The 115,343-nt window shown below is 39.5% G+C and carries 119 protein-coding genes, 1 tRNA gene and 1 riboswitch (1 of these 121 running past the window's edge); of the genes, 52 read left to right on the plus strand and 68 right to left on the minus strand.

Annotated features, from left to right (window positions below; genetic code table 11):
- Window positions 1-29: 29 nt before the first annotated feature.
- The 8 genes from benE to F4W09_RS09090 form a co-directional block, all read right to left on the minus strand.
- Complete coding sequence (benE, locus tag F4W09_RS09055) at window positions 30-1,250, minus strand: benzoate/H(+) symporter BenE (protein ID WP_016167748.1); 1,221 nt, start codon at window positions 1,248-1,250, stop codon at window positions 30-32.
- A 53-nt stretch (window positions 1,251-1,303) separates the two neighbouring features.
- Entirely contained in the window at window positions 1,304-2,089 is a 786-nt protein-coding gene (gene benD / locus F4W09_RS09060) for a benzoate diol dehydrogenase BenD (RefSeq protein WP_016167749.1), read from the minus strand.
- A gap of 291 nt (window positions 2,090-2,380) precedes the next feature.
- Window positions 2,381-3,397 carry a benzoate 1,2-dioxygenase electron transfer component BenC gene (gene benC, locus F4W09_RS09065; protein ID WP_016167750.1) on the minus strand — a complete coding sequence of 339 codons (1,017 nt, stop codon included), beginning with the start codon at window positions 3,395-3,397 and terminating at the stop codon, window positions 2,381-2,383.
- Between the two features lie 76 nt (window positions 3,398-3,473).
- Window positions 3,474-3,983 (minus strand): benzoate 1,2-dioxygenase small subunit, encoded by a 510-nt coding sequence (gene benB, locus F4W09_RS09070; protein WP_044738435.1) that lies wholly within the window; start codon window positions 3,981-3,983, stop codon window positions 3,474-3,476.
- Window positions 3,980-5,365 (minus strand): benzoate 1,2-dioxygenase large subunit, encoded by a 1,386-nt coding sequence (benA, locus tag F4W09_RS09075; RefSeq protein WP_044738436.1) that lies wholly within the window; start codon window positions 5,363-5,365, stop codon window positions 3,980-3,982. The genes benB and benA overlap by 4 nt, the downstream gene beginning before the upstream one ends.
- A gap of 83 nt (window positions 5,366-5,448) precedes the next feature.
- Window positions 5,449-6,369 carry a catechol 1,2-dioxygenase gene (catA, locus tag F4W09_RS09080; RefSeq protein WP_016167753.1) on the minus strand — a complete coding sequence of 307 codons (921 nt, stop codon included), beginning with the start codon at window positions 6,367-6,369 and terminating at the stop codon, window positions 5,449-5,451.
- A gap of 132 nt (window positions 6,370-6,501) precedes the next feature.
- Window positions 6,502-6,792 carry a muconolactone Delta-isomerase gene (gene catC / locus F4W09_RS09085; RefSeq protein ID WP_044738437.1) on the minus strand — a complete coding sequence of 97 codons (291 nt, stop codon included), beginning with the start codon at window positions 6,790-6,792 and terminating at the stop codon, window positions 6,502-6,504.
- Window positions 6,793-6,807: 15 nt separating this feature from the next.
- Window positions 6,808-7,917 carry a muconate/chloromuconate family cycloisomerase gene (locus F4W09_RS09090; protein WP_016167755.1) on the minus strand — a complete coding sequence of 370 codons (1,110 nt, stop codon included), beginning with the start codon at window positions 7,915-7,917 and terminating at the stop codon, window positions 6,808-6,810.
- 115 nt (window positions 7,918-8,032) lie between these two features.
- Between F4W09_RS09090 and F4W09_RS09095 the strand changes: the two genes are divergently transcribed.
- Window positions 8,033-8,947, plus strand: a complete 915-nt coding sequence (locus F4W09_RS09095) for a LysR family transcriptional regulator (RefSeq protein WP_016167756.1) — start codon at window positions 8,033-8,035, stop codon at window positions 8,945-8,947.
- A 16-nt stretch (window positions 8,948-8,963) separates the two neighbouring features.
- Here the strand turns inward: F4W09_RS09095 and F4W09_RS09100 are convergent, their stop codons facing one another.
- Both F4W09_RS09100 and F4W09_RS09105 read right to left on the minus strand, forming a co-directional pair.
- The gene (locus F4W09_RS09100; RefSeq protein ID WP_044738438.1) at window positions 8,964-9,875 is read right to left on the minus strand and encodes an alpha/beta fold hydrolase; all 912 of its coding nucleotides are present in this window, start codon (window positions 9,873-9,875) and stop codon (window positions 8,964-8,966) included.
- Between the two features lie 17 nt (window positions 9,876-9,892).
- Window positions 9,893-10,435 carry a PadR family transcriptional regulator gene (locus F4W09_RS09105; RefSeq protein ID WP_016167758.1) on the minus strand — a complete coding sequence of 181 codons (543 nt, stop codon included), beginning with the start codon at window positions 10,433-10,435 and terminating at the stop codon, window positions 9,893-9,895.
- 134 nt (window positions 10,436-10,569) lie between these two features.
- On the opposite strand from F4W09_RS09105, the gene F4W09_RS09110 reads away from it, so the two are divergent.
- The 4 genes from F4W09_RS09110 to F4W09_RS09125 are packed head-to-tail and all read left to right on the plus strand — an operon-like array spanning window position 10,570 to window position 14,923.
- Entirely contained in the window at window positions 10,570-12,600 is a 2,031-nt protein-coding gene (locus F4W09_RS09110; RefSeq protein WP_151504578.1) for an NADPH-dependent 2,4-dienoyl-CoA reductase, read from the plus strand.
- A 49-nt stretch (window positions 12,601-12,649) separates the two neighbouring features.
- Complete coding sequence (locus F4W09_RS09115; protein ID WP_151504579.1) at window positions 12,650-13,057, plus strand: nuclear transport factor 2 family protein; 408 nt, start codon at window positions 12,650-12,652, stop codon at window positions 13,055-13,057.
- 36 nt (window positions 13,058-13,093) lie between these two features.
- Complete coding sequence (locus tag F4W09_RS09120) at window positions 13,094-13,816, plus strand: SGNH/GDSL hydrolase family protein (RefSeq protein ID WP_151504580.1); 723 nt, start codon at window positions 13,094-13,096, stop codon at window positions 13,814-13,816.
- A 12-nt stretch (window positions 13,817-13,828) separates the two neighbouring features.
- Complete coding sequence (locus F4W09_RS09125) at window positions 13,829-14,923, plus strand: YheT family hydrolase (RefSeq protein WP_151504581.1); 1,095 nt, start codon at window positions 13,829-13,831, stop codon at window positions 14,921-14,923.
- A 76-nt stretch (window positions 14,924-14,999) separates the two neighbouring features.
- On the opposite strand, the gene F4W09_RS09130 is transcribed toward F4W09_RS09125, so the two are convergent.
- Window positions 15,000-15,407 (minus strand): PspC-like choline-binding domain-containing protein, encoded by a 408-nt coding sequence (locus F4W09_RS09130; RefSeq protein ID WP_151504582.1) that lies wholly within the window; start codon window positions 15,405-15,407, stop codon window positions 15,000-15,002.
- A gap of 227 nt (window positions 15,408-15,634) precedes the next feature.
- Between F4W09_RS09130 and F4W09_RS09135 the strand changes: the two genes are divergently transcribed.
- The 7 genes from F4W09_RS09135 to F4W09_RS09165 all read left to right on the plus strand — a co-directional run bounded on the left by F4W09_RS09135 (window position 15,635) and on the right by F4W09_RS09165 (window position 23,548).
- A complete protein-coding gene (locus tag F4W09_RS09135; RefSeq protein WP_151504583.1) occupies window positions 15,635-17,272 on the plus strand; it encodes a CTP synthase in 1,638 nt (545 codons plus the stop codon).
- Between the two features lie 38 nt (window positions 17,273-17,310).
- Window positions 17,311-18,168: a 3-deoxy-8-phosphooctulonate synthase gene (gene kdsA / locus F4W09_RS09140; RefSeq protein ID WP_044738444.1), complete on the plus strand. Its 858-nt coding sequence runs from the start codon at window positions 17,311-17,313 to the stop codon at window positions 18,166-18,168.
- A gap of 44 nt (window positions 18,169-18,212) precedes the next feature.
- Complete coding sequence (gene eno, locus F4W09_RS09145; protein ID WP_044738445.1) at window positions 18,213-19,502, plus strand: phosphopyruvate hydratase; 1,290 nt, start codon at window positions 18,213-18,215, stop codon at window positions 19,500-19,502.
- A 17-nt stretch (window positions 19,503-19,519) separates the two neighbouring features.
- Complete coding sequence (gene ftsB, locus F4W09_RS09150) at window positions 19,520-19,921, plus strand: cell division protein FtsB (RefSeq protein WP_151504584.1); 402 nt, start codon at window positions 19,520-19,522, stop codon at window positions 19,919-19,921.
- Window positions 19,887-20,603: a 2-C-methyl-D-erythritol 4-phosphate cytidylyltransferase gene (gene ispD, locus F4W09_RS09155; protein ID WP_151504585.1), complete on the plus strand. Its 717-nt coding sequence runs from the start codon at window positions 19,887-19,889 to the stop codon at window positions 20,601-20,603. Before ftsB ends, ispD begins: the two co-directional genes overlap by 35 nt.
- Before the next feature lie 126 nt (window positions 20,604-20,729).
- A complete protein-coding gene (gene rodA / locus F4W09_RS09160; RefSeq protein ID WP_151504586.1) occupies window positions 20,730-21,866 on the plus strand; it encodes a rod shape-determining protein RodA in 1,137 nt (378 codons plus the stop codon).
- Between the two features lie 206 nt (window positions 21,867-22,072).
- Window positions 22,073-22,161, plus strand: a riboswitch (glycine riboswitch).
- A 142-nt stretch (window positions 22,162-22,303) separates the two neighbouring features.
- Window positions 22,304-23,548, plus strand: a complete 1,245-nt coding sequence (locus F4W09_RS09165; protein ID WP_151504587.1) for a D-amino acid dehydrogenase — start codon at window positions 22,304-22,306, stop codon at window positions 23,546-23,548.
- A 61-nt stretch (window positions 23,549-23,609) separates the two neighbouring features.
- On the opposite strand, the gene F4W09_RS09170 is transcribed toward F4W09_RS09165, so the two are convergent.
- Window positions 23,610-24,260 (minus strand): A1S_1983 family putative colistin resistance protein, encoded by a 651-nt coding sequence (locus F4W09_RS09170; RefSeq protein ID WP_151504588.1) that lies wholly within the window; start codon window positions 24,258-24,260, stop codon window positions 23,610-23,612.
- Between the two features lie 101 nt (window positions 24,261-24,361).
- Between F4W09_RS09170 and ispF the strand changes: the two genes are divergently transcribed.
- On the plus strand, window positions 24,362-24,853 hold the full coding sequence (ispF, locus tag F4W09_RS09175) for a 2-C-methyl-D-erythritol 2,4-cyclodiphosphate synthase (protein WP_016167772.1): 492 nt from the start codon (window positions 24,362-24,364) through the stop codon (window positions 24,851-24,853).
- On the opposite strand, the gene F4W09_RS09180 is transcribed toward ispF, so the two are convergent.
- The 7 genes from F4W09_RS09180 to F4W09_RS09210 all read right to left on the minus strand — a co-directional run bounded on the left by F4W09_RS09180 (window position 24,841) and on the right by F4W09_RS09210 (window position 32,046).
- A complete protein-coding gene (locus F4W09_RS09180) occupies window positions 24,841-25,365 on the minus strand; it encodes a protein tyrosine phosphatase family protein (RefSeq protein WP_044738452.1) in 525 nt (174 codons plus the stop codon). The two genes, ispF and F4W09_RS09180, sit on opposite strands and share 13 nt — an antisense overlap.
- A gap of 60 nt (window positions 25,366-25,425) precedes the next feature.
- Window positions 25,426-26,517, minus strand: a complete 1,092-nt coding sequence (locus F4W09_RS09185) for a 3-deoxy-7-phosphoheptulonate synthase (protein WP_042069147.1) — start codon at window positions 26,515-26,517, stop codon at window positions 25,426-25,428.
- Between the two features lie 125 nt (window positions 26,518-26,642).
- On the minus strand, window positions 26,643-27,533 hold the full coding sequence (locus F4W09_RS09190) for a sulfite exporter TauE/SafE family protein (RefSeq protein WP_151504589.1): 891 nt from the start codon (window positions 27,531-27,533) through the stop codon (window positions 26,643-26,645).
- Between the two features lie 132 nt (window positions 27,534-27,665).
- Window positions 27,666-27,962 carry a DUF1634 domain-containing protein gene (locus tag F4W09_RS09195; RefSeq protein ID WP_243793181.1) on the minus strand — a complete coding sequence of 99 codons (297 nt, stop codon included), beginning with the start codon at window positions 27,960-27,962 and terminating at the stop codon, window positions 27,666-27,668.
- Window positions 27,959-29,515, minus strand: coding sequence for a PepSY-associated TM helix domain-containing protein (locus F4W09_RS09200; protein WP_151504590.1), 1,557 nt, complete (start codon window positions 29,513-29,515; stop codon window positions 27,959-27,961). The genes F4W09_RS09195 and F4W09_RS09200 overlap by 4 nt, the downstream gene beginning before the upstream one ends.
- Before the next feature lie 3 nt (window positions 29,516-29,518).
- Complete coding sequence (locus F4W09_RS09205; protein WP_151504591.1) at window positions 29,519-29,812, minus strand: hypothetical protein; 294 nt, start codon at window positions 29,810-29,812, stop codon at window positions 29,519-29,521.
- Between the two features lie 62 nt (window positions 29,813-29,874).
- Complete coding sequence (locus F4W09_RS09210) at window positions 29,875-32,046, minus strand: TonB-dependent siderophore receptor (RefSeq protein ID WP_151504592.1); 2,172 nt, start codon at window positions 32,044-32,046, stop codon at window positions 29,875-29,877.
- A gap of 221 nt (window positions 32,047-32,267) precedes the next feature.
- Between F4W09_RS09210 and lpxB the strand changes: the two genes are divergently transcribed.
- Window positions 32,268-33,437, plus strand: coding sequence for a lipid-A-disaccharide synthase (gene lpxB / locus F4W09_RS09215; protein WP_151504593.1), 1,170 nt, complete (start codon window positions 32,268-32,270; stop codon window positions 33,435-33,437).
- A gap of 17 nt (window positions 33,438-33,454) precedes the next feature.
- Here lpxB and F4W09_RS09220 read toward each other — a convergent pair whose 3' ends face one another.
- Window positions 33,455-34,378: an AraC family transcriptional regulator gene (locus tag F4W09_RS09220; protein ID WP_151504594.1), complete on the minus strand. Its 924-nt coding sequence runs from the start codon at window positions 34,376-34,378 to the stop codon at window positions 33,455-33,457.
- 187 nt (window positions 34,379-34,565) lie between these two features.
- Here F4W09_RS09220 and F4W09_RS09225 point away from each other — a divergent pair, with 187 nt between their 5' ends.
- Window positions 34,566-35,783 (plus strand): alkane 1-monooxygenase, encoded by a 1,218-nt coding sequence (locus tag F4W09_RS09225; protein WP_151504595.1) that lies wholly within the window; start codon window positions 34,566-34,568, stop codon window positions 35,781-35,783.
- Between the two features lie 75 nt (window positions 35,784-35,858).
- Here the strand turns inward: F4W09_RS09225 and F4W09_RS09230 are convergent, their stop codons facing one another.
- The 5 genes from F4W09_RS09230 to F4W09_RS09250 all read right to left on the minus strand — a co-directional run bounded on the left by F4W09_RS09230 (window position 35,859) and on the right by F4W09_RS09250 (window position 40,993).
- A complete protein-coding gene (locus tag F4W09_RS09230; RefSeq protein ID WP_151504596.1) occupies window positions 35,859-36,344 on the minus strand; it encodes a GNAT family N-acetyltransferase in 486 nt (161 codons plus the stop codon).
- Between the two features lie 81 nt (window positions 36,345-36,425).
- Window positions 36,426-37,625 carry an acyl-CoA dehydrogenase family protein gene (locus F4W09_RS09235; protein ID WP_044738459.1) on the minus strand — a complete coding sequence of 400 codons (1,200 nt, stop codon included), beginning with the start codon at window positions 37,623-37,625 and terminating at the stop codon, window positions 36,426-36,428.
- Between the two features lie 24 nt (window positions 37,626-37,649).
- The gene (locus F4W09_RS09240) at window positions 37,650-38,936 is read right to left on the minus strand and encodes an acyl-CoA dehydrogenase family protein (protein ID WP_171492420.1); all 1,287 of its coding nucleotides are present in this window, start codon (window positions 38,934-38,936) and stop codon (window positions 37,650-37,652) included.
- A 233-nt stretch (window positions 38,937-39,169) separates the two neighbouring features.
- Window positions 39,170-40,543 (minus strand): ABC1 kinase family protein, encoded by a 1,374-nt coding sequence (locus tag F4W09_RS09245; protein WP_151504597.1) that lies wholly within the window; start codon window positions 40,541-40,543, stop codon window positions 39,170-39,172.
- A gap of 147 nt (window positions 40,544-40,690) precedes the next feature.
- Window positions 40,691-40,993, minus strand: coding sequence for a hypothetical protein (locus F4W09_RS09250; protein ID WP_151504598.1), 303 nt, complete (start codon window positions 40,991-40,993; stop codon window positions 40,691-40,693).
- 281 nt (window positions 40,994-41,274) lie between these two features.
- Between F4W09_RS09250 and prmB the strand changes: the two genes are divergently transcribed.
- The 3 genes from prmB (at window position 41,275) to F4W09_RS09265 (ending at window position 44,081) form a co-directional block, all read left to right on the plus strand.
- The gene (gene prmB, locus F4W09_RS09255; RefSeq protein ID WP_151504599.1) at window positions 41,275-42,285 is read left to right on the plus strand and encodes a 50S ribosomal protein L3 N(5)-glutamine methyltransferase; all 1,011 of its coding nucleotides are present in this window, start codon (window positions 41,275-41,277) and stop codon (window positions 42,283-42,285) included.
- Window positions 42,286-42,297: 12 nt separating this feature from the next.
- Window positions 42,298-43,392 carry a chorismate synthase gene (gene aroC, locus F4W09_RS09260; protein ID WP_044738464.1) on the plus strand — a complete coding sequence of 365 codons (1,095 nt, stop codon included), beginning with the start codon at window positions 42,298-42,300 and terminating at the stop codon, window positions 43,390-43,392.
- A gap of 152 nt (window positions 43,393-43,544) precedes the next feature.
- On the plus strand, window positions 43,545-44,081 hold the full coding sequence (locus tag F4W09_RS09265) for a GNAT family N-acetyltransferase (protein WP_151504600.1): 537 nt from the start codon (window positions 43,545-43,547) through the stop codon (window positions 44,079-44,081).
- Between the two features lie 46 nt (window positions 44,082-44,127).
- On the opposite strand, the gene F4W09_RS09270 is transcribed toward F4W09_RS09265, so the two are convergent.
- The 5 genes from F4W09_RS09270 to cydP are packed head-to-tail and all read right to left on the minus strand — an operon-like array spanning window position 44,128 to window position 47,469.
- Entirely contained in the window at window positions 44,128-44,427 is a 300-nt protein-coding gene (locus F4W09_RS09270) for a cyd operon YbgE family protein (protein WP_016167791.1), read from the minus strand.
- Between the two features lie 3 nt (window positions 44,428-44,430).
- A complete protein-coding gene (gene cydX / locus F4W09_RS09275) occupies window positions 44,431-44,532 on the minus strand; it encodes a cytochrome bd-I oxidase subunit CydX (RefSeq protein ID WP_002120988.1) in 102 nt (33 codons plus the stop codon).
- Between the two features lie 23 nt (window positions 44,533-44,555).
- On the minus strand, window positions 44,556-45,701 hold the full coding sequence (gene cydB / locus F4W09_RS09280) for a cytochrome d ubiquinol oxidase subunit II (protein WP_016167792.1): 1,146 nt from the start codon (window positions 45,699-45,701) through the stop codon (window positions 44,556-44,558).
- Window positions 45,698-47,278 (minus strand): cytochrome ubiquinol oxidase subunit I, encoded by a 1,581-nt coding sequence (locus F4W09_RS09285; RefSeq protein ID WP_016167793.1) that lies wholly within the window; start codon window positions 47,276-47,278, stop codon window positions 45,698-45,700. The genes cydB and F4W09_RS09285 overlap by 4 nt, the downstream gene beginning before the upstream one ends.
- On the minus strand, window positions 47,278-47,469 hold the full coding sequence (cydP, locus tag F4W09_RS09290; RefSeq protein ID WP_016167794.1) for a cytochrome oxidase putative small subunit CydP: 192 nt from the start codon (window positions 47,467-47,469) through the stop codon (window positions 47,278-47,280). Before cydP ends, F4W09_RS09285 begins: the two co-directional genes overlap by 1 nt.
- A 442-nt stretch (window positions 47,470-47,911) precedes the next feature.
- Here cydP and F4W09_RS17120 point away from each other — a divergent pair, with 442 nt between their 5' ends.
- The gene (locus F4W09_RS17120) at window positions 47,912-48,064 is read left to right on the plus strand and encodes a hypothetical protein (RefSeq protein ID WP_171492415.1); all 153 of its coding nucleotides are present in this window, start codon (window positions 47,912-47,914) and stop codon (window positions 48,062-48,064) included.
- Window positions 48,065-48,090: 26 nt separating this feature from the next.
- Here F4W09_RS17120 and F4W09_RS09295 read toward each other — a convergent pair whose 3' ends face one another.
- From F4W09_RS09295 to F4W09_RS09305, 3 genes are read right to left on the minus strand one after another with little or no spacing between them, the layout of a single operon-like run.
- Window positions 48,091-48,708, minus strand: coding sequence for an OB-fold-containig protein (locus F4W09_RS09295; protein WP_151504601.1), 618 nt, complete (start codon window positions 48,706-48,708; stop codon window positions 48,091-48,093).
- A gap of 15 nt (window positions 48,709-48,723) precedes the next feature.
- A complete protein-coding gene (locus F4W09_RS09300; protein ID WP_165492958.1) occupies window positions 48,724-49,032 on the minus strand; it encodes a Rieske (2Fe-2S) protein in 309 nt (102 codons plus the stop codon).
- Window positions 49,033-49,046: 14 nt separating this feature from the next.
- Complete coding sequence (locus F4W09_RS09305; RefSeq protein WP_151504602.1) at window positions 49,047-50,054, minus strand: adenosine kinase; 1,008 nt, start codon at window positions 50,052-50,054, stop codon at window positions 49,047-49,049.
- 147 nt (window positions 50,055-50,201) lie between these two features.
- Between F4W09_RS09305 and F4W09_RS09310 the strand changes: the two genes are divergently transcribed.
- The 3 genes from F4W09_RS09310 (at window position 50,202) to F4W09_RS09320 (ending at window position 54,908) form a co-directional block, all read left to right on the plus strand.
- The gene (locus F4W09_RS09310) at window positions 50,202-50,651 is read left to right on the plus strand and encodes a GNAT family N-acetyltransferase (protein WP_104442176.1); all 450 of its coding nucleotides are present in this window, start codon (window positions 50,202-50,204) and stop codon (window positions 50,649-50,651) included.
- Between the two features lie 153 nt (window positions 50,652-50,804).
- The gene (locus F4W09_RS09315) at window positions 50,805-53,744 is read left to right on the plus strand and encodes an insulinase family protein (RefSeq protein ID WP_151504603.1); all 2,940 of its coding nucleotides are present in this window, start codon (window positions 50,805-50,807) and stop codon (window positions 53,742-53,744) included.
- 24 nt (window positions 53,745-53,768) lie between these two features.
- On the plus strand, window positions 53,769-54,908 hold the full coding sequence (locus F4W09_RS09320; RefSeq protein ID WP_044738469.1) for a phospholipase A: 1,140 nt from the start codon (window positions 53,769-53,771) through the stop codon (window positions 54,906-54,908).
- Window positions 54,909-55,180: 272 nt separating this feature from the next.
- Here F4W09_RS09320 and F4W09_RS09325 read toward each other — a convergent pair whose 3' ends face one another.
- A complete protein-coding gene (locus F4W09_RS09325; protein WP_104442175.1) occupies window positions 55,181-56,521 on the minus strand; it encodes a TrkH family potassium uptake protein in 1,341 nt (446 codons plus the stop codon).
- 1 nt (window position 56,522) lies between these two features.
- Window positions 56,523-57,173 carry a potassium channel family protein gene (locus F4W09_RS09330; RefSeq protein ID WP_151504604.1) on the minus strand — a complete coding sequence of 217 codons (651 nt, stop codon included), beginning with the start codon at window positions 57,171-57,173 and terminating at the stop codon, window positions 56,523-56,525.
- A 153-nt stretch (window positions 57,174-57,326) separates the two neighbouring features.
- Between F4W09_RS09330 and F4W09_RS09335 the strand changes: the two genes are divergently transcribed.
- The gene (locus F4W09_RS09335; protein WP_151504605.1) at window positions 57,327-57,869 is read left to right on the plus strand and encodes a hypothetical protein; all 543 of its coding nucleotides are present in this window, start codon (window positions 57,327-57,329) and stop codon (window positions 57,867-57,869) included.
- Window positions 57,870-57,915: 46 nt separating this feature from the next.
- Here the strand turns inward: F4W09_RS09335 and ilvA are convergent, their stop codons facing one another.
- Window positions 57,916-59,454 (minus strand): threonine ammonia-lyase, biosynthetic, encoded by a 1,539-nt coding sequence (gene ilvA, locus F4W09_RS09340; protein ID WP_016167804.1) that lies wholly within the window; start codon window positions 59,452-59,454, stop codon window positions 57,916-57,918.
- A 105-nt stretch (window positions 59,455-59,559) separates the two neighbouring features.
- On the opposite strand from ilvA, the gene rpiA reads away from it, so the two are divergent.
- The 8 genes from rpiA to F4W09_RS09380 all read left to right on the plus strand — a co-directional run bounded on the left by rpiA (window position 59,560) and on the right by F4W09_RS09380 (window position 67,475).
- A complete protein-coding gene (rpiA, locus tag F4W09_RS09345) occupies window positions 59,560-60,231 on the plus strand; it encodes a ribose-5-phosphate isomerase RpiA (RefSeq protein WP_100240716.1) in 672 nt (223 codons plus the stop codon).
- A 126-nt stretch (window positions 60,232-60,357) separates the two neighbouring features.
- Window positions 60,358-61,038 (plus strand): M48 family metallopeptidase, encoded by a 681-nt coding sequence (locus F4W09_RS09350; protein ID WP_151504606.1) that lies wholly within the window; start codon window positions 60,358-60,360, stop codon window positions 61,036-61,038.
- Window positions 61,039-61,201: 163 nt separating this feature from the next.
- Window positions 61,202-62,314 (plus strand): GGDEF domain-containing protein, encoded by a 1,113-nt coding sequence (locus F4W09_RS09355; RefSeq protein WP_151504728.1) that lies wholly within the window; start codon window positions 61,202-61,204, stop codon window positions 62,312-62,314.
- A gap of 113 nt (window positions 62,315-62,427) precedes the next feature.
- On the plus strand, window positions 62,428-63,477 hold the full coding sequence (argC, locus tag F4W09_RS09360; protein ID WP_151504607.1) for an N-acetyl-gamma-glutamyl-phosphate reductase: 1,050 nt from the start codon (window positions 62,428-62,430) through the stop codon (window positions 63,475-63,477).
- Between the two features lie 78 nt (window positions 63,478-63,555).
- A complete protein-coding gene (locus F4W09_RS09365; protein WP_016167809.1) occupies window positions 63,556-64,308 on the plus strand; it encodes a DUF6776 family protein in 753 nt (250 codons plus the stop codon).
- Between the two features lie 14 nt (window positions 64,309-64,322).
- Entirely contained in the window at window positions 64,323-64,736 is a 414-nt protein-coding gene (gene clpS / locus F4W09_RS09370) for an ATP-dependent Clp protease adapter ClpS (protein ID WP_151504608.1), read from the plus strand.
- 9 nt (window positions 64,737-64,745) lie between these two features.
- The gene (clpA, locus tag F4W09_RS09375; RefSeq protein WP_016167811.1) at window positions 64,746-67,022 is read left to right on the plus strand and encodes an ATP-dependent Clp protease ATP-binding subunit ClpA; all 2,277 of its coding nucleotides are present in this window, start codon (window positions 64,746-64,748) and stop codon (window positions 67,020-67,022) included.
- A gap of 99 nt (window positions 67,023-67,121) precedes the next feature.
- The gene (locus F4W09_RS09380; protein WP_151504609.1) at window positions 67,122-67,475 is read left to right on the plus strand and encodes a YnfA family protein; all 354 of its coding nucleotides are present in this window, start codon (window positions 67,122-67,124) and stop codon (window positions 67,473-67,475) included.
- 6 nt (window positions 67,476-67,481) lie between these two features.
- Here F4W09_RS09380 and F4W09_RS09385 read toward each other — a convergent pair whose 3' ends face one another.
- The 4 genes from F4W09_RS09385 to F4W09_RS09400 all read right to left on the minus strand — a co-directional run bounded on the left by F4W09_RS09385 (window position 67,482) and on the right by F4W09_RS09400 (window position 70,176).
- On the minus strand, window positions 67,482-67,955 hold the full coding sequence (locus F4W09_RS09385; protein ID WP_244948559.1) for a hypothetical protein: 474 nt from the start codon (window positions 67,953-67,955) through the stop codon (window positions 67,482-67,484).
- 90 nt (window positions 67,956-68,045) lie between these two features.
- Window positions 68,046-68,966, minus strand: coding sequence for an ornithine carbamoyltransferase (argF, locus tag F4W09_RS09390; RefSeq protein ID WP_016167814.1), 921 nt, complete (start codon window positions 68,964-68,966; stop codon window positions 68,046-68,048).
- 106 nt (window positions 68,967-69,072) lie between these two features.
- Entirely contained in the window at window positions 69,073-69,723 is a 651-nt protein-coding gene (locus tag F4W09_RS09395; protein WP_151504611.1) for a TetR/AcrR family transcriptional regulator, read from the minus strand.
- 222 nt (window positions 69,724-69,945) lie between these two features.
- Complete coding sequence (locus F4W09_RS09400; protein WP_044738480.1) at window positions 69,946-70,176, minus strand: hypothetical protein; 231 nt, start codon at window positions 70,174-70,176, stop codon at window positions 69,946-69,948.
- 140 nt (window positions 70,177-70,316) lie between these two features.
- Between F4W09_RS09400 and F4W09_RS09405 the strand changes: the two genes are divergently transcribed.
- On the plus strand, window positions 70,317-70,793 hold the full coding sequence (locus F4W09_RS09405) for a CinA family protein (protein WP_035302324.1): 477 nt from the start codon (window positions 70,317-70,319) through the stop codon (window positions 70,791-70,793).
- Between the two features lie 333 nt (window positions 70,794-71,126).
- Here the strand turns inward: F4W09_RS09405 and F4W09_RS09410 are convergent, their stop codons facing one another.
- The 6 genes from F4W09_RS09410 to F4W09_RS09435 are packed head-to-tail and all read right to left on the minus strand — an operon-like array spanning window position 71,127 to window position 76,995.
- The gene (locus F4W09_RS09410) at window positions 71,127-72,071 is read right to left on the minus strand and encodes a phosphatidate cytidylyltransferase (protein WP_044738482.1); all 945 of its coding nucleotides are present in this window, start codon (window positions 72,069-72,071) and stop codon (window positions 71,127-71,129) included.
- Window positions 72,068-72,754, minus strand: a complete 687-nt coding sequence (locus F4W09_RS09415; protein WP_044738483.1) for a lysophospholipid acyltransferase family protein — start codon at window positions 72,752-72,754, stop codon at window positions 72,068-72,070. The genes F4W09_RS09410 and F4W09_RS09415 overlap by 4 nt, the downstream gene beginning before the upstream one ends.
- A 14-nt stretch (window positions 72,755-72,768) precedes the next feature.
- Complete coding sequence (locus F4W09_RS09420) at window positions 72,769-73,212, minus strand: hypothetical protein (protein ID WP_151504612.1); 444 nt, start codon at window positions 73,210-73,212, stop codon at window positions 72,769-72,771.
- Window positions 73,209-74,561 carry a phosphatase PAP2/dual specificity phosphatase family protein gene (locus tag F4W09_RS09425; protein ID WP_151504613.1) on the minus strand — a complete coding sequence of 451 codons (1,353 nt, stop codon included), beginning with the start codon at window positions 74,559-74,561 and terminating at the stop codon, window positions 73,209-73,211. The genes F4W09_RS09420 and F4W09_RS09425 overlap by 4 nt, the downstream gene beginning before the upstream one ends.
- Window positions 74,562-74,567: 6 nt before the next feature.
- Window positions 74,568-76,322, minus strand: a complete 1,755-nt coding sequence (locus F4W09_RS09430) for a bifunctional alpha/beta hydrolase/class I SAM-dependent methyltransferase (protein ID WP_151504614.1) — start codon at window positions 76,320-76,322, stop codon at window positions 74,568-74,570.
- Window positions 76,323-76,344: 22 nt separating this feature from the next.
- Window positions 76,345-76,995 carry a CDP-alcohol phosphatidyltransferase family protein gene (locus F4W09_RS09435; RefSeq protein WP_151504615.1) on the minus strand — a complete coding sequence of 217 codons (651 nt, stop codon included), beginning with the start codon at window positions 76,993-76,995 and terminating at the stop codon, window positions 76,345-76,347.
- Between the two features lie 156 nt (window positions 76,996-77,151).
- On the opposite strand from F4W09_RS09435, the gene ybaK reads away from it, so the two are divergent.
- The 12 genes from ybaK to F4W09_RS09495 all read left to right on the plus strand — a co-directional run bounded on the left by ybaK (window position 77,152) and on the right by F4W09_RS09495 (window position 86,255).
- On the plus strand, window positions 77,152-77,619 hold the full coding sequence (ybaK, locus tag F4W09_RS09440; RefSeq protein ID WP_044738488.1) for a Cys-tRNA(Pro) deacylase: 468 nt from the start codon (window positions 77,152-77,154) through the stop codon (window positions 77,617-77,619).
- A 110-nt stretch (window positions 77,620-77,729) separates the two neighbouring features.
- Window positions 77,730-78,497, plus strand: coding sequence for a hypothetical protein (locus F4W09_RS09445; protein WP_104442167.1), 768 nt, complete (start codon window positions 77,730-77,732; stop codon window positions 78,495-78,497).
- Window positions 78,498-78,746: 249 nt separating this feature from the next.
- The gene (locus tag F4W09_RS17315; protein WP_104442166.1) at window positions 78,747-78,968 is read left to right on the plus strand and encodes a transposase; all 222 of its coding nucleotides are present in this window, start codon (window positions 78,747-78,749) and stop codon (window positions 78,966-78,968) included.
- Between the two features lie 170 nt (window positions 78,969-79,138).
- Window positions 79,139-79,348, plus strand: a complete 210-nt coding sequence (locus tag F4W09_RS09455) for a cold-shock protein (protein WP_016167826.1) — start codon at window positions 79,139-79,141, stop codon at window positions 79,346-79,348.
- Between the two features lie 180 nt (window positions 79,349-79,528).
- A tRNA-Met gene (locus tag F4W09_RS09460) sits at window positions 79,529-79,605 on the plus strand.
- 336 nt (window positions 79,606-79,941) lie between these two features.
- Window positions 79,942-80,178, plus strand: a complete 237-nt coding sequence (locus F4W09_RS09465; protein ID WP_016167907.1) for a hypothetical protein — start codon at window positions 79,942-79,944, stop codon at window positions 80,176-80,178.
- Between the two features lie 261 nt (window positions 80,179-80,439).
- Window positions 80,440-82,581 carry a bifunctional mannitol-1-phosphate dehydrogenase/phosphatase gene (gene mtlD / locus F4W09_RS09470; protein ID WP_151504616.1) on the plus strand — a complete coding sequence of 714 codons (2,142 nt, stop codon included), beginning with the start codon at window positions 80,440-80,442 and terminating at the stop codon, window positions 82,579-82,581.
- A 106-nt stretch (window positions 82,582-82,687) separates the two neighbouring features.
- Entirely contained in the window at window positions 82,688-83,332 is a 645-nt protein-coding gene (locus tag F4W09_RS09475; RefSeq protein ID WP_244948560.1) for a 2'-5' RNA ligase family protein, read from the plus strand.
- Window positions 83,314-83,835 (plus strand): bifunctional adenosylcobinamide kinase/adenosylcobinamide-phosphate guanylyltransferase, encoded by a 522-nt coding sequence (cobU, locus tag F4W09_RS09480; protein WP_044740639.1) that lies wholly within the window; start codon window positions 83,314-83,316, stop codon window positions 83,833-83,835. The genes F4W09_RS09475 and cobU overlap by 19 nt, the downstream gene beginning before the upstream one ends.
- On the plus strand, window positions 83,832-84,884 hold the full coding sequence (cobT, locus tag F4W09_RS09485) for a nicotinate-nucleotide--dimethylbenzimidazole phosphoribosyltransferase (RefSeq protein ID WP_151504617.1): 1,053 nt from the start codon (window positions 83,832-83,834) through the stop codon (window positions 84,882-84,884). Before cobU ends, cobT begins: the two co-directional genes overlap by 4 nt.
- Before the next feature lie 10 nt (window positions 84,885-84,894).
- Window positions 84,895-85,500 (plus strand): histidine phosphatase family protein, encoded by a 606-nt coding sequence (locus F4W09_RS09490; RefSeq protein WP_151504618.1) that lies wholly within the window; start codon window positions 84,895-84,897, stop codon window positions 85,498-85,500.
- Window positions 85,497-86,255 carry an adenosylcobinamide-GDP ribazoletransferase gene (locus F4W09_RS09495; RefSeq protein ID WP_151504619.1) on the plus strand — a complete coding sequence of 253 codons (759 nt, stop codon included), beginning with the start codon at window positions 85,497-85,499 and terminating at the stop codon, window positions 86,253-86,255. Before F4W09_RS09490 ends, F4W09_RS09495 begins: the two co-directional genes overlap by 4 nt.
- A gap of 18 nt (window positions 86,256-86,273) precedes the next feature.
- Here the strand turns inward: F4W09_RS09495 and F4W09_RS09500 are convergent, their stop codons facing one another.
- Window positions 86,274-86,969, minus strand: coding sequence for an LrgB family protein (locus F4W09_RS09500; protein ID WP_151504620.1), 696 nt, complete (start codon window positions 86,967-86,969; stop codon window positions 86,274-86,276).
- Window positions 86,966-87,400 (minus strand): CidA/LrgA family protein, encoded by a 435-nt coding sequence (locus F4W09_RS09505; RefSeq protein WP_035302025.1) that lies wholly within the window; start codon window positions 87,398-87,400, stop codon window positions 86,966-86,968. The genes F4W09_RS09500 and F4W09_RS09505 overlap by 4 nt, the downstream gene beginning before the upstream one ends.
- A gap of 101 nt (window positions 87,401-87,501) precedes the next feature.
- On the opposite strand from F4W09_RS09505, the gene F4W09_RS09510 reads away from it, so the two are divergent.
- From F4W09_RS09510 to F4W09_RS09530, 5 genes are all read left to right on the plus strand, one after another.
- Window positions 87,502-88,401 carry a LysR family transcriptional regulator gene (locus F4W09_RS09510; RefSeq protein WP_151504621.1) on the plus strand — a complete coding sequence of 300 codons (900 nt, stop codon included), beginning with the start codon at window positions 87,502-87,504 and terminating at the stop codon, window positions 88,399-88,401.
- Window positions 88,402-88,616: 215 nt separating this feature from the next.
- Window positions 88,617-89,030, plus strand: coding sequence for a YeeE/YedE family protein (locus F4W09_RS09515; RefSeq protein WP_151504622.1), 414 nt, complete (start codon window positions 88,617-88,619; stop codon window positions 89,028-89,030).
- Between the two features lie 2 nt (window positions 89,031-89,032).
- The gene (locus F4W09_RS09520) at window positions 89,033-89,458 is read left to right on the plus strand and encodes a YeeE/YedE family protein (RefSeq protein ID WP_151504623.1); all 426 of its coding nucleotides are present in this window, start codon (window positions 89,033-89,035) and stop codon (window positions 89,456-89,458) included.
- A complete protein-coding gene (locus F4W09_RS09525) occupies window positions 89,452-90,333 on the plus strand; it encodes an MBL fold metallo-hydrolase (RefSeq protein WP_418655087.1) in 882 nt (293 codons plus the stop codon). The genes F4W09_RS09520 and F4W09_RS09525 overlap by 7 nt, the downstream gene beginning before the upstream one ends.
- Window positions 90,334-90,476: 143 nt before the next feature.
- Window positions 90,477-91,238, plus strand: a complete 762-nt coding sequence (locus F4W09_RS09530; RefSeq protein ID WP_151504624.1) for an alpha/beta fold hydrolase — start codon at window positions 90,477-90,479, stop codon at window positions 91,236-91,238.
- Window positions 91,239-91,547: 309 nt separating this feature from the next.
- Here F4W09_RS09530 and acuI read toward each other — a convergent pair whose 3' ends face one another.
- Window positions 91,548-92,525, minus strand: a complete 978-nt coding sequence (acuI, locus tag F4W09_RS09535; protein ID WP_151504625.1) for an acrylyl-CoA reductase (NADPH) — start codon at window positions 92,523-92,525, stop codon at window positions 91,548-91,550.
- A gap of 81 nt (window positions 92,526-92,606) precedes the next feature.
- Window positions 92,607-93,251, minus strand: a complete 645-nt coding sequence (acuR, locus tag F4W09_RS09540; RefSeq protein WP_151504626.1) for an acrylate utilization transcriptional regulator AcuR — start codon at window positions 93,249-93,251, stop codon at window positions 92,607-92,609.
- A gap of 255 nt (window positions 93,252-93,506) precedes the next feature.
- On the opposite strand from acuR, the gene F4W09_RS09545 reads away from it, so the two are divergent.
- Window positions 93,507-93,743, plus strand: a complete 237-nt coding sequence (locus tag F4W09_RS09545) for a VF530 family protein (RefSeq protein ID WP_004961824.1) — start codon at window positions 93,507-93,509, stop codon at window positions 93,741-93,743.
- 449 nt (window positions 93,744-94,192) lie between these two features.
- Here F4W09_RS09545 and F4W09_RS09550 read toward each other — a convergent pair whose 3' ends face one another.
- The 9 genes from F4W09_RS09550 to F4W09_RS09595 form a co-directional block, all read right to left on the minus strand.
- A complete protein-coding gene (locus tag F4W09_RS09550; RefSeq protein ID WP_151504627.1) occupies window positions 94,193-94,486 on the minus strand; it encodes a hypothetical protein in 294 nt (97 codons plus the stop codon).
- A 132-nt stretch (window positions 94,487-94,618) separates the two neighbouring features.
- Window positions 94,619-95,173: a TetR/AcrR family transcriptional regulator gene (locus F4W09_RS09555; RefSeq protein WP_215899323.1), complete on the minus strand. Its 555-nt coding sequence runs from the start codon at window positions 95,171-95,173 to the stop codon at window positions 94,619-94,621.
- A 661-nt stretch (window positions 95,174-95,834) separates the two neighbouring features.
- On the minus strand, window positions 95,835-97,007 hold the full coding sequence (locus F4W09_RS09565; protein WP_151504629.1) for a Fic family protein: 1,173 nt from the start codon (window positions 97,005-97,007) through the stop codon (window positions 95,835-95,837).
- A 432-nt stretch (window positions 97,008-97,439) separates the two neighbouring features.
- The gene (locus F4W09_RS09570; protein ID WP_116763636.1) at window positions 97,440-98,498 is read right to left on the minus strand and encodes a 2,3-butanediol dehydrogenase; all 1,059 of its coding nucleotides are present in this window, start codon (window positions 98,496-98,498) and stop codon (window positions 97,440-97,442) included.
- A gap of 21 nt (window positions 98,499-98,519) precedes the next feature.
- On the minus strand, window positions 98,520-99,305 hold the full coding sequence (locus F4W09_RS09575; RefSeq protein WP_151504630.1) for an acetoin reductase: 786 nt from the start codon (window positions 99,303-99,305) through the stop codon (window positions 98,520-98,522).
- Window positions 99,306-99,316: 11 nt separating this feature from the next.
- Window positions 99,317-100,717 carry a dihydrolipoyl dehydrogenase gene (gene lpdA / locus F4W09_RS09580; RefSeq protein WP_151504631.1) on the minus strand — a complete coding sequence of 467 codons (1,401 nt, stop codon included), beginning with the start codon at window positions 100,715-100,717 and terminating at the stop codon, window positions 99,317-99,319.
- An 11-nt stretch (window positions 100,718-100,728) separates the two neighbouring features.
- Window positions 100,729-102,264, minus strand: coding sequence for a dihydrolipoamide acetyltransferase family protein (locus tag F4W09_RS09585; RefSeq protein ID WP_151504632.1), 1,536 nt, complete (start codon window positions 102,262-102,264; stop codon window positions 100,729-100,731).
- A gap of 1 nt (window position 102,265) precedes the next feature.
- Window positions 102,266-103,285: an alpha-ketoacid dehydrogenase subunit beta gene (locus F4W09_RS09590; RefSeq protein ID WP_004979604.1), complete on the minus strand. Its 1,020-nt coding sequence runs from the start codon at window positions 103,283-103,285 to the stop codon at window positions 102,266-102,268.
- A 15-nt stretch (window positions 103,286-103,300) separates the two neighbouring features.
- Window positions 103,301-104,263: a thiamine pyrophosphate-dependent dehydrogenase E1 component subunit alpha gene (locus tag F4W09_RS09595; protein WP_044740668.1), complete on the minus strand. Its 963-nt coding sequence runs from the start codon at window positions 104,261-104,263 to the stop codon at window positions 103,301-103,303.
- A 342-nt stretch (window positions 104,264-104,605) separates the two neighbouring features.
- On the opposite strand from F4W09_RS09595, the gene lipA reads away from it, so the two are divergent.
- Window positions 104,606-105,580 carry a lipoyl synthase gene (gene lipA / locus F4W09_RS09600; protein WP_104442145.1) on the plus strand — a complete coding sequence of 325 codons (975 nt, stop codon included), beginning with the start codon at window positions 104,606-104,608 and terminating at the stop codon, window positions 105,578-105,580.
- Between the two features lie 233 nt (window positions 105,581-105,813).
- Window positions 105,814-106,905, plus strand: coding sequence for a sigma-54-dependent transcriptional regulator family protein (locus F4W09_RS09605; protein WP_151504633.1), 1,092 nt, complete (start codon window positions 105,814-105,816; stop codon window positions 106,903-106,905).
- A 294-nt stretch (window positions 106,906-107,199) separates the two neighbouring features.
- Here F4W09_RS09605 and F4W09_RS09610 read toward each other — a convergent pair whose 3' ends face one another.
- The 9 genes from F4W09_RS09610 to F4W09_RS09650 all read right to left on the minus strand — a co-directional run.
- Window positions 107,200-108,372, minus strand: coding sequence for a cysteine desulfurase family protein (locus F4W09_RS09610; RefSeq protein WP_151504634.1), 1,173 nt, complete (start codon window positions 108,370-108,372; stop codon window positions 107,200-107,202).
- 183 nt (window positions 108,373-108,555) lie between these two features.
- Entirely contained in the window at window positions 108,556-109,344 is a 789-nt protein-coding gene (locus F4W09_RS09615) for an amino acid ABC transporter ATP-binding protein (protein ID WP_151504635.1), read from the minus strand.
- A complete protein-coding gene (locus F4W09_RS09620; protein WP_151504636.1) occupies window positions 109,334-110,251 on the minus strand; it encodes an amino acid ABC transporter permease in 918 nt (305 codons plus the stop codon). The genes F4W09_RS09615 and F4W09_RS09620 overlap by 11 nt, the downstream gene beginning before the upstream one ends.
- Entirely contained in the window at window positions 110,248-110,796 is a 549-nt protein-coding gene (locus tag F4W09_RS09625) for a GNAT family N-acetyltransferase (RefSeq protein ID WP_151504637.1), read from the minus strand. Before F4W09_RS09625 ends, F4W09_RS09620 begins: the two co-directional genes overlap by 4 nt.
- Before the next feature lie 9 nt (window positions 110,797-110,805).
- On the minus strand, window positions 110,806-111,774 hold the full coding sequence (locus tag F4W09_RS09630; RefSeq protein WP_151504638.1) for an ABC transporter substrate-binding protein: 969 nt from the start codon (window positions 111,772-111,774) through the stop codon (window positions 110,806-110,808).
- Between the two features lies 1 nt (window position 111,775).
- Window positions 111,776-112,777, minus strand: a complete 1,002-nt coding sequence (locus tag F4W09_RS09635; RefSeq protein WP_151504639.1) for an ABC transporter substrate-binding protein — start codon at window positions 112,775-112,777, stop codon at window positions 111,776-111,778.
- A complete protein-coding gene (locus F4W09_RS09640; protein ID WP_151504640.1) occupies window positions 112,764-114,107 on the minus strand; it encodes an LLM class flavin-dependent oxidoreductase in 1,344 nt (447 codons plus the stop codon). The genes F4W09_RS09635 and F4W09_RS09640 overlap by 14 nt, the downstream gene beginning before the upstream one ends.
- A gap of 1 nt (window position 114,108) precedes the next feature.
- Window positions 114,109-115,260 carry an amidohydrolase gene (locus F4W09_RS09645; protein ID WP_151504641.1) on the minus strand — a complete coding sequence of 384 codons (1,152 nt, stop codon included), beginning with the start codon at window positions 115,258-115,260 and terminating at the stop codon, window positions 114,109-114,111.
- 13 nt (window positions 115,261-115,273) lie between these two features.
- On the minus strand, window positions 115,274-115,343 hold the end of the coding sequence (locus F4W09_RS09650; RefSeq protein WP_151504642.1) for an MsnO8 family LLM class oxidoreductase. Its footprint extends 935 nt past the window's final position; the window shows 70 of its 1,005 coding nt (coding positions 936-1,005); the start codon falls outside the window, past its right edge; it ends in the stop codon at window positions 115,274-115,276.

Here is a 115,343-nt window from a genome sequence, read left to right on the forward strand (position 1 = left end):
AATATTTCCTAGACCCTATATAGGTCGGACTAACTTTTACTCGATTGAGTGGATGAAATAGTGGTAGGTTCAGTAGGGCGTTTGGTTAAAATGACATGTGCGAATAAACCAATCACAATGCCCCAAAAAACGGAACTTAGGCCTAAAAAATGCATTCCTGAAGCCGTAGCTAAAAAGGTAATGAGTGCGGAATCCCGTTGAGGCTCATCCCTCATAGCAACAGCGATATTGGTTGAAATGGCGCCCAATAAGGCCAATCCAGCCAGTGCTGCAACAAGCTCTTTTGGCAGTAAGCTGAAGAGCAGAACGATACTGCCTGCAAACAGCCCACCTAAAATATAAAAAATGCCGTTGGCAACCCCTGCGATGTAGCGTTTTTCCTTTAACTCATGCGCATCTTTACCCATACAAAGCGCAGCGGTAATCGATGCCAAAACGATGGTAATGCCACCTACACAAGCGACAGCCAATGACGCAATACTGGTGGTCGTGATAATTGGCTTGGCAGGTATGTCATAACCACTGAGTTTCATGATGGCCATGCCCGGTAAAAACTGTCCCGTCAGACTGACTAAAATCAAAGGCAGGGCAAGGTTTAAGGTGGAATGCCAAGTCCATTCTGGAGTGATCAACTGAGGAATAGCAAGTTGGAAATCTAAACTCACCGCATTCATTTCACCAAGCCCAAAGCTCAATGAAACACCAGAAAGAAGTACCCAAAGCATGCTATAACGTGGGGAAATTCGTTTTGCGACTAAAAATACAAACAACATGCTAAATACAATAATTGGCATGCTATTAGTTGCGCTAAATAACCCTAAACCAAACTGAAATAAGATTCCTGCCATCATGCCTGCGGCAACGGATTGAGGAATCCATTTCAACAATTTATCGAAATAACCACTTATACCAATAAGGAAAATTACCACAGCCGAGGTGATGTAGGCAGCAACTGCTTCATTCAGGCTAATATTCGGGAACAGGGTGACCAATAAAGCCGTACCCGGTGCAGACCATGCCGTAATCACAGGGACTTTAAATTTAATGGAAAGGAAGATCCCTGCCACAGCTGCCCCAATCGAAATACCCCAAATCCATGAAATCATCATGGTTGGGGAAACCTGAGCTTGTTGCGCAGCCTGAAAGAAGATAATAAGTGGGCCTGAATAGGAAATCAGCACTGCCAAAAATCCTGCGACAGTGGCTGAAATAGACCAATCTTCTTTCAAGGTTTTAAACAGGGTAGCCATTTATTTGCCTCCATGCAGACACGATCCTGTATATAAAGTTGTTTAGTGATCAATTAGCCTTGATCACCACCGCCGACGGGAACAACTGTACCTGTCATATATGACGAATCATCTGAAGCAAGGAATACAATTGCATTTACTTGTTCCTGAATCGTGCCATAACGGTTCATAAAACTACGATCAATGGTCTGATCGACCACTTGTTGCATCCACGCTTTTTCATTTTCGGAAAGAGGGTTTGCATTGCGTGGTACTTTACGTGGCGGTGCTTCTGTTCCACCTGTAGCAATTGCATTTACTCGGATCCCATCTTTGGCATGTTCAAATGCCAGTGATGCGGTGAGGGCATTGACACCGCCTTTGGATGCTGAATAGGGCACGCGGTTAATTCCGCGAGTTGCTATAGAGGATACATTTACAATCGTACCTTTCTGATTTTTAATCATTTCAGGTAAAACAGCGCGACAACACCATAGCGTTGGAAATAATGAACGATTGACTTCTTTAATGATTTCTTCTTCAGAAAATTCTTCAAAGGGTTTCATCCAAATTGCACCACCGACATTATTGATGAGTACATCAACACGGCCATAGATTTCAAGTGCTTTTGCTACAATGGCTTGTGCGCCTGCGAAAGTTTCAAGATTGGCTTTGACTGTTATAGCATCACCTTGATGTGCTTCAATCTCTGCTAATGTTTCATCTACATAGTCAGATAAATCAGCTAAGACAACTTGTGCACCTTCTTCAGCCACTTGGAGTGCAACCCCACGACCAATGCCTTGAGCGGCACCAGTCACAATCACGACTTTGTTTAAGAATCTTTGATTTGACGCCATTTTTTGAACTCACTTATCATCCAATATAAAGATGAATTTTTAAATTTATACAATTTGGCACGCCTACATCCTAATAGCTGGACATCAGTTACTGGATTAACCTTTGGTTAGATTTACTTTTCTTTTGGGAAAAGTAAGCAGAACCATTGTCATTTGTAGAACTCGTCGAAACCTATGACTTGATATCCTCCTCGCCAAAAAAGCATTTTTACCAAGTAGTCTGGCCTCAAACAATTGCAAATGACATTTTCGCGTACCATCTTTTCTATAACTTAAATATTGGGTGATGTATTAGTTTGCGGAGAATTTTTCAAATAGGAAGTTTGCAGGTTTTACACCTTCACTATCTAACCAACTGCGAACAGCATCGACCATAGGAACAGGGCCACATAGGTAGACATCGACATCACCGCCATTGAGCCATTCATTTTCAATGTGTCCAGTCACATAGCCTTTGCGCTCATGTGCTGAGTCTGGGCTTGCAACCACGGTACGATATTCAAACCATGGAAGTTTGGCTTGAAGTGCATCAAGTTGTTCTAAAGCAACTAAATCAAAATCATTGGTTACACCAAACACTAAACGTACAGGGTGCTCTGAGCCTTTTTCTTCTAACACTTGAAGCATGGACATAAATGGCGCAATTCCCGTTCCGCCAGCAAGCATGACGACAGGGCGAACTACATTACGTAAGTAGAAACTGCCAAATGGACCTGTAAAGGTCATTTTATCGCCTGCTTTGGCGCTATTACTTAAAAAGCTACTCATTTTTCCATTAGGTACGTTGCGCACCACAAAACCTGTTAAACGGTTGCCTGGTTTAGAACTAAATGAATATGAACGTGTTTCTGTGGTATCTGGAATGCCAACATTGACATATTGACCAGCAAGGAAGTGAATATCAGGTTGACCTTCATCAAGTTGAATATCAAAAGTGATGGTTGAGTCTGATAAGTTTTCCACAGCAACTAAAGTGCCTTGGTATTGGTGAATCTCGGTTTTACATACTTCAGATGATGCTTGAATTTGGAATACAGCATCGGATGTTGGGCGGCATTGGCAAGCTAGAATATAGCCTTGCTCAGCTTCTTCAGGGGTGAGTGCATCTTCAATGTAGGTTTCTTCAGGCATGTCATAACTTCCCGATTCACAGAAAGCTCGGCATGTTCCACAGGCACCATCGCGACAATCTAAAGGAATATTAATTTTTTGACGGTAAGCCGCATCAGACAAAGTTTCGCCCTGAGCGACGCTAATAAAACGGGTAACACCATCTTCAAATTGAAGTGCAATATTGTGGTTTGACATGGCTAGAATCCTACTAAAAACTTTGAAACTTGACCTTCAGTCAACATTCCATTTGACTGAAGGGATGACGCTTAAATCAGAGGTGGTAAATATCAATGACTTGATTGATATAGTCATTTTTTAGTACCACGTATTTGCTTAAAATCTGTGGTTGCGCGCCTGAAAAATCGATTTCATAACGTGACATGCCAAAATAGCTGTAGTTGGTTTTGTAACGGAAACTTAAGGTGTTCCAGTTAAAACGAACTGTCACTTTGTCGCCATCACGTGCCATCACTTCAATATTGCTAATATTGTGGCTGGTGCGGGTATCTGGCATGGTTGCAGAAGAGCGTTCGGTTTTAATACGGAACACACGGTCTTCAAGACCTTGACGGTCTGGGTAATAAATTAGTGAAATTTCAGACTGAGGGTCTTCAGTTAAACGGTCATCATCATCCCAAGCAGGCATCCAGAAAGAAGCAGATGGGGCATAACAATTTAACCAGTCATCCCATTGCTCATCATCTAGAAAGCGTGCTTCTTGATAAAGAAACTGCGCAATCTGTTCGAGAGAGCTGCGTTCTAAAGTGGCAGTGGCATTCATGCGATCTCTCCTTGTTCATTCACGAGTGCTTTTTCTGAGGCAATGGCATGTTTCATCGTTTCTAGCCAATATTGATGTTGAGCGAGGTACAGACCTTCATCTTCGGTTTTAATGCCGCTGAGTTTTGGTTTTAACCCAATTTCATTGGCAGCATCATCAGGGCCTTGAATCCAGTGTTTCGAGCCACGACACATGTCGTTCCATTCCAGTTCAATCCCTGCATAACCTGCTTGGCAAGCACGGAATTCTTCAAGATCATCGGGTGTTGCCATGCCTGAAGCATTAAAGAAATCTTCATATTGACGAATACGGCGAGTACGTGCTTCTGGTGCTTCACCTTTCGGGGCGATACAGTAAATGGTCACTTCAGTTTTGTTGACTGCCAGTGGGCGTAAGACACGAATTTGTGAACCAAACTGATCCATCAAATATACATTTGGATATAAGCAAAGATTACGTGAGCGCTCGATCATCCATTTCGACATTGGTGCACCGAATTTCTCGGTATATTCCTCTGCTTTAGGGAAGTTCGGACGGTCTTCTGGGTTTGCCCATTGTGTCCAGAGCAACATGTGACCATTGTCAAAACCGTAAGAGCCACCGCCTTGTTTACCCCATGAACCTGCGCTCATGGCACGGATGTTGTCACCGGCTTCTTTCTCTTTACGCTGTTGTGTGGTCGCTGCATAGTTCCAATGTACGGCAGACACGTGATAACCATCGGCACCATTTTCAGCAGTCAGTTTCCAGTTGCCTTCGTAAGTGTAGGTTGATGAACCACGTAAAACTTCCAAACCTTGCTCAGACTGATCGACAATCATGTCAATGATTTTGGTAGTTTCACCTAAAAATTCTTCCAGTGAAGGTACGTCAGGATTTAAGCTACCAAACAAGAAGCCTTTGTAGTTTTCAAAACGTGCTACTTTTTTCAGATCATGTGAACCTTCTTGATTAAAGCAATCTGAATAACCAGCTTCACTTGGATCTTTTACTTTCAGGAGTTTACCTGAGTTATTAAACGTCCAACCGTGGAATGGGCAGGTGTAAGTTGCCTTGTTGCCACGTTTATGACGGCAAAGTTGTGCACCACGATGTGAACAGGCATTGATCATGGCATTGAGTTCACCATTACGGTTACGCGCAATAATGATTGGCTGGCGTCCCATATACGTGGTGTAGAAGTCATTATTATTTGGAATTTGGCTTTCATGTGCCAAGTACACCCAGTTGCCTTCAAAAATGTATTTCATTTCAAGGTCAAATAAGGCTTGATCAGTAAATACTGAGCGATGCAGTTTAAATTCGCCAGTTTCAAAATCGTCAACAAGCAATTCATCAATACGATCGAGGTGACTGGTGTTAATTACAGGAATACGAGGCATGTCCGTTCTCCGAGGTTCCAAATGTGGGGAACACTCCGAAATGACAGTTGATTTAGATGTCATTTCGGTTCCTAAAATATGGGTTAAGCGCTAGCGCGACGACGATCTACTTCAGTTGAAGGAGCGCCTTGCTGTTCTTTTACTAACTCAATATTGAATGTGATGTGCTTGAACGGTTGATTTAAACCGCGACGAGCAATTTCAGCTTCATCGGTCACATCTACAGCAGTGGCAACTAAACCATCACGGGTTGCAAAGGCAAAGTCATCCCAAAGGTATTGATCACCTTCAATGTTGAACTGAGTAGTGAGCTTGCGATAACCAGGAGCAGAGACAAAGTAATGTACGTGTGAAGGGCGGTTACCATGACGACCTAGCTTATTTAACACCGCTTGAGTCGTGCCATCAGGTGGGCAACCGTAGCCTACAGGCATGGTGGTCTGTGCCACATATTTGCCATCAGCATCCGTTAAAATACTACGACGTAAGTTAAAGTCAGATTGTGATTTATCGAAGAATGAGTAGTTGCCTAAGCTGTTGGCATGCCAAACTTCAACTTTGGCACCTTCAATAATGTTGCCATCAGTATCAGTTACTGTACCTTCAATAAACAAAGTTGGAATTTTGTCAGTTTCAGAACCATCATCCATGCGGGCAAAACCTGTCGATTCAGGTGCACCTGCAACATAGAGTGGACCTTCAATGGTACGTGGCGTACCACCTGTAATGCCTGCTTTGGCATCGGCTTCATCGGCACGAAGATCTAAATAATGTTCTAAGCCTAACCCCGCTGCGAGTAAACCTAATTCATTGGCTTGACCTGCATCGGTAAAATATTCCAGACCTTTCCAAAGTTCAGTTTGACTGATGTCGAGGTCTTCAATGGCTTGGAATAGATCGCCTACTAAACGTACAACAATTTGTTGTACACGTGCATCGACAGGACCAGTTGCAGTGTCGACGTTCATTTCTTTTACGAGGGCATCAATTTGTTGGCGGTTCATACTGTCGCTCCTTAAGTATGTTTGAGTGGCTGGCGCATGTTTGATCTCATCAAAACACTTAGCGGGCCACATTCCTTGTGAATACAGATTTTTTTTACACGTTGGGAAGCTGTCTTCCCATTATTCCTTTGCTTAACGATCATCTTCACGAATAGAAGAGGGATGTCGATTCAGTGGCATCACTTCAATATTCATGTAGGGATAAAGCGGTAAACCCTGCAACAGGTTATGCAACTCTTCATTGCTCTCGACATCAAAAATACTGATGTTGGAGTATTGACCTGTAATACGCCAAATGTGGCGCCATTTGCCTTGCTGTTGCAGTTCTTGTGAATATGCCTTTTCAACCGCTTTAATTTCATTTGCCTGTTCTGCTGGCATATCCTGCGGTAGGTTTACATCCATTCTTACGTGGTAAAGCATGTAGAATTCCTTTAATTACTGACGACGCATACGGTCAATTTTGTCTTCATCAATTTCAATACCCAGTCCAGCTGTGGTCGGTAACATCAGCTCGAAGTTTTGATATTGCAGCGGAGTTTTTAAAATTTCTTCAGTCAGTAACAGTGGACCAAACAGTTCAGTACCGTATGCTAAATTATGAAAGGTGGAAAAGACTTGTGCCGATGCCATGGTGCCAATTGGACCTTCAAGCATTGTGCCACCATAAAGGTCAATTCCTGCCAGTTTGGCAATTTTTCCAACTTCACTGGCCTCAACCAAACCGCCTGATTGCGCGATTTTGACTGCAAAGACTGAAGCTCCATTACGTTTTGCTAAGCGATAGGCACTGTCTGGACCCATTAGCGATTCATCAGCCATGATGGCAATATCAAAGCGACGGGTAAGACGTTGCATAGCATCAATGTTGTCGATAGCACAGGGTTGTTCAATTAAATCAACACCACCATCTTGTAACTGTTGAATGCCTTTAACTGCTTCAAGTTCTGACCAAGCACGATTTACATCTACGCGAATAGAAACATCCGAGCCTAGAGCTTGCTTGATGGCTAAAACATGCTCTACATCTTCTTCCACACGACGCGAACCAATTTTTAACTTGAAGGTATTGTGGCGTTTGCTGGCAATCATCTGCTGTGCTTCAGCAATATCTTTTTCTGTATTGCCAGAAGCCAATACCCAAAGTACTGGGACACTATGTCTTAAACGACCACCAAGTACTTCACTGATGGGTAGACCTAAGCGTTGTGCTTGAATGTCAAATAGAGCGGTTTGAATGGCATTTTTAGCAAAACGGTTGCCATTGATATTGCGTTTGATTGTTTGTATGGTTTGTGCCACATTCAAACCAGATAATGACTTGAGTAATGGCGCAAAATAAGTTTCGATATTGGTTTTGACGCTTTCTGGACTTTCTTCGCCATAGCCTAAGCCACCAATTGTGGTTGCTTCGCCCCAGCCAATAAAGCCATCTTCTGTGGTGACTTTAACCAGAACCAAGGTCTGAGTTTGCATTGTTGCAACCGCCATTTTATGTGGGCGGATCGTCGGTATTTCTACAAGCAACGTTTCAATCGATTTATACATCTTTCGGCTTCGCTATCTTGATTTGTCTAATTCATGTGATATACCTTAAAAGAATGAACCAAACCTGTCGAAGATCATTTTTGCATTTTTTTATATTTAAAAGGTATGAAGTCTTATGGAACTTAGACACCTACGCTATTTTGTAGCGGTTGTAGAAGAACAAAGTTTTACCAAAGCAGCAGAAAAACTGTTTATAGCCCAGCCTCCGCTGAGTCGGCAGATTCAAAACCTTGAAGCTGAGTTGGGAATTCAGTTGTTTGAGCGTGGTAGTCGGCCTTTACAGACCACGCCAGCAGGTCAATTCTTCTATCAGCATGCGGTTAAACTTTTGTCTAATGCTGAAGAAGTGAAGTCGATGACTAAGCGTGTAGGTATGGTCGAACGTACCGTAACTATGGGATTTGTTGGGTCATTGCTCTATGGTTTGTTGCCAAGAATTGTGTATTTATTCCGTCAGCAGCAACCACAGCTTAAAATTGAATTGATCGAAATGAGCACTAAAGACCAAATTCAGGCGCTTAAAGAAGGGCGAATTGATGTTGGTTTTGGACGGTTAAGAATTTCTGATCCTGCAATTCGTCGTGTGTTATTGCGTGAAGAACCTTTAATGGTTGCTGCACATAGCAGTCATCCTTTAGCATCGCAAAAACAAGGGGTATATCTTGCAGATTTAGTTGAAGAAAGTTTGTTCTTATATCCAAGTCATCCTAAACCTAATTTCTCGACCCAAGTCCGTAGCCTATTTTCAGAGTACGGTTTAGAGCCACGTAGTTTGCGAGAAGTCCGCGAAATTCAATTGGCACTGGGCTTAGTGGCAGCAGGGGAAGGAATTTGTATTGTGCCTGAAAGTGCTTGTAGTATTCAGTTTCCTCACTTGAACTACATCCCTTTGCTGGATGATGCTGCCGTTAGTCCAATCTTCCTCGCTATTCGTAGTATGGATGAAAGTGAAGATATCCGCTCGCTATTTGATTGCATTTATCAAGTTTATGATCTTGAAGCAATTAAATATGATCGAGCGGTGCTTTAATTAAACTAAAGTTTTGTTATTCGGACTGATTCAAAAGAAAGCGGGAAATTTCTCGCTGAAATTTGAAAGGTTCATTAATCAAAATAGCGTGGCCTGAGCGTTCAAAAATAACTTGCTTGGCATTTTTAACACTATTCGCGATAATTTTTTGCCCTTGAGATGGATAAAGTATCGAATTTTCCCCAATGAAAAAAGTTGTGGGACAGCTCAATTCTGTTAAAGATTCTCGATAATCTTCATTGTGATATAGATAGTTATTGATATACCACGCTAAATAGTCGAGACGGTGTAAGGGCAAGAGATGTTTTTGTAATTTATCGTATTTTAAGGCGGTGTTCCATAAGATGGGGCTTAAACGATGACCGTTTTGTAATGATATGAATTTGCTCCATATTTTAATAAATTCTTGACGTGAAGCTGGGTCAAGATCTTCTAGACTTTTAATAGGAGGTAAGGCCGAGAAAAACAGTGAAATTTCAGCTAAGAGTTTTTTAAAATTTGAGTGTTGCTGACTGAGCAAACCATACGGCCAATGGCTATCTACTGTAATTTTGGGTGCTTGATCAATATGTAAATAACAATTGATCGATTGTTTAAAATTTCCATATTTCATGCCATGCATAGCTATTGTTGCACCCATTGAGAACGCAATAACTGTGAAGTCTGGATACTTTAATTGTTGGATTAATGCCTCTAAATCACGCCAATGACTAGAAATAGCATCTATTTCAGGTATACGGCAGTGTTTTGAACGACCAAACCCGCGCCAATCTGGAATAATGAATTTAAATTGGTTACTGTTTTGAATTAAAAAAGGTAGCCATTGCCAACTTTGCATGCCTAAACCTGAGAGGACTAAAACAGGTTTGCCCTGACCAAATTCACGAACGTACAATTGTTCTTGATCGGGCATTTGATAGTAAGGCATGGTAATTTCTCTATTTCTTAAGATTGCTCAAATTTTTTCAGGCCTGTAATCATGGTTTCAAGCCATTCAATCCAGCCCACTTCTAAGTTAATGCCTAACTGTAAAATCATTTTATGAATATATAAAGTGCGATTTTCATTTTCTGTAGATGAGAAGTCTTTAGCAAAAATTTGTTGATAAATTTTCAATTTTTCTTGATGCAACATCAAGTGTCTTTCTAACTCAGGTAATACTGTTGCCTGACCAACTTGTGCTTCTGCTCTTAAACGTACCATCAGTTCTTCACGCAGTTGAGCGGGCGGGCTTTGCTTGACCATCCAGTCAGCCAATTCAGTTCGACCCATTTGCTCCACTTGATAGGTTTTTTTTCGGCTATTGGAACTTTCATCTTCAATGGTTGAAATCCAGCCTTTTTGCTGCATGGCACTGAGTTCACGATAAATTTGTTGATGTGTCGCATTCCAAAAGAAACCCATAGAACGGTCAAAACGCCGTGCCAGTTCAATCCCTGTACTTGGTTTTTCCATCAGACTGGTCAACAGAACATGTGCTAAAGACATAAGTTAGCATCAAAAAAATAAGGTACAGATATTATGCAACATGTTGCATAGATTTCAAAATTGGATTATAAATTAGTGCAACAAGTTGCATAAAAGCAAAATTTAGCCAGCACATTGCAAGCCATGGAGGTCTCATGTCCAATTATCCACATTTACTCGCCCCATTAGATTTAGGATTTACTACACTTAAAAACCGTGTACTTATGGGTTCTATGCACGTTGGTCTTGAAGAAGCGCCAGGTGGTTATGACCGTATGGCAGCATTTTATGCAGAGCGGGCAAAAGGCGGTGTTGGACTGATTGTGACGGGCGGTATTTCACCCAATGATCATGGTTTGACTTTTAAAGGGGGTTCTAAGCTCGATACCCGTGAAGAAGCAGAGCACCATAAAGTCATTACGCAGGCAGTCCATGATGCGGGCGGTAAAATTGCACTGCAAATTCTGCACACTGGTCGTTATTCATATCAAAAAGATATTGTTGCACCATCTGCAATTCAAGCACCGATAAACCCAAGTCGTCCTAAGGAATTAAGTTCTGCTGAAGTTCAGCAAACGATTGATGATTTCGTAAACTGTGCCAAGCTTTCGCAATACGCTGGTTATGATGGTGTAGAAATCATGGGTTCAGAAGGTTATTTAATCAATGAGTTTATTGCTGCCAGAACGAACCATCGTGATGATGAATGGGGCGGTAGTTATGAAAAACGTATTCGTTTCCCAATTGAAATTGTAAAGCGTACCCGCGAAGCAGTCGGTGAAAACTTCATTATTATTTACCGTTTATCTATGTTGGATTTGGTTGAAGGCGGTTCAAGCTTAGATGAAGTTATTCACTTAGCCAAAGAAATTGAAAAAGCGGGTGCAACCATTATCAATACAGGTATTGGTTGGCATGAAGCGCGTATTCCGACTATTGCGACTAAAGTGCCTCGTGCGGCATTTACTTGGGTGACTAAAAAATTAAAAGGTAGCGTAATAAACATACCTTTGGTTACTTCTAACCGTATTAACACACCTGAAATGGCAGAGCATGTTTTGGCATCTGGTGATGCTGACATCGTATCGATGGCTCGACCAATGCTGGCGGACCCTGAGTTTGTACTTAAAGCTGAACAAGGGCGTAGTGATGAAATTAATACTTGTATTGGTTGTAACCAAGCCTGTTTAGACCATATTTTCTCGATGAAAATTGCAACTTGTTTAGTGAACCCACGTGCATGTTATGAAACAGAATTAATTTTCAAAGAAGCAGGTCAAGCGAAAAATATCGCTGTGATTGGTGCGGGTCCCGCGGGATTAAGTTTTGCAACTTATGCAGCAGAGCGTGGTCATAACGTCACCATTTTTGAAGCTGCAAACCAAATTGGTGGTCAGTTCAATATTGCGAAAACTGTACCAGGTAAAGAAGAGTTTTATGAAACCTTACGCTACTTCAAGCGTAAAATTGAATTGTTACAACCGAAGATTAAGCTGCAATTGAACCATAAAGCGACTTATGAAGAACTCAGCCAAGCCAACTTTGATGACATTGTGGTCGCTACAGGTGTAACACCACGCGAGTTGAGCTTTGAAGGGATCGATCATCCAAAAGTACTGAGCTACATCGAAGTATTAAGAGAGCGTAAGCCCGTGGGTAAACGCGTCGCGGTGATTGGTGCGGGTGGTATTGGTTTTGATACGGCTGAATACTTGAGCCACGAAGGTGAAAGTGGCAGTTTAAATCCACAGAAATTTTATGATGAATGGGGTATTGATACGCATTACAACGATGTGGGCGGTCTAAAACAACCACAAGTAGAAGCTTCTGAGCGTGAAATTTTCTTGTTGCAACGTAAACCTACATCTGTGGGTGCAGGTTTAGGGAAAACCACAGGCTGGATTCACCGTGCTGGTTTGAAAAACCGTGATGTACAGATGATTGCGGGCGCAAGCTATGAAAAAGTTGATGACCAAGGTCTGCACATCATTGTGAATGATAAATCAATGATTCTAGATGTAGACAATGTGGTGATTTGTGCAGGGCAAGAACCTTTCACTGCAATGTTTGATCAATTAAAAGCTGATGGTAAAGCCGTACACTTAATTGGTGGCGCAAAAGAAGCAGGTGAATTGGATGCGAAACGTGCAATTCGTCAAGGTGCTGAGCTTGCAGCAGTCATTTAAAACCGGGGACCTACGGGTCCTCTTTTCATCAATTAAGGAGAACACAACAATGCAATTAAAACAAACCCAAGATGCATTACATAAATGGCACCACATGGTTGCAACACGTGACATGGAATATTTAAATGAATTGTTAGCAGACAATGTGGTCTTCAGATCTCCTGTTGCTTTTCATCCTTATGAAGGTAAAGCCGTGGTGCAGTTTATTCTGAGCAATGTTATTCAGGTATTCGAAAACTTCACCTATCATCGTGAATTTTTGACGGAAAATGCTCAATCTGTTGTTTTGGAGTTTTCGGCAAATGTCGGGGACAAAAAGTTGAAGGGGATCGATATGATTCAATTCAATGAACAAGGTCAAATTGTTGATTTTGAAGTGATGATCCGACCAAAAAGTGGTTTGGAGGCATTGGCTGCTGAAATGGGACAGCGTATTAAGCAGTTTCAGCCTGCTTAATTTATATTTCTTCATACAATTACTGAGATGAAACAGATGTGGTTAAAACTTTCGACTTTAGCTTTATTGCCTGTGTTGGTGTTCCAAGGAGTAAAAGTTCGCAAGAATACACCACGTCTTTTAGAAGCCAGTGGTGATCGTGAGGGAATAATTGGTCAAGGGCAGCAATTATCCTTATTAATTTTAGGAGACTCGGCTGCAGCAGGAGTTGGAGTAGAATCACAAAGTGAGGCTTTGTCTGGCGCGATTCTTCAAGCATTACAAGATGAATATCAGATTCTCTGGAAACTACATGCAAAGACTGGCGATACGACGGAGCAAGTCATTCGGGCAACGCAGCATTTAGCACCCCAGCAGTATGATGTGGTGGTGACATCGGTCGGTGTGAATGATGTCACCAAATTGATTTCAGTCAAATCTTGGTTGAAGCAACAACAGCTTTTATTTGAGGAAATACAGAATCGGTTTCAGCCGAAATTGATTATTGTTACAGGTGTCCCACCGATGCAGCATTTTCCTGCATTGCCGAATCCATTGGCATGGTTACTGGGTCAATATGCAACTGCAATGAATCACCAATTACAGCAATATTTAGCGCAGAACAGTCGGTTTAAGTTTCTACATTTTGATATGCATGCTTTTCAAACAATGAATTTGCCGATGGCAAGCGATGGTTTTCATCCAAGTAAAGAAATTTATGCCATTTGGGGTCAGCAGATCGCCACATTAGTACAGCAATCTTTTACTCATCATCAATAATGGTAAATCGATATGAGAATATCTACTTTAAATAAAATTAAAGTTCTAGGTTCGGAATGGATTGATTCGGTTATCGGTGCTGAACAACCAAAACTGTACTATAGCCCACAAGGGCAAAGTAAAAAGGTGCTAGAAAAGTTACCTCAGCTTCAACAGAAATATCGTCCAACCCCGTGGTTATCAAACTCACATGCACATTTATTATATTTTGATGTGATTAAGAAGCGAACCATTCAACTTGAGTATGATCGAATTGATCAGTTGACCATGCAAGATGGTGGTGTGACTGCGGTGGCGTGGTATGGTCTAGCTTTACCTCCAGAAACCCCGACGATCATCATTTTGCATACGATTACGGGTAATCTGGCCAGTATGAGAGAGTTGGTTCGAGATCTGCATCAATATACGGGCTGGCGTATTGCTTTGTGTTTGCGCCGTGGGCATGCAGATTTACCTTTACTTGTACCGAAAATGAGTTTGTTTGGTTTTACTTCTGATTTACGGGAGCAAGTCACCTATATTCAGCAACAATTTCCAGATTCACCTTTATATGCCGTAGGTTCATCTGCGGGTACAGGCTTATTGGTTCGTTATTTAGGTGAACAAGGACTTGATACTCCTTTTAAAGCCGCTTTCGCATTATGTCCTGGCTATAACACTGAACTTGGCTTTGTAAACATTCATCCTTTTTATAGTAAGGTCATGACTAAAAAGTTATTCAAGACTTTTATCCAGCCTTATTTAACAACTTGGGAACCTGTGACTTCATTGTCGAAGGTATTAGCGGTAAAAACACTGGCCGAATTTGAGAAAAGTTATTTTGAATTGGCAGGTTATCCCGACTATGCCAGTTATACCCAAGCCATTAATCCCATTCATGTATTTGAAAATATTAAAATACCTTTGATGGTTTTAAATTCTGAGGATGACCCCGTTTGCCATATCAAAAACTTTTATCCTTATAAATCAGTGATTGAAAGAATGGAAAATGTTATTGTTGTGACGACCAAAAAGGGCAGTCACTGTGGTTTTTATGAAGGGATTACGCAAACCCGATCATGGGCTGCAAAATTAATGGCAGATTATTTAAAATTGCATGTAGATTAAAGTTTTGATGGCTTTTTATCGAGCATTAAAAAAACCAGTTCATTTGAACTGGTTTTTTTTTTAAATAAACTTTAAATTATTTATTGTCTAATGCAGGAGTTGCAGCGGCAATTGCAGCAGCGACAGCATCATCTTCAGACTGAGCAGCAGTATTTGGTTTTGGCTGTTGTACAGCTTGAGCTGGTTTCTCTTCAGCTTTAGGTGCTTCAGTTACTTGAGAAGTAGCTGGTTTAGGTGCTTCTTCACGACGAATTTCAATCGTAGTATTTGGAGTTTGCTCACGCACAACTTCAACTTGAGTCGGGATTACAACTTCAGCTTCAGGTTTAGATGCTTCTAAAGGTTGGAACTGCGCTTGTTCAGTTGGTTCAGATGCAGCTTGAGCTGTTTCAGTTTGCTCATCCTTAGGCTCTTCTTTTTTCACACATGCCGTAAGTAATAAACCCATTGCAAGGGCGCCACAAATTAAAAATTTCTTATTCATAATTGCACAAAATAAAGCATAAATAGAGTGCGCGTAGTATAGCAGCAAAATTACAGATGAAAAATCCTGAGATTCCCCACTAAATTTTTATCGGAAATGCTGATAGAATAGCCAATTGTTTATTGATCTATGAATTGCTGCTAATTGACTTTGCTTTCTAGGTGCAGAGTAAAGTAAAATCGCACAACATTGTAGGCCGATTTAGGCTCCATTGTACGAGAAACTTAATGACCCATTTTATTTTCGTTACTGGTGGTGTAGTTTCATCACTAGGTAAAGGTATTTCAGCTGCTTCAGTTGCTGCACTTTTAGAAGCCCGTGGTTTAAAAGTCACCATGGTCAAAATGGATCCATACATTAATGTCGATCCAGGGACGATGAGCCCATTCCAGCATGGTGAAGTTTTTGTCACAGAGGATGGTGCTGAGACTGACTTGGATTTGGGTTATTACGAACGTTTCTTACGTCGTGCGAAAATGACCAAACTCAATAACTTTACTTCTGGTCGTGTTTATCAAGACGTACTCAATAAAGAGCGTCGTGGTGATTACTTAGGTGGTACTGTTCAAGTAATTCCACACATTACAGACAATATTAAAGAACGTGTTCTTCGTGCTGGCGAAGGTTATGACGTTGCCATCGTAGAAATCGGTGGAACTGTAGGTGACATTGAATCTCTCCCATTCATGGAATCTGTACGTCAGTTAATGGTTGAATTAGGCCACAAACGCACAATGCTGATGCATTTAACGTTGTTGCCATATATCAAATCTGCGGCTGAGTTAAAAACCAAACCAACTCAACACTCTGTAAAAGAGCTGTTATCTATTGGTATTCAACCAGATATCTTAATCTGCCGTACTGAATACGATGTAGATGCGGATACGACACGCAAAATCGCATTATTCACCAACGTTGAAGCGCGTGCGGTTGTGGTGTGTAAAGATGCGAAAACGATTTATCAAATTCCTCGCACATTCTATGAGCAAGACGTTGATGATTTAATTTGTGAACGTTTTGGTTTTAATAATTTACCAGAAGCCGATCTTTCAGATTGGGACAATGTAGTAGAAGCATTGTTAAACCCTGAATACACAGTCCGTGTTGCAATGGTGGGTAAATATGTTGAACTTCCAGATGCGTATAAATCTGTAAACGAAGCTCTATTACACGCTGGTATTCAAAATCGCGTTAAAATTCAAATCGATTACGTGAATGCTGAAGACCTTGAAAGCCAAGATGTAGCAACTGCATTGAAAGATGCTGATGCGATTCTTGTGCCGGGTGGTTTTGGTGAACGTGGTACTGAAGGCAAAATGAAAGCAATTCAGTATGCACGTGAAAACAATGTGCCATTCCTTGGTATTTGTTTAGGTATGCAGTTGGCTGTAATTGAGTTTGCTCGTAATGTTGCAGGTATTGCAGATGCGACTTCTACAGAGTTCAACCGTTCAACTAAATCACCATTGATTGGTTTGATTACTGAATGGTTAGATGAGCGTGGTGAAGTACAACAGCGTAGCCTAGAATCTGATCTTGGCGGCACAATGCGTTTAGGTGCACAAAAATCTGAATTGGTTGAAGGTACAAAAACACGTGAAGTGTATGGCAAAGCTGAAATTGTAGAGCGTCACCGTCACCGTTATGAAATGAACAATCGTTTCATTCCAGTACTTGAAGAAGCAGGGATGAAAATTTCGGGCTATTCACCTGTACAGCACTTAGTTGAAACAGTTGAAATTCCTCAACATCCTTGGTTTATTGCTGTACAATTCCACCCGGAATTTACAAGTTCTCCACGTGATGGTCATCCATTATTTGCAGGTTTTATTGGTGCAGCGAAAGCAAAACATCAAAAAGCTTAAGAATAAGGTAGATCTAGGACTAAACTAGGAAAGTTTAAATGTCACAATTAAAACCACAAGAAATTGTACGTTTAGGCGATATACAAATGGCAAACCACTTGCCATTTGTACTATTCGGCGGCATGAACGTATTAGAGTCAAAAGATTTAGCTTTTGAAATTGCAGAAACTTATGTTGATATTTGCAAGCGCTTAGACATTCCCTATGTGTTTAAGGCAAGTTTCGATAAAGCGAATCGTTCGAGCCTAAATTCATTCCGTGGTCCTGGTTTGGAAAAAGGAATTGAATGGTTGGCGGACATTAAAAAGCACTTTAATGTGCCAATCATCACCGATGTACATGAGCCGTACCAAGCTGCGCCAGTGGCTGAAGTTGCAGATATCATTCAGTTGCCTGCTTTCTTAAGTCGTCAAACTGACTTGGTTGAAGCAATGGCAAAAACCGATGCCATTATTAACATCAAGAAAGCACAATTCCTTGCGCCGCACGAAATGCGTCATATTTTGCATAAGTGTTTAGAAGCTGGAAATGACAAGCTTATTCTATGTGAACGCGGTTCTGCATTTGGCTATAACAACCTTGTTGTAGACATGTTGGGCTTCGACATCATGAAAGAAATGAATGTGCCTGTATTCTTTGATGTGACGCATGCATTGCAAACGCCTGGTGGTCGTGCAGATTCAGCGGGCGGTCGCCGTGCGCAAATCACGACATTGGCGCGTGCAGGTATGGCAACAGGTTTGGCTGGTCTGTTCTTGGAAGCACATCCAGATCCTGAAAAAGCCAAATGTGATGGTCCATGTGCACTACGTATGTCGCAGCTTGAGCCGTTCTTAGCACAGCTAAAAGAATTAGATACCTTGGTAAAAGGTTTCGCAAAATTAGATACTCATTGATGCTTTCTAAAGCATCTCGTTATTAATCAACTGAGGAATTATTCATGAGCCAAATCGTTGACATTCGTGCACGTGAAATTTTGGACTCTCGTGGTAACCCAACCATCGAAGCAGACGTTATCCTAGAATCTGGTGTTGTAGGTCGTGCATGTGCACCTTCTGGTGCTTCAACTGGTTCTCGTGAAGCTTTAGAACTTCGTGATGGCGACAAAGCACGCTATTTGGGTAAAGGTGTTAAAAATGCGGTTAACAACGTAAACACTTTAATCCGTGACGCTTTAGTGGGTAAATCAGTATTTGAGCAAAAAGACATCGATAACACGATGATTACGCTTGATGGTACTGAAAACAAAGAAAAACTAGGTGCTAACGCAACTCTAGCTGTTTCTTTGGCTGCTGCACGTGCTGCTGCTACTGAAAAGAAAATTCCTCTTTTCCAATACATCGCAGACTTACGTGGTCAAACGACTTTGAGCATGCCTGTACCAATGATGAACATCATCAATGGTGGTTCACATGCTGACAACAACGTTGATATTCAAGAGTTCATGATTGAGCCAGTTGGCTTTACTTCATTCGCTGAAGCATTACGTGCGGGCGCTGAAATCTTCCATTCTCTAAAATCAGTTTTAAACAAAAAAGGTTTAAACACTGCTGTTGGTGATGAAGGTGGTTTTGCACCGAACTTGCGTTCAAACGAAGAAGCAATTACCGTTATTCTTGAAGCTATTGGTCAAACTGGTTACAAAGCTGGTTCTGATATTATGCTTGCGCTTGACTGTGCATCTTCAGAATTCTACAAAAATGGTCAATATATCCTTGCGGGTGAAGGCAATAAAGCATTCACAAGCAACCAGTTCTCTGACTATTTAGCAGGTCTTGTAAACCAATATCCAATTATCTCAATTGAAGATGGTTTGGACGAGTCTGACTGGGAAGGTTGGTCTTACTTAACGTCTATCCTTGGTGACAAAATCCAATTGGTTGGTGACGATTTATTCGTAACGAATCCTAAGATTTTACAACGTGGTATTGACCAGAAAGTAGGTAATTCTATTCTGATCAAGTACAACCAAATCGGTACATTGACTGAAACTCTTGATGCAATTTACCTTGCGAAAGCAAATGGCTACTCAACTGTAATCTCTCACCGTTCTGGTGAAACTGAAGATTCTACAATTGCGGATCTTGCAGTAGGTACAGCGGCTGGTCAAATCAAGACAGGTTCACTTTGCCGTTCTGACCGTGTTGCAAAATATAACCAATTGCTTCGTATTGAAGAGTTGACTAATGCAATCTATCGCGGTAAAGCTGAGTTCAAAGGTTTGAACTAAGCGATTGAATGCTATTTATGTTAAATGTATTTGACTCCGTTGCGAGTAAATTACTATTGGGCCTTGCGATCGTACTGATCGCAGGGTTTCAGTACTTATTTTGGTTTGGTGAAGGTGGTTACCATGATCATCAACAACTGACCCAAAAAATCCAACAACAAACAGAAATTAATGATGAGCTTAAAGAGCGTAATCGCGTTCTTGCAGCTGAAGTTTATGATTTAAAAAATGGTGTTGAAGCCATAGAAGAACATGCTCGTTTAGATTTAGGTTTGGTTAAACCGCGTGAAACGTTTGTTCAAATGAGTACCATCAGTACACAATATAAACCTATTTATATTGATCCTAATGTTAAAGCAGATTTGCGCACCAATGAAGATGACAATGCCATCCCACCAGAGCCAGTTAATGAGCAATAAGCTTTGGGTGGTGATTCCTGCCGCAGGTTCTGGACGTCGTTTTTCTCAGTCTGAATTAAAACAATATCAATTGCTTGGTCACAAAACTGTATTAGAGCATACAGTGGAGAGATTAAACGGTTTAGCACTAGCAGGCTATGTACTTGCTGTCGCACAAGATGACAATATAATTTCAACCTTGGCTTTAGCTGCTCCTGAGAAATCACATTTTTGTATTGGTGGTAACGAGCGAGTTGACTCTGTATTAAATGCCTTAACTTATCTCACGCAAATTGCGGATAAAGATGATTGGGTATTGGTGCATGATGCAGCGCGTCCTTGTGTCACTTTGCCTGTGTTAAATACATTGGTTCATAAAGCGATTGAAACAGATCAAGCTGCTATTCTTGCTATTCCAGTCCGCGATACTTTAAAGCGGGTTGAAACTGAAGCGATCATCAGCCGGACAGTGAGTCGTGATTTATTATGGCAAGCTCAAACTCCGCAAATGGCTAAACTGGGTGTATTAAAACAAGCAATTGAACGGGCTTTACAAGATCAGCAAGTGATTACAGATGAAGCCAGTGCGCTTGAATATGCAGGACATCCTGTGCAAGTGGTTCATGGGCGTTCGGATAACATCAAAATTACCTATCCAGATGATTTGCAGTTGGCGCGTTTGATTATCCAATCGCAAAGTTAATTTAAAAAACTTCTGCGCTTGCAGTGAATGTTTACGAAATAATTTTCCTGAACGTGGAATTAAGCATTCACTCTATCGCAGTTTAAATTTATACTCTGCTCACTTTTAGCTGTATTGCCTCATCAGATGATACCTTCTCAACAGTATCGTTTCTTACGACAATCCTTACGTGATGGTCGAAGTATTAAAGACGATTCCTCCAAATGGCACCGTTTACATCTTGATCCTTGGTTGCTGGGATTGTTGGTTGTAAATTCTATTATTGGTTTAATGGCGGTTTATAGTGCCACTGCTGAAGATATGGGAATGGTACTGCGTCAGGCCACCAGTTTTGGTGTGGGTTTTATTCTGTTATTTCTTTGTGCACAAATTCCACCGAAGGTTTATCAGGCGACCAGTCCATATTTCTATCTGATTTCAATTGTGTTGTTGGTTTTGGTACTTGTGATAGGTGATACTCGTTTAGGTGCTAAGCGTTGGTTGACTGTACCAGGTATCGGTAGTATGCAACCCAGTGAGTTTATGAAGTTTGCCATGCCGTTAATGATGGCATGGTATTTTGCGAGAAAGCCATTTCCACCCAAATTGATTCATATTTTGGGGGCGCTGGTCATTATGTTTGTACCATTTGTATTGGTGGCTTTGCAGCCCGATTTATCCATTGGTTTGATTATTCCAGGGATTTTTGTACTGTTTTTAAGTGGTATGTCTTGGAGACTCATTCTAGGGGCTTTGACCGCGTTGGCTGTTGCTGCACCCGTGTTATGGATGTATGTCTTACAGGCTTACCAAAAGAAGCGAGTATTAACGTTATTTGATCCAGAATCTGATGCGCTAGGTGCGGGCTGGAATATTATTCAGTCGAAAATTGCGATTGGTTCTGGTGGGTTAATGGGTAAGGGGTATTTGGAAGGTACTCAATCTCATTTGGGTTATTTGCCTGAACATCATACCGACTTTATTTTATCGACCTATTCAGAAGAGTTCGGATTTTTAGGTGTGATATTCCTATTTGCGCTTTATGCAGCCATTATTTTCCGCTGTATGATGATTGGTCTAAACTGCTTCCATAACTATGGTCGTTTGTTGGCGAGTGCAATTGGTCTGACCTTCTTCTTCTTTGTTTTTTTAAATTCTGGCATGATCAGTGGTATTTTACCTGTAACAGGGGATCCCTTGCCTCTAATGAGTTATGGCGGTACAGCGGTAATTGCACTACTAGCTGGCATGGGAATAGTTATGTCAGTGCATACGCACCGTTAAAAAGCATTAGCCCCAATCGGGGCTTTTTTTATACTTTGAAACATTATTTTTTCATTTATTACATTAAAAATCTAAAAAATAATAATCTTATAAATATATGAATTTAAAGATAAATAACTTGGATTATGCTGATTTGGTATAATACAGCATTTAATTTGTGTATTTTGCACTCGTAAATGGTATATATATTGCTCATATTATAATAAGCAATTATTGCAGGAGAGAAGCACAGTATGTGCTCGCCGAAGGAGCAACGACCCCGGAAACTCTCAGGCAGAAGGACTGTAATAATTTCAAAATCTGGAGAGAAGTGCATAAACATAACAAAGGCACTCACCGAAGGGGATGGTTATATGTTTAATATGACCGAAGCTCTCAGGTACCAATGACAGATGGGGCACAACACAAGGAATGCATGCATTTCCAAGGAGTGCTTTATGCCACATATTATTGTTATTGGCTCTGGAATTACTGGGGTAACTTCAGCCTACGAATTGTCACAACTGGGCTACGACGTAACCGTCATCGATAAACATCTTTATCCTGCAATGGAAACTTCATTTGCCAATGGTGGTCAGCTTTCGGCATGCAATGCAGAAGTTTGGAATCAAAAATCGACTGTATTGAAGGGCATTAAATGGATGTCTCGCAAAGATGCTCCGTTGTTGTTAAACCCATCTTTTGATGTGCATAAATATGCATGGTTAGTCGAATTTTTGGGCAATATTAAATACTATAAAGAAAATACCCGTGATACGGTGAAATTAGCACTGATCGCACGGAAACGTTTATTTGATATTGCTGAACAGGAGCAAATTCAGTTTGATTTGGAAAAACGAGGCATATTACATTTTTATCATAATCAGGCTGATTATGAAGTGGCAACACGAGTAAATGAATTACTTTGTACAGGTGGTTTAGAGCGCCATGCGGTCACACCTGAAGAAATTAAACAGATTGAGCCAAGTTTGACGGGTGACTACTATGCTGGTTTTTATTGTCCTGATGATGCAACGGGAGATATCCATAAATTTACCAATGGACTAGCCAAAGCGACAGAAAAATATGGAGTAAAATATCGTTTTGGCTTAGAAGTGACAGATGTACAGCACCATGAAAAAGGGGTAACAGTGGTCTGTAAAGCCAGTACTGAAAATATGCATTCAGTAGAACAGACATCAGAATATTTTGACGCCGATGCTGTGGTGGTTTGTGGTGGTGTAGGTAGCTATCAATTGGCACATTTACTGGGTGATAAAGTGAATGTTTATCCTGTAAAAGGCTATTCAATAACCATTAACCTAAATGATGAGCAAAGTGTACAACATGCGCCATGGGTGAGCTTGCTCGATGAAAGTGCTAAGATTGTTACATCACGTTTAGGAGCTAGCCGCTTAAGAATTGCAGGTACCGCAGAGTTTAATGGGTATAACCGTGATATTCGTTCCGATCGAATTCAGCCTTTGGTGGATTGGGCGAATAAAAACTTCGATATCTCCACGCAGAGTGTCGTACCTTGGGCGGGTTTACGCCCCATGATGCCGAATATGATGCCAATTGTGCGTCGCGGTCGACGTGAGCGAGTATTTTATAATACAGGACATGGGCATTTAGGTTGGACTTTGTCTGCCGCAACAGCAGTGATGATCAGTCAGGAGATTGCTTCAACTTATCCAGCTTAATATCAGCAAAAAAAGGCACAGAATTTTCTGTGCCTTTTTTTATTCCGTGAAGTTGTATAGATTAATCATATAGGCGATAAACACCAGTAAATCGCTCACAACCTTTTTGTTGGGTTTTGACAGTTAAAATTGCTTTGTAATAATCAAATTGATATTTACAGTCATGTTCATTGTCGACAATATTTTGTTTTTTCTCTGGGGTCGTATAAGCCAAGAAAGGAATCGTTTGAGTTTCTTTCTTGTTGTTTGGGTTGCGGTAGGCAATTCCTTCAATTTTAATACTGTCTTTACTAAGCTGATGAACTTGTAGATGAATTGGTTGTTGTGCAAGCTTACCATTTTCAAATTTTAAATAATGTTGGGTCAAGCTCTGATTCAAGGAGGTATAAAAATTTAAATCATCGGTACGAAGCTCAAATTGCTGTTTAAAACAAGATTCAGATTTACATTGTTGTGTGCGTTTAAGCCATACACTATGGGTATCATCTAATAATCGTAATGGTGCATCACTGATTAAAAATGCAGTCAGATATTGATTTTTGAGTTTTTGTCGTTGCTGTTCGAAACTGCTAGAACACATTGTTTTAATTGCAGCGGTGTCAGTTTTACTACAATCAATTTCTTGAGCGTAACTCAGGTTGGTGTACATGCAACCGATACCAATGAAAAATGCTATAGTTTTAAGGAATTTAATGTCTGTATTCAACAACATGATGGCTTATACTTTCACAACACTGTGCTAGTGTAACTATAGCGAAGTCGAAACACTGAATACAAGATTTCAAGCATTTATTTCTGAGGGAGCGTAACTTAATGGTCGCACATATTCGAATTGGTCAGGGAATGGATGTACACGCTTTTGAGGAAGGCGAATTTGTTACTTTGGCTGGCGTTAAAATTCCGCATACACACGGTTTAAAAGCTCATTCCGATGGTGATGTAGTACTACATGCGTTATGTGATGCATTATTGGGCGCACTTGCACTGGGCGATATTGGTCAGCATTTTCCAGATACAGATCCTGAATTTAAAGGCGCAGACAGTCGAGTGCTATTAAAACATGTGTACCAATTAATTTTAGATCGTGGTTATGTATTGAATAATGCTGATATGACAGTAGCCTGTGAGCGTCCAAAATTAGCAAAGTATAATTTAGAGATGCGACAATCAATTGCGGATGTGCTGAATGTGGATGTTACTCAAATTAGTATTAAAGCAACAACCACAGAAAAACTAGGTTTTACGGGTCGTCAGGAAGGTATTTTGGCAACCGCTACAGTTTTGATTAGCCATCAAGCAAAATGATTTACACTCATCAGTGACTGTTGTAACTCTTTGGTAGCTTTACGACCTTGAAGTTGTAAGGCTACAGCATGAATTAGTCCTGTCCACGTCTCATTTGGTTCCCAAACGGCATGTAGCAAATCTTGAGCGCTGGCGATATCTATGTCCATATAATACTGGCGATAAAGATAGATTAGGCTACTGACACGAAGGTTATGAGCACAATGAACCCAAACCATCTGCTCTTGAACCAAATGATGCAACATGTCTAAAACTAAGAGACATTGTTCATCTGAAGGTGTGTCCCAAAGAATAGGAATATGAACATAATTCAACCCTAGTTCTAAGCAAATACGGTCTTCATTCTGAAGATGGTTTTCAGCATCGTTTAGTGCCAGATTGATTACAGTTGTTACACCATATTCTTTGATGTGTTTTAACTGTTCAATTGTCGGTTGCCCAGAACTGAATAAATGTTCATGCACGAACTGGAAATGGTCAATGTGGCTTAAGGCGTTTTCAAGTTGATTCATAACGGTAACTTTTCATTGGCATTAAACAAAACGCCATCCTAGGGGATGGCGCTTGGATGCTTAGCGATTTGGTAATACATCTTTCAAAGCGTTGTGCATTTCTAGCAATACTTTCTCTGTTGTATCCCAGTCAATACAGCCATCTGTAACTGACTTACCATATTCTAAATCACATAGGTTGTCAGGAATATCTTGACGACCGCCTTTTAAATGGCTTTCAACCATAATACCGACAATCGATTTGTTTCCATCTAAAATTTGTTCAGTAATATTTTTTAGAACAAGAGGTTGCAAGAATGGGTCTTTGTTAGAGTTGGCATGACTGGTATCAATCATGATTTTGGTACTGACTTTGGCTTTTGCTAATGCATTTTCAGCTTCTGCCACTGAGCCTGCATCATAGTTAGGTTTACCATTACCACCACGTAAAACCACATGTGCATATGGGTTGCCGCTGGTGCGAATCACAGAAACTTGACCAAGTTCATTCAAACCTAAGAAACTATGCCCGTGTTTAACTGATTGCATCGCATTAGTTGCAACAGTTAAGCCGCCATCTGTGCCATTTTTGAAACCAACAGGAGAAGATAAACCTGAAGACATTTCACGGTGAGTTTGGCTTTCAGTTGTACGTGCGCCAATCGCAGACCAAGAAATTAAATCTTGATAATATTGTGGTGAGTTCGGGTCAAGCGCTTCAGTGGCACAAGGTAAACCTTTTTCATTCAATTCCAACAGCAATTGACGACCGATACGTAGACCTTTTTCAATATTGAACGAGTCGTTCATATCTGGGTCGTTAATTAAACCTTTCCAACCTACTGTAGTACGCGGTTTTTCGAAATACACACGCATTACGATATAAAGTGTATCTTTAACTTTTTCGCTGAGTACTTTTAGGCGATCTGCATAATCATGAGCAGCAACTGTATCGTGAATAGAACAAGGACCAATTACGACAAAAAGACGCTTATCTTTACCATCTAAAATATTGCGAATCGTTTCACGACCTTTAAGTACGGTTTGATATGCATTTCCAGTTAATGGCAATTCTTTTTTTAGTTCTGCTGGAGTTACTAAAGGCTGAATGCTTTTCACATTTAAGTCGTCAATGTCTGATTGAGTAATAGGGGTTGGCTGTTGTGTATTCATTGCTGTCACTAGATCGATCATACAAGAGTTTTTTAGTTGATTGAATATAGCACGATTTAATTAGCCTTTTGCTATACAAAAGACTAATAAAACCGTGAAAAAAACAGATTATCCCAATAGATAGTTTAAACGCTGTGTGATTTTTCTACAGTATAAACCATTGCAGTGGTCGGTTTTTGAACAGGTTTCGCTTTTACAGGATGAATCATAAAATTCACACCTAGGGCAAAAAGTGTGATCCCCAAGATTTTACGAATAATTTTTTCGGGTAATCGAGAACTAATCAATGTCCCGATAATGATGGCAGGAATTGAGCCGACCAATAACCAACCTAAAAGTTGGAAATCGACATTACCTGAGCTCATGTGACCAAGACCAGCTACGAGCGTGAGTAGCACAGCATGTACTACATCAGAACCAATGATGCGAATCATAGGTAAATTAGGGAACATGATGACCAATGCCATGATACCAAACGCGCCTGCACCTACAGAGGATAAAGTCACAAATACACCAAGCACCACACCCATGATAATGATATAAGCGCGTTTATTTTTGGCTCGGAAGTTTACTTTTTCCAAGTCTTCGGTCATATCTAATTGTTCATCTTTACGGAATTTATTGAAAAAGCGTTCAATATGCCCACGGAAAATAATAGATACACCAGTTAAGGTCAGCATAAAGCCTAAGACCATTGTCAGAACAGCTTTATAGTGTGTGGACTGGCTTAAATAATTATCTAGTACCCAATGTGTGGCAAAAGAGGCTGGAATACTGCCTACAGCGAGCCAAATGACGATGGGCCAGACAATATTCATTTTTTTGGCATGGACCATCGAACCGCAAAACTTAGAAATCGATGCATACAATAGATCGGTTCCAATTGCGATGTGAGGCTCAATTTTAAACAGGCTAATCAGAATAGGGGTCATGAGAGAACCACCGCCTACACCCGTAATACCCACACAAAACCCAACCAAAACGCCTGCAAGAATATATTCAAGAGAACCAAACATGTATAGAAGCCAAATATGATAAACCATGCATATGTTATGACTTTTTGAGATAAGTGTTTGTCTTGATAAATGATTTGCTTATGCAAAAAAACGCTAAAGCAATCTTTAGCGTTATATGAAATGATGTAAATTTTAGCTTCTTTTCTTTACCGAACTCTTTTTTAAGTCATTGATACACATAATTAAAAGAAGGGATACTGGGCTGGCAAAAATCCACCAACTGACAAATCCAATTGAGATTCCATAATGATCAATTAAAATGGCAGCAGCACTAAAGAATAGAAGATAAGCTAAACAGCGACTAATGAATGGATATTGCGTCAAAACATGTAGCGAGGATTGCTTGGTTTTCATAATCTGCTTGCTACTAAGCAAGTGCAAAACCCACAAACCTAGAAAGATAAAAGCAAAGCTAAACATAATCATCATGACGTTTTTACCTCTGGTGTTGAAGTGAGTTTCTTGATGATTTTTTGTTTAGCTGTTGTTTGAATCGGATGAATATTCTTAAAAATAAAATAGCTTAAAATAGCGAGTAAAATAAAAAATAGATCTACACGGAAAAAAGCCCAGTAGCTCCTAAGACTATCAATATACTGGTGCTGAATTAAGTAAAATAAATCAAAAACAGGTAGACATGCAGCCAAGATAATTAAGCAGATCAATTGAGACCGCCACAGCCATTGTTTTGGCGTGAAAAATGCTGCGACCAAACTTAAGCCCCAGAATATAAAGAAATTGTAAATTTCATAATTGGGCATATCAGCGGTGATAAAGACCAAACGATTGGTATAGAAATAACCCATCATTGCGAGGGGTAAACCCACAAAAGTCGCTACATTCAGTCGGTCGACAAGATAATGACCCCAGTGAAACTGCTGTGTTTTATTTTGGAGTTGTCGTTTTAGACTCCATAACAATAGTCCCGATGCAATCATGCAACAACCTAACAGCCCTGAAAAAAATAAGGCCAGACGTAACAAGGGTTGAGCAAAGGTCGCCATATGTAAGCCATACACGCCAAAGCTTAAGGTGGCAACACTACTATTATTCCGTGTTGCGGCAGTCATCAATGCATCGTGCCCACGTAAAGTAATTTGAGGTTGATTGCCCGTAATACTATGATCTTGTAGCTGTGTAAACGTGTATAAAGCTTGATTTGTATTTGGATTTTGTACCGAAATGGAACGCAAATCTTGCTTGCCCCAATGCTGTTCCACTTTTTGTAGTAATTCGGACATTGGCAAATTAGCCTGAGGTGTTATTAAGGTGTTTTGCGTCACGACATTGGTTCGGATTTCAGTAAAATACTGATATGGATTTTCAGGATAAAGCGCTTTCATACCCCAAGGAAGATACAGATAAAAGAAAATTGCCAAACCCGTAAAGGTAATCATCAAGAAAAAAGGCAGTGCAATCACGGAGGATACATTATGAAAATCAAGCCAAGAACGCTGCGATTTAAAGGTTCGAAGAGTAAAGAAATCGATGAAAATCTTTTTATGGGTAATAATGCCTGAAATTAGGGCAATCAGCATAATAAAAGCAGCGATAGAAACGGCAACTCGTCCGATATCAACGGGTAAACCAAAAAGTTGATAATGGAAGTGATAAAAAAAGTCACCACCTTCAGTAGCTGAAAGGCTCAATTCTTTTCCTGTAGTTGCATCTAGAGTTTTACTTTCATAGCCGCCATCAGCTTTTTGCCAATAAATATTATTGACAGGTGATTCGGCTGAGGCAATATCTATAAACCATGATTTTGCGTCGGGTGCATGATTTTGCAAATAGTTTGTCGCCGATAGAATGGCGGTTTGTTGTTGAATCTCATATTTAGCCAGTTGGGGTTGCATCCATAAGTTAATTTCGTGGCGATAATACGATGCTGTTCCCATTAGGAATATTGCAAATATGACCCATCCGAGCAGTAGCCCTGTCCAAGAATGTAACCATGCCATCGATTGACGAATAATTTTATGCATGAATTAGCCCATTCCAAGAAATAAGACAAAAAGAACAGCACAAGATGCCGTGCTCATGAGAGTGAGCTTAGTCAGTGATTGAATGCTGAAACTGGTAATTACAAAGAAAACATAAAAAATAAGACTGATGAACGCCGCTAAAAAGATTGATTCTGCTTTGGGTAAACTCAGATGAAACAGATGTGTTAAGGCTAAACTGAGTAAAGCGGTACAAATAAAACCAAGTATGAAGGCTATAACAAAACGATATAGCACTTGAATACGGTAGGTCAGAGAAAGAGGTAATGCTTTACTCATAAAATGAATCACTATGGAAATGCAAAAAAAACAAGCCTGATGGTTCAGGCTTGGCGGGTTCATTAATACTTAAATTTTACAGACATCGTATAGTTTGCTGGCTCGCCATAAAATGCTTGACCATTAGGGAAGCTATTTAAATACTTCTTATCGGTAATATTATTACCGTTAACCTGTAGGCTGACATGTTTGTTGACGTCATAGCTTGCCATTAAGTTGATTAGGGCATAATCATCCTGAGTGATGGTGCTGTTTAAATTTGGGTCATAGAGTTTAATATTATCTTGCCATTGAAAACCAGCACCAACTTTTAATTTAGGTAAAGCAGGCACTGTATATGTCGCTAATAGGTTAATTGTCTGATTTGGATTGTAAGTTCTGGCGGCACCACCATTTTTCAGATCTTTCAGGCTGAATTGTGTATATCCAAATGCCAGATTTATGTTATCGGTTAATTGACCAGATAGACCAAGCTCAACACCTTGAGAGCGTAGGTCACTGCTTTGTACCTTACGATTTAATGGATTGCCATCAGAGTTGCGCAGAGGATAGTTATTTTGCTCTGTTCTAAATACAGCAAGTGAGCCAGTTAATTTATCGTCTAACCATGAGCTTTTAAAACCAGCTTCATAGCTTTCACCTTCGACTGGTTTGAGTGCTTGCCCCGTGGTTTCTTCTATACCCGTTTGTGGTCTGAAAATAGATGTATAGCTCATGTAACCTGTATATTCTGGTGTGAAATTATAAGTTAATCCTGTATATGGGGAGAACTTACTTTCATCATAGTTCATGGCAGAGCCATAACTTATGCCTTTACTCGAGGCCTCAACATAATTGCCACCTAAAATGAATTTTAAATTATCGGTTAAATGTAGACGTGTGGCTGCATAGAAAGAGTTGATATCTTGTTTATAGTCGGCTGCATCAGAAAATGCAGACCATGTGACTGATTTGGGTGTCCAGCTTGCCCAATTGGTTGTGTATTGTGTTGTATATGAAACACCATTATAAACACTAGTTACATTATTGATATTACTGTCATTAATAAAGCCGCTAGATTGCTGATCATTCTGTTCAGATTGAATGCGGCTGTATCCGAAAGTGGCTTCGTGTTCTCGATTAAATAAGTCGTAACTTCCTTCAAAATTTAGGTCGGCAAGATGTTGACGTAGATGTTCTTTACCACCCCATGCTGTGAGGGAAACCCCTGAACCATCGGCTTGTGGATTGCCGTAATAATAGAGTAAACGGCTATTATGTTCTAAATCATTGTAGTTATAGGTAAGTTTAGCAGCCCATTTATCTCCAAGTTTTTGTTTTAACTCTACAAAAGCATTTTGAGCAGTATTGTCCCAATGTGCCCAGTCTGGGTTTGGATTGTATTTTTGGTCATAAGACAGTTGTTGACCATTTGCTCCAAGTAAAGGTAAAGCTCCCCAGTTGTTTGCATTAGGTTTATTCTGATTTTGGCTATAACCAACAGTTAACAAGGTCGTATCTGTCAGATCCGCTTCAATAACTCCTGCAAAACCATTTTTTTCAGAAGAATATCGATCTAAATAAGAATCCCCCGTTTGTTCATAGCCCATTAATCGGCCACGAACGCGTCCATCTTGAGTAAGAGACCCTGAAATATCTGCTTCATAACGTTCCGTATTCCATGAACCATAACTCATTCCTGCATTGGCTTGAAACTCTTTGGTTGGGCGTTTGCGAATATTGTTAATTGTCGCGCTAGGGTCACCAAAGGCATTGGAAAGGGCATCGGCGCCTTTAATCACTTCAACTCGATCATAGAAGAAAGTATCAGGATTGGTATTGTTATAGTTCCAGTTAGAAAGAGGAAAGCCAACACTGTCAGTCAGAATATTAGAGATTTCAAACCCACGTGCCATATAAGTAGTTCGTTCAGTTTCCTGATTAAGAACCGTCACCCCTGGCGTATTTTTTAATACTTCGCGTGTTGAATTTAAGCCGAAATCATCAATTTGCTGACGTGTCACCACATTTACAGTTTGTGGTGTTTCTTGTGTATCAATATTCAGTTTGGTGGCGCTATTACTTTTTTTAACCTTGTACGCCTTGGTTTCCTCGGAGCTTTGATTGGTTGTTACATCGGCTCGTAGCTGAATAGTAGACAGCGTTGTAACATCATCTTGGGCAAAACTAAGATTGATATGTGCAATGGTAAGAGCAAGTAAGGAATACTTAAATAACGCGGGGGACTTTAACATGATGATTGAAAATGTAAATGATTAGCATTAAGTTTATTTTTAAATTTAAGAATGTTCAATTGTGTAACTATTGTAAATCTAGATGAGTTAAAAAGACTTCATGGTCAAATTAGATTTAGAAAGTGGTGTAGTTTTACGCTTTAACCATTTTCCTAAATTTTTCAAATGCATTGCCTATGCTAGAATATTGAGACGTTTAACTTTGAACAGAGCATAAAGTCTTGAACAACAAAAAATTAAAAATAGGCATCGTCGTCGGTGAAGTTTCTGGTGATACTTTAGGTGCCAAATTAATTCGCAGTTTTCGTGAACAAGGAATTGATGCTGAGTTTGAAGGAATTGGTGGTCCTCAAATGATTGCGGAAGGCTTTCAAAGTGACTATCCGATGGATATTTTATCGGTTATGGGGATTGTTGAGGTCTTAAAAGACATTAAAAAATTATTTGCAGTACGTGATGGTCTGGTTGAAAAATGGACGAAACAACCCGTAGATATCTTTATCGGTATAGATGCACCTGATTTTAATTTGCGTTTATCTAAAAGTTTGAAACAAAAACAATTACCGATTAAAACTGTGCAATATGTCAGCCCTTCGGTTTGGGCATGGCGACAAGGACGTGTGCATGGAATTAAGGCAAGTATTGACTTGGTGCTGTGTTTATTTCCATTCGAAAAAGCTTTCTATAAACGGTTTGATGTACCAGCAGCTTTTGTTGGTCATCCATTAGCAAGTCAACTGCCTTTAAAAAATGATTTAGTCGAAGCCAAGCAAGAACTTGGTTTAGCAACAGACCAAAAGCATATTGCGTTATTGCCAGGCAGTCGTCGTGGTGAAGTCGAACGCTTAGGTCCATTGGTACTCAAAGCAGGGGAAATTCTGAGCCAAAAATATCCAGACTACGAATTTCTGATCCCAGCGATTAACGATGCCCGTAAACAGCAAATTGGACATTTACTGCAACATTATTCTGATGCTTTCCGCGCTAAAGTGCATTTATTAGAAAATACAGACACGGAGTCTAAAATTGGTCGTCAGGTGATGAATGCAGCTAATATTGTGGCTTTGGCTTCAGGCACAGCAACTTTAGAAGCGATGCTGTTACACCGTCCGATGGTGACTTTTTATAAGCTCAATTCTTTGACTTATTTTATTGCAAAATTGCTGATCAAGATTCCTTATTATTCTTTGCCAAATATTATTGCAGGCAAAAAAGTGATTCAGGAGTTGATTCAGAATGATGCAACACCAGAAAATTTGGCACATGAAATCGAAAAACTGATGAATATTGAAGTGGCGCAAATTCAGGTTATGCAGCACATTACCATGCATAAACAGCTACTTTCGGGCAATAGTGAAGATCCCGTACAAGCCATTTTAAGTTTGCTCTAACGTACGCAGTATTTGGGCTATTTCATAAATTGTTGGCGATATTGAGTAGGTGTGAGATCAAATTGCTTTTTAAAGGTTTGACTGAACGCCGTTTCAGACGCATAGCCAACCAAATGGGCAATTTGTTGAATCGTGTATTGTCCTTGTCTTAGGTATTGTGATGCAATGCGTAGCCGATGTTGCTGCAAATAGGCGAGAGGCGTTTCACCCACAATTTGACTAAATAATTGAGCAAATTTGGAACGAGACATACAGCATTGTTCTGCCAGAGTTTCTACCGTCCAAGCGCGTTGCGGTTGCTCGTGAATGGCTGCTAAGGCATTGGATAATTCTGGGTGAGAGAGTGCCGCTAACCAGTTGTTGCTATCACTCAGCTGTAAAATGTAATCGCGAACGCATTCAATAAAAAATATACTCACTAAATGATCTAAAATTTTGTCACGACCTGGCTGGACTTGTAGCGTTTCTACCGCTAAAAACTGTAAGCCAATTTGTAGCCATTCAGGAATCGTTTGTCCATTCATTTGATGCAGATGAATAGAGTGGGGTAAGGCATTGAGCAATGGTCGTGCCATGATACTGTCCATATGGCAGCGGATTGCTAAGATGACAGTCTGTTTTTCTTCACCCGTGCCAAATTCAATACTTTTTTCACCAGTTTCATCGAAACGATAGGTAATATTTAATGTATCAACCAAAGGGTTTGGCGTATTAAAGGCGGTATGGCTTTGACCTGAAGGGATTAAAATTAAATCGCCCGCACGTGCTTGAACTTGTGTACTTGCATCTAATTGAATGATGGCATGGCCTGTGACCATAGCATAAGCCACCATCACACTCTGGTCTTGATATTGAAAACACCAGTCTCCTTGCGCTTTCAAATAAAGGTATTCCGATTTGTTCAGATGAATATCATCAAAAATTTTACTTAGTGCATCCATGTCTTTTCATTCTTTCTTATCTGCTGAAATATACAACGATCAGCAGTTTGTCATATGTGTTTGTAGGTCATTGTTTATCAAATTAAGCCAAGGACGATTACATAGTTTTTATGGACGGTTACTACTGTAGCTTGAGGACGAATTAAGAAAATATATACATAACAAGAAAAGAAGGAAAGGTTTGCAAATGAATGCAACAGTCAAAGTAACAGAACAGGATTCGATTTTGCTTCCAGTTAAAGCGGGGATGGCTTTAGATAAAAAACGTTATTTATGGGCAATCAGTCCCGCTTTACCTGTGATTGGTATGGGAATTTTAGCAGGCTATCAGTTTGCACCACGTCCATTAAAAAAGGCATTTGCTTTAGGTGGCCCCTTATTGCTTCATGTCATTATCCCGACAATTGATGCATTCATTGGTAAAGATCAAAATAACCCGACTGCTGAAGATGTGAAATTATTAGAACAAGATCCTTATTATGCGCGGTTGGTAAAAACTTTTATTCCACTTCAATATGCAGCCAATGTTTATGCATGTTATTTGGTGGGACGTAAAGAGACATCTTTATTGGATAAAATTTTACTCGGCGTTTCTATGGGGGCAATTAACGGCGTTGCGGTCAATACAGCCCATGAATTAAGCCATAAGTCGGATCGCTTAGATCATATTCTGTCACATTTGGCCTTGGTCCCGACAGGCTATAACCATTTTCGTATTGAGCATCCGTATGGGCATCATAAGCGTGCGGCGACACCAGAAGACCCTGCATCCTCGCGTATGGGGGAAACTTTTTATGAGTTTTTACCTAGAACCGTGATTGGCTCGTTTAAATCTGCAATTGAAATTGAAAGTAATCGTTTGAAGCGTAAAGGCAAGACGTTTTGGTCTAAGGATAATGAGTTGTTACAAGGCTGGGGAATGAGTGCCACATTTCATGCCAGCATGATTAAAATATTTGGTGCAGGTATTACGCCATATTTACTCACACAATCTTTATATGGCATTAGTTTGTTTGAAATTATTAACTATATTGAGCACTATGGTTTGTTGCGCCAGAAAGATGAAAATGGCAAATATGAGCGAACCATGCCTGAGCATAGTTGGAATAACAATAACATTGTGACCAATTTGTTCTTATATCAATTGCAACGCCATTCAGATCATCATGCTTATCCAACTCGACCATTCCAAGCTTTGCGACATTTCGATGAAGCACCAGAGCTGCCAAGTGGCTATGCGAGTATGCTTTTACCTGCCATGATCCCTCCTTTATGGTTCAAAATGATGGATAAGCGTGTATTTAAACATTATGGCGGTGACTTAAATAAAGCCAATATTCATCCTAAGCGTAGAGCGAAGATTTTTAAGAAATTTGGTGTGATAGACAAATTACTGAACTTATAATGATTTATACACCATTTAAAATTGAGCAAGAAATGACATCAATTCAGTGGGATTGATGTCATTTTCGTGTGTATTTTAAAGTGTTTTTTCCATCCAGATTTCACAGGCATGGCTATGACCCGTATGACCTTTGGGTACGGATAAGTGTTGAAAGCCTAATTTTTCATAAAGCTTGACCGCTTGCCATAAAGATTCGGTTGTTTCCAAATAACAGGAACGATAGCCTCGCGCTGAAGCGAATTCGAAACATTGTTCTAAGATTTGCTTGGCAAAGCCTAAGCCTCTAATTTCAGGTAAAAAATACATCTTTTGAATTTCAAGCGTTGCATGATCGCCACTAAGCGGCGAAAGTCCACCACCACCTAAAATTTGACCTTGTGCATTTTCAATTACCCAATACTGTGCATTTGGCTGACTATAGACTTGATATAAATTGTCTAAAATAGGGTCTGCAACAGCAAAGCCAGATTCAGGCGCAAGGCCAAATTCTTTGGACACCTCACGAATAATTTGGGCAATTGCAGGATTATCTTGTTCTTGGAGTGTACGAATTTGAAACATTGGATAAGTAAAGTATTTAAATGATGGATTGTTATAACAAATAATCCATCATTTGTAAGGGTGTTTTTAAGCGGATAGGGCTTACTTTAACTCACTTGAGCCTTTACCCAGTTCGCGCCGTGCAATAATGAGCTGTTGGATTTGCTGCGTACCTTCAAAAATGTCCAAGATTTTAGAATCACGTGCCCATTTCTCTAAAAGCTCTGTTTCGTTATAACCAACAGAAGCGGCAAGTTCCACACACTTTAATGTAATGTCATTGCCAACACGACCTGCTTTGGCTTTTGCGATAGAAGCCTCTTTAGAGTTTGGTTTTTTATTGTCTGCCATCCACGTAGCTTTTAACATGAGCAGACGTGCGGCTTCCCATTCTGCTTCCATTTTATAAATCTGAGCTGCTAGGTTGGAACATTGCAAATAAGGGGTGGCATAGTTTGAATCAAGTTGATCCTGAAAAATTTCTTTGATGCGTTCTAAAGAGGCTTTGGCACATCCAATAGCCATTGCAGCGACCAAAGGACGCGTGTTATCAAAAGTTTCCATCACCCCAGCAAAGCCTTTTGCGACATCAATTTCGGCATTGCCGAGTAAGTTTTCCGCAGGGACACGACATTGGTCAAAACGAATCACGGCAGTATCAGATGCTTTAATTCCGAGTTTGTGTTCCAGTCGTTCAACTGTCATACCTGCTGTACCTTTTGGTACTACAAAAGATTTGATGGCAGCACGACCAAGTTTTTTATCCAGTGTCGCCCAGACCACAACAGAATCGGCACGTTCGCCAGAAGTCACAAATATTTTTTCACCATTTAAGATGTAGTCGTCACCATCTTTAGTGGCTGTGGTGCGAATAGCAGCAGAGTCAGAACCACAATTGGGTTCGGTGATTGCCATTGCAGCCCATGTGCCTTTGAAGCGCTCCAATTGTTCATCGTTCGCAACGGCAGCAATCGCTGAATTGCCAAGTCCCTGACGTGGCATAGACAGTAACAGCCCTGTATCGCCATAACACATTTCGATAATACCCAATGCTGTAGACATATTGACGCCATTTTTATTGCTGTCATCTTGTGAACCGCGTTTTCCTACCGCAGCTCCAGCGTTAATGCCTTCACCGCCATCATTCATGCCATCGAGTAAGGATGCAAGCATATCCAGTTCTTTCGGGTAGGCATGTTCGGCCTTATCGTATTTGCGGGAAATTGGGCGCAACACATTTAACGCGACTTCATGGGCTTGGTCGAGTAAGATTTTAAATTTTTTAGGGTTTTGTAAGTTCATGAGCGATACCTTTATTTTATTCTTTTAAGCGTGTAAACCTGAATGTAAGATCGCCGTAGCACGTAAATCACGGTACCAACGTTCTACGGGATGTTCTTTGGTGAAACCATGTCCACCTAAAATTTGCACGCCGTCTGTTCCAATTTTCATGGATTTTTCAGCGCAGAGTAGACGAGCAAGATATGCTTCACGATGATAAGGTTTACCTGCTTCTGCCAAACTTGCAGCATTCAACACCAACATACGCATGGCATCAATTTCAATCGCCATATCTGCAATCATAAAAGCCACGCTTTGACGATGAGAAATCGGTTCACCAAAAGCTGTTCGTTCATTGGCATAGCGAATACAGTATTGTTTAACTGCTTCACAAGTGCCTACGGCCATGGCACACCACATAAGATTTCCTAGATCTATAAAAGCTGTGTAATCAAAGTCATCATCTCCTAAGCGTTCAGCTGGAGTTTGATTAAACTGTAAAGTCATGGTTTCCGTGGCTTTTAAACCCATTGCAGGATTTTTCTGAGCACGAATAGAAGTATCACGTTTCACGACAAATACATCTGGTCGACCTTGAAATTCAGCAGTTACAAGAAATACATCGGCGGTTTCACCCAGCATTACCAATGTTTTTTCACCACTTAAATAAATTTGACCATCATTGTTGAGGGCTTTGGTTTTAAGCTGCATTGGATTGAATGCAGGTGTATTTTCTTGGACAGCAAAGCTGGCTCTGACTTCACTATCTTCAGCAAATGCAGATAAATAACGTTCTTGTATCTGTTTGGAACCCCATTGTGTTATGGCATTAATTACACTAAACGTTGAGAGCATTCCTGCTGTTAGGCTGAAATCGCCTTTGGCCAAGTGTTCTGCAATTAAGATATGACTGATGATGTCTTTTTCAGTGGCAACACCCCCAAAAGATTCAGGTAATGCATAATAATTTAAGCCTAATTCATCAACGTGTGCCCAGAGTTGCTGAGGGAATTGTTCTTGATGGTCGGCTTGATGGGCAAGTGGGTAGAGAACTTCTGTCGCAAACTGACTCATGGCATCGCAGGTCATCTGCTGTTCTGCGGTTAAGCTGAGGTCGAACAGAGATTTTTGCTGACTAGGTAGGCGTTGTTTAGTATGAGGCTCCGCACCATTAAAAACCTTTTGTGTTTTGCTTAGGGCTTTAAAACTGGTTTTAGAGCCTTGATATAATGATTTTTCTAAGAATTTTCTAAGCTTAAGTTGATCCAGAACGTCGCTTCCAGCAATTTTTGTAATCAGCGATAAACCTAATCCTTGTGCCTTATTGACCATATTTGTCATTATTTTTCGTTCCATATGAGCATAATTGCTATTTTTATGCTGACATGACGTTATATAAAAAACTATGTCATTGTTGACATACTCAATTGTCAAAGATAAACGGTAATCTAGTAGTTGGATTTGGTTTAATATACTGATTTATATTATGAAGATTTATAGTTGAATTTTCGAAATGGGGTGTGTATTGACTAGAATGACAAAGTTGCCATTCTAGTCTGAGTAAATTAAATAAAAGATTTGATCATGTCACGGACATTGGTTTTGGCATCAATCACGGTCATAAAGGTATATGCCCCGATAAATTTGCGACTAATAAACATAAATTCTTTTGGTGGAACACTGAAATAACGGGAAGCCATTGATTTAGATGCTTGTTGCATCACTCGGCTATGTAACAAACTTTTTTTCCAGTCGTAGCGGTAATGCTCATCCATCACACCAGCAGGCAAATCTTTGTTATTGGCAGGACAGCTAAATGCTTCGGTTGCTAATAAGAAAACTTTTGCCATATCAGGTTTAATACTTTGCGGAATTGAGTCAAAAAACTCATATCCAGTCATGGCATTCACCATTGCTTGTGGATCATGCAGATAACCTGCATGAATAAGATTACGGGCCACACTGAGTAAGTGTTGATCGAATTGACGAATGGCACCAAAGTCGAGTAAAACAATTTGGTCAGGTTGTTGCTCTCCATCTCCTAAGCGAACTAAATAGTTGCCAAAATTAGGATCGGTTTGCATTTCACCCCATTCAAAAATCTCACGTACCGCAATTTCTAAAGAAGCTTCACCTAAAAGATTACGACGATTTTGTGGTAAGGAAAGCATCACGGGGCTGTTAATCGGCACACCACGTTCAAATGTCATGCATAGAATTTGGTCAGTACAAAATTCATCAATAATTTCAGGCACGATGTAACGCGGATCATCTTTCAGTCGTTCAGCAAAACGTCTAGTGGTTGCCGCTTCAATGTCGTAACTTACTTCACGATGCATCATTTCACGTACTTCATCAAACCACTGATCAAATTCTCGGGTTTGTGGCACCATGCGCGTCAATTTGAGCATGTTTTTAAACAAGCTCATATCGGAATCAATTGCATCAGCAACCCCTGGATATTGAATTTTCAATACCAGTTCTAATCCGTCCGATTTACGTGTTGCACGATGGACTTGTGCCAATGAAGCTGTACCCAGTGGCTCATGATCAATGGTCAGTTCATGGATTTTTTCACCCAGTTGTTGCTCTAAATGCTGCTTAATTGCAGGCCAAGCCAGTGCAACGGTTTGGTTGTTCAGGGTGTTTAGAGCTTGAGTAATTTCTTCTGGCAAAAAATGTTCGCCATATAGCGCCATCATTTGTCCAATCTTTACAATCGAACCTTTGAGTTTGCCAATTTCAGCAACTAAATAGTTCGCTTGCTCTTTCATGGCTTGTTTACGTTTTTTTTCTTTTTCAGCTTCACTAGAGAACATTGATGTCGCATTGGATGCCGCCCAACGAGTTCCCGCCAGTAAGGATGCTTTTGCAATAGATAAGCGACGATCCATAGAGGAGGTTTTAAGTTGTTTGAGCTTATCATTCTGATCTGACATTCAATGCAATCCTTAATCAGCAATTCACAGAAAAGTTAATTGTAACGGATATTAACGTGTCTTCACGTATTAAAAAAGTTCAACTTGCTGAATGACGCGGTTTTTTTAGAACTGTATCTAAATTTATGCAGAATCAGAGCATTCTGTTTACATATGAAATTTTATTTTCAGTGCTTCTTTGTTCGAGAGTTGTACCTTATGGTTTTGGATATAGGTTGTAATCATGTTTTGCACGCTAATGTGAGTAAAACCATGTGCATAACCTTTAACAATCACAATACTGGGTAGGCTGAAAAATAAATATTTAGCGTCATCTAGAGTAGGGCTATTAAAAACCTGATGTTCTGAGAGTTGTTGCATTAAAAATAATTTTTCAGAAAGAATATCGGGCGATTCATTGCTCCAATAGTTTTGGCGCATCGCCATAAGATTGTTGTGTTTATAGCTCATATCAAGAAAAGGAGTAAATAATGAGCTATTTATAAGTCTCTAAAGTTTCTAATTCAAGTTACTTTTGGCGAGAACGATTAAAGTTTTGTATCTGTTTATTAAGGGGCAAGTTTGGATATTAAATCTATCCAGTAGTCTTATATAGATTGAATTTTAATGAAATTGCAGGTGATTGAAAAATGGAATGAAATAGAGAAGAAACACAGTTAAGCATTATAAAATCAGGCAAAACAAGGTATCATAAGCCGTTTTTTATGATTTTGACCTTGGAGACGCCTTAAGTGGATCGACCGACTATTAGCCCTGAACATTTACAGGAAGCCGCTGAAACCCTCACTACTATTCGTGATTTTATCCGTTTTGGGGTAACAGCATTACGTCAATACGATGCACACTTAGGTCAAGGTACAGAAGACTTTTTTGCTGAAAGCTCAGCATTAGTATTACAGACGTTATCTTTAGACTGGAACGCAGATTCTGAAATTTTAGATGCAAAATTATTAGCAAGTGAAAAAGCAGAATTCCTACAATTGCTTGAACGCCGTATTAATGAAAAAGTACCCACCTCATACCTATTGAACTTGGCGTATTTCTTTAATAAGCCATTTTATGTGGATGAGCGTGTACTTATTCCGCGTTCGCCAATTGCTGAACTCATTGAAAACCGTTTTGCACCTTACTGTTTAGATGAAAACGGTGAAATGCGTGCAGCGGACAATAATCTTCCTGTCAATACTCAGCCTAAAACACCGCAACGCATTTTAGATATGTGTACTGGTTCAGGTTGTATCGCCATTGCTTTGGCTTATGCATTCCCAGATTCGGAAGTGGATGCAACCGATATTTCAAAAGAAGCATTAGAAGTTGCTTCAATTAATGCCGAACATCATGACAAACAATATCAAGTTGCGTTATTAGAATCAGATTTGTTCGCTAAAATTCCAGCTGAAAATCAGTATGACTTAATTGTATCGAACCCACCGTATGTGGATGCGGAAGACATGGCAGATTTACCAGATGAATTCCGCCATGAACCAGAGTTGGCTTTGGCTGCTGGACAAGATGGTCTTGATTTAGTGCGTAAAATGTTGGCACAAGCCGCAGACTACTTAACAGAAGATGGTTTAATTGTTATCGAAGTTGGTAATTCTGAATGGGCGATGAAACAAAACTTCAATACCATCGATTTCCATTGGTTGAAATTCCAAAAGGGTGGTTCAGGCATCTTTGCTTTAACAGCTGCACAATGTCGCCAATTCCGTGATTTATTCATTCAATCTGTTCAAGCATAAGGAGTTGTGAACATGGCAGGTAATAGTATTGGACAACTCTTCCGTGTAACGACCTGTGGTGAATCTCATGGTGTAGGCTTGATGGCAATTGTGGATGGCGTTCCACCAGGGCTTGAGCTTTCTGCTGAAGATTTGCAAAAAGATTTAGATCGTCGTAAACCAGGAACCTCGAAATTTGCCACGCAACGTAAAGAACCTGATGAAGTTGAAATTATTTCAGGGGTTTTTGAAGGTAAAACTACAGGTACACCGATTGGTTTATTAATCCGCAATACAGATCAAAAATCTAAGGATTATGGCAATATCGCGCAGACTTTCCGTCCAGGACATGCGGACTACACTTACACACAAAAGTACGGTTTCCGTGACTATCGTGGTGGTGGTCGTTCTAGTGCGCGTGAAACAGCGATGCGTGTTGCTGCGGGAGCTATTGCGAAGAAATACCTTGCTGAAAAATTCGGAATTTTAATCCGCGGTCATGTTACCCAAATTGGTACTGAAAAAGCAGAAAAGTTAGATTGGAATGAAGTTCCAAATAATCCATTTTTTTGTGGCGATGTCGATGCAGTGTCACGTTTTGAAGCCTTAGTGACTTCTTTACGCGAGCAAGGTACAAGCTGTGGTGCAAAATTAGAAATTTTGGCTGAAAATGTTCCAGTGGGTTGGGGGGAGCCAGTATTTGATCGTTTAGATGCGGATATTGCCCATGCCATGATGTCAATTAACGCCGTGAAAGGGGTTGAAATTGGCGATGGTTTTGCAGTTGCTGAACAGTTTGGGCATGAAACACGTGACGAATTAACCACAGATGGTTTCTTGGCAAATCATGCAGGTGGTATTCTTGGCGGTATTTCCAGCGGTCAAACCATTCGAGTTGCGATTGCGCTTAAACCTACTGCAAGTATTACCACACCTGGTAAAACCATTAATATTGATCGTGAAAACACAGATGTTTTGACTAAAGGTCGTCACGATCCATGTGTGGGTGTGCGTGCGACACCAATTGCAGAAGCCATGTTTGCGATTGTGCTGATGGATCATTTCATGCGTCACCGTGCACAGAATGCCGATGTAATCGCACCATTTGCACCGATTGAACCAAAATAATTTGCATCAAAAAAACCAGTTCACATGAACTGGTTTTTTATTTAATTTTAAATAGCCTAAGCATAGAAAGTAATTATAAATTCCAGAAATAGATCGCTTGCTATAAAACAATTTCTCACACCAAAATCTTGAAAATATTTAAGGCTGGATTCATGCAATCATTAAAGTTTCGTAAAGCGGAATTGACCGATTTAGACCGTCTATTACATTTAATTAATTTAGCTTATCGCGAAAATCCTATCCAGAGTTGGACCAATGAAGCAGATTATGTGTCGGGGCAAAGAATTAATAAACAGCAATTACAACAGGTTTTGATGGATAATAATTATCATCTATATGTTGCTGAAGTTGAAGATGTTACCTCTACAACATCCTTAATAGGATGTATTGGCTTGGCGTTTAATGAGGAAGAAGTGGAAATAGGGACTTTTTGTGTAGATCCTGTCTTTCAAAATACGGGTGTGGGCAAGATGATTTTATCATTCGCTGAAACGCAGGCTTTGCTAATACAACCTAATCTCAGATTGTATATGATGTATGTGCTTGATATTCGTTCTGAGCTTATCGCTTATTATCAGCGTCGGGGCTATAGTTTAACTCAGGTACAGAAGCCATATCCGATTGATGCTAACGTCGGAACGCCATTATTAAATATTGAATTACAACAATTAATTAAGCATGTCAGTTAATGTTTTAGTTCATAAAAAAGCCCTCATCATAATGAGGGCTTTTTTATTAGGCAAGGAACCAAGTGTAATATCCCCATAACATCAGGGGCCAAGCAATGAAAGGGCTAAATAACCACTTCCAGAGCCAAAAGCGAGGGATAAATCCTACGCCGTAAATGAAACCACCTGAAATACCAATCATGATAAACATCATGGCGCGGTGACTATATTCACCATTGGCATCTAACATTGCACTTGGGTGGATCAACAAGACCGCTGCGAGAGGCAATGCCAACAAAAAGGACACTGCCATTACAAACTTATTTGGTTTTTTTGGCTGTTCTGTTGTCATTGCTACGTCAGTCATGCTTTATTCCTCATCTAAATCTTGATGATGCTCGATATATAGGGCACTGAGAACACCAGCAAAGCATGCCATCAAAATACCGAGAATCCATGCAAAATACCACATAATTTATTCTCCTTAGCATCGCCTTAGTACAGGCTATGTGAATTCTCTTGAATATGTTTTTTGGTAATAACGCCCCACATTTTGTAGTAGCACCAAGTGGTGTAGCACAAAATAAGTGGTACAAAAATACATGCAGCAATCGTCATCACAGTAAGCGTAGTTTGACTTGAAACAGCGTCCCACATGGTCAAGCTTGCAATAGGATTGATACTTGACGGCATGAGGAATGGGAACAAAGCAAAACCTGCTGTTAAAATTGCACCTACAACCGCTAAACTTGAACCTAAGAAGCTAAAACCCGCTTTGTTTTTGCCTGCTGCAAGTACCACAATCAAACCACCTAAGATCCCTGTAATTGGGGCAATCATGGTGATTGGATAAGTTGAGTAGTTGTTCATCCAACCATGATTGGCATTGGTAATGACTTCTTTTGCTAATGGGTTTGCTGCACCATTGGTGTCAAATGGAGTGACTAAGGTATAACCTTCGATTCCGCCAAAATACAACCAAGCACCAGCACCCAAGAAACAGATAAGGTAAACAATGCCCATCAATTGTGTCGCTTTAGCAGAGCGCTTTCTTAAATCACCATCTGTACGTAGCATAAGCCATGCACCACCATGTGCGCAAAGCATAGATAAACTTACAATACCGCAAACCAAAGCAAATGGATTGAGTAGCGCAAAGAAGCTGCCTGTGTAGGTCGAACGTACAGTCTCATCAAGGGTAAAGGGTACACCCAAGAACATATTGCCAAAGGCCACACCGAAGACTAGAGCAGGTACGGCACCACCGATACATAATCCCCAATCCCACGATGTACGCCATTTGGTATTTTCGAGTTTAGATCGATAGTCAAAACCTACTGGCCGTAGAAATAAGGCAAATAGAACCAGCAATAATGCCCAGTACATGCCAGAGAAGGCTGTCGCATACACCATAGGCCAAGCAGCAAATAAAGCACCGCCCGCTGTAATAAACCAAACTTGGTTGCCGTCCCAGTGCGGAGCAATCGTATTGATTGCTGCGCGTCGCTCTTCATCTGTTTTACCTACAAATGGCATGATTGCCATAGAGCCCATATCGAAGCCATCGGTGAGGGCAAAACCAATCAGCAAGACACCGACTAAAACCCACCAGATAATTTTGAGTAATTCATATTCGATCATGCTTGAGTCTCCTCATTGCGAGCTGCTTCAAGTTTTTCAAAATGGTATTTACCTGTGTGAAGCGAACTTGGACCAAGACGGGAGAATTTGATCATTAAATACATTTCAATAATCAAAAGTACAGTATAGAACGCAGCTAAAGCAGCGATAGAACCCCATACATCACCAGTGCTTAAGCTAGATGCTGACAAGTGTGTAGGTAGTACTTCACCAATCGTCCATGGTTGACGACCAACTTCAGCAACGTACCAACCTGTTTGTGCAGCAACCCACGGAAGTGGTAAAGCTAAAAGAGCAAACTTGAGTAACCATGGTTTGTTTTCGGCATTGCGTTTTGCTACCGCAAAAGTGGCTAAAACAAATAGTAATAACATTAAGAAACCAGATGCTACCATTGCACGGAATGCCCAGAACAAACTTGGTACATGTGGAATAGTATCTAACGCGGCAGATTTGATTTGATCCTCAGACGCATCTACAACATTCGGTGTATATTTTTTCAAAAGTAGACCGTAGCCTAAATCTTTTTGAGATTGCTCAAAAGCAGCTTTAAGTTCAGGAGATGTGTCACCTGCACGAAGCTTTTCAAGTTGAGAATATGCAACCATACCATTGCGAATACGATTCTCGTGTTGAACTAAGAGGTCTTTAATGCCTGTTACCTCTTTAGTTGTCGAGCGTGTTGCAATAATACCCATGACATACGGAACTTTAATTGCATAGTCTGTGGTCATGGTTTCTTTATTTGGAATACCAAACAGCGTAAATGGTGCAGGTGCAGGGTGTGTATCCCATTCTGCTTCAATTGCGGCAAGTTTGGTTTTTTGAACATCACCTAACTCATAACCAGACTCATCTCCGAGTAAAATTACAGAAAGTGTTGATGCTAAGCCAAAAATTGCTGCAATCGCAAATGAACGACGTGCAAATGGAATATCACGTTTTTTAAGCAGGTAATAACTTGAAATTGCCAAAACAAAGATAGCGCCAGTTACATAACCTGCTGAAACGGTGTGTACAAACTTAACCTGTGCAACTGGGTTGAAAATGAGTGCGCCAAAATCGACCAATTCCATACGCATGGTTTCGTAGTTGAACTTAGAACCAACAGGGTTTTGCATCCAGCCGTTAGCAACAAGAATCCATAAGGCTGACATATTAGAACCAAGAGCAACCAACCATGTCACACCTAAATGCTGAACTTTGGAAAGTCGATCCCAACCAAAGAAGAATAAGCCAATAAAGGTGGATTCTAGGAAGAAAGCCATGAGACCTTCAATTGCCAGTGGTGCACCAAAGATATCGCCTACATAGTGTGAGTAGTACGCCCAGTTTGTACCAAACTGGAATTCCATCGTTAACCCTGTTGTTACCCCGAGTGCAAAGTTAATACCGAAGAGTTTCCCCCAGAATTTGGTCATATCTTTATAGATTTCTTTACCAGAAATGACGTAAGTCGTTTCCATAATGGCAAGAATAAAAGCTAAACCAAGAGTTAGTGGAACAAAAATAAAGTGATACATCGCGGTCATTGCAAATTGAAACCGCGAAAGATCGACCACGCTTTCAGAAATCATCAACGTGTCTCCTTGATTTGGGATGGACTGCCAGCAATACGCTCAGCAACTTGATTGTCAAAGTTTTTGGGAATAGTCGGTGCATCAAACCAGATGTGTTTAATCGTGAGTAGGATAACGACCTTAATTATTAATATGATCGTTATTTCACGGACTAGGCGTTGATTAAAATCTTTTGGAACTAAGCTCATGGGAATAAGCCTGTTTTGAAACATGATTAATATTATTAAACAATTTCATACAAAAAATAAATAGGAAATACAATTAAAATAGAAATATATTATTAATTTAATATAAATCAGTATTTTATGAATCACAGTGTATTATTTTTATTCTAATTTACATGGTTTATTTCAGACTAAAACAGTTGTAATTTAATTAAATTAAATCTGACTAAAATGCTTATATTTCAAAAATATTAAAACAAAGTATTTTGGTCTATTTAAAAATGGATTAATTATTAAACTGTACTAAATAAGTTGGATTAAATTTTAGATTTATTAACTAATTCTCGTTGATATTGGTAATTGAACAATAAATATACACTCAATTGGGTGGGATGAGGAAGGTTTATTTATTTTTCTGAAAAAATGAAAATATAGGTGTATCTATGTCGTAGAGTGTTGGATTGGATTGGATTGGATTGGATTGGATTGGATTGGATTGGATTGGATTGGATTGGATTGGATTGGATTGGATTGGATTGTGACCAAAACTACATTGTATGAAATCAGAGATGAATTTATCAATAAAGATGATTTGACGGCTCAATATCATTTAGATTGACTGGAGATGGATCGAGGTTCTGAAATTTATTTCTGCATCTCATTTGAGAAAAGCTCATTTGATTTTGAAATTTTTTTGGCGATGTAATGCGAGTGTTTAATGCGAATTAAAATAATTTGAGATTGAAATTCCAACTCGCCAAATTCTGGTTCTACTTGTATGTAGTGTAATTGACCATATTCATCTCTAACGCGAGCTTGGGCGGAAAAACCTGGTCGAGCATTACCACTTGAAATTGTTGCGAGTCTACCTAACAAATTAGACTGGAGCTGCATTTGCGTAGGTTTAATCACCTGATCCAGACAGTGAATCATAAATACAGTAAAGAATATCGCAATAATTAATGCAGGGAGAATGACATAATATGCGGGTAAAAAATGCTCTTGCTGTGCGAAATAGCTAAACTGAAGGAAATAGCCTGAAAAGCTAAAATTCATTAACAGGAAGACTAAAATTAAGATTTTAGAAAACTTTACGTTGAGTAAGGGGGCTTCTGCGAGTTTTTGTGGGATAACACGCTTAAAAAATTGGCTTGGTCGGATATGTAGAAAATAACCAATGGTTTCTACCAAGCTGAGTAATACAAGGGCCAATAAACTTAAATGAAACGGCATTAAATTTATATCGTGTATTAACTCAAGCATGGCAAATTCCATAGGTTATTCAGGCAAGTAGATTCCGCCATCAGAATGCACAGTTATCTCGACCTTTTCAAGTGACTGACCTAAACAAGGACCAGAGATACATTCGCCCGTTTCTACGGTAAAGAGTGCACCATGAGTCGAGCATTCAATATATTCTTGGTCACGGTCAAGGAACTGATTTTCTAGAAATTCAAGTTCTACTTGTAAGTGCGGGCAAACATTTTGATAGGCAAAAAAAGCGCCATCTCGCTGTGTAATAAAAATCGTATCACCATTTGGCGTTTCAAAAGCACGTGCTTCACGCTCTGGAATGTCTTCGGTCACACAAAGTTTATGCATTAGGCGCATTCCTTCTTTTGAAAGTTTGTTAGCAATTGTGCATAGTCTTGATTGGCTAGACGTGGACCAAACTGTGAAACCACTTCACTGGAAATCAAGATCGCAAGTTCAGCCGCAGTCTGTAAATTTTCACCTGTGTTAAATGCATATAGGAATGAACCTGCGAATGCATCGCCAGCACCATTGGCATCAACCGCAGTCACTGCACGACCAGGCACACGAATGGTTTCTTGTTCAGATGAAATAATCGCACCTTCTGCACTTAATGTAATTACAACGTATTTACTATGTAGCTTTAATTTAGCCAATGCATCTTCAACTGTAGTGGTTTCGGTATACATCATGGCTTCTTGTTGATTACAGAAGAGTAAATCTACGCCATCATCTAACAATTCATTTAAACCTTCACGCGCATATTGCACCATGGCTGGATCAGACAGCGTTAATGCAATTTTAACTTGGTGCGCACGTGCAATTTCACGGGCTTGTTTGACTGCTGCACGTGCTGTAGCGCTAGTAGATAAATAACCTTCGATATAGAGCCACTGTGCAGTTTTTAATGGTTCGAAATCAATTTGTTCTTCAGAAAGTTCCGCGGTAATACCTAAGTAGGTTTGCATAGTACGTTCTGAGTCAGGACTGACCAAGACCATGCAAGTTCCAGTCACACCTTCACTGACTGATTTAACCGTTGTTTGAATACCAGCTTCATTTAAGCCGTCTAAATAAATTTTACCTAATTCATCATGACCTACGCGGCAACCATAAAATGCTGTGCCGCCAAGTGCGCTAAATGCAACGGTTGTATTGGCAGCAGAACCACCTGAAGCCTGACCTTTATATACTTCGGACTGTTTAAGTTGAGTATATAAATTTGCTTGTTGATCACCATCGGTGAGTTGCATGGTTCCTTTTTGCAGGTTGTGTTGCGTAAGAAATTCATCAGAAACTTTAAATTCTTGGTCAATCAGCGCATTACCAATTGCAAAAAGATCAACAGAGGTCATGTCGTTCAATCACATCTAAAATAAAACACTAAGTTTACACCAATGCTCAGGATTGCAGAAGTTTTGTGAATAAAATTCAAGATTGTACCTAATTGATTGTGTTTTATTGTTTAATAGGCAAAACCAGTGTTAGGTAATAGATAGAAAATGGAACTCATCATTAAAGAAGCTGAACAATTACCTGCTCAAATTGAGACTTTACTCAAGTTGGCAAATAAGGAAGGAGTGAATGTTGTTCAGCGTCTCATTGACGAATATGCAAGTGGCCAAAATCAGTTTAAAGACGAAGGTGAGTTTTTATTAATTGCATACGATGGTGATAAGTTAATTGGTTGTGGTGGTTTAAACCAGCAACGCGAAGAAGAAGGACAAAGAAGTCGAATTGGACGAGTGCGACGTTTTTACGTACATCCCAAATATAGACGTCATGGAGTAGGAAAAGACTTGTTGGCATATTTGGAAAATAAAGCCAAGCCTAATTTTTCAGCGCTCTGCTTACAAACAGATACACGTTTGGCAGCAGATTTCTATCAAAAACAGAACTATGTTTGGGTCGAAAATAATCCAAGCTATAATTATTTTAAATATTTAATTTAGTTTTCAGTTATTTACTTGATTAGATACGATGCGCAGTGTGTTACTGTGTATAGTTCTAGACCTGAATAAAATACTCGGGTTTATACGTGAATTATGGCTCGAACTAAAGCTATAATCATTTCAGTTTTATTTAAAAGATTATTAGGAGCGCACATGACTGTAGATGTGACTGAAACTATTTCTCAAACTGTACATCCAGCGTTTCAGTTGATTCGTCAACACCATGTTGAAGCCTTAGATATTTTAGTGACTGAATACCAGCATAAAGTGACTGGTGCGGTACATTATCATCTTGCGACTAATCATGATGAAAATGTGTTCTTGGTGGCTTTTCGTACTCAGCCCATGGATTCAAAAGGTGAAGCACATATTTTAGAACACACAGCATTGTGTGGTTCAGAAAAATTCCCAGTGCGTGATCCATTCTTTTTAATGATTCGTCGTTCATTAAATACTTTTATGAATGCCTTTACTGCTGCGGATTGGACAGCATATCCATTTGCCACACAGAATAAAAAAGATTTCCAGAATTTGCTTGAAGTGTATTTAGATGCTGCTTTTGCTGCTAATTTGAATCCATTAGATTTTGCGCAAGAAGGTATTCGTATTGAGCTTGAAAATGGTGAGCCAGTATATAAAGGTGTGGTTTTTAATGAAATGAAAGGGGCTATGAGCTCACCCTCAGATCAGTTATATCATCAGTTAGCACATCACTTATTCCCTGAAACCACCTATCACTATAATTCAGGTGGCGACCCTAAAGATATTCCAGATTTAACTTACGATGAGTTAGTGAGTTTCTACAAGTCACACTACCATCCAAGTAATGCCGTTTTCATGACCTTTGGTAATGAATCTGCTTATAACTTACAAGAACAATTTGAAACTCTGGCATTGGCGAAGTTTTCAAAAGGTGAAACGCTCTTTTCTAAAGAAGAGCGTCGTTTGACTGCACCACTTGAAGTGACTGAAACTTATGCAGTGGACGCAGAAGATTTAAAAGACAAGACTTACCATATTATTTCGTGGTTATTGCCTAAAGCCAGTGAGATCAAACTGCGCTTAGGAATGCGCCTTGTAGAAGGTGTATTGTTGGAAGATTCAGCTTCTCCGCTACGCCATTATTTAGAGACTTGCGGTTATGCGCAGTCTACAGGCCCAATTATGGGTGTAGATGACTCTAACTATGAAATGACCTTCTACTGTGGCGTACAAGGTTCAAATCCAGAACATGCAGCAGAGTTTAAAGCAGGTGTATTTAAAGTTTTAGAAGATGTGGCTTCGAAACCTGTCGATCAAAACATGGTCGATGCGATTTTACATCAAATTGAATTACATCAACGTGAAATCAATGGTGATGGCATGCCGTATGGTCTAAGCCTCATTTTAAATGGTTTAGGTAGTGTTATTCACCACAGTGATCCAATCACGGTGTGGGATGTAGACTCAGCGATTGCTGCAGTGAAAGAAGAATTGAAAGATCCAATGTGGTTATCAAATTTAATCAAAACACATTTGATTGATAACCCGCATCGTGTGCAAATGACTTTAGTGCCTGACGCAAACAAATCTGCGGTAGAAGCGGCGGCAGAAAAAGCACGTTTAGCAGCCATAGGCGCCCAACTGACAGATGCTGAAAAAGCAGAAATTCAGGCGCAAACTGAAGCATTGAAAGTTCGTCAAGATACACCAGACGATCTTAACCTTCTGCCAAAAGTAGGTTTAGAAGATGTACCTGCGGAACTACAAATTGTACAAGGGCAATTGCGTGAGATTATCTCAAACCGTATTGACTATCCGTTAAATCTTTATCATGCGGGTACGAATGGTATTTACTACAATCAGGTGCTGATTGAAATTCCGCAAGATGTAGTGCAATCACCATACTTTAACTTGTTATCTATTTTGATGGGTGAAGTTGGTGCGGGTCAGTATGACTATCTTCAACTACAACAATTGCAAACTGCGGTGAGTGGTGGTTTGGGGATGGGGGCATCTTTACGCTCTAAAGTCGATGATAAACACAAGATTAGTGCATGGTTAACTTTAACAACTAAATCGTTGGTCAGTAATTTTGACAGTATTGCTTTGTTAAAGTTGGCGTTTGAACAACTCCGCTTTGATGAAAAAGATCGAATCATTGAGTTATTACAGCAACGTAAAACGCGTTGGGCATCGCGTCTTTCGGGTTCAGGGCATAGTTATGCTATGCAAATTGCGGGACGTAACCACAGCGCTTTAGCGCAACGTGACTATCATAATACAGGGTTAGGTGCATTAAACTGGTTAGGCGATTTGGTCAGTCGAATTGAAAAAGATGCAGCAGCTTATGATGATTTGATCAATGAACTAAAAGTGATTCATTTGAAACTTTTACAAGCACCGAAACAGTTCTTACTGGTGTGTGAAGAACATCAGTCAGACCGTTTGGTTGAAGAAGTGCAAAATGTTTGGGACAAGTTAGATGTTCCTCAGCATAGCGTTGCGCTTAAAGCTGTTGAACAGGTCAATAACCATGCAAATGAAGCATGGTTAATTCAAGCCAATGTACAGTTCTGTGCATCTGCATACCCAGCTGTAGAAGTTGCTCATGCCGATGCAGCGCCACTCATGGTATTGGCAGCATATTTACGTAATGGTTTCTTACATAGCGCAATCCGTGAAAAAGGTGGAGCTTACGGTGGGGGTGCAAGTTATGACGGTAACGCTTGTTCTTTCCGTTTCTATAGCTACCGTGACCCACGCTTAGCAGAAACATTTAATGATTTTGAATCCAGTGTGGCTTGGTTGTTGAATACTGAGCAACAACCGCATCAGTTGGAAGAGGCTATTTTAGGTCTGATTGCTTCAATGGATAAACCTGGCTCACCAGCGGGCGAAGCTATTACGGCTTGTTATTCATTATTACATGCACGTACACCTGCATTCCGTAAGCAATTACGTGAACGTTTATTGACTGTGACATTAGATGACTTGAAGCGTGTAGCGGAACAGTATTTGCTTAATCAAGAAGCCAATAAAGCTGTTGTGGCTCCGATGGCGAAAAAAGATGAATTGTTAGCATTAGGCTTCCAAATTCATCAAGTGAATTAATACAATAAGAAAAGGGGTGTGTTTATGGCGTTCAAATCATTTGAACGTGGTGTGCTATCGCTGAGTGTTATTATGCTCAGCTCAGCATATACTGCTGCCTATGCGCAAGATCCAGTAGAAAAAATTTCACCTGCGAGCCCAGAAGCTTGTGTAGGTTTGGAGTCTAACGCAGATCGATTAGCTTGTTATGATGCTGTATTTAAGGTGCCTGCAACTGAAGTAAAACCAAAGGTTGCGGAGCCTGTTTTAGTCAAGCAAGCTGCAGCGAAACAGGAACCACAAAGCTCGGAAAAACAAGGCGGCAGTTTTAGCAATTTATTTGCACTGGAAGGGCCTAAAATCGACCCAAATCAATCTTTGCTAGATAAACGCTGGGAACTATCTCCGGACAGTAAATTAGGTACATGGAATATTCGTGCTTACAAGCCTGTATATTTGCTGCCTGTGTTTTGGTCAAGCAAGAAAAATGAATTTCCAGATAGTCCAAACCCGCGTAATACCGTGGATGAAGACCAAAACTTAAAATCGACTGAGGCGAAATTTCAAATTTCACTCAAGACCAAAGCTGTAGAAAATTTATTTGGTGATAATGGTGACCTTTGGGTGGGATACACGCAGTCTTCACGTTGGCAAGTTTATAACGAAGATGAGTCGCGCCCATTTCGTGAAACCAATTATGAGCCTGAAGCGAGTTTAATGTTTCGCACCAATTATGAAATTTTGGGTTTAAATGCACGGTTATTGGGAATTACCTTAAACCACCAGTCTAATGGTCGTTCAGATCCTCTATCGCGTAGTTGGAACAGAGCAATTTTGAATTTAGGCTTTGAGCGCGACAACTTTGCTTTGATGATTCGTCCTTGGTACCGTTTTGATGAAAATGCTAAAGATGATAACAATCCAGATATCAAAGATTATGTGGGACGGGGTGACATCACAGCATTCTACCGTAAAGATGATCATGATTTTTCTTTAATGTTACGTCATTCTTTAAAAGGCGGAGATGATTCTCACGGTGCAGTACAATTTGATTGGTCTTTTCCAATTCATGGCAAATTGCGTGGTCAATTCCAGTTGTTTGATGGTTATGGTGAAAGTTTGATTGATTATAATCATCGAGCAACCTATGTTGGTTTAGGGGTATCGTTACTGAATTGGTACTGATACTTTTTGAGTAAGTTTTAAAAGCCTGAAATTTTAATTTCAGGCTTTTTTAGTTGGAATTATTTCTAATTTTTTTGCTGTTTTGAGTCCTTTATTTGTCAGTATTCTGTGTTGTAAATTACACGTACTCACTCACTGAAAAAGAGTTTGTATTCACTTTAAATTTGACATTATTTGAGCTTCGCTCATGGTTTATCCGTACAGAATAGAATTGAATGCCGCTTAATTTTTCAAACATTTTCTCTTTTGAGTAACAATCCATCCTGAATCCTTCAACCGATCTGAATATCCGTAGGTGGATGTTTTAAACGTGTTTTCTTTGGCGTGGCAATCATATACGCCAAAGTAAGTGGGCCAAGACGGCCAGCAAACATGAGGAGCATTAAGGTTATTTGGCTGGCAGGTTGTAAGTCGGAAGTAATACCACGTGATAGACCAACGGTACAGGCTGCTGATACAGCCTCAAAGAGTAAATCGAGAAAATGGTGTTTGGGCTCTAAGAGCAATAAGGTCAAAAAACCCATAAATACCAACATGGCAGTAATAGACACTACAGCCATTGCTTTAAATGAAGTATTTTGCGGTATCGAAAAATTAAAAATACGTATTTCATCGGCACGGCGTAAAAAGCTCACTACGCTTAAAGTGACGACAATAAAGGTGCCGACTTTAATACCGCCCGCCGTACTTAAAGAACCTCCACCAATAAACATCAGTACCATAGTGACCAGTGCGGATGCATCGGTCATGTCGCCCACATTCAAACTGTTAAATCCAGACGAGCGAGGGACTGTCGCATGAAACCATGCATTAACAGCTTGTTCCATCGTACTCATAGGGGCAAGTGTAAGCGGATTATTGGCTTCTAATAGCCAAAATACTATAAAGGCAAATAGATTCAGCCCAGTGATTGTTAATAAAATCAGTTTGCTATTTGGGCTGAGTTTTTTCCAGCTTCTTTGCTGTTTAATGTCCATTAAGACCAAAAAACCAATCCCACCAATGATATACAGCATGCTAATAGTAAATGTAATGAAATATTGGCTAGAAAAGTCCATTAAACTATTGGGAAATAAAGAAAACCCACCATTGTTAAATGCGGAAACACTGTAAAAAGCTGCATAAAAGAAAGCTTTTAAGAAATCATATTCTTGCATCCAAGCGATAGTGAGAATACATGTGCCGATGGCTTCAAAAAATAATGAATACAACAAAACAGCTTTAATTGTATGAGAGACTTTGGATAAGCTGGTATGACCAATAGTCTCCTGTGCCATAATTTGCTGTTTTAATCCAATTTTATTTGAAAGGCTCATCACGGCTAAAATAGCGAAAGTCATAAAGCCTAAACCACCGCATTGCAGTAATAGCATAATGACGACTTTGCCAAATACCGTATAAGCCTCACCAACATTCACTGCAGACAGACCTGTAATGGTCACTGCTGAAGTTGCGGTAAATAACGCGTGAATCCATGACAAGTCACCATGATGGGCAATAGGTAATTTGAGTAGTAAAGTTCCCATCAGAATAAAACTTAAAAAACCAAGTGCTAATAAGCTTGGAGGACTTAAGTTGACCGTATTTTTTGGTTTTTTTCGTATTGTTTTCATATTATTTAAAACGATTCGATAATTTTCGTAATTGTTCCAGATGACCCTCAACGACAATAATATCACCACGCTGTAATACTAAATTTGGGTCTACCTGATATAAAAGATCTTTGCCGCGCTTATGTAAGATGACATTAACTTCAGGATTATATTCACAAATTGTCTGAAAACGAGTGCCATGTAAATTGTCTTTAACTTCAATTTTTACCATATAGCGATCATCTTCCAGAGACATGTAGCGACTGACCATTGGATAACTGAGCGACTGTGCAACACGTACACCCATATCCTCTTCTGGATGAATAATTTTATCAATGCCTAAATGGCTTAGGATCATATGGTGAGATTTTGATTTTGCTTTTACCCAAATTTTTTCGATGCCCAAATTTTTGAGATGTAAAACACAAAGAATACTGGCTTCAATATTTTCGCCGATGGCTACCACAACAGCATCACAGTTTTGGATGTTTAATTCATTGAGTACGTGTTCATCGGTTGCATCTGCAATTACAGCATGAGTGAGGACATCAGAAATGTTTTCTACATACTTTTTATTGCTGTCGATACCCAGTACATCATGTTTTAACTCGACCAATTCAGTTGCAACAGTTGCACCAAAACTTCCTAAACCAATCACTGCAAATTGGGCCATGTTAGGTCCTTATCTTGTTAGGTGTATTATTATTTACACATTTGAATTTCATAATGTCTAATCATAGCGTTAATTGATGCTTGAAATGAAGTTTTGCTGTATCGACTGTGCATTTAGTAAAAGCAAAATGACTAAAATAATTAGGGTTTTAACATGAATGAAAAGAAAATTTATAAGCAGTTAACAAAATGGTTTCCTGAGTTGAAGCAGAATCCATTGCCTAAAAAAAAGCATCGCGCAAAAGCGGAGGCCTTTTTAACTTGGTTAAATTCTCAGGAGAGTGAACAAGCTGCTGAATATATAATGGGACTGAATATTCATCAATATTTGGAAAATGGACTGGCAGAACATCCTTTTTTTCAGCACATGACCACTGAAATTGAAATGGTACAAGCACAAATACAATCACGTGCAGATCCAATTTTAAAACACTATGAGCAATTTGAGCATGTGATTGGGCGTTTTTATCGGGTACAAGATCAAATTTTAGAAATCATTTTGGACGAAATTTATAAATTTCTAAAATTGCAGAATTTCGCACTATTGTTGCTTTGGGGTAAAGAGCATTATTGGTTGGCCGTGCCGAATCAACCCAAAAAAATTGAAGTATTTTGTGAGTTATTTAATCGGCAATTCGATGAGGCGGGTTTGAAAGTTGAAAAATATCAACCTTCAGAAATGTCTTGGTCTATTTAAATGACAAACAGAGCCCTAAAGACTCTGTTTGTATAAGTTCGATGGATTATTTTAAGAAGCGTTGGTAACCAAGATTGTTGGTAATTTCCACGTATGGATAAGTAATACTTTCCAGTGTTTCAATTAAACCATCTGGATTTTGTTTGGCATCGCTGGCTTCTAAACCGACCAAAACACGACCTTCGGCAGCGCCGTGGTTACGATAGTGGAAGAGGGTAATGTTATGGGTTGGCCCTAAACGCTCAAGGAACGTGAGCAATGCGCCCGGACGCTCTGGAAATTCTACGCGGAATAAACGTTCATTTTCTAAATCAGCATGACCACCGACTAAGTAACGGATGTGTAGTTTTGCAACTTCATCATCAGAAAGGTCGTCTACATCATATTGAGTCTTCAGTAATTCATGAATGTCATGACGCTCTTTTTCACCATTTTTTAGGCTAATGCCTACAAAAACTTGTGCGGCAGATGCATTGCTTGCACGATAGTTAAACTCGGTGATGTTACGACCTTGTAGTGCACGACAGAATTTGAGGAAAGAACCTTTTTCTTCTGGAATCGTTACTGCAAAAATCGCTTCTTTGTGTTCACCAAGTTCGGTGCGCTCTGCGATATAGCGTAAGCGGTCAAAGTTCATGTTTGCACCGCAAACAATTGACACCATGTTTTTACCGTGAATATTGTGTTCTTCAACGTATTTTTTAATACCTGCTAAAGCCATCGCACCAGAAGGTTCGACAATGCTACGACATTCGTCATAAGTATCTTTAATGGCTGCACAAATTTCGTCAGTGTTCACCAGAACAACTTCACGTTCAACAATAGGTCCAGAGTTATCTGATTTTTGCAATTGTAAGACTTCAAATGGCTTCTCACCAATTTGTGCAACGGCTGTACCATCGGCAAATAGACCAACTTGAGGGAGAATCACACGTTCATTGGCTTCAAATGCAGCTTTTAAACAAGCCGATTCGTCATATTCAACAGGAATAATTTTGACATGTGGCGCAACGTCGCCTAAATAAGCTGCGATACCTGCGATTAGACCGCCACCACCAACGGCAACGAATACATATTCAACATCACGCCATTGACGTAAAATTTCATTGGCAATGGTGCCTTGACCCGCCATGACCAGTTCATCGTCATAAGGGGGAATAAACGTCATACCTTCATCTTTGGCACATTGAATCGCATATTTATTGGCAACATCGAATGAATCACCATGTAGAACGACTTCACCACCCAAGCGTTTTACTGCTTGTACTTTAATGTCAGGTGTCGTTTTTGGCATGACAATAATGGCGCGAATACCTAACTTTTGACCAGATAAAGCCACGCCTTGAGCATGGTTACCTGCTGAAGCAGTAATAACGCCACGTTCCAACTGAGATTTCGGTAATTGACTAATACGGTTATACGCACCGCGTAGTTTGAAAGAAAAGACAGGTTGTAAGTCTTCGCGTTTAAAGCGAATGTTGTTGTTTAGCTTTTCACTAATTCGTGGCGCTGCTTCGAGTGGGGTTTCGATTGCAACGTCATACACCGTTGCTTGTAAAATTTGTCGAACCAAACGAGACAGCATGTTAATTTTCCATCTAACAGTTTAAAATAGGCGCTTATTGTAACAAACCCCTACACATTTGCGTTTTAAAATTGCGCAAAACGTGAAAAAAAGTTGAGTGATGTCATGAGTCTATATGCAACCCAAGATGAGAAAAAACAAGCAGCAGCGAAAGCAGCTTTAAAACACTTACCAAAAGGCGGCATCTTAGGGGTGGGTACAGGCAGTACCGTTAATTTTTTAATTGAACTTTTACCAGAGCTTCAACTTGAAGCAGCAGTTGCAAGTTCAGAAGCAACCGCAGAACGTCTAAAGAAACTCGGTATTGAAGTGGTTGATATGAATCATGTCGGCGGTTTAGATGCTTATGTTGATGGTGCAGACGAAATTGACCGTCATATGCATATGATTAAAGGCGGCGGTGCTGCTTTAACTCGTGAAAAGATTGTGGCATCAATTGCAAAGAAATTTGTGTGTATTGTTGATGATTCGAAATGGGTTGAACAATTGGGTCGTGAGTTCCCATTGCCTGTAGAAGTGATTCCAATGGCGCGTTCGGCTGTAGCACGTAAAATCGTGAGCTTGGGCGGTGACCCAGTTTACCGTGAAGGTGTAGTGACAGATAACGGCAATGTTATTTTAGATGTTTATAACTTGAATATTCTAAATGCGCTTGAACTTGAAAAGACTATCAATAACATTCCGGGTGTGGTGTGTAACGGCATTTTTGCGTTAAATAAAGCGGATATCGCTGTCGTTGCAACAGACAACGGCATTGAAGAACGTACTGCTATTTAAAAAATCCTCCCTGACCCTCCTTTGAAAAAGGAGGGTAGTTTCTCTATTGGAGCTAACAATTTAAGTCATGTTTTAACTTTTAGCTTAAAGTGAAGACTGAATAATCTAAATAAAATTTCAAAATAAATGACCCATACACTGCCAGAAATTCAGATCACCCATCATGCGCGCGCAACACGTTTAAGATTACGTGTAGAGCCAACACAAATTCGTTTAACAGTTCCAAAGGTTTGTACAAAAAAACAGATTCAGGCTTTTTTACAGCAGTCTGAGCAATGGATGATTGAGACTTGGCAGAAACAGCAAAAAAAATCAGGACAGCTTGACCGAAGCCTGCCGATACAATTGAACCTATTTAATCTAGAGCAACCTTTACCAGTAATTTATAAAACACAAAAGCAATCTTTTATTTTTGATAAACAAAATCATCAGCTTTGGGTGAGTGATCGACAACCAGAACAATATCTCAAAGCATTTGTGATTGCGTATGCTAAGCAGCATTTACCACATTTTTTAAAACAAGTCAGTGATGAGATTGGTTTGGGGTATTTGGCTTGTAATATTCGACAAGCAAAAACTCGTTGGGGGAGTTGTAGTGCAAAGCATGACATTATGTTGAATAGTGGTTTAGTATTGTTTCCTAGGGAAATTACGCGCTATGTGTGTGTGCATGAATTGGCACATACGGTTTACTTTGATCATAGTGTACATTTTTGGGCAAAAGTAGCTGAATATGATCCAAATTTTAAGTCGCATCGTCATACATTAAAAAATACAGCATTGCCATTTTGGTGGTTCTCTTCTTGAAAAAGCTAAATTTTATGATGTGATTAATCTGATAGATTTGAGTTTGAATGAGTAAATAAATCATCTACACTGCGATTACTTTTAGTACAAGCTTTTAGTCTTGGGCGTGAATTTTACAGATACTCATTATTTTATATTAATTGTTCCAGCTTGCCTGATCTTAATGGGAAGCTTGTTTTTAATATGCCATTATTTTTATCAGGCTCCAAAATACTTATTTTGGCTAGGTCTAGGTTATATCGTGCCTTCTTTTTCATTGGCAGCACAAAGTTTTATGTCTAATTCAGAGCTGGCTCTGTATGCACCTTTACTGGGAGGGATGTATTTATTTGGCGCTTGGGCAAGTGCCTATGCAATGGCATTAAGAAAAAAAGGTCATGCGCATTCATATTGGTGTTTGGGGTTAATTGCGATAGCCCTATTATTGCTGAGCTATTTTTCATATGTAGATAATCAATTATGGATCAGGATGTTGATTCTTAATTCCACTATTGCAACAGTAGAGTCATTGGTTTTATTTTCGATATTTAAAAATTATCAAGACATTGATATATTTAATAAAATTGTAGATTTTTCTTATTTTTTTATTGTAATTTATACCTTTACACGCAGTTTAATTATTTATCTATTTTTGAGTGATATTGAAGCTGACATGCTGGTCACCTCCGTTTGGTGGTTAATTATGCTTGCTGCAAGTATTTTTTTTAGCATGTGGTTTGCGATTGTTCTGTTAGGGACTTTGGTGCGAGATATTATTCATAAGTTGAATGATGAGCGTCAGAAAGACCCATTAACCAATTTATTAAACCGACGTGGTTTTTATGAAAAAGCCAAGTCAGTACTTTCATATACATCTCAAGACACCTATTTTTTACTGATGTGTGATATTGATCATTTTAAGCAAATCAATGATCAATATGGTCATTTGATTGGTGATAGCATTTTGCAACAGGTTGGTGAAATTATTCGGGAAAATGTTCGTGGTCAAGATTTGGTTGGGCGTTTTGGTGGTGAAGAATTTATTTTACTTCTAAGAGTAAAAGACCAATATCAGGCTTATGCAATTGCCGAACGTATTCGCATCGCTATAGAAACTAAGCGGTTGTCAGTGAGCAAAATATCGGTCACAGCCAGTTTTGGTTTAGCACAGATCGTTGAGCAAGATTTTATACGTGCGATTGGTGTTGCTGACCAATTACTGTATTCCGCGAAGCAATCTGGACGAAATTGTATTGGTTTGGATTGTACCCAGATGATTTCTACAGCATTGAATTAAAGTGTTAACAACACTAAAACATATAAAATCCAAGCAAAACAGTTTAGAAAGCCTCAACTTCCTGTCATACTACGCAGTTACAAAATGGCTGCTTTTGAATAGGGGTAAAGCGCGTGATTTCAGTAGGTATTGTTGGTGGAACAGGTTATACAGGTGTTGAATTATTGCGCCTATTGCTTCGACATCCAAATGTACAAGTAAATGTACTGACATCACGTACCGAAGATGGCCGCCGTGTCGATGATATGTTCCCAAGTTTACGCGGACATACAGACCTTAAATACTCAGACTTAAATATTGAACAATTAAAACAGTGTGATGTGGTGTTTTTTGCGACACCGCATGGTGTAGCCATGAAGCATGCTGAAGAATTGGTTGCAGCAAATACTAAAGTGATTGATTTAGCTGCTGACTTTCGGTTGCAAAATTTAGTGCAATTTGAAAAATGGTACGGTATGCAACACGCATGCCCTGAGCTGCTTAAAGATTCTGTGTATGGTTTATCTGAATTAAACCGTGACAAAATTAAACAGGCAAATGTGATTGGTAACCCAGGTTGTTATCCTACAACAGTACAACTGGGCTTGGCACCATTGTTTAAGCACAGTGACACATTGGTTAAACCTGAGAGTATTATTATTGATGCGAAATCAGGTGTTTCAGGTGCTGGGCGTAAAGCAAGCATGGGTATGATTTACACTGAAAACGCTGATAACTTTAAAGCTTATGGCGTCGCAGGACATCGTCACCATCCTGAAATTGTAGAAGCCTTAGAAAATATTTCAGGTCAAACAGGTGTTTTTGATCAGATCTTGTTTGTTCCGCATTTAGTACCCATGATTCGTGGCATGCTCAGCACTATTTATGTGGATTTGACTGATGCAGGTGCTAAGTTGGATTTGCAAGCATGGTATGAGCAATTCTATGCAAATGAAAGTTTTGTAGACGTGATGCCTGAAAATAGTTCACCTGAGACCCGTTCAGTGCGTGGAGCCAATCAATTACGCATTGCTCTATATAAACCACAACCTAAAAAATTAGTGGTTTTGGTTGCGCAAGATAACTTGGTTAAAGGTGCTGCTGGTCAGGCTGTTCAAAATATGAACTTAATGTTCGGTTTTGATGAAACAGCAGGTCTAGAAGGCATTGGTTTATTACCATAAAACTTATTAAATACCTTCACACACATTTAAATTTAGATTTAAATGTGTGTTTTGAATAATTCAAAATAAGAGATGACGATGCAGAATACTGACTCGAACACTACGTCACAATCGAATGAACCTGTCAAAAAGCCTTTTCTCGAAACCAATTTACCTTTGGTGATTGGTGCTGCCGTTTTGGTGCTTGGAAGTGGGTTTATTGGCTATTCGGTCGGACATCGGCAGGGTTTAACAGTGGTTGGTTATGATGCAGATGCCGAACAACTGGTTGAAGTTGTGCAAAAGCAAAAACAAACGCTTGAAGGCTTAAACAAAAGCATGAACACCGCAGTGCAAGAGCGTGATGTTGCGGTCAGTAATTCAAATGATTTATTCACCGCACTCAATCAGGCAAAAGACAGTGAAACTCAGGCTAGAAGTTTAAGTGCACTATATCGGGAAATATTACGTCAACGTGGTGGTTTAAGCCTTACTGTACAAAATTTAAGTATTAAGCCTTTACCTGAAAATGCTTTTGAATATCAGCTAGATTTAGTACAAGTCAGCCCAAGTAAACGTAATACTTCTGGGGAAGTAGCCTTACATCTTATTCAAGGCACTGAAGTTTTGGTTGTTCCAATGGAAGATAAAAACTTTAACTTTGATGAATATGAGCGTTTGACTGGACGTTGGACAATGCCTAAAGGCTTTACCCCGCAATTTGTAGAAGTTCGTTTAACTGGAACGAATACACCTGTAATTAAACGCTTTAGTTGGGCGAAAGGGAATGCAGTTGAGTCACCATCTGCCAATATCTCTGAAATCCCTCAAGCTGAAGCGAATGCTCAATAGTTGTAAATGATCATATGCGAAATTCGAAACGCCCAATTTGTCTAAACGACATTAAAAGTAGTTTTTATCAGTCTGGTTTAGTGGACTGGCATTTTAATCCGCGTTTAGTGGATGAACCTCAGCACGATGAGTATGGGGATGTTGCTGTACAAACTGCGCCACCCGAATTAAAGCGTCCATCTTTGTATGCTGTCGTTTTAATGAACGATGATTACACCCCAATGGACTTTGTAATTGAAATTTTACAACAATACTTTGCAATGAATCTTGACCAAGCCACTCAAGTAATGTTAACAGTACATTACGAAGGTAAAGGTATTGCAGGCGTATATCCAAGAGACATCGCGGAAACCAAAGCGAACCAAGTCAATAATTACGCTCGATCTCAAGGTCATCCACTACTTTGTCAGATTGAGCCAAAAGATTAAGGGGGTTACATGCTCAGTCGTCAATTAGAAGTATCATTACGTTTGGCTGTAAGCATGGCTCGTCAAAAGAGACATGAGTTCTTAACAGTTGAGCATTTATTATTGGCATTACTGGACAATGACTCTGCTGTGAATGCATTAAAAGCATGTGGCGCAGATATCATCGTCTTACGGAAAGAATTAGAAGAATACGTAGAACAACATACTCCTAAACTTGGTGAAAACAGCGATCAGGCGCCGCATCCAACTGAAAGTTTTGATCGTATTCTGCAACGTGCCATTTTCCACGTACAATCGAGTGGTGGTGACCGCACTGTAGAAGGGGCAGATATTTTAGTTGCAATGTATTCCGAACGGGATTCATTTGCAGTTTATTTATTAAAACGTCATCAAATTAACCGTTTAACCTTAACGCAATACTTGTCGCATGGTACGCGTAAAGACGAAGTGCAAGTTGAAGAAGAAGCTGAGGAATTGGATGGAGAGTCCGCATCTTCAGCCAATGCAGGTCCATTAGAGCTTTACACGACCAACCTGAATCATGAAGCACAAAAAGGTAAAACCGACCCACTGATTGGTCGTGAAAAAGAAATTGAACGTGCGGCACAAATTTTATGCCGTCGCCGTAAAAATAATCCATTATTGGTGGGCGATCCAGGTGTGGGCAAGACTTCGATTGCGGAAGGTTTAGCTTGGCTTATTGTTAATGGTAAGGCACCAAAGCCGCTTGCAAATGCTGAAATTTTTAGTCTGGACATTGGTGCATTAGTGGCTGGTACTAAGTACCGTGGAGATTTCGAAAAACGGCTAAAACAATTGTTAAATGCGTTGAAGAAAAGACCTGAGGCTGTCTTATTTATTGATGAAATTCATATGATTATTGGTGCTGGCTCAAGTATGGGGAGCACAATGGATGCATCGAATTTGATCAAACCAGCTTTGGCGAATGGATCGTTGCGTTGCATTGGTTCAACCACATTCCAAGAATATCGCCAAGTGTTTGAAAAAGATCATGCACTGTCACGTCGTTTCCAAAAAATCGATGTTAATGAGCCATCCATTTCTGAAACGATTGATATTTTACGTGGTTTAAAATCTAAATTTGAAGATTTCCACCACGTGAAATATGACGATAAAGCACTGGTTTCAGCGGTAGAGCTGTCTGCGAAATTTATCAATGATCGCTTCTTACCAGACAAAGCGATTGATGTAATTGATGAAGCAGGCGCACAGCGTCGTTTGAAAGCAGAACAAGATGAAAGCTTGATTACTGTTGAAAATATTGAAGATATTGTTTCCAAGATAGCCCGTATTCCACCAAAAACAGTATCCAAAGATGATAAAACAGTTCTGGAAAATCTTGAACGTGATTTAAAACGTGTGGTATTTGGTCAAGATGAAGCAATTGATGCATTGTCTTCTGCCATTAAGTTGTCACGCGCGGGTTTAAAATCTCCAGACAAACCTGTCGGAAGCTTTGTTTTTGCAGGCCCTACAGGGGTCGGTAAGACAGAGGTTACCAAACAGTTGGCGAAGTTGCTCGGTGTTGAACTGGTTCGTTTCGATATGTCTGAATATATGGAACGTCATGCAGTTTCACGTTTGATTGGTGCGCCTCCAGGCTATGTAGGATTTGATCAAGGTGGCTTATTAACCGATGCGATCCATAAGAATCCGCACTGTGTATTGTTACTTGATGAAATTGAGAAAGCACATCCAGATGTCTTTAATTTGTTATTACAAATTATGGATCATGGTTCTTTAACTGATAATAATGGTCGTAAATCAGATTTCCGCAATGTGATCTTGGTTTTAACCACGAATATTGGTGCAGAAAGCATTTCTCGTGTCAGTATTGGTTTTATGGAACAAGACAATAGTCGTGATAATCAGGAAGCGATGAAACGAGCATTCTCTCCAGAATTCCGTAACCGTCTGGATGGTGTGATTCAATTCAAAGCACTCCCTACGACTGTTATTGAGAGTGTGGTAGATAAATTCTTGACTGAGCTGCAAGCGCAACTCGATGATAAGAAAGTCATGCTTGAAGTCGATCAAAGTGCGCGTGAGTGGATGGCTGAACATGGTTATGACCGCCTCATGGGTGCTCGACCAATGCAAAGATTGATTCAAGAGCATTTGAAAAAACCACTTGCTGAAATGATTTTATTTGGTGAGCTGGCAGAACATGGTGGCAACGTAGCAGTTTCTGTGAAAATGGAAAATGGTGAAGCTGTTGGTTTGAAACTTGAAGTATTTGAAGATCAAACTGCTGAACCTGCTTAATTGACTTTTTTATCAATAACCCGTGTTTACACGGGTTATTTTTTGCTCATTTTTTAGTAGCACTCTATTTATAGTTTTCTGACGGTGACAAATATCTCTATGGATATGCCATTAATCAAAATTTTGACCACAGTTTACTTATTTGTCCTTACAGCAATTGCTGAGATTTTAGGTTGCTATTTTCCATATTTAATTTTAAATCAAGGGCGTTCTTATTGGTTATGGATCCCAACGGCGCTCAGTCTGGCTATTTTTGTGTGGTTACTGACTTTACATCCCGCAGCTTCTGGTCGGATTTATGCTGCTTACGGAGGAATTTATATTTTTACTGCACTTATGTGGTTACGATATGTCGATCAAGTCATGCTATCAAGATGGGATGTATTGGGTGGGGTCATTGTATTAGCTGGGGCAGCAATTATTATTATGCAGCCCCAAGGACTCATTCGTTAAAGTCTGTTATTCAAAATTACAGTCTGAGTTCTTTAAAGTAAGATTATAATTTTTTTGTTCTGAAGTGAGTTTAATTTGAACTTGATATGGATTTACTCTTTGGAATTGATGTTCGAAAAATTTAGGACAACTATGCACTAATGTTTTTTTCATCATTTCATGAACTTGATCATCACCAATGTCTTGGGCGAATTGTTTAAAGTCTGGCGAAGTAATTAGCCCTGATATTTCTATGCGATTTGCATATAAGCGCATTTTTTCAATCACGATGTTTTGATCAAGTTGATAGGGCATCGTACGAGAATCTTCATCACTAATATAATCTAAGATTTCATTCAGCGCAGTTGAATTTTTAACTGTGTAATTTGTATCGACGATCTTTTTCTTTAATAAATATTGATCTAAATCTGTAGGTTGTGCCAAAGCAAACATGGTGAAAGTCGTGGTGAATACACCAAGAATAATAGTTTTTAATTGCATATGTTTAATCACTTATAGACATTATGGTTTTGATTATATCGTCGCCGAAATAAAAAAAGCACCCAAAGGTGCTTTTTTTAGATGGATTTCTTAGTCTTTTTTAAGATTTTCATTTATAAGAAATTCAACCAATGCCTTTTGAGCATGTAAGCGATTTTCAGCTTCATCCCAGACTACAGCATTTAAATGGTCTAACATGGTTTCAGAAATTTCTTCACCACGATGAGCAGGTAAGCAATGCATAAATAGACAGTCTGGGTGAGCAAGATTCATTAAGCGTTCATTCACTTGGTAATCAGCAAAAGCTTTTTCACGGATTTTTTGCTCTTCTTCTTGTCCCATGCTTGCCCAGACATCGGTTACGATCAGGTCAGCATTGACGGCCGCATCTTCCGCAGAGTCAACTAATTCAACACAGTGAGCAAACTCGGATAAGAATTTTTCTTGTGGTTCATAACCTTTCGGCGCTGCAATTTTTAATTTAAAACCCCACATATGTGCAGCTTCGATATAAGAATTACACATGTTATTACCATCACCAATCCAAGCGACGGTTTTACCTTCGATTGAACCACGATGTTCAAGGAAAGTCTGCATGTCAGCAAGTAATTGGCATGGATGATGGTCATCTGTCAAAGCATTAATTACAGGGACTTTTGAATAAGAAGCAAAACGTTCAACAATATCGTGCCCAAAAGTTCGGATCATCACGATATCTAACATGCTTGAAATAACACGTGCTGAATCTTCAATAGGTTCACCACGGCCAAGCTGAGTATCACGTGGAGATAAGAAAATTGCGCTACCACCAAATTGGCTCATGCCTGCTTCAAACGACACGCGTGTTCGGGTGCTCGATTTTTCAAAAATCATGCCCATAACTTTACCAACAAAAGGTTGAAAAATTTCGTTATCGTGCTGTTTTCGTTTCAATTCGATTGCACGATGCAAAATTTGATTGAGTTCTAAAGTTGATAAATCGCGTAAAGTAAGAAAGTGACGTAGAGCCATGGTTACTCCACAATAATTGCTGTTTCAAGTACAACAATTAGTTGTTGGTTGGTTAAAAGAAAAGACTAACAGTTATATACTAAAAATGTTAGGAAATGCAAAAAAACTAGACTTTTTGATGACCGTCTAAGAAGCGATCGACACAATAATGAATATATTTTAAGTTTTCTTGCTCATTTTCCTGCACATAGATATTCATGAGCACTTGCCATTCTAAATTGCGCACGATGCCAAAAAAGAGTTGAGCAGAATATTCAGGTTCTTCACATGTAATGAGTCCAAGTTCATTGGCTTTTGTTAATATACAAGCAATTGCATTTTGAATATGTTTTGGACCCTGTTCATGGATATGTTGAGCAAGCTGCTTACTACGCTGGGTTTGTTCCATGATAAGACGAAAAAAAGAAGCATTTTCAGGTAAGACGAGATGGATTTGTAAATTCAGTAAAGTCTGGATGAGGTAGTTGCGTAAGTCATCTTTCTCAATATTGAAGGGCATACAAATATCTTTAAAAAATTGCTCACGACGATAGTCACAGATTGCAGTAAATAGACCTTCTTTATTCCCGAAATATTTGTAGATAGAGGCTTTGGAGCCACCAGCATGATTGACGATGTCATCTAATGAAACAGCATCATAGCCATGTTTTAAGAACAAGTCGTTTGCACTCAATAAAAGCGCAAGACAACGCTCATGACCACGTTTGGTATGTGGCACGTCGCGTGCAATAGGTTCTAAATCTGCTATATCATGCATGTTTCTGAAAAGTATCTTTAAAAATCACTTGAAATTATAGCAAAAGTTTGTACAAATTTATTTAATCCATAGTATTTATATGTATTTCTGCTGTTATGAGATTAATTAATAACACTATATTTATCTATTGTTGTAATGCATTCACTTTTAGATTGGATCAATCATAACATGGAGTAATGTTTCTCCATGTTATTTAAGGTGTTGTGGCTTAGTGACTTAAGCTTATTGTGCAATCACTTTGACTAAAATGGTTTGGCTTTCTTCAAAGTCATCTTGAATTTGTTTGCGCTGCAACTCTTTACTTTTCACTTTGAAATCTCGATTTTGAAAGTGAATAACTAATGGGATTTGATCAAAATATTGACCATCGACATCTAATTCTTCTTCAAACAGTGGTGTGCCAAGTTGGTAATCTTTACTTTTTAAAACCACATATTTGACGGTTGTTTTCATTGTAATCTCTACCTTTGTTTCTATGCTTTATTTTTAGTTGTATCAGTTTTTAAGCATAGAATAAACCGTTATGCTTAGGGTTTGACTACGAATTGGACAAATAACACCTAAATAAGCTCATGAGGTGTGATGGGGAAATTATGCTCAAGCAATGTTGTAATGAATTAGAGCGGCAGCAGCTCAAAATAGCATTCATAGAAAGTGCCAGTTCAGGTTTTTTGTGCAGCCAATTTTCGATTTATAAACATAGTGGTGCGGAAATTTTATTGGGTGGTTTGGTTTGTTACGATCCAAGCATTAAGCTACAAGTGTTGCATCTTGATCCAAAATTAATTGAGCAGTATACAGCGGAGTCTGCAGAAGTTACGCAGGCATTGGCAAAGACCGGACAGAAACTATTTACACATGCTGATGTGATTGTCGCGTGTACAGGTTTGTTAAAACCTGGTGGAAGTGCAACAGCAGAAAAGCCAGAAGGAACTTTTTTTATAACCATCCTATTTGCTGGAAAATTATATGATTACCGTTATTTGATTACAGGCACACCATTACAAAGGTTAAATGAACTAACAGAAAAAGTTGCTACGTCGGTTTTGTTATTAATTACGACAGACTGAAAATTATCTCATGAATAAAAAAGAGTGTGATGTTTGATTAATAATGTTTCTTTTTTGTCTATAATTGTCAAAAAATGTCACACTTTTGGGTTGTAAATGTAGTTTAAACATGTCTAAATAGAACTACCTCTTAAGAAATGGGGGTGGGGTATGAAAGCTTTAGAATTATTAATAACGTCATCGTCGGTTGTGATGTTGATGATAGTAGTTTATGCCTTTGGGCAAATGATGCATTAATGACTTTGAAAATATCATCTTATTTTTAAAAGTTAAATAAACCCTAGTTTTATAACTAGGGTTTATGCTGTGAGCGATGAAAATGAATGCTTTTCTTTAGCTCCACCAATAACGCAAAATATGAAAAAAAATTGGTGCTGAGAAGCAGATTGAATCTATACGGTCTAACATGCCACCATGACCATGAATTAATTGCCCCCAGTCTTTGACACCGCGATCTCTTTTGATCGCAGACATGACCAGACCGCCAAAGAAGCCAAAGATACACACAATTAAACCAATGAGTGCTGCCTGCCAATAACTAAATGGTGTTAGCCATTTCATAAGAATGCCTAAGCATGTTGCCAGAAAAATACCGCCTAAAAGCCCTTCAATGGTTTTAGATGGCGAAAGTATCGGTGCAACTTTGTGTTTTCCAAATAGTTTCCCGCAGACATATTGCAGTACATCAGAGGCTTGTACCACAATAATTAACCAAATGGCGAGCCAGATTTTTTCACCTTGAAAGCCAGGTAATTTTAAATTGATGAGGGCTGGTACGTGCGAAATACAAAACACACAAACCATGAGTCCCCATTGAATTTTGGCACTTCGTTCTAAGAAATGTTTGGTATCTTCCTGTTTCAAGCTAGCGATTGGGATTAACAGAAAAACATACAATGGAATAAAAATGGAATATAGACCGTACCAATCGATATAGACCAAATAATATTGATAAGGAATAACAAAATAGAAAGCGATTAATAATGGAAAATAATCACCACGTCGGGTCGGCAATAAGCTAATAAATTCTCTCAGGGCAAAAAGTGAGATAATTGCAAAAAGTAAAATAAAAGTAACTTTTCCCATTAATATCGCTGTAGCAAGCACAATGAGCATGACCCACCAAGCATTGATACGTGCGTTTAAATTATCAATGACAGGTGAAATTTGCTGAGCAGTCCGTTTCTTTAAGATCCAACCAACGGTTGAAGCAAAGACCAATATTCCAGTAAAAATTGCAAAGAGCAAATAGGTTTGCTGTAAGTTGGTTGCTGTCATTGGAACTCAACCTCTTTCAATTCTAATAATGCTTTCTGTGCTTGCAATAAGAAGTCATTTTTATCTGTATGGGCTGTGAATGTTAATGGAGCACCAAAAATCACAGTCGATAATAATGGGAGCGGCACCAGTGCACCTTTAGGCATAACACGTTTAAGATTCGAAATCCAAACAGGAATAACTTCAACATCTGGAAATTGTTGACTTAAATGATAAAGCCCGCTTTTAAAGGGTAATAGTTCGACATCATCATTTAAATTACGTGTTCCTTCTGGGAAAAAAATAATAGAGTCACCTTGCTGCAGAACATTTTTAATAGGTTCAAGAGGGTCTGACAGCCCATTATGGCTTCTTTGAATCGTCACCCCTGTAAATGTGTCATGAATCAGAAAACGTCGAAAGCCATCTTTCAGCCAATAATCTGATGCGGCTACAGGGCGTGTTTTACGGCGTATAGGCGTTGGTAGTGAAGACCACAGTAAAATAAAATCGATGTGGCTATTGTGATTGGCATAGTAGATTCGCTGCGTGGTTGCAGGTTTGCAACCGACCCAGAGGCTACGAGCACCCGTTAACATTCGTGCGCTACGACGGGTTAAAAAAGCAATAAAACGTGCCAATGATTGAGAAAGAAAATGTGCTTTATGATCGGTTTCAGTTGAGGAAGAATTTGTACTTTGCATAACGTCACCGAGTTTTATTTTTGTTGTAATAAAAATATCATGAGCGATATTAAAACGATATATTGGCATAAGACCAGAAATACATGAAGCTTAAATAAGTGCATACAGCCTTGAATGCGAATATCCCAGCTACGCTGTTGCTTTTTAGCAGGAATGAGTCCTAATTCGAGTAAACTCTGGTCAAGTATTTGCGTTTTCTGAACGATGGATTGTGCATCTTCAATCTGCTCTGAGTTAGTCCCGATCAAACTTAACAGCTCGGCATCGAACTTAATTCGAATACTAAGATAATGTTGGAGTAGGCATAAAACAAAAATAACGATGAGCGAGAGATAGACACCAATCGACTGCCAAGCGTAAAAAAAATAGCAAAGCACGGAAAGCGTAAATGCGATATAACCTGCATTACGAAGGCCATCTGTATTTTGTAGTAACTTGGCGACAATCAGTAATTTCATGTCTTGACCTGCTGTAAATATTGTTTTTGATAGATCTCTAGCGCTGCGAGTTGCTGAGCATTCAGTACAATCCAAGGTCGAGCCTGACGAATGATTTGAATGGCATCATCAACTTGATGGGCATGCCCAGTTTGGAGCAACCATGCAGCAAGTATACTGCTACTGCGTGAATATCCTAAGGCACAAAAAATCATAACTTTCGTATTATCGTATTGTGAAGACAGCAATTGATTCAATGCTTGTACGGCAAGATTTAGCTGTTGTGCTTGTAAGGGAATGAGATCAAGACTTAGATATTGCTGATAATCATATGGTGGTTTTAAAGGCAGTTCTGCACAACAATCAAATAAACCATCATACTGCTGCATGTTTTGAGTTGAAGGAATTCTGCCTAGAAAAATCTGAGTGTTCTCATTGGTCAGAATTAAAGAATCGTTGGGATGTGTTCTGGTCCAGATACGGCTATTGAGTTTTGCGAAAAGAAAATAAGGTGCAAATAAAACCCACGCTGCAATACTCATGGTGCCATTGGGTTGTTTCTGAAAAAAATGTGGACGATTCAGGCTATAAGCGCAAGCAACCAAGAATAAACTGCTTGCGGGGTAAGCCAACCAGAGCATCCATCCTTTAAAAAACAGAGCTAAAAATGTGAGAAGGAGTGCGGCAATAAGATAATAACTAGCTAATTTAAAATGCTTTAAAGTTCGTTGCTGCACTTTTTCTGTTTGTAATGGAGATGATGCATAGAACGGAAATAACCACAAACAGAATGCACCAACCCAAATGCCAGTCGGGATATCAATAAAATGATGCTGCCATGTGGTTAGTACCGATACACCAATTAGAAAACTCCAAAGATCGACAAACCAGCGATAAGAGGAAGGTACATGTCGACGATAAAAATCCCACAAGATCATTAACAGGACAATATGTAAGGATGGGGCTTGATTAAATGGTTTATCAAAACCCATGAGAATATCAAACCAAACACCAAAGAAGCCTTGTAGTTCGGGGCGCTCAAAACTGAATTTCAGTGGAAATAATAAAAAACAGCCAATAGAAATCAGTTGTGCGCTGAAAAGTCGAAACACATGCTGTTTGAGTTCAAATTTATTCCAGCACAGCAGCAGTGAAAGTCCATAAAATAAGTCGATTGACCAATAAGGAACAATTGTCCATGGCCATAGCGGAATATATTTTTCCCAAGTGAACACAATGCTTGGAACATAATTTAGCCCCGCGGCATAATGATTGGCAAAGCCGTAACTTAAAAAGAAAAAAGGGGCAAGAAATAACAGGCAGAGTATTCCCCATTTCCATGTACCTGCCTGATGTATGAGTGCCTGCATAAAATGTTACGGCTCGATCTTTTGCGCGACAGAAACCGTAAAAATGCCGAACTCATCAATACATTGATCAATTTTCTTAAATCCAGCTTGTTCGACCAAAGCATCCATCTCTGCCTGTGAACGTAAGCGCATGACCCATGCTTCACCTTGACGATGTGAAGTGAGTGCGCGGGCAATAAACTCTTGCTGCGGATGCCAAATTTGTCCCGTATAAATCAGATAGCCATCTTTGAGCATGGCTTTATATAGTCCAGTTAGAGATTGACGTAATAAATCATTATCACTAAACAACTCATAGAGTCCTGAAACAACAGCTAAGGTTGCTTTGGGTTTAATGTTTGCGAGAGATGCTGTATCAAAGGCATCGGCTTGAACAAAAGTTGCAATTTCGTTTAGGCCTCTTTCTTGAATGAGTGCTTGTCCAGCTTTAACATTGAGTTCGCTATAATCACGTAGCAGAATAGATTCTGGTTGTTTAGGTAATTGTGCAACTGCATCTAAAATATAACGTCCATGTCCAGCCGCAATATCTAAGATACGAACTGGTTTACGTTTTTTAGCCAACAATGCGGTATATTTTTCCAGTAGGGATTCAATATTTTGTTTACGGACTCGAATGCCACGCCAGCCAATCGCATTTAAATACTGTTGATCAATGACTTTACCCAGTAAATTCTGGCTTTCTGGTTGATTACGATAGACAAAGTCTAGGGTGCTGCCAGAGTCGTAGCCTGTTTTTTCGCCAATTTTAAGGCCTTTAGAAAACTGACTACCAAATTTGAGTTGACGTTGAGTCAAATCCCAAAACAGTTTTTTAAGAGATGTTTTTGGTAGTGCTTGACTGAACTGTTCAGCAGTTGAGCAACTTGCGCCAATTTTATCGGCATTTAAAACGTCTGGCATATCATAAGGATGTGCAAAACATTGTTGAATAAAGCGACGGACTTTTTTAACGGCAATCTCGCGGTTTTGTTCCCCTAAAGTATCGTGAAAAAAGCCTTCTAAAACATGAAATTCTTTATTTGGATGTGCCAAACGTTCATAAAAGTCGCGTTGCGGTTTTTGCTGCACCACAAAGTCGGCACCTGAACATAGGACTTGAGTGGGTACATAGATATTTTGGGCATCTTTAACCAACCGTTCGGCAGCATCATATAGTCCCAGTAACATACGTACAGAAATGGCTTTGGCAATTTTCGGGTCATGATCATACTGCTGGGCACGGTCTAAATCATGCGTCAGCATTTTGGCTTTGACATAACTTTGGATAAAGAAATTGCCGCGTAATTTATTCAGTAACGTTAAACCTTGTTTGGCAAAGGGTACATACAACTTAATGTCAAAGGCAGGCGATGCTAAACATAAGGCACGAATTTTAGGTGCATAGTCATGTACCCATGTAGCAGCCAATACAGCTCCGACACTTTGAGCAACTATTGCAATATTTTCAGGTGGGATGGCATAGGTCTGTTCAATATGCTGAACAAAATATTGAATGTCTTTCACACAAGCCGAAAAACTGGGTGCATCGCCACGTTCACCAGGTGATTCACCATGACCGCGTGCATCCCATGCAAAAAAATCAAAATTAGGCAGGTCTAACTCTTCCACCAAATGTGCCATACGACCCGAATGTTCATGCCCGCGATGAAACATCACAATGGCTTTTTTCTCTGGGTTGTGCGACGAAGCCCAATGTCGATAGAACAAGGATGTGCCATCATGGCTGGTGAAATGTTGCTGACTATTGTTATAAGGCATTCTTTATTGTCCTAATGATCAATTAATTTGAAGTTTTTTCAATTGCATTACGTATGCGGTTATAGATCGTAATCACGAGTAAAAGTGTAATGATAGCTAATAAGCCATTACTTATTAATTCTTGTAGCTTAAAAGTGATATGTGCTGAAAAATATTGGCTGAGTACGTAAAAGACGGCTAACACACTAAACCAGAATGCGCGGTCGCTCTTTCCCATAGGGCCATCATAACGGCGCTCTTGCCCAATCACAGGGGCCATGACTCCTGCGTATTCACTGAGGATGGCTAAGAATACAACGCATAATAACAATGTTGGAGATATGCAACTCAATACTATAAAGCACAAATATAGCGCCGTGTCTGAAATCACATCACACAATTCATTTAGATAAGCACCTAATTGTGATTGTTGATTAAATTCGCGTGCCAACATGCCATCAATCGCATTAAATGCCATCCGTATAAGCATCCAGATTGGAACAAGTAAAAAAAATGCGGCATTTGCCATCGGTTGCGCGTGGAATGTGTAAGCCAAGAAACTTGCGATCAGCAAAGAAATCAACATTGCAAACAAAGTTACCTGATTTGCAGTAATACCATGTTGATATAAGCGACGAACAAAAGGTCGTAAAAAATTCTGAAAAGCTGGTTTAAGCTGATAAATAGAAGGCATTGGCTTTTTTAAGTATCGTATTTTGCTTGAATTGTACCCATTTCAGGAAGTTGAATTCAAGCTAGATGAATTTCGAAACTAATAGCCTAAGTGGAATTCACATTTTAATTATGAAATGCCTATAATTACGCGGTTTATTTCAATTGTAGAAGCAAGATGACGCCAGCCTGCAAATTATTAAAAAGCAAAAAAGTTGACTTTTCTATTCATGAATATGAGCATGATGCCAATGCGAAAAGTTTTGGTTTAGAAGCAGCAGAAAAGCTGAGCTTAAAAGTAGAGGAAGTGTTTAAAACACTTTTAGTCACCGATGATAAGAGCTATTACGTTGCAATTTTACCTGTACATCATTTACTAAACTTAAAAAAAGTGGCAACAGCAGTCGGGGCAAAAAAACTGCATATGGCCGATCCTAAAGATGCCGAGCGTTTAACAGGCTATTTGGTTGGAGGCATTAGTCCAATTGGACAAAAGAAAAGACTTAAAACTGTAATTGATAAAAGTGCTCAAACCCTGACCAAGATTTACGTGAGTGGTGGAAAACGTGGATTGGATATTGGTTTAGCGCCACAAGACCTGAGTGAAGTTTTAGGTGCTATTTTTGCAGATGTTGTTGATGAATAATCATACATTAAAGGGAGATGTAAATATTATTTAATGATCTGATTTGTTTAGATAAAGTCAGAATGATAATATGCGCGACCTTAATCAGTAGCGAACAGGGATGAAGTAAGATGGGGAAATTTTGGATTATAGCAACGCTATGCATGAGTCTTTTGCCTTTATGGGGGTGTTCTGTAGCACCTGTAACAGCGCCACCACCACCAGTTGCCATGATACCTATTCATGATTCAGATGTTATGACTCGACAATTTACGACATCACTGGCTGATTTAACTCCAGTTGCGCATAGTACCCGACCTTCCGCCGTGATCTTTTTTAATAAAGGTGTGAATGCAGAAAAATTTAACAAAGCGCTGTGTAAGGGATTTGTACAATTAGAAACAGCTCAAGATGTTGAATCCAATCAAGGCGTCGCTATTGAGAATCAAGTTGTAACCAAAGTTCCTGTAACAACGGATTTGTCACAAAATACTCGTGATTGCGATTTAATTTTAAGAGTATATGACTATAATCTTGCGGAAAGTGAATTGGTTAAGCTTAATCCTAAGTTGCTCTATTCAACGGGTCCTTTTATCGCCGTATACAATCCTAACTCTTCTCAGATAGATCAGATTATTGATTTAAGAGGCACTTCTACTACCGATTTGGAAAAATTCGGAAGAAATTGGAGTTCTATATTTACTCAGGCAGCTCAGCAATATGAGCAGGCGAATTCAAACATAGCAAATTCAGATGAAGCCAAAGAATTTAATATTTGGTTGTTCGTTCGAGATTTATTTCAAGCTTCGGTATGTGCTACAGATCCAAATTTGATCTACATTTTTAATGAGCCTGCTGGAAAAATAGCAGATATTGTTTGTAAAGGGACGAAATCATAAGTTTTTAAAAGCACTGTAGCCCATCATCAGATGGGCTTTTTTGTACGGTTTGCTTCGTATGTCAAGATCGCGTAGTATGTAAGTCCAAAGTTGGATACGCTTTGATATCCATTCTACATGCTTTGCTGATGTAAATATTATAAGTTCATAGGCACAATGCCGCTTTATAGAATAAACTCCAAACTCCCCGAATGGTCTTATTTATGAAATACTTTTTGTTTGCAAAGGCTCAATATATGAGTAATTAAATTGATTTTTTTAAATGGCTGGACGACAGCAAGAGCCATAAATGGCGATGAAATACGTGTGAAAATTATCCCTCTCAAGCGCAAACAAAGTAATTTATCTGGTGTGAGCTGGGTCGAAGTGGGTAAACAGGTTGAATTTGAGTCTGGCGAAAAATGCGCTCTTAATCTCGACGGCAAATCGTTTTATACTGAGTTGAACAAGCTTTACAAGTTAAAGAGTTAAATCAGCTATCATTTCGTCAATAAAACGTATATATTTATACATACTAGAAGAATAATTTTATTGTGTTTACTGATTTTATTGTGTTGTTGATTTTCATCCTTCATTGTATTAAAGGTTTATGTTAAATAAATTATTTTCTATTCTCAGCTTAATCTTATAGGAAATATCTTATGTCTAATTTAACGACTGGTACTGTAAAGTGGTTCAACGAAACTAAAGGTTTTGGTTTTATCGCTGCTGACAATGGTGAAGATGTATTCGCACATTTCAGCGAAATTCAAACCAACGGTTTTAAAACTTTGCAAGAAGGTCAACGAGTACAATTCACTGTAACTGCAGGGAAAAAAGGTGCTCAAGCTAGCGGCATCACAGCAATCTAAGTCTGACTTGATTGTTTTTTGTCAAAAAAGCTCGCATTAAGCGGGCTTTTTTATTGTCTAATTTATAGGTAAAACTCAACTGTTTTAATGCAAATATAGTGAATTATTAATGAATACGTTATTTATTTAAAATAAAGTTTGCTTTATCACGCATTAGGGCGTATAAAGTCAACTCGTTGATGCGGGATGGAGCAGTCTGGTAGCTCGTCGGGCTCATAACCCGAAGGTCGTTGGTTCAAATCCAGCTCCCGCTACCAACGAGAAAAGATTCAAAGTTTATAGCCCAGTCTTCCTAGATTGGGTTTTTTTATGTCTATTTGATTTGGACTTTGGATGAGATATCCGAAAATACATGTATGATCAATAGTGGGTTGAAAAAGAAAACCATATAAAAAACATATAGCCACGCTTTGAATATTTGAAGAATAATGATAAACCCGAAACAGAAAATTATTATTTCGTTACTTATTAATGACTAAGTTGTTTAGCATTGAGCTGTTTCATCATATGTTAGGTTTTTTATAACTGGTTATTTGATGTAAATTCAGGTACAAGTAAGCAAGGCATATAGTAGAACAATAGAGGATAAATACGTGGATGATTTAAGTTTAGAAATTTTAGACCAAACTTTAGATAAGTACGAAGCGAAAGGCAAAAAAATTAAGAAAATTCGGATTGGATATAAGCTCTATGCAAAATTTATGGCAGATCAAAAGTTTGCTGACGAAGTCATTAATTCAGCGCTAGACCCTGATAAGCGCTCCTATCGCGGCGTTAGAGTTAAAATTACACATGATGATGAAGAGTTAACATTTTTAATGAAAAACTAAATTTAGAGTTAGTCTTTAAGTATTTAACCTACCTTATTTTTGGGGTAGGTTTTTTATTTTCAGTGTTTTAAAAATCCCAAGATGCATACTTTGATTACATAAGATTACCTAGATCTAAACAAATAAAACAAAAAATAAGGAATTGTTGGTTGTTGTGAGTAAATTTTAATCAAAATTATTTCATATCGTGTCATTTTTACTCAGCTATTGTGTTTTTGATTAGGCTAAAAGCTGTACATAACAATAATTTGAGGAGCATAAATGCTGAAATTTCATGATGATGTGATACTGGGTGCAATTTTTGATATGGATGGAACAATGTTTGATACTGAACGTCTTCGGTTTCAAACATTGAAACAGGCATCTCAAGAACTGATTGGGCAATCATTTTCCAATGAATATTTAATGGCATGTTTAGGCTTAAGTGCCAAAACGGCACAAGCTTTGGCACAGGAAACTTATGGAGCAGATATTCCTTATGCTGAAATCCGTAAACGTGCCGATGAATTGGAGTTAGAATCTGTACGAAGCTGTGGCGTTCCTATTAAAAAAGGATTGGTTCAAGTTTTGGAACGTTTAAGAAAGTCAGGTTTGCGTATGGCAGTTGCAACGTCTAGTCGCCGTGCGATTGCTGAAGAATATCTGATTAATGCCAATGTGTATAAATTCTTTGATGTCGTGGTGTGTGGTGATGAGGTGGAGAAAGGTAAGCCTCATCCTGAAATTTTTCTGACGGCAGCGGAAAAGCTGAATCTTAACCCTGAACATTGTTTAATGTTTGAAGATTCGGAAAATGGCGTGACTTCAGCATTTGAAGCCAAAGGTATTACGGTTTTATTGAAAGATATTAAACCCGCAAATGCCAATATGCGAGCCAAAGCGAATTATTATTATCAGTGTATGTATGACTGTTTGGCAGATTTAGATGGTTTTACCGCAAAACAGGATTTGCCACAGTTGCAAGAGCCCTTTCCGCAAACGTTGAATCAATTGACTGTGGGTATTCATGGCTTTGGGGCAATTGGTGGTGGTTATTTGGCACAAATCTTGTCGCATTGGGATGGCTACACGCGACCTAAGCGTATCTTAGCTTCGACGCGCAATGCTTTGTTTCGTGAGGCGGTAAACGCTTTTGGTGGTTACTGCATTCGCTATGGACAAATCTCCTATGATGAGTCAATTCAAAATATGACTGTGATTGATGCAGATGATGAAGCACAAATGTCGGACATGTATGTTGAATCTAGTTTGATTGCTGTGTGTTTACCTGAAAATGCCTTAGTACATGAAGTAGAGATGATTGCTAAAGGATTGTATGAGCGCCATACACATCAAGCAGGTCAAGCTAAAGAACCGCTGACCTTTTTGATTATCTTGAACAAGGTCAACGCCAAACAACTTTTCCTTGATTATTTACGACAAGCCTTAAATGAATTAACCAGTGTGGCTATTACCGAGCAGATTCTACAACAACATTATTTTTGCGATACCGTAGTCAACCGTATGGTGTCGAAGCTAAGTCAGAAAAATCTATATCGTCAACTGAAAATTAAATACAACATTTTTAAACAGTTTCAGGAAGAAGTCGAAACTGAAAATACAGATCTAGATGAAAGTCTTCAGTTGGATTCGACCCAAGAGCATCAAGCTGCTGTGTATATTGAAGATTTGCGCCGTAATTTCCAACCGAGTCATATTTTACAGAGTATGGATTTAATTCTGTTTCATGCAGAGTTGGATATGCCAATTTATGTGGAAAACCAAAGCCCTTTACTGAGTAAAATGCGACAAATGGTTTTGGTCGATGATATTTCCGAGATTCAGTTGATTAAGAACCGTATGTGGAATGGAACCCATGCCATGATGGCGTGGTATGCCAGCCTATTGGGGCATGAGACGATCGGTATCGCCATGGGGGATGTACAGCTACAGCAGTTTAGTCAGCAACTCTTAGCACAAGTTAAGCAAGGTTTATTGCTGCAACTACCGCATTGGGAAGCAGACTTAAACCGTTTGGCACAAAGTTTTATCGACTCTTGTAAATTTGCCTTTAAAGACCCTTGTTCAAGGGTAGCGCGAGATCCTTTACGCAAACTGGAGTCAGGCGAACGGGTTTTATCTTCTATTCGGCAGCAAATCTTGAGTGGACAAGCATATGACCAATTGATTGCGGGTGCAGTATTGGGTTATGGCTATGCCATTTTGCATGATCAGATAGCTATAGATGATGTGATGAGTACGATGCAAAATGAAGTAGAAAAGATGTTACTTAGCACTCCACAGCAACAAGCGTTACTGATGCAATTAAAGCATGGTTTAGCAGATCTACTTCAGCATCCCGATCAGTTTGATCCTAAACGAATTTCAATTCATTTAAGTGATACATCTGCTGTTTGTGCATAATTTGAATCATTTTCAGTACAAGTTGAATATTTATAAACTTTGCCTTGCATGAGTCTGGCAAAGAACGTGTTTTAATATCACTTTGCAGTTTAAAGTGATATTAAACGTGTTTTTAGATCACATTCATCATGTTGTTCCCACGATTCACCGTGATTATCCAGAATGGCATCATGGTCGGGAGCTCTATGCACTGTGGTATATTGAAATTCAAAATCCAGACTTGATTTTGTATCTTAATCAAGTTCAAGATTATTTCTCCGAATATCTATTATTTCCCAATACACGTCAGTTTCATATCACACTGTTTATTTGTGGTTTTTTAGCACAAGATCAAGCAATTTTTGATGATGACTTCACGCAACAGCAATTCCAACAACAATATGCAGAGTTGAAGTTAAGCCGATTAGAAAAATTTAAACTGAAAATAGGTGCTCTGAATAGTTTCAGTAGTGCTTTATATCTAGAGGTTATCGATATTGACTTGGCTTTAGAAAAAATCAGAGCGCAATGTGCCCAGTTTAGTGATGAAGTTGCGGCATTAAGCTATTGCCCGCATATTACCGTGGGTCTATATAACGCTGCGTATCCCAGCCAAAGTATTTTAGACAAAATGGCTGCATTTCCTGCCCAGCAGTTTGAAATTGACATTAGCCAGATCAAGTTTGGTTATTATCATGCCCAAGTCTTACAAGGTCCTTTACATACTCTACAGAACATTTCATTAGGTGACGTATGTTGCAACTCATATTAGGGGGTGCTCGTTCAGGTAAAAGTCGTTTGGCTGAACAGATTGCACAAGATTCGGGGCTTAAGGTGCACTACGTGGCAACCGCTCAGGCTTTAGATGTTGAAATGCAGCAACGTATTCAACATCATCAATCACAACGTCCATCACATTGGCAACTCAGCGAAGAGCCGCTGTATTTGGCCGATTGTTTGCAGCGTATAGATGCGCCAGAACAACTGATCTTAGTGGATTGTCTGACTTTATGGATGACTAATCTCTTATTGGCAGATGATCAAAACTTATTGGCACAGCAGATGCAAAAATTACTCGACGTTTTACCAACTTTATCTTCCACAATTATTCTGGTGAGTAATGAAACAGGTTTAGGCGTTGTGCCTATGGGAGAGTTAAGCCGTAAGTTTGTGGATGAATCGGGGCGACTTCATCAACAACTGGCTCAACTTGCCGATAAAGTACTGTTTTGTGTGGCGGGATTATCAATGCAATTAAAAGGAGACAAATCATGAGCTGGTGGTTAGAGGCGTGTCAACAACCGAATGATGCAGCGAAACAACGTGCAGAAGCCCGCCAATTACAACTCACCAAGCCTACTGGTTCTTTGTCTGAGTTAGAACGTATCGCAATTTTATTGGCAAGTTTGCAGAATAAAGATCAACCTGATATTCAAACGCCGTGGATTAGTATTTTTGCTGGTGATCATGGGGTGATGGAAGAAAATATTTCGGCATATCCTCAAGCAGTGACCCGTCAAATGTTACTGAATTTCACCACGGGTGGTGCCTGTATTAGTGTCATTGCCAAGGAATATGCGGCAACTTTACAAGTGATTGACTGTGGTACGGTGGGAGATAATTATCAATATCCACACGTAGAAACCCATTGTATTGCTCCAGGCACAGCCAATTTTGTCAAACAGCCCGCAATGACTGAAGCACAATGTAGTGCAGCCATGAATTTGGGTAAGCAAAGTGTCGAACGTGCCGTAAAGGAAAAAGCCTCTATTTATGTTGCGGGTGAAATGGGTATTGGCAATACCTGTTCGGCTTCTGCTTTGGCATGTATGTTACTCAATGAAGCGGCAGAACAACTTACAGGTGTCGGTACAGGCATTCGTGCAGAGCAATTAGCACATAAAAAACAAGTGATTGATCGTGCTGTGGCATTACATCGTGAATATGTGCAGCAGGATGCCTTTAAAGCACTTTGTGCAGTAGGTGGTTTAGAAATTGCCGCGATGGTCGGTGCATATATCCGTTGTGCGCAATTAGGTCTACCAATGGTTGTTGATGGCTTTATTAGTACGGCTGCTGCACTGGTTGCAGTCAAACTGAATTCTGCGGTACGTGAATGGATGCTGTTCGGACATCAGTCTGCCGAGTATGGGCATCAACGCTTATTGCAAGAGTTAAACGCAGAACCAATTTTAAAACTGAATTTACGTTTGGGTGAAGCCAGTGGTGCAGGTGCAGCACTCGGCATTATTAAACTGGCATGCCACTTACATAATCAAATGGCGACATTTGCAGAAGCCGCCGTGATTGGTGAGAAAATTTAGGAAATCTGCTATGCATTTAAAGATTGATCTACTACGACATGGCGAAAGTGAACTGAGTCATACGCTGCGCGGTTCACTGGATGATGCTTTGACAGCTAAGGGGTGGCAACAAATGCTGAGCAGTATAGATCAATCTCAAACTCTGCCTCAGCAATGGGATGTAGTCTTTTCCTCACCCTTGCAGCGTTGTTCTATGTTCGCGGAACACTGTGTAAAAGAGCGGGATATACCGCTTATTTTAGATAAAAACCTGCAAGAAATGCATTTTGGCGATTGGGAAGGACAGTCGATACAACAGTTATATGAACAATTTCCTGAAACTTTGGCAGACTTCTGGCAAAAACCAACGCAGACTACACTTCCTAATGCGGAAACTATGCATCAGTTTCATCTCCGAGTCAGTACAGCGATGTCGAACATACAGCAGCTGATGCAGCTCAATGGTTGGCAATCGGCATTGGTGATCACACATGGCGGTGTCATTAAACTGTTAAAATGTATGGTGTTACAGCAACCCTTGGATGATGTATTGAAAATGTCGGCGGAATTGGGGCAACTCAATTCTTTTCATTGGGATGCGGCTACACAGGTGCTGGCTTTAAGGGAGTTAACATGACTCCATTTCTGATTGCTTTACAGTTCTTGACTACGTTACGAATTCAACTTAAAGAAATGCCGACGCCTCGGCAGAATGCAAATTCGATTTTATTCTATCCTGTGGTCGGTTTAATTATTGGGCTGATCTTATATGCAGTTGCACTGTTACTGTCTGGATTGCCTACAGTTCTACTCTCAAGTTTAATTTTGGTGCTTTGGATTTGGTTGACGGGTGGCTTACATCTCGATGGGTTGGCGGATACTGCTGATGCATGGGTTGGAGGCTTTGGCGATAAGGAGCGTACCCTTAAGATTATGAAAGACCCGAGTTGTGGTCCAATTGGGGTGCTGAGTTTAATTATTGTCTGTGTCTTAAAATGGGCAGCACTGTATGTATTACTCGAAGAGAAAGCAGCACTTGCTTTATTGCTGTTTCCCGTGCTTGGGCGAACCATTCCTTTGCCACTCTTTGTGAGTACACCGTATGTGCGTTCCAATGGTTTAGGTTCGAGTATTGCAGCACATTTGCCTAAGCGCCGTGTCTATTGGGTCATTGGCTTGAGTCTAAGCCTTGTTATGTATTTCTTAGGCTTAGGTCTGCTTACAGCACTGGCATGGGTTTTAACATTTATCCATCTACGGACTAAGTTCCTGCAACGTCTAGGAGGCATTACAGGAGATACCATTGGTGCCAGTATAGAGCTGAGCGAAACAGTTTGTTTACTGGCGTTCGTCATTGGTCTGAGTTATCTACCGATAGATACACTGTTTTAAGGATTCTTGATCCAAAAATTAGCCTAAGCAACGTAATACCAGATGAATTAAGCTCGGGCCGAGGATCACCATAAATACACCTGCTAAAACCATAGTTAGGGAAGCAATTACACCTTCTTCATGATGACGCATGAATGCTTTACTGGTACCAAAGCCGTGTGCTGCATTGCCTAGCGAAGCGCCTTGTGCAAAGGCGGAGTTTAATTTTAACAGCAGTAGTATGCCGTCTCCCAAAAGTACGCCTGCAATCCCTGTAATCATTGTAAATAAAATCACCAGTTCAACTGAGCCGCCAATATGCGCGGTGAGTTCCATGGCAAAAGGGGTAGAGATAGAGCGTGACATGAGGCTGTAGGTGGTTTGGCTATCAAAATGAAACAGTTTTGCCAAATAAAAGGCACTTATTACACCAGCACTCATTCCAATCACAATCCCCAGAGCAATAGAAAACAGATGTTCGCGAATCAGTTGACGATATTCATAGATGGGAATCGCAAAGGCGATAGTTGCTGGTCCAAGCATCCAGACAATCCAGTGATTATCGGTCATATAGGTGTCATAGGAGATATGAAAGCCCAACAAGATCAAAATCAGCACAAAAGGAACCAGCATAGCAGGGGACAGCAACATATAGGGATAACGACGATAAAGTTTTTTCGCCAAGATGTACCCAATAATGGTCGCAATGAAACACAATAGCGCCGTGATGTTCATGAGTGTGCTTCCACTTTAGTCTGACGATGATTTTGCTTTTGCTGTAGTTTACGTTCGAGCTTAAAACCAAAGTGCACGCTGTAGGCGGTCATTACCATAACGCAGAGAGTGCCCAACACAACTGCAAGAATGAGCTGCCAGCCTTGTGTGAGAAAGAGTTGTTTATATTTGACTAAGCCCACGACACAGGGAATAAACATCAACACCAATTCGGCAAGAATGAAATCTGCCCCTGATTTAATCCACACCAATTTCATGATGCCTGACATCAGGGCAAATAGAAGCAGAATGAGTCCAATCACGCCCGCAGAAATTGGAAGATGAAAGAACTGCTGAATAAAGGAACCGATCCACCAGAGTCCAATTAAAAATAGCAATTGAGCGGTGACTTTTAGGAGATTGTGAATTTTTGATGCATAAGGAGAGGACATGATACAAACAGGTTTAAACAATATGAAGGTATTTTAAAATTGACCTTTTGCATGAATTATGAATAATAAAATAATAATTATGCAAATATGGAATATTGGGTGTGGATATTAAAAGTCTACAAGTTTTTGTCACTCTTGTTGAAACGCAGAGTTTCACTTTAGCCGCTGAACAGCTAAATTTAACCCAACCGACCATTAGTAAAGCGATGCGCAGTCTAGAAGAACAATTAGGCGTTATGCTGCTGCATAAAGGGGAGGCAGGACGCAAACGCGGCGTAGCTTTGACCTATGTGGGACAACAAGTGTATGAACACGCTTTAATTATTCTGAATGAACAGCAACGTATTTTTGATACGGTGACACAAGTCAGAGGTTTAAAGAAAGGTAAGCTGACGATTGGTCTACCACCTTTGGCAGCTATGATGCTGAGTACCGTGATTGCCAAATTTCATAGTCAATATCCGCATATCGAGTTGAACTTTCTGGAAGTCGGGGCGACAGGCATTGAGGAGGCTATTTTTCGTAAAGAGGTTGATGCTGGGGTGGTGATGGGAGAGCTAAAACCTTTACTGAGTGGATTTGAAATTATCAACTCACCGATTTGTCTACTGGCAAAGAAAAGCTCACATTGGCGTAAAAAACAAGAAATTAAATTGATTGAACTCAAGGAGGAATCTTTTTTACTGTACGCCAATACATTTACGCTAAACAACGTGATTATTCAGGCGGCGCAGTCTGTAGGTTTTGAGCCCAAAGTGGCATGTCGGAGTAGTCAATGGGATTTTATTGCTAAGCTGGTGGAATCGAATGTGGGAATTGCATTATTGCCACAAGCCTATTGTGAGCGACTAAATAGTGAAGAGTTTCATATTGCTTTACTGACAGAGCCGAAGATCAATTGGAACTTAAAAATGGCATGGAACAGTACTGTTGCGATGACACCTGCAACACGCGCTTGGTTAAATATTATTGAAAATAATCTGGAAAGTATTCATTTTTAGTTGAAGAAAAAAACTATATCAATTATGTCCCAATCTAGAATCCGTATATTTATTGGTTAAAATGATTCTAGGGAATCTACGTCAAAGGTTATTCATTATCACCTTAAGCGAATTTGCAAGGTGGGTTTGCATAAAAATTATACAAAATTGCTCTTGAATAATTTATAAATAAACATATTATAAAAACATATATTGTTTTAAGTGGAACGCAGAAAATGCATGACTATCTAACCGCTTTTATCGGTGGAACACTGCTGGGTGTATCCGCCGTGGGTTATTTGTGGGTCAATGGTCGTATTGCAGGAATTAGCGGCCTAATTTCACAAGTCCTTAGCCCGAAAACCTTATTCAGTACACCTGCACTTTGGTTCTTATTGGGACTCATTATCGTGCCATTTGCGTATGGGGCATTTATGCAACCGCAGATTCAGATTGAAAGTTCACCGTTCATTATGATTTTAGCGGGTTTATTGGTTGGATTTGGTACGCGACTTGGTTCTGGATGTACCAGTGGTCACGGTATTTGCGGGATTAGCCGTTTATCGAAACGATCACTCATTGCAACAGCAACCTTTATGCTTGCTGGCGCCGTGACAGTGTTTGTAATGCGTCATATTTTGGGAGCATAAACATGAAAAATATATTTGCCTTTATTTTTGGTGGTTTATTTGCCACAGGTTTAATGTTCTCGGGTATGGCGAATCCACAGAAAGTACTGAATTTTCTTGATGTATTCGGAACTTGGGACGCAAGTTTGGCATTTGTGATGATGGGTGCAATTGCAGTGGCATTTATTCCATTTCAAATATTATCCAAACAACAAGCACCTAAAACGGTGTTTAAAGAGCCAATTGAGCTACCTAAGAATACACAAATTGACACTCGATTGGTTCTGGGAAGTGCAATTTTTGGTATGGGTTGGGGCTTAGCAGGTATTTGTCCAGGACCAAGTCTTACTTTAATTGGTTTAGGGCACTATCAAGCGCTTTATTTTATTTTTGCTATGATCATTGGTGTACTGATATTCAATAAAACGATGGGAGCTAAATCATGTTGATAAAACCAATCGTTAAGGCTTTTTTTGATAATGAAACCAATACTTTTAGCTATGTAGTCACGGACCCAGAGAGTCGCCAATCTGCGATTATCGATAGTGTACTGAATTATGATGCTGCATCTGCAACGACAAAGACAACTTCGGCTGATGAGATGATTGATTATATTCAGCAAAATAGCCTAAGCATAAATTGGATTTTAGAAACACATGTACATGCAGATCACTTAACAGCTTCACAGTATTTAAAACAGAAGGTGGGGGGAGTAGTTGCGATTAGTGAGAAAATTGCAGTTGTGCAGGAAACCTTTAGCGTAATTTATAACCTTGAACCCAAATATTTTAATGCGACACGTTCATTTGATTATTTATTTAAAGATGGTGAACATTTCAAAATTGGTGAAATAGATGCTTATAACATTCCAACACCAGGACATACGCCAGCTTGCCTAAGCTACGTGATTGGTGATGCTGTATTCGTCGGTGATACGCTATTTATGCCAGACTACGGTACAGCACGCTGTGATTTTCCTAAAGGTAGCGCAGCGACGTTATTTGATTCAGTACAAAAGCTATTTACCTTGGATAGCAACATGCGAGTGTTCCTGTGCCACGACTATTTACCTGAAGATCGCGATCATTTTATTTATGAAACCAGTATTGCTGAACAAAAAAAGCATAATATTCATATCAATGAAAGCACTAAAAAAGAAGATTTTGTTCAGATGCGGAATCAACGTGATGCAACTTTAGCCATGCCTAAATTGATTTTACCTGCTATACAAATCAATATGCAGGCTGGACAATTCCCTGAGCCTGAAGAAAATGGGATTCGTTATTTGAAAATTCCATTTAATTTTTTCAAATCTAACATATAAACATGAGATAAATGCAGAAAAATCAGGATAATACATCACTATTATCTCTATTTTTTTGCATTTCTAAAAATAGCCTAAGCAAATTTATTGATTCTTAAAAATTAAAAAGCCACTATATATATAAATACCTAGTAGAAGCACTAATGATCCTTAATCATCAAATACAGAAACCAGCAAATCCAAGCGAATTAGAAACTGTTGTACTCATTCATGGGTTATTCGGCAGTTTGAGCAACCTTGGCATGTTGGCTCGGGCTTTTGATCAACGTACTGTAATACAGCTAGATGTACGTAATCATGGGTTATCTGAACATAGTGAACACATGAACTATGACTTGATGGCACAGGATGTACTAGAAACTTTGGATCATCTACAGATTCAAAAATTTTCCCTTATTGGACATTCCATGGGCGGAAAAATAAGCATGAAAGTAGCGGAGAAGGCCGAAAATCGTCTGGTACGCCTCATTGTGTTAGATATTGCACCATTTGCTTATCAAGAAAATCATCACGAACAAATTTTTAAAGCATTATTTGCTGTACAAGAAGCTGCCCCAGCATCAAGATTACAAGCTACTGAAATCATGAAGAAATTTATTCAAGAAGATATGGTGATTCAGTTTTTATTGAAATCATTTACGCAAGGCAAATGGCGTTTTAATTTAAATGCCATTTTTGCGCATTATGCAGAGATATTATCTTGGCAAGAGATAAAGCCTTATACAAAGCCGGTGTTATTTTTACGTGGTGGGTTATCTCCATACATTCATAAGCCTGAACATTTTGATGCTATTCAGGAACAGTTTCCTGTTGCTGAAATAAAAGAGGTTTTAAATGCGGGACATTGGTTGCATGCTGAAAAGACAGATGAAGTATTATTAGAGATCTCTAACTTTTTAAAATAATAAGATGATGTTCTACAGCGACTTTGTTTGTGCAAGGTCGCGTAACTCTGTGTTTGTATGGGAAGGATCATATTGATTTCGTATAATGTATATTATGTTAAATAACATATCAAAGACTGTAGCCTACACAACGCAGTTGTTGCCACAGCTCAGCATCATGAATCTGCAAAATTATATTCATGATGCTGAGTACGTGAATGAACATAATATTCGTTATGCCGAAATCCTTTGACTCATGTATCTATAACCATGAATAAAATAACTCTCCAAAGTTCTACAAACATTTTCTGCATGATTTATTTTGTCGTATTATAGTTTTACAACAACTCTACCTCGAATTTTTCCATCTAAAATTTCATTTGAAATATTTAAAGCATCTGTTAACTGAATTTCAGTTGTTACTGTTTCTAATTTTGTTTGATCTGATTTTGTAGCTAAACGTTCCCATGCTTCTTTTCTTAATTCAATTGGTGCCATCACGCTATCAATTCCATATAACGTAATCCCTCTCAAAATAAATGGAGCAACTGTCGCTGGAAAATCCATTCCACCTGCCAAACCACACGCAGCAACTGCACCACGATATTTTGTACTAGCACATGCATTGACTAAAGTATGGCTTCCAACAGTATCAATCACGCCAGCCCAAATTTCTTTGTTTAATGGCTTTCCTGGCGAAGATAATTCAATACGATCAATAATTTCACTCGCACCTAAATAGGTTAAATATTCCGACTCTTGGGGACGACCAGTTGAAGCTGTGATCTCATAACCAAGATGGTTCAAAATAATAATCGCAATACTACCAACACCACCATTTGCACCTGTTACTAAAATTTTCCCATCACTTGGTTTAATACCATGTTTTTGTAAAGCTATGACACACAACATTGCGGTATAACCTGCTGTACCAATAACCATCGTATCTTTAAAAGAAAAAGCAGAAGGTTTTTGTATGAGCCAATCGCCTGAAACAGTAACTTGCTCAGCTAATCCCCCAGAATATTTTTCGCCAACACCCCAACCATTTAATAAAACTTCATCTCCTCGTTTCCATGCTGGATGTTTTGATTCAATTACAACACCTGAAAAATCTATACCCGGTGTTAACGGAAAACTACGAACCACAGGTGAACGCCCAGTAATGGCTAAAGCATCTTTATAATTTAGAGTTGAATATTTAACTTCAACTCTAACCTCTCCTTCTTCTAAAGGCTTTGATGCAATCTCAGTAATTTTTGATGTGTAACCTGCATCATCTTTAGTAATTACGATACCTTTGTACATAGAACTTCCTCGCTATTTAATTAGACTACTTGTCTAGAATTAATTAAAAAATAAATGCAGATGTCTGCATTTATTTTTTAATTAACTTTTTACGTGATTTTGTTGTTCTACAGCTAAAGTAAACAAGCGATAAAATGCATCTAAAGGACTTGTTGATTTGACCAAACGTGCTCTTAGAACTGCACCTTCCCATCCAATCCAAAACTGATAAGCAGCTTCATCACAATCAGTTACGTTATATTGTGAATTTGACTGATGTAGGCAATCAGAAACTACTTTCTCCCATACTTTAAAAATACTTTCAATTCGGGCGATGATCTCTGGTGGCAAATACGAAACTTCTTGTCCTAAGTTACCTAAAATACAACCTCGTTTAAAATCATATTTTTGCAGTTTTTCACCCGCATCTTTTACAAAATTTTGCAGCCTTTCTAATGGTGAAAGATTAGTTTGACTTAAAAAATAATTCAATCGCTTCACAAAATAAAGCTCATAAGCATCTAGAACTTCTAAAATAAAAGCCTCTTTATTTGCAAAATAATGGTAGAAAGACCCTTTAGGAACTTGGACTGATTTCATGAGATTGTCTAAGCTCATAGCATTCATTCCACGTTCGGTCAGTAACTCGATACCTCGGCGGATTAACACTTCTTTAGTGTCTGCATAGTTACAACCATGTTTGGTTGGTCGACCACGTGGTCTTTTGGGTAAGGAAGAATAATTCATAAAATAAAAATAGACTGTGTGACTAGAAATATCAATAATAAAATTATTTGATTGAAAATTTTATCTAAACGGCATCTATTTCTTTTCTGGGAGAACTTAGCCTTTTATATAAATGTACTTAAAAATTCTATGAGTTCATGAACTCATTTTTGAGAAGCTGTAATTTTCTATGTTAATTACGTTTAAATTCCAACGCTCCCATTTTCTAACTTGCTCAGGTTATAATAATGGCCTCCAAAATATGGTTGATCTATTATGAACGCCTCCAATGACCCTCTACACGGCAAAAAACTTGCTGACATTTTGGATGAATTATTGGATTACTACGGTGGCTTTGAAGGCTTAAGTCGTAAAATTGAAATTAGATGTTTTTGTATAGATCCAAGTGTTAAATCATCATTGCGATTCTTGCGTACCACACCATGGGCGCGTGAAAAAGTAGAAAACTTATATTTGTATGTCTTACGCCAAAAAGCCAAACAGAAATCGTAGCTATCAAAACCCAACCTCAGCATAATATTTTATACCAAATACTAAGCTACACTTATTAAATAGCCATCGATTTTGTAGACACCTGTTAGTTAGTGGTGGTAGTCCACCGCTCTCCTAGACAAATTTAGTCTATTCTTAAGACTTTTTAGTAGGAAACTATGTATTCATAGCTAGGTTCATGAACCAAATATTTTATAAGTTATCATTTTAATGCTCTAAGTAATTATATTTATTGTTTATTAATCATAAATTCAATTGTGAACTAGATTCTAGCTGAACATAAGTAAACTAATTTATCCAAAACTGTAGCCTACACAACACAGTTGGTGCTATAGCTCAGCATCATGAATCTACAAAATTATATTCATGATGCCGAGTACGTGAACGTGAATGAACACAATATTCGTTATGCCAAATCCTTCGCTATCTCATGCGCTAGATATGATGGTTTAATTTGAGTTTCCTCTCAGAACACGTTTAACCTTTTGTTTAAAATCCTGTTTAGCCCAAGGTTTATTAATTGACATCAATAGTGTGCCTTTAAGGGCATCATTAATAATATTGGGATTTTTTTCTATCCAATTTAATGCTAAGTTTGGCCAATATATACTTACACTTTGTGTTAGAGAAAAATCTAATATCTCTAATTTATTATCATTATTTAAAAGATCAAAATCATCATTTTGATCTTGCTTCTCAAGCATTAATAACCCATTTCTAGCATCTGTTAAATTATTTTCCATACTACTCACTTTTATGCTATTTAGACCAATTCTCATGCACTAATTTAATACCTTTAGTGGATATAAACTCTTTAAACTCATGTTTATGATATTAAGCAAACTTTAAAGGATAAGGTGAATAAATGATCCCCCTCACCCCAACCCCATCAAAAAATACTCAAGCAACCTCTCCCGCTCATCTGGTTTGTTCGGGTCTAAAAGCTGAACCATTGCCCCGTCTATCACAAACAAAAACATATGTGCATCTTGTTTTGTAGCGCCCTGCTTGGTTGTTATCAGCAAATTATAAATTTCATTCATCAGCCAGTTTCGGTAGTCAATTACTAGCTGATACGCCTTTGGATATGTTTTCGATATTTCAAAAATAGCTTTAAATGGTAAATGGTAAAGCCCTTCAAAGTTGGCGTGTAAAAAGAAAATTTTGCGAAGCTTTTCAGTCATCGATAACCCTTTATCAACGTAAATAACCGAAATAACTTCATGTTTAAGACCATCTGTTTGAAAAGTTAAACTCATTTCAATAAGACGTTCTTTCGAATGAAAGTAATTATAAAACGTAGCCTTGGGGATTTTTGCCGACTTTATAATTCGGTCTACCCCTACATTGTGAAAGCCATATTTATTAAAAAGAAACCTTGAAGTATGAAGCACACTTAAAGCACGAAATGAGAGAACTAAATTTGTCATGGTTTTACCGTTATAAAATAAATTCTTGTTGTATATAAAAGAGATATAAAAGCCTTTTACTTTTTTTAAGGTGAAAAAAAGGCATAGCAAAGCCGTAAAGACTGTGCCTAACACATCTCAAGTTTTATTGTTGATGGTAAGTTTTTTAGTAATAACAAATGAAAGCCTGAACAGCCGAACGGCGATCAAACCCTTGTAAAAAGTTTAAGTTGTGTCGTTATAGTGTACTTTGGCTATGGTTGCCAAAAAAATATGAATGTGCAAAGCCAACTCCTTTATATATGGAGTTCTGCCAGAGCATAAGAGGTTTATGGTGGCAGAACGAAAGAGGGTTAGCAGACTGGTTTCGACTCCAGCACACCCGCAGGTGTCCCTCTCCCGTCCTACCGCAACGGGAGGGAACGAGATATACACGCAAAACTATTCCTCAGAGAAATAATCCTGATGTAGTCGAAAAAACGGTCTGCTAAAACCGACTGGCAATGTGGCCAGCACGCAAATGTTAATCTTCAATATTTAAGGTGTCAATGTGAAAATGGCTAGAAAATATTTAAATAATTATTGTTTTTCATTTAATTAGATATTTAAGGGTATCTATTAATCATCCTCCGCATTAAAACAAAAACCCCGCCATAGCGAGGTTTTTGAGGTTTAATATTAGTTAAGCTTCAACTTGAGTGTTTTGAGTAAACTTTTCTTTATCAACTTTCAACACGTAGCGGGTATTACGTCCACCACCTTCAAGTTTATGCAGTACATCTCCTTCCAGAAGTTCGGTTAGGTGACGTGTTGCTGTAGCTTTACTTACTCCAGTGACCTTTTGATACTGTGAAGCATTAATGCCTAGAGGGAAATCATTCTCTTCGCCATTGAGTAAACGATTTAAAACTTTATTCTGGGCTTCATTGAATTCGATATGAGAATAAGAGCTCCAAAATTTCGCTTTTGCAATCGTTCGATCAAGTCGTAGTAAAGACCTATCTATACTTTTCTCTAAAGTATCTAAGAACCAGACCAACCACTCATTAATCGTATAGGTATTATTCTGGCATTTCTCAAGAACTTCATAATAACTACTACGATTTTCATGGATGGCCACGGACATGGCGTATAAACGGATACTTTGGTGATCCATTTGGGCTAATGCTAAATCTGTAATGACACGAGTGATACGACCATTACCATCTTCAAATGGATGTAATGTCACAAACCAGAAATGAGCAAGTGCAGCTCGCAGTAACGGATCAAGCATTACATCTTCTCTGGAACTATTGAACCATTCTATAAATTCATTCATTAGTCCCTGTAAATGCTCTCCACCCTCTGGTGCTTCAAAGTAAACCTTCGTTGTAGTGCCATAAGGAGAACCACCAACAACCTGCATTGGTGCCTCATTATCACGGATTTCTCCTACTTTGATTTTTTGGGCAGCATAATCAAAGCGTTCTATAGTTTGAAAAAGCCAGTTATGCCATTGTAACAAGCGCTCCATGGTTAATGGCGCATTATGATTGCTCACTGCATCCATCATGATATTGGCTAAGCCTTCAGTTTTATCTTGAATTGGTGCAGGATTTTCTTCTGTTACCCCTAAACGCCGAGCTAATGAGGATTTGAGTGAACGAACATTCAACTTCTCATCTTCAATGAGTGAGGATGCGACTAGGTTTGTGAGCAGTGTATCTAATGGTAATGCCTCAGCATCTGGTGATGCTTTGCTCTCACCGACCAATTGACCTATCTTCTTATGAATTAAACGCAGTTTTACCGTAACGAGTGCTTCATCCCATTTAAATTTAGTCCAGTTTGCTTTTTGCCATACCCATTTTTTCATAAGCATTCCCCCTACTGCATAAGCCGATTGTAACACCTATTCGGCTCATTTTGTGAGCTTATTAGTTGAATTATTCAGCTCATTTTATGATTTGTGACCTGATAAAAACGATACTATGAGCCGAATAAATGGCTTAAACAGCTCATATAGTGAGCCAAATATATGGGTTATTCGGCTCATTTACTTCTTTTTAGCCAAAAGGCACAGTTATGTAAGTTAAAAACGCAGTAATAGGTTGGTATTATGATTTTTTGATTGCTATCAATGAGTAATAATTTTTCTAAAAAATACTATAAAAACACTTTTGTGAATATTTTTGCTCATTTGAACAAGGCAGAGTTACTTACGGCGAACTTAACGATTTAAAATAAAAAGATGCAATAGACGTTGCATCTATTGCATCTTGGTTTTGCTAAATGGTTTAGCAAGCCATTAGGGGTGAACAATAATTTTTACAGCAGACTCATTATTATGAATCAGCGTTTCAAAGCCTTTAGACACCAGATCATCTAATGCAATACGTTGGGTAATAAAAGGTTCTAGATTAATCTTACCTTGCTCGACTAAACGGATGGTTTCCTGATGGTCATTGACATAAGCAATCGTGCCACGAATATCTAGCTCTTTCATCACTACGCTATGCACATTAATTGTAGCAGGATGGCTCCAAATAGAGACGATAACGACTACGCCAGTTGGTTTCATTGCTGCAACGAGTGTATCCATGACTTTATTGACACTACTACATTCAAAAGCGACATCTACACCACGGCCTTCAGTAATTTTCATTACTTCATCAACCACATCAACCTGAGATGGGTCTAGTACATAATCGGCAACGCCAGCCTCTATCGCTTTTTCTTTACGTTTTGCACTCAGTTCAGTAATGATGACCGTAAGACCTTTGGCCTTTAAAATGGCTGATAAAAGTAGGCCTATTGGGCCTGCTCCACCAACCAGTGCAATATCGCCAGCTTTTGCACCACTTCTGACATAGGCATGATGGCCGACAGATAAAGGTTCTATCAACGCTGCTTGGTCTAAGGGAATATCATTTGAAATAGGATGTACCCAACGTCGTTGAACTGCAATTTTTTCAGAAAGACCACCACCACGTCCACCTAAACCAATAAAGTTCATATTTTTTGATAAATGATACTTATCATTCGGGCCAGTCGGCACATCGTCAGCAATAATGTAGGGTTCAACTACGACATGTTGTCCAATTTGGATATCATCTACACCCTCACCAACTGCATAAACCACACCTGAAAATTCATGTCCCATTGTTACAGGTGCAGATTCTCCCGAAATTGGATGTGGATGACCACAAGGTGGAATAAAAATAGGGCCTTCCATGAATTCATGTAAATCTGTACCGCAAATACCACACCATGCAACTTGAATTCCAACTGTGCCTGGAAGTACTTTCGGTTCAGGAATATCTTCAATCCGAATATCCCCTCGGTCATAAAAACGAGCTGCTTTCATTATGTATTCCTTATGTTGATATTAACGGTAAACCATTCCACCATCTGTCAAAATAGACTGACCTGTAATGTAGTTTGCATCCTCACTGGCTAAAAATGCAACTAATGCAGCGACATCATCTGGTGTTTCAGCACGTCCTAAAGCAATACCATCTACATATTTTTTATACGTTTGACCAATTGGTGCGCCTGTAATTTCAGAGAAACGCTGATCTATTTCGACCCACATGTCTGTGCCTACAACACCCGGACAATAGCTATTTACAGTAATTTTAGCACTGGCATATTCTTTAGCCGCAGCTTGCGTCAATGCACGAACTGCAAATTTAGTTGCCGAATAAACACCGAGTAAAGCAAAACCTTCATGACCTGCGATTGAGCACGCATTAATAATTTTTCCAGCCTGTTGGCGTTGTTTAAATTTATTTGCTGCGGCTTGAATCCCCCAAAGCACACCACCAACATTGATGTTCATAATTTGGTTAAATTCACTCAGTGTTACTTCTGCTAAAGCTTTAACTTGTGCAATACCTGCATTATTGATCATGATATCAAAACCATTAAGTGTCGATTCAGCATGATCAATTGCATGACTAACTTGTATTGGATCTGAAATATCCGCAATAAATGTGGTGGCTTTTACGCCAAAGGTTGCAACTTCTTTTTGAACAGCATTTAACTTTTCTTGATGAAGATCGACCAAGGCAATATGAACACCTTCTTGCGCTAAACGTAAGGCAATACCGCGTCCAATGCCTTGTGCCGCACCCGTAATGAATGCAACTTTATTGTTTAAACCTCTAGGCATGTTGCGACTCCTTAAATATGAATTGCACGTTGCATCGCCGACAGTACCGACTCATGCATCGCCTCGGACAAAGTAGGATGAGGGAAAATGACCTGCGCTAAGCTTTCATCCGTCGCTTCTAGGTATTTTGCGATGGCAAAACCTTGTATGTGTTCGGTGACTTCATGTCCGACCATGTGAGCACCCAGCAATTCACCCGTTTCCTGACTAAAAATGGTTTTAACAAACCCTGCACTATCACCCAAAGCCAATGCCTTACCATTGGCTTGTAAAGGGAACTTACCCACATTGATATTCAAGCCCGCAGCTTTCGCTTTCTGTTCGGTCAAACCAATACTGGCAACTTGAGGATGGGTAAAAATACAGCCCGGAATTTGTGTACGATCTAAAGCATGTACATGACTTAGACCTGCAATTTTCTCCACACAAAGAATGGCTTCATGACTGGCTTTGTGTGCCAAACACGGCGCGCCTGCGACATCACCAATTGCATAAATGCCCACTACATTGGTTTTACACCATGAGTCGACTTTAATAAAACCATTCTCAAATTCAATTCCCAAAGCTTCTAGGCCAAGATTTTCAGCATTCGGTTTCACGCCAATAGCTGAAAGTACTTTTTCAACAGTAATGATTTGCACACCTGTGGCAGTTTCAATATGACAATGTACTTGAGCCTGATCAGTTTCTATTTTTTTTACGGTCGCTTCGGTTAAAACCCGCATACCCTGCTGTTCAAATTGCTTTTGTACATACTTCGCAACTTCAATGTCTTCGCTAGGGAGAATCTGCTTGGCTATATCAACCAAGGTGACTTGGCAGCCTAAGTCTTGGTATAGGCTTGCAAACTCACTGCCTATAGCACCCGAACCAATGACCAATAAAGATTTTGGTAATTGTGCTGGAACCAAAGCCTCTTTATAACTCCAGACCTGATGGCCATCTACAGGAATATGAGGCAAATTGGCTGCACGTGCACCTGTTGCGACAATAATATGCGGTGCAGAAATCTGCTGTTTTTGACCATTCGCATCTGTAAGCTCTAATTGCTCTTTGGCAATAAACTGGGCTGCTGCGTTAAAAACAGTGATTTGATTTTTTTTCAATAATTGACCGATACCTTGCACGAGTTGCTCAGAAACCTGTCTGCTATGATGGACCAGTTTTTGAATGTCAAAATCAATCGTGTTAAGCGTAAAGCCAAACTGCCCTGCATGTTTGAACTGCTGCGCAAGCGCAGCCCCGCTCAATAATGCCTTGGTTGGAATACATCCCCAATTAAGACATACTCCACCTAAGTGTTGTTTTTCAACGATTGCTGTTTTTAATCCCAGTTGCGCTGCGCGAATCGCAGCGACATATCCTCCAGGACCAGCACCAATAACCACAAGATCAAATTGTGTATCTGACATGGCTGTTCCTCCTACACCAAAATTAATGCAGGATTTTCGACAAACTGCTTAAACGCCGATAGGAATTGAGCACCCAACGCACCATCAATGACACGATGATCACAAGACAATGTTGCTGTCACCATTTGACGAACAACAATCTCATCATTTTCGACGACAGCACGTTTCTCTGCTGCACCTAAGGCCAGAATTGCACCTTGAGGTGGGTTAATAATGGCATCAAACTGTTGAATACCAAGCATTCCCAAATTGGAAATACTGAAACTGCCGCCTTGAAACTCATCAGGTGCCAATTTTCCAGTTTTGGCACGTGTCGCCAGATCACGCATATCATTGGAAATTTGCGCCAAAGATTTACGGTTCGCTGCTTTGATAATTGGTGTGATCAGTCCGTTTTCGATGGCCACAGCAACCGAAATATCAGCCTGTTCAAATTGTAAAATTTGCTGATTTTCTTCATCAAACTGAACATTGACCTGTGGAACTTTGATCAGTGCGGCAGCAGCAGCTTTAATCAGCATATCGTTAATGGACAGCTTGACTTGCGGTACGGTACTGTTAATTTGCTGACGCAAAGCCTGAACCGACTCAACATTTAAGTCTATCGTTAAGCGAAAATGTGGTGCATTGCGTTTTGCCGCTTGTAGCCGTGAAGCGATTGCTTTACGCATACCATTCATAGCCACGGTGGTAAATTTTGCTGACTCTGTTGGATGCGCATGATCAGCATGTTGAGCTTGTACAGGGTTTTCACGTTGATATACAGCTTCAACATCTTCCTTACAGACTCGTCCACGTGAACCCGATGCACGACAATCATGCAAATTAATACCCCATTGTTTTGCCAAACGGCGAGCAACAGGTGTTGCTAGAACATAACTATCATCTGCTTTAGATTTCGCGGCTTTCGTACTGGCTTGATGACGCACATCTGGCCAAGAACCACCAGCAGCTTGAACTGCGGCCTGAACATCTTGAACACTAATACGACCTTCACGTCCAGAACCCGTAATCTGAGACAAGTTTACATTATGCTTTTCAGCCAATTTAAAGGCATGTGGCGTTGCAAAAATATCATCGCTTTGTTGGTAGCCTTGTAACGCAGCAGGAATTGAATATCCACCTTGAGCCACTGCTTTTGATGCATGACCAACACTGTTTTGTTTAGGGGCAGCTTGTACTTTGGTTTCAACTTGAGCCACAGCTACTTTTTCAGGAACCGCTGCTACCGCTTTATGTTCAGTTACAGCAGGTGTTCCACCTAAGGACTGTGCAAATGCTTCAACTTCTGCATCGGAAACTTGAGCGTCTGCACAAATTGCAATGATTCCACCTACGACCAGTGTGTCACCATCTTTAGCAATAATTTTTCGTAGCAAGCCATCGAAAGGCGCTTCCAGAACATTGACGATTTTTGTGGTTTCAATTTCACAAATTTCCTGCCCTTTACTGAATTGCGTACCTTCCTGAATCAGCCATTCGGCAATTGTGCCCTCTTCCATGGACAAACCCCATTTTGGGATTTCTAAGGTTTTAATTTCGCTCATCCTAAGCCTCCAACGTCTTACGTACAGCCTGTTCGATGCGTTCTACACTAGGTAGCCATTCTTTTTCTAATACTGGTGAAAATGGTACGGGTGAGTGTGGTGGAGTGACTAACTCGATTGGTGCTTTAAGATAATGAAAGCCTTTCTGTGCAATGAGTGCAGCTACATCATGTCCGAAACCACAACGCGCCGCAGATTCATCTACAATCACTACGCGACCTGTTGAAGCCACGGACTCTAAAATTCCATCTTCGTCTAATGGAGAAATGGTTCGAGGGTCAACCACTTCAACCGAAATGCCTTCTTTTGCGAGCTTGTCAGCAACTTCATTGGCACGATGCACCATCAGGCTTAAGGCAATAATGGTGATATCAGTGCCTTCACGGGTGTAATTCGCAACACCAAAAGGAATGGTGTAAGCCTCATCTGGCACTTCGCCCTTAATGTCATACAATAATTTGTGTTCACAAAAGACCACTGGGTCATCATCTCGAATGGCTTGAATCAACAATCCTTTCACATCATAGGCACTCGAAGGCACCACCACTTTTAAGCCTGGCACTGAGGCAAACACGTTATATGGTGACTGAGAATGCTGTGCTGCTGCGGAAAAACCTGCACCAATCATGCCACGTACAACGAGTGGCGCTTTGGCTTTGCCACCAAACATATAGCGGAATTTAGCCGCTTGGTTATACAGCATGTCATAACACACGCCGTAAAAATCCATAAACATTAAATCAGCCACAGGTCTTAAACCCGTTGCAGCAGCACCTGCCGCCATACCAATAATCGCAGATTCTGTAATTGGAGTATCAATGACTCGTTCAGAACCAAATTCAGTCCATAAGCCTTTGGTTACACCAAGTACACCGCCAAAACCTTCCAGTTTATTGTCATCGGTATTTTTACCACCATGTCCACCACGAACATCTTCACCGACCACAATGACACTTGGGTCTCGGCGCATTTCTAATTCAATTGCTTCTTTAATCGCGTTTCGATAACTTTTATTTGGCATTTTTCTACTATTCCTTTAGTAAGAGACGTAAACATCAGTAAGTAACTGAGAGACTTCTGGGTACTTAGCTGCGCGTGCTTTTGCAACGGCATCGTCTACATTGGCTTTAGACTGGGCATCAATCGCATCCAGTTTGGCTTCGTCAATTTTGCCTTTGACTTTTTCACGGAATATTTTCAATGGGTCTTTATGTTCTTTGACATAATCCAGCTCTTCTTTGGAGCGGATAAGCCCCGGATCACCTTCAAAATGTCCATAAAAACGGTTGGTTACTGTTTCAATCACACTTGGACCTTCGCCACGGCGGGCACGTTCAATGGCTTTTTGTGCAACTTCATACACAGCAAAAAAGTCTGTTCCATCTACTTTTTCAGCAGGTAAGCCAAAACCTGCTGCTCGACCTGCAATGTCTTTACTGCCTACTGCATAATCATGTGCAGTACCTTCACCAAAACCGTTATTTTCAAAAACAAAAATGACAGGAAGCTTTAACACCACAGCCATATTAATGGCTTCAAAAGTTAAGCCCTGATTTGACCCGCCATCACCGGTAAATGACAGACCAATACCACCATTCTTGAGTGTTTTGGCACTTAAAGCAGCACCAATCGCTAAAGGTGGGCCACCGCCCACAATACCGTTTGCACCAAGCATGCCTTTATCTAAGTCCGCAATGTGCATTGAGCCGCCTTTACCACGACACAAACCATCATCTTTACCAAAAATTTCTAACATCATGGCGTGAATGTCACAGCCCTTAGCAATACAGTGTCCGTGACCACGATGTGTTGATGTAATGAAGTCCTTATCTGTTAAATTTTCACAAATCCCTACTGCAACAGCTTCCTCACCGCTATAGAGATGGATGAAACCAGGGATATCACCTGTATTGTTTTCATCGTGAAGTCGATCCTCAAATTCACGAATGTCGCGCATTCTTTTGTATGCTGCTAGCAATTGCTCTTCCGTTAATTGCATATATTTGTTCCTTATTCACTACGCTTAAAAGAAAACCCAAAATTGAATAATTGGATTTTTAAATCGTATATTTATATAAGAATATTTTTATTTAATTTCATATTAGACTAAAAAAATATAATGCATAAAAAGATGAGATAAATATTAAAAACAGAAGGTTATGAAATTAAAAATTTTTGTAAAATTTTACAATAGTTCAATCACATACAAAAACAAACCTTTAACCAACCTTTGTTTTATATGATAAGTTTTTTGCCCTGTTTTAATATTATTAATGCATTTAAAGCAGCTTATTTAATATCAGGGTCTATATTAATTATTTTAAACGACGGAGTGTTTGAAATGGATTTAAATAACACAGTATTAACTGGAAAGAAGCTACGTGGCGCTGAAAAAATGGCGCGTATTCCAATTAAAGTTGTTCCAACGGAAACGACACCGAAAAAGCCAGAATGGATTCGGACTAAAATTAGTCAACCTGAGGAAGTCCAAATCATTAAGGATTTATTAAGGCAACAAAAACTGCATACGGTTTGCGAAGAAGCGGCTTGTCCTAACTTGCCGCAATGTTTTGGCAGTGGAACAGCAACATTTATGATTATGGGAGATATCTGTACTCGACGCTGTCCATTCTGTGATGTCGCTCATGGTCGTCCTAATATCCTAGATATTAATGAGCCAAAGCATCTGGCTGAAACAGTCAAAAATTTAAACTTAAAGTATGTCGTGATTACTTCGGTTGATCGAGACGACTTAAAAGATGGTGGCGCACAGCATTTTGCCGATTGCATTCGAGAAATTCGTGAGATTAGCCCAAATACTTTGATTGAAATTTTGGTTCCTGATTTTCGTGGTCGTGCAGATATTGCCCTGAAGATTCTGAGCCAAAACCCACCCGATGTTTTTAATCATAATATTGAAACCGTTCCACGTCTGTATAAAGCCATGCGACCAGGCTCTAACTACCAGCATTCATTGGATTTGCTCAAAAAATTTAAACACTACTGTCCTGACATCCCAACCAAATGTGGTTTGATGGTCGGTTTAGGTGAAGTTGAGGCTGAGGTTATTGTGTTATTGAATGATTTGAAAGATTACCACGTTGACTATGTCACTATCGGTCAATACTTACAGCCATCTAAGTCTCATGCGCCAATTCATCGTTTTGTTACGTTGCAAGAGTTTAAGCACTATCAAACACATGGAGAGCGCTTAGCGTTTAAAAATATTTGGAGTGCGCCATTGGTACGATCAAGTTATTTTGCCGATCGTCAGTATCATGGTGAGGCTGTGCCTAACCCTTACATGAGCGAATGAATTTTTATCCTATTTACGTTTATTAACATTTCAGATGGAAATAGTCATTTTCAGCTCATACGAACACTTTTAAAGTAACTCAAGGACTGGTAAAGCCAAAAGATATGATTTAACCAAGCAAAGATAAAAGCATTTAAAATCGAAGCAAGAAGAAATGACGTAAATGACTATAAATTTGGAAGCTCATTTCTAAAGTTTAAAAATATTACAGTCTCATCATAAAGGAATATGATATGAACCTGTTCAATACACCATCTGTAAAAAAGCTGCAAACAACCCATTTAATTAATCAAACTACTGTGCATGCTGCCCCTGTTTTAGCATTGCCTCAAGACGATCAAACGTCTTTATTTCGCCGCTCTATTCAACATAATTATGCAGATTTACTCAAAATAGCGGATGATTCAGATATGGCGATTGGTCTTACAGATCATCACGGGACTCTCTTATGGACATGGAGTAGTTCAGCCATGCTTTCTTCTGCTGAACAAGTTCATTTTATTGAGGGCGGACATTGGTCTACACAGGCAGTTGGAACCAATGCGATTGGTATGACGTTAAACAGCCAAATATCAAGTTGCGTCTATTCTCATGAAAACCAAATGGACAGTGTTCGTGATTGGGTTTGTTATGCCGCACCAATTTGGGATCCGACATCAGGACAATTTCACGGCATTATTAACCTTTCCACAAAATATAAAAAACATACGCCTTTAGGGTTGCTCGCAGTTGAACGCTGTGCAGATTTAATACAGCGTGCCATAAAATTTGAGCAGCAAAATTTTTTATACATTAAAGCGCTAGGTTCACCTTGGGTTCAATTTAATGGGCAAACTTTAAACTTGAGTCACCGTCAAATTGAAATACTTTGCATTTTAGCTTTGCATCCCTATGGTATTGGTTTAGAAGAGTTACACTACGCCCTTTATGGTGAACGTAGTGTCAGCCTAAAAACCTTAAAGGCTGAGCTTTCACAATTGCGTACGCTACTACCACACTGTATTGAAGCTCGTATTTATAGACTAACCTGTGAGGTTCAATGTGATTTTTTACGTGCTGAACAATCTTTAAATGCGAATCTTATTGCCAGTACATTTTCGTTATATAAAGGGAGTTTTTTATCTAAATCAGAAAGCCCTTTATTGAGTACTTGGAGACATTGTTTTGACGCTCGTTTAAGCCAAATGATTTATCAAATAAAAGATATCGATCAATTATTGCGAATTATTGGTCAAACTCACGATCGTATTGATGCAATACAACGCTTATTAGAACTCTTACCACAAGATAGCGCCCACCGTAGCTATTTTTTAAATCTGATTTAAATCTAATCTATGGCTTTAATGCCAAAGCGTCATTGTATAAGTTTTTATTATGTAGCAGATAGAAAAGGAAGCATGGTGTCCATACTTCCTTTTATGTACAACTAAAGGCAGCCAATCAGGCTTTTGGTCATGTACTTGTTCTAAAGCCCAGTTTATTCTTGCGAGAAGATAGACTTGTTACTGATGATGACCTTTTAAGTTGAGAATCATTTTTTTATTTTCTGAATACACCTTTTATTTATATAAACTTTTACCCTTTGAAGAAAAGAAAGAGTTCGCTGAATTTAAATGATATTACACAGAAACACTAAATTTTGGATGATTGTATTTTAAGCTTAATGAAATCTTATCCAACAACGTAATAATATGCTCTTCAATAGTGTACATTCCAAAACTAAAGCGGACAGTATTTGCTGCGAGTTCTTCAGTAAGCCCTAAAGCATTTAATACATGTGATGGTGCTGCATGATGTGAATTACAGGCAGACCCACTTGAAACAGCGGCAACTAGTTTAATAGCGGATAGAATAGAGTCTGCTCGCTCCCCTAAAAAACTGATATTTAAATAATTGGCAACATGTTCGGTAGGATGGCCATTCAATTTTACAGGAGTTAACGCTTCTAAACGAATTAAAAATTTATTTCTTATTTTTTGAATACGCTGTTGTTCTTCATCTAAGTTTATTTTAGCCAGTCTACAAGCCTCACCCATTCCAACGATTTGATGTGTGGCTAAAGTTCCCGAACGTAAACCCTGTTCATGTCCACCACCGTGAATTTGCGTCTTGATTTGTTTTTGTACTTCATGACGCACATATAAGGCACCTATACCTTTAGGTCCATATATTTTATGTGCAGATAGACTGAGTAAATCAATATGCATCGCCTGAACATCAATCTCTGTCTTTCCTGCGGCTTGGGCGGCATCGACATGGAATAAAACCTGATGCTGATGTGCAATATGACCAATCGCTTGAATATCGGTTAATGTCCCAATTTCGTTATTCACCATCATGAGCGAAATTAAAACCGTATTGGGCTGAATGGCCTGTTCTACCTGTTCTGGGCGAATCACGCCTGTACCCAACTCAGGTTGTAGATAAGTGACCTGAAAACCGAGACTTTCTAACTCGGCACAGGTATCTAGCACAGCTTTATGTTCTATTTTACTGGTAATAATGTGTTTATTTTGATTTTTATAACGATCTAAAGTGCCTTTGATTGCAAGGTTATTTGACTCTGTCGCACCAGAAGTCCAAATAATTTCTTGAGGATTGGCATGGATTAAATCAGCCACATGCTGTCTAGATGTACTGATATGCTTGGCAGCATCCCAACCATAATGATGGGACTGAGAAGCAGGATTTCCGAAATCGCCGTCTACAGACAAACATCGAATAATCGCTTGCGTAATTTCAGGAAGAATAGGTGTTGTTGCTGCATAATCTAAATAAATTAATCTACTCATTTTAATCACTATTAAAAATAAATTTAAAATGATTATAAAGGATGAAATTTATTCTATTTATATGGATTTAATCATACCTTATCAACAAAATTAAACTTATAAAAAAATCGTTAGTTTTATCATTAACCAACGATTTTAATATATAAAACTAAAATATATATCATTAAAAAATAAGACGCAAATTTATAAAACCCGAGATAAAAAGTTTTGGGTACGTTCTTCTTTTGGTTGTTCTAAAACCTGTTGAACCGTTCCTTGTTCAACAATTCTACCTTGATCCATAAATACCACATGGTCGGCAACTTCTCGTGCAAAAGCAATTTCATGCGTTACAATCACCATGGTTTTACCTAATTGAGCTAAGTTTTTGATTACATTTAAAACTTCACCAACCAGTTCAGGGTCTAAGGCCGACGTTGGCTCATCAAATAAAATTACTTTAGGGTCTAAGGCTAAAGCTCTGGCAATAGCAACGCGTTGCTGCTGACCACCAGAAAGTTGTTTAGGCCATGCTTCAACTTTATCTCGAAGCCCAACTAAACCCAATAATTGATTGGCTTTTAAAATGGCTTGATCTTTACTGAGTTTTTTATGTGCTAAGGGTGCTTCAATAATATTTTGTAAAACATTTAAATGTGGAAATAAATTAAAGTTCTGAAAAACATAACCTACAGATTTACGTTGCTTTAAAATATCTCGTTCTTTTAACTCATAAAGTTTATCGCCTTTTTTACGATAGCCAATAAACTCATCATCAATTTGAATAAACCCTTCATCTACACGCTCTAAATGATTTATCGTTCGTAATAAAGTAGATTTACCCGACCCAGATGGACCAATAATGACCGTAACAGAGCCCGCTGGAATATCCAGACTAATATCGTGTAATGCCGCATGTCCTGCATAGTTTTTAAAGACATGGCTCACTTGGATATGACCATTTGCAGGAGATGTTGATTGATTAATGATCATAGCTTGCTCCTATACGTGGCTGAGTTGTGTGTGGCTGTGCCTTCTTGAAAAAAGCAAAACTATTAATGGCTGATTTCCGCTCGCCTTTTGCTAATATTTTTTCGATATACCATTGCACGATGGAAAATACGCTGGTCACAATCACATACCAAACGGCAGCGACCATCAACAATGGAATCACTTCTTGGTTACGGTTATAAATCATTTGTACTGTGTAAAAGAGTTCAGGCATTGCCAAAACATATACAATCGATGTGCCTTTAGATAAACCCACACATTCGTTGATAATTGCTGGAATGATACTGCGAATGGATTGCGGTAAAATAATCCGCGTCGTACGGCGCCACCATGACAGACCCAATGCTGCCGCTGCTTCGAATTGACCATGATCGACTGACAAAATCCCACCACGGATGACTTCTGCCGTATAAGCACTTTGTACTATCACCAAACCGACTAAAGCTGTTGAGAACTGATCCAGAGCATTAATGGTTTTAAACTGAGCAAAGACTGTGTCGGTAAAAGGCACACCAACATTGATGTATTCATATAGATAAGAAAAGTTATAGAGAATAATCAACACTAACAGCAGTGGTAATGATCTGAACATCCAGATATACACCCATGCCAGTGAGAGAATTAGCCAAGATGATGAAAGTCTCATCATCGCCACAATGGTGCCCAAAATTAAACTAAACACGATTGACCAAAATGTCAGTTTTAGCGTCATCATCAAACCCTGAAGAATCGCAGGGTTAAAGAACCACTGTCTAAAAACAGGCCAGCCCCAGTTTTGATTGGAAAATATCGATTCCGCGACCACTGCAATAATTAATATCGAAAATGCGACACCAATGTAGCGCAGTGGATGACGTGCTGGAACGATTTTATAGTGTTCTAAACTCATGCGACCTCCTTTTGCAGTAAAGTCTTTCTAAAAGGAAGTCCACCGTATAAAGGCGCACCAATGTATCGATCAAAATTAAAATCTGGAGTGAGTTCAAACTGGGGTTCATAGCCTAGACTCAAATACAATTTCACTGCTGGAATTTGTTTAAACCCTGTAGTGAGAAAGATTTTGCGATACCCCGCAGCAAGCGCACTTCGTTCAAGTTCTTTGACTATTTTTGCAGCCAATCCTTGTTTACGTAAGTCTCGATGTGACCAAATCCGTTTCAGCTCTGCAGTTTCTGCGTCATAGCGTTTATACGCCCCCATTGCAATGACTTCATCATCACGTTTAAGCACAACAAACAACCCATGCGGGGGTAAAAAATCTTCCGCACCTTCATAGCGTTCCCGATATGTGGCTTTTTTACGTTCATCAATCACTTGTGCGTCTTGACGCGCAAAAAAATCACCATAGATTTCTTCATATTCAGCAAATAACTGATCAAGCAAAGGTTGTGCTTCGGGTACATCAACTGGCATTTGGATAAATTTTTCTTGCATAATGACCTCTTATTTATCCTGAATCAGTGGGTTAATGACTGATTGTGGAATTCCTTCATTTTGTAAATTCCAACGTGTCAAAGCTTGGGTATATTTGCCATTCGCAATGACACCGTTTATAGATGTTTGAATGGCATTCACTAGCCCAGTCCCTTTTTTGACGGCAACTGCAACAGACCACGTCCCATTTAAGGTGCCTACTGCTTTAATATTGGCACCATTGGCTTGTTGCCATACGCCCATCACATTGGGTATGAGGTAAGCATCGACACGACCAGACTGCAACGCCAAAGCTGCTGCTGCACCGTCTTCCAAATAAATCGGTTGCGCTGGATCCAGCCCTTTTTGTCGATTATTTTCAATCCATTTCAACAATAGCCGTTCTTGATTGGTGCCTGAACCGACCACAATTTTGAGTCCCGCGATATCATCTGGCGTTTTAATCGTTTGAATTTTACTGTCTTTAGGCACATAAAAAGCCAACATGTCTTGACGATAAGTCGCAAAGTCGTATTTCTGTTTACGCTGTTCTGTGACGGCAATATTACTGAGCACGGCATCGAAGTTCCCCGATGCTAAACCGAGTGGCCAGTGTTCCCACGAGCTTGGAATCACTTGAAGTTTTAGACCTAAGCTGTCAGCAATTAACTGTGCAATATCAATTTCACTACCAATACGTGTCTGGTTATCTTCTGCCAAAACATGTAGAGGTGGAAAACTGTTGGTGCCCACAGCAACAGTAAAATAACCATCATTCACAAACTTAAAACCTTGAGGCAATTGAGCAATTGCCTCTGCATTTTGAGTACTATGAATAGCCACCATGTTATTTTTTAAGGTCTGTTGCTCTTGTTCAGTAAACTCAGTTTTCAAACGATTTTCTTGCGTATGAGTTGTTTTCTCATTGTTGTAGCAACCCGTCAGGCCTAAAGCTGCCAGTGTCAGACTAAAAAATGCGACAGTCTGAGCTTTGTACATGTTAGTCTCCCAAGCCTGGAGGGTTAATTGCAGAATGTTGAATCGCTTCTGCCTGAGTCCCCCAACGTGCTAAGACTTTTTGATACTCGCCTGTTTGAATCACTCCATTTAAAGCCGTTTGTACTGCATCAACTAAGCCACTGCCTTTTTTCAGCGTGACTCCTAATTCAGCAGGTCGTGTTCCACCTCCGAGTGCTGTCCCAGCCAAACGGATTTTTGCACCATTTACCGCTTGCCATGCGTAAGCAACATTAGGACCAAATAAAGCATCAACCCGCCCAGACTGGAGTGCCAAACTTGCAGATGCACCATCATCGTAATAAAGTGCCTGCCCAGGCGGCAGTCCTTTCTTTTTATTGTCTTCAATCCAGTCCAACAGTACTTTTTCCTGATTGGTACCAGAACCGACAATCACTTTTAAACCTGAAATATCATCGGGACCTTTGATGGCTTTGATTTTACTTTTCTCTGCGACATAAAAAGCCAATACGTCTTGACGATAAGTCGCAAAGTCAAATTTCTCCTTACGTTCTTTGGTGACGGTAACATTGGCAATGGCTGCATCATATTTGCCACTAAGGACACCGAGCGGCCAGTCTTCCCACGAGGTGCGAACCAGTTTCAGTTTTAAGCCCAAACTGTCTGCAATCAAACGAGCAATATCAATTTCAGTTCCAATATAGGTTTGATTATCAGGCCCCAATACACTTAAAGGTGGCGCTCCTGAAATCGCAGCAACGGTAAAATAACCCGCATTTACAAACTTAAAATCTTTTGGAATTTTTTGACTGGCTTCCGCATTGTGAGCAACATGAATCGGCGTCATATTCTCTTTCAACTTTGCAAGCTCACGGCTATAGAAATCGGTTTTATCGGTCGATTTTGTAGACTCGGCTGTTGAGCTAGCCGTTTGAGTAGATGCCTGTTCTTTACTGCATCCAACCAGAGAAATTCCTAGAAGCAGTGCCAAAGCAATCGTCAAAGGTGTTTTATTCAACCGCATGAAGGTGTTCCTTTTCTGATTGTTCAAATTGATTTTCTGGTCGCTTCAAACCAAAACTAGCGCGTAAAGTAGTGCCTGGATATTCGGTACGATATAGCCCGCGTTGTTGCAGCAATGGCACAACTTTTTCAACAAAAGTATCTAAAGTTTTTGGTGTTGCACCCGCAATAATGAAGCCATCTGCCGCCTCTTCTTTTACCCACAGTTCTAACTGATCTGCGACTTCTTCTACCGTTCCAGCAAAAGGTGGACGTGGAGTTGCTGCTTGTAGTGCAACCTGACGTAAAGTTAAATTTTCTGCTTTGGCCTTACGTTTAATTTCATCAGTACCACTTTTAAAGCTGTTTTCACCCAGTGTGCCCAGTTCTGGAAAAGGTGCATCGAGTTCATATTGAGAAAAATCATGATGTTCAAAGAAACGTCCTAAATAATTCAGTGCGTCATCGATCGTGACTAATGCGGCTGTTTCAAGATATTGACGCTCTACGTCTTCAGCAGAATCTCCGATCAAAACCCTAATGCCTTGGAAAATGAGCAAATCATCTGCATCACGACCATTCTTAATCACTTGCTGTTTCACATCTAAGTAAAATGCTTGTGCTTCTTCGAGTGTGGCTTGATGGGTAAAAATGGCATCGGCATGTTTCGCGGCTAATGCACGACCTGCACCTGATGCTCCTGCTTGGAATAGAATCGGACGGTCTTGTGGCGAACGCTCTACATTGAGTGGGCCTGCCACTTCAAAATGTTTACCTTTATGGTTCAAGGTATGTAATTTACTGCGTTCAAAAAATTGTCCTGTTTCTTTATTGCGAACAAAAGCGCCTTCACCCCACGAGTCCCAAAGCCCTTTTGCGACTTGCAAATATTCATCTGCAATTTCATAGCGTTGGCTGTGCTCAGGATGCTGTTTACGGGTATGATTTTTTGCAGTGCCTTCAAGTGGTGTGGTCACCACATTCCATCCTGCACGTCCACCACTTAAATGATCCAGACTGGCAAACTGACGCGCAATCGTAAACGGCTCACTATATGAGGTCGACACTGTACCAACTAAACCAATATTTTGAGTCACACTGGCTAGGGCTGAAAGTAACGTAATCGGCTCAAAACGGTTGAGAAAATGAGGAATCGATTTTTCATTGATATATAAACCATCAGCCACAAAGACAAAATCAAATTTTGCCCGTTCAGCTTGAAGCGCTACGTTTTTGGCAAACTCAAAATTAATACTGGCATCGACCACCGCTTCAGGATGGCGCCATGCAGACATATTTCCGTTTGCACCGTGTAAAATAGTACCAAGGCGAATTTGTTTGTGATTACTCATGTTAGACCTCTGCATTTTTATGAATAGACTCAAGTGCTTGTGTTGCTAAGGCAGCAAAGTATTGAGCAGCTGGATAAATTAAAGATTCATTGGGTTGATATTGGGGGTGGTGCAAACCGAAGGAACTGGCACTGCCGATACTGACAAAGGCGCCGGGGATGTGTTTTAAATAGGCGCCAAAATCTTCACCGATCAAATAAAGCGGTGCTTCTTGCACCTCATAACCTTGTGCACGAGCAACGGCTTGGCTCAGTTCAGCCCATGTTGCAGTGTTGATTAATGCCGCGGGGCCATTGTCCCAATCCACAGCAATGTCGACTGAGTGAGCAAGTGCAATACCTTGTGCAATTTGTTTAAGTTTTTCTTCAACAGCTAGACGCACCTCAGGAGAATGGGTTCTTACCGTGCCCTCTAAGTGAGCTTCTTCTGGCAGGACGTTCCAACTTGTGCCCGCATGTACTTGGGTAATACTGACTACACAAGTGTCTAAATTATTTATGCTACGACTGGCAATAGTTTGCACAGCACTAATCAACTGCGCTGCCACAACAATTGGATCTTTGGTTTCATGCGGACGCCCTGCGTGACCGCCCTTGCCTTTAATCACAATTTTGAATCGGTCGACGTTGGCATAAAATGCACCAGAGCGCGTTGCAAAAGTACCTAGAGCTAACTCAGGAACATTGTGAAAACCGAAAATGGCGGATACATCTTCTAAGGCTCCACTCTTCAGTACTTCATAAGCACCACTATAAGTTTCTTCAGCGGGCTGAAAAATAACGCGTACCGTACCTTTTAATTCAGACGCTTGAGCTTTGAGTAAAATTGCAGCGCCTAAAATGGTTGAGCTATGCAAATCATGCCCACAAGCATGCATTACTCCGTCTTGAGTCGAGCGAAAGTCTTGCTCAATTTCTTCATGAATGGGTAACGCATCGATGTCTGCTCGAATAGCCACAATTGGATAACCAGTGCCAATATCTGCAATCAGTCCTGTTTTTAAACCCCAAGTTGCAGTTTCAATGCCGTATTCAGACAGCCATTGTTTTAATTTGTCAGTGGTTTGAAACTCTTGACCTGATAATTCTGGATGACGATGTAATTCATGTCTCCAATTGAGCAACTGCTGTTCAAGTAACTGTCTATTTGACATTAATTTCTCCCACTTAAGCTGCAAGCACAGCATGCTGTGCCAGTAGTGTTAGAGATTTCAAACGTGTTGCATGATCTAACAGT

This window comes from Acinetobacter tandoii, assembly GCF_008867985.1.
Lineage (GTDB): Bacteria > Pseudomonadota > Gammaproteobacteria > Pseudomonadales > Moraxellaceae > Acinetobacter > Acinetobacter tandoii.

Bases quoted from the DNA above. Each gene is read 5' to 3' on its own strand.
- benE (WP_016167748.1), bottom strand. From the start codon at position 1,250: ATGGCTACCCTGTTTAAAACCTTGAAAGAAGATTGGTCTATTTCAGCC.
- benD (WP_016167749.1), bottom strand. From the start codon at position 2,089: ATGGCGTCAAATCAAAGATTCTTAAACAAAGTCGTGATTGTGACTGGT.
- benC (WP_016167750.1), bottom strand. From the start codon at position 3,397: ATGTCAAACCACAATATTGCACTTCAATTTGAAGATGGTGTTACCCGT.
- benB (WP_044738435.1), bottom strand. From the start codon at position 3,983: ATGAATGCCACTGCCACTTTAGAACGCAGCTCTCTCGAACAGATTGCG.
- benA (WP_044738436.1), bottom strand. From the start codon at position 5,365: ATGCCTCGTATTCCTGTAATTAACACCAGTCACCTCGATCGTATTGAT.
- catA (WP_016167753.1), bottom strand. From the start codon at position 6,369: ATGAACCGCCAACAAATTGATGCCCTCGTAAAAGAAATGAACGTCGAC.
- catC (WP_044738437.1), bottom strand. From the start codon at position 6,792: ATGCTTTACCACGTAAGAATGGATGTAAACCTACCGCAGGATATGCCA.
- F4W09_RS09090 (WP_016167755.1), bottom strand. From the start codon at position 7,917: ATGTATAAATCGATTGAAACGTTGCTTGTAGAAATACCGACGATCCGC.
- F4W09_RS09095 (WP_016167756.1), top strand. From the start codon at position 8,033: ATGGAACTTAGACACCTACGCTATTTTGTAGCGGTTGTAGAAGAACAA.
- F4W09_RS09100 (WP_044738438.1), bottom strand. From the start codon at position 9,875: ATGCCTTACTATCAAATGCCCGATCAAGAACAATTGTACGTTCGTGAA.
- F4W09_RS09105 (WP_016167758.1), bottom strand. From the start codon at position 10,435: ATGTCTTTAGCACATGTTCTGTTGACCAGTCTGATGGAAAAACCAAGT.
- F4W09_RS09110 (WP_151504578.1), top strand. From the start codon at position 10,570: ATGTCCAATTATCCACATTTACTCGCCCCATTAGATTTAGGATTTACT.
- F4W09_RS09115 (WP_151504579.1), top strand. From the start codon at position 12,650: ATGCAATTAAAACAAACCCAAGATGCATTACATAAATGGCACCACATG.
- F4W09_RS09120 (WP_151504580.1), top strand. From the start codon at position 13,094: ATGTGGTTAAAACTTTCGACTTTAGCTTTATTGCCTGTGTTGGTGTTC.
- F4W09_RS09125 (WP_151504581.1), top strand. From the start codon at position 13,829: ATGAGAATATCTACTTTAAATAAAATTAAAGTTCTAGGTTCGGAATGG.
- F4W09_RS09130 (WP_151504582.1), bottom strand. From the start codon at position 15,407: ATGAATAAGAAATTTTTAATTTGTGGCGCCCTTGCAATGGGTTTATTA.
- F4W09_RS09135 (WP_151504583.1), top strand. From the start codon at position 15,635: ATGACCCATTTTATTTTCGTTACTGGTGGTGTAGTTTCATCACTAGGT.
- kdsA (WP_044738444.1), top strand. From the start codon at position 17,311: ATGTCACAATTAAAACCACAAGAAATTGTACGTTTAGGCGATATACAA.
- eno (WP_044738445.1), top strand. From the start codon at position 18,213: ATGAGCCAAATCGTTGACATTCGTGCACGTGAAATTTTGGACTCTCGT.
- ftsB (WP_151504584.1), top strand. From the start codon at position 19,520: ATGTTAAATGTATTTGACTCCGTTGCGAGTAAATTACTATTGGGCCTT.
- ispD (WP_151504585.1), top strand. From the start codon at position 19,887: ATGCCATCCCACCAGAGCCAGTTAATGAGCAATAAGCTTTGGGTGGTG.
- rodA (WP_151504586.1), top strand. From the start codon at position 20,730: ATGATACCTTCTCAACAGTATCGTTTCTTACGACAATCCTTACGTGAT.
- F4W09_RS09165 (WP_151504587.1), top strand. From the start codon at position 22,304: ATGCCACATATTATTGTTATTGGCTCTGGAATTACTGGGGTAACTTCA.
- F4W09_RS09170 (WP_151504588.1), bottom strand. From the start codon at position 24,260: ATGTTGTTGAATACAGACATTAAATTCCTTAAAACTATAGCATTTTTC.
- ispF (WP_016167772.1), top strand. From the start codon at position 24,362: ATGGTCGCACATATTCGAATTGGTCAGGGAATGGATGTACACGCTTTT.
- F4W09_RS09180 (WP_044738452.1), bottom strand. From the start codon at position 25,365: ATGAATCAACTTGAAAACGCCTTAAGCCACATTGACCATTTCCAGTTC.
- F4W09_RS09185 (WP_042069147.1), bottom strand. From the start codon at position 26,517: ATGAATACACAACAGCCAACCCCTATTACTCAATCAGACATTGACGAC.
- F4W09_RS09190 (WP_151504589.1), bottom strand. From the start codon at position 27,533: ATGTTTGGTTCTCTTGAATATATTCTTGCAGGCGTTTTGGTTGGGTTT.
- F4W09_RS09195 (WP_243793181.1), bottom strand. From the start codon at position 27,962: ATGATGATTATGTTTAGCTTTGCTTTTATCTTTCTAGGTTTGTGGGTT.
- F4W09_RS09200 (WP_151504590.1), bottom strand. From the start codon at position 29,515: ATGCATAAAATTATTCGTCAATCGATGGCATGGTTACATTCTTGGACA.
- F4W09_RS09205 (WP_151504591.1), bottom strand. From the start codon at position 29,812: ATGAGTAAAGCATTACCTCTTTCTCTGACCTACCGTATTCAAGTGCTA.
- F4W09_RS09210 (WP_151504592.1), bottom strand. From the start codon at position 32,046: ATGTTAAAGTCCCCCGCGTTATTTAAGTATTCCTTACTTGCTCTTACC.
- F4W09_RS09220 (WP_151504594.1), bottom strand. From the start codon at position 34,378: ATGGATGCACTAAGTAAAATTTTTGATGATATTCATCTGAACAAATCG.
- F4W09_RS09225 (WP_151504595.1), top strand. From the start codon at position 34,566: ATGAATGCAACAGTCAAAGTAACAGAACAGGATTCGATTTTGCTTCCA.
- F4W09_RS09230 (WP_151504596.1), bottom strand. From the start codon at position 36,344: ATGTTTCAAATTCGTACACTCCAAGAACAAGATAATCCTGCAATTGCC.
- F4W09_RS09235 (WP_044738459.1), bottom strand. From the start codon at position 37,625: ATGAACTTACAAAACCCTAAAAAATTTAAAATCTTACTCGACCAAGCC.
- F4W09_RS09240 (WP_171492420.1), bottom strand. From the start codon at position 38,936: ATGGTCAATAAGGCACAAGGATTAGGTTTATCGCTGATTACAAAAATT.
- F4W09_RS09245 (WP_151504597.1), bottom strand. From the start codon at position 40,543: ATGTCAGATCAGAATGATAAGCTCAAACAACTTAAAACCTCCTCTATG.
- F4W09_RS09250 (WP_151504598.1), bottom strand. From the start codon at position 40,993: ATGAGCTATAAACACAACAATCTTATGGCGATGCGCCAAAACTATTGG.
- aroC (WP_044738464.1), top strand. From the start codon at position 42,298: ATGGCAGGTAATAGTATTGGACAACTCTTCCGTGTAACGACCTGTGGT.
- F4W09_RS09265 (WP_151504600.1), top strand. From the start codon at position 43,545: ATGCAATCATTAAAGTTTCGTAAAGCGGAATTGACCGATTTAGACCGT.
- F4W09_RS09270 (WP_016167791.1), bottom strand. From the start codon at position 44,427: ATGACTGACGTAGCAATGACAACAGAACAGCCAAAAAAACCAAATAAG.
- cydX (WP_002120988.1), bottom strand. From the start codon at position 44,532: ATGTGGTATTTTGCATGGATTCTCGGTATTTTGATGGCATGCTTTGCT.
- cydB (WP_016167792.1), bottom strand. From the start codon at position 45,701: ATGATCGAATATGAATTACTCAAAATTATCTGGTGGGTTTTAGTCGGT.
- F4W09_RS09285 (WP_016167793.1), bottom strand. From the start codon at position 47,278: ATGATTTCTGAAAGCGTGGTCGATCTTTCGCGGTTTCAATTTGCAATG.
- cydP (WP_016167794.1), bottom strand. From the start codon at position 47,469: ATGAGCTTAGTTCCAAAAGATTTTAATCAACGCCTAGTCCGTGAAATA.
- F4W09_RS09295 (WP_151504601.1), bottom strand. From the start codon at position 48,708: ATGCTTGAGTTAATACACGATATAAATTTAATGCCGTTTCATTTAAGT.
- F4W09_RS09305 (WP_151504602.1), bottom strand. From the start codon at position 50,054: ATGACCTCTGTTGATCTTTTTGCAATTGGTAATGCGCTGATTGACCAA.
- F4W09_RS09310 (WP_104442176.1), top strand. From the start codon at position 50,202: ATGGAACTCATCATTAAAGAAGCTGAACAATTACCTGCTCAAATTGAG.
- F4W09_RS09315 (WP_151504603.1), top strand. From the start codon at position 50,805: ATGACTGTAGATGTGACTGAAACTATTTCTCAAACTGTACATCCAGCG.
- F4W09_RS09320 (WP_044738469.1), top strand. From the start codon at position 53,769: ATGGCGTTCAAATCATTTGAACGTGGTGTGCTATCGCTGAGTGTTATT.
- F4W09_RS09325 (WP_104442175.1), bottom strand. From the start codon at position 56,521: ATGAAAACAATACGAAAAAAACCAAAAAATACGGTCAACTTAAGTCCT.
- F4W09_RS09330 (WP_151504604.1), bottom strand. From the start codon at position 57,173: ATGGCCCAATTTGCAGTGATTGGTTTAGGAAGTTTTGGTGCAACTGTT.
- F4W09_RS09335 (WP_151504605.1), top strand. From the start codon at position 57,327: ATGAATGAAAAGAAAATTTATAAGCAGTTAACAAAATGGTTTCCTGAG.
- ilvA (WP_016167804.1), bottom strand. From the start codon at position 59,454: ATGCTGTCTCGTTTGGTTCGACAAATTTTACAAGCAACGGTGTATGAC.
- rpiA (WP_100240716.1), top strand. From the start codon at position 59,560: ATGAGTCTATATGCAACCCAAGATGAGAAAAAACAAGCAGCAGCGAAA.
- F4W09_RS09350 (WP_151504606.1), top strand. From the start codon at position 60,358: ATGACCCATACACTGCCAGAAATTCAGATCACCCATCATGCGCGCGCA.
- F4W09_RS09355 (WP_151504728.1), top strand. From the start codon at position 61,202: ATGGGAAGCTTGTTTTTAATATGCCATTATTTTTATCAGGCTCCAAAA.
- F4W09_RS09365 (WP_016167809.1), top strand. From the start codon at position 63,556: ATGCAGAATACTGACTCGAACACTACGTCACAATCGAATGAACCTGTC.
- clpS (WP_151504608.1), top strand. From the start codon at position 64,323: ATGCGAAATTCGAAACGCCCAATTTGTCTAAACGACATTAAAAGTAGT.
- clpA (WP_016167811.1), top strand. From the start codon at position 64,746: ATGCTCAGTCGTCAATTAGAAGTATCATTACGTTTGGCTGTAAGCATG.
- F4W09_RS09380 (WP_151504609.1), top strand. From the start codon at position 67,122: ATGGATATGCCATTAATCAAAATTTTGACCACAGTTTACTTATTTGTC.
- F4W09_RS09385 (WP_244948559.1), bottom strand. From the start codon at position 67,955: ATGCAATTAAAAACTATTATTCTTGGTGTATTCACCACGACTTTCACC.
- argF (WP_016167814.1), bottom strand. From the start codon at position 68,966: ATGGCTCTACGTCACTTTCTTACTTTACGCGATTTATCAACTTTAGAA.
- F4W09_RS09395 (WP_151504611.1), bottom strand. From the start codon at position 69,723: ATGCATGATATAGCAGATTTAGAACCTATTGCACGCGACGTGCCACAT.
- F4W09_RS09400 (WP_044738480.1), bottom strand. From the start codon at position 70,176: ATGAAAACAACCGTCAAATATGTGGTTTTAAAAAGTAAAGATTACCAA.
- F4W09_RS09405 (WP_035302324.1), top strand. From the start codon at position 70,317: ATGCTCAAGCAATGTTGTAATGAATTAGAGCGGCAGCAGCTCAAAATA.
- F4W09_RS09410 (WP_044738482.1), bottom strand. From the start codon at position 72,071: ATGACAGCAACCAACTTACAGCAAACCTATTTGCTCTTTGCAATTTTT.
- F4W09_RS09415 (WP_044738483.1), bottom strand. From the start codon at position 72,754: ATGCAAAGTACAAATTCTTCCTCAACTGAAACCGATCATAAAGCACAT.
- F4W09_RS09420 (WP_151504612.1), bottom strand. From the start codon at position 73,212: ATGAAATTACTGATTGTCGCCAAGTTACTACAAAATACAGATGGCCTT.
- F4W09_RS09425 (WP_151504613.1), bottom strand. From the start codon at position 74,561: ATGCAGGCACTCATACATCAGGCAGGTACATGGAAATGGGGAATACTC.
- F4W09_RS09430 (WP_151504614.1), bottom strand. From the start codon at position 76,322: ATGCCTTATAACAATAGTCAGCAACATTTCACCAGCCATGATGGCACA.
- F4W09_RS09435 (WP_151504615.1), bottom strand. From the start codon at position 76,995: ATGCCTTCTATTTATCAGCTTAAACCAGCTTTTCAGAATTTTTTACGA.
- ybaK (WP_044738488.1), top strand. From the start codon at position 77,152: ATGACGCCAGCCTGCAAATTATTAAAAAGCAAAAAAGTTGACTTTTCT.
- F4W09_RS09445 (WP_104442167.1), top strand. From the start codon at position 77,730: ATGGGGAAATTTTGGATTATAGCAACGCTATGCATGAGTCTTTTGCCT.
- F4W09_RS09455 (WP_016167826.1), top strand. From the start codon at position 79,139: ATGTCTAATTTAACGACTGGTACTGTAAAGTGGTTCAACGAAACTAAA.
- mtlD (WP_151504616.1), top strand. From the start codon at position 80,440: ATGCTGAAATTTCATGATGATGTGATACTGGGTGCAATTTTTGATATG.
- cobU (WP_044740639.1), top strand. From the start codon at position 83,314: ATGTTGCAACTCATATTAGGGGGTGCTCGTTCAGGTAAAAGTCGTTTG.
- cobT (WP_151504617.1), top strand. From the start codon at position 83,832: ATGAGCTGGTGGTTAGAGGCGTGTCAACAACCGAATGATGCAGCGAAA.
- F4W09_RS09490 (WP_151504618.1), top strand. From the start codon at position 84,895: ATGCATTTAAAGATTGATCTACTACGACATGGCGAAAGTGAACTGAGT.
- F4W09_RS09495 (WP_151504619.1), top strand. From the start codon at position 85,497: ATGACTCCATTTCTGATTGCTTTACAGTTCTTGACTACGTTACGAATT.
- F4W09_RS09500 (WP_151504620.1), bottom strand. From the start codon at position 86,969: ATGAACATCACGGCGCTATTGTGTTTCATTGCGACCATTATTGGGTAC.
- F4W09_RS09505 (WP_035302025.1), bottom strand. From the start codon at position 87,400: ATGTCCTCTCCTTATGCATCAAAAATTCACAATCTCCTAAAAGTCACC.
- F4W09_RS09515 (WP_151504622.1), top strand. From the start codon at position 88,617: ATGCATGACTATCTAACCGCTTTTATCGGTGGAACACTGCTGGGTGTA.
- F4W09_RS09520 (WP_151504623.1), top strand. From the start codon at position 89,033: ATGAAAAATATATTTGCCTTTATTTTTGGTGGTTTATTTGCCACAGGT.
- F4W09_RS09525 (WP_418655087.1), top strand. From the start codon at position 89,452: ATGTTGATAAAACCAATCGTTAAGGCTTTTTTTGATAATGAAACCAAT.
- F4W09_RS09530 (WP_151504624.1), top strand. From the start codon at position 90,477: ATGATCCTTAATCATCAAATACAGAAACCAGCAAATCCAAGCGAATTA.
- acuI (WP_151504625.1), bottom strand. From the start codon at position 92,525: ATGTACAAAGGTATCGTAATTACTAAAGATGATGCAGGTTACACATCA.
- acuR (WP_151504626.1), bottom strand. From the start codon at position 93,251: ATGAATTATTCTTCCTTACCCAAAAGACCACGTGGTCGACCAACCAAA.
- F4W09_RS09545 (WP_004961824.1), top strand. From the start codon at position 93,507: ATGAACGCCTCCAATGACCCTCTACACGGCAAAAAACTTGCTGACATT.
- F4W09_RS09550 (WP_151504627.1), bottom strand. From the start codon at position 94,486: ATGGAAAATAATTTAACAGATGCTAGAAATGGGTTATTAATGCTTGAG.
- F4W09_RS09555 (WP_215899323.1), bottom strand. From the start codon at position 95,173: ATGACAAATTTAGTTCTCTCATTTCGTGCTTTAAGTGTGCTTCATACT.
- F4W09_RS09565 (WP_151504629.1), bottom strand. From the start codon at position 97,007: ATGAAAAAATGGGTATGGCAAAAAGCAAACTGGACTAAATTTAAATGG.
- F4W09_RS09570 (WP_116763636.1), bottom strand. From the start codon at position 98,498: ATGAAAGCAGCTCGTTTTTATGACCGAGGGGATATTCGGATTGAAGAT.
- F4W09_RS09575 (WP_151504630.1), bottom strand. From the start codon at position 99,305: ATGCCTAGAGGTTTAAACAATAAAGTTGCATTCATTACGGGTGCGGCA.
- lpdA (WP_151504631.1), bottom strand. From the start codon at position 100,717: ATGTCAGATACACAATTTGATCTTGTGGTTATTGGTGCTGGTCCTGGA.
- F4W09_RS09585 (WP_151504632.1), bottom strand. From the start codon at position 102,264: ATGAGCGAAATTAAAACCTTAGAAATCCCAAAATGGGGTTTGTCCATG.
- F4W09_RS09590 (WP_004979604.1), bottom strand. From the start codon at position 103,285: ATGCCAAATAAAAGTTATCGAAACGCGATTAAAGAAGCAATTGAATTA.
- F4W09_RS09595 (WP_044740668.1), bottom strand. From the start codon at position 104,263: ATGCAATTAACGGAAGAGCAATTGCTAGCAGCATACAAAAGAATGCGC.
- lipA (WP_104442145.1), top strand. From the start codon at position 104,606: ATGGATTTAAATAACACAGTATTAACTGGAAAGAAGCTACGTGGCGCT.
- F4W09_RS09605 (WP_151504633.1), top strand. From the start codon at position 105,814: ATGAACCTGTTCAATACACCATCTGTAAAAAAGCTGCAAACAACCCAT.
- F4W09_RS09610 (WP_151504634.1), bottom strand. From the start codon at position 108,372: ATGAGTAGATTAATTTATTTAGATTATGCAGCAACAACACCTATTCTT.
- F4W09_RS09615 (WP_151504635.1), bottom strand. From the start codon at position 109,344: ATGATCATTAATCAATCAACATCTCCTGCAAATGGTCATATCCAAGTG.
- F4W09_RS09620 (WP_151504636.1), bottom strand. From the start codon at position 110,251: ATGAGTTTAGAACACTATAAAATCGTTCCAGCACGTCATCCACTGCGC.
- F4W09_RS09625 (WP_151504637.1), bottom strand. From the start codon at position 110,796: ATGCAAGAAAAATTTATCCAAATGCCAGTTGATGTACCCGAAGCACAA.
- F4W09_RS09630 (WP_151504638.1), bottom strand. From the start codon at position 111,774: ATGTACAAAGCTCAGACTGTCGCATTTTTTAGTCTGACACTGGCAGCT.
- F4W09_RS09635 (WP_151504639.1), bottom strand. From the start codon at position 112,777: ATGCGGTTGAATAAAACACCTTTGACGATTGCTTTGGCACTGCTTCTA.
- F4W09_RS09640 (WP_151504640.1), bottom strand. From the start codon at position 114,107: ATGAGTAATCACAAACAAATTCGCCTTGGTACTATTTTACACGGTGCA.
- F4W09_RS09645 (WP_151504641.1), bottom strand. From the start codon at position 115,260: ATGTCAAATAGACAGTTACTTGAACAGCAGTTGCTCAATTGGAGACAT.